At 67.3% G+C, this 115343-nt stretch carries 99 protein-coding genes, 5 pseudogenes and 1 riboswitch (1 of these 105 cut by a window edge); of the genes and pseudogenes, 59 read left to right on the forward strand and 45 right to left on the reverse strand.

Annotated features, from left to right (window positions below):
- Positions 1-25, reverse strand: the 5' portion of a protein-coding gene (gene cobN, locus RHA1_RS00885) for a cobaltochelatase subunit CobN (protein WP_041810900.1). The gene continues 3578 nt to the left of window position 1, outside the view; the window shows 25 of its 3603 coding nt (coding positions 1-25); it begins with the start codon at positions 23-25; its stop codon lies beyond the left edge, outside the window.
- 56 nt (positions 26-81) lie between these two features.
- Positions 82-224, reverse strand: a riboswitch (cobalamin riboswitch).
- Between the two features lie 6 nt (positions 225-230).
- Here cobN and cobG point away from each other — a divergent pair.
- Genes cobG through RHA1_RS00900 form a run of 3 tightly spaced genes read left to right on the forward strand, consistent with a single transcriptional unit; the run spans position 231 to position 3514 of the window.
- Positions 231-1364 (forward strand): precorrin-3B synthase, encoded by a 1134-nt coding sequence (cobG, locus tag RHA1_RS00890; protein ID WP_011593486.1) that lies wholly within the window; start codon positions 231-233, stop codon positions 1362-1364.
- A gap of 24 nt (positions 1365-1388) precedes the next feature.
- The gene (locus RHA1_RS00895; RefSeq protein WP_009472718.1) at positions 1389-2015 is read left to right on the forward strand and encodes a precorrin-8X methylmutase; all 627 of its coding nucleotides are present in this window, start codon (positions 1389-1391) and stop codon (positions 2013-2015) included.
- On the forward strand, positions 2012-3514 hold the full coding sequence (locus RHA1_RS00900; RefSeq protein WP_011593487.1) for a precorrin-2 C(20)-methyltransferase: 1503 nt from the start codon (positions 2012-2014) through the stop codon (positions 3512-3514). Before RHA1_RS00895 ends, RHA1_RS00900 begins: the two co-directional genes overlap by 4 nt.
- Positions 3515-3519: 5 nt before the next feature.
- Here RHA1_RS00900 and RHA1_RS00905 read toward each other — a convergent pair whose 3' ends face one another.
- Positions 3520-4431: a serine hydrolase gene (locus RHA1_RS00905; protein WP_009472720.1), complete on the reverse strand. Its 912-nt coding sequence runs from the start codon at positions 4429-4431 to the stop codon at positions 3520-3522.
- On the reverse strand, positions 4428-5321 hold the full coding sequence (locus tag RHA1_RS00910) for a LysR family transcriptional regulator (RefSeq protein WP_009472721.1): 894 nt from the start codon (positions 5319-5321) through the stop codon (positions 4428-4430). Before RHA1_RS00910 ends, RHA1_RS00905 begins: the two co-directional genes overlap by 4 nt.
- A 147-nt stretch (positions 5322-5468) precedes the next feature.
- Here RHA1_RS00910 and bla point away from each other — a divergent pair, with 147 nt between their 5' ends.
- The gene (gene bla / locus RHA1_RS00915; protein ID WP_009472722.1) at positions 5469-6422 is read left to right on the forward strand and encodes a class A beta-lactamase; all 954 of its coding nucleotides are present in this window, start codon (positions 5469-5471) and stop codon (positions 6420-6422) included.
- 164 nt (positions 6423-6586) lie between these two features.
- Here the strand turns inward: bla and RHA1_RS00920 are convergent, their stop codons facing one another.
- Positions 6587-6907, reverse strand: a complete 321-nt coding sequence (locus tag RHA1_RS00920; RefSeq protein ID WP_011593489.1) for a hypothetical protein — start codon at positions 6905-6907, stop codon at positions 6587-6589.
- Positions 6908-7126: 219 nt separating this feature from the next.
- Between RHA1_RS00920 and RHA1_RS52825 the strand changes: the two genes are divergently transcribed.
- A complete protein-coding gene (locus RHA1_RS52825) occupies positions 7127-7249 on the forward strand; it encodes a hypothetical protein (protein WP_009472724.1) in 123 nt (40 codons plus the stop codon).
- 15 nt (positions 7250-7264) lie between these two features.
- On the opposite strand, the gene RHA1_RS49185 is transcribed toward RHA1_RS52825, so the two are convergent.
- Positions 7265-7438 carry a nuclear transport factor 2 family protein gene (locus RHA1_RS49185; RefSeq protein WP_237726821.1) on the reverse strand — a complete coding sequence of 58 codons (174 nt, stop codon included), beginning with the start codon at positions 7436-7438 and terminating at the stop codon, positions 7265-7267.
- A gap of 158 nt (positions 7439-7596) precedes the next feature.
- Between RHA1_RS49185 and RHA1_RS51445 the strand changes: the two are divergent.
- From RHA1_RS51445 to RHA1_RS00935, 4 genes and pseudogenes are all read left to right on the forward strand, one after another.
- Positions 7597-7755 (forward strand): annotated as a pseudogene (locus tag RHA1_RS51445) (hydroxyquinol 1,2-dioxygenase); the annotation flags it as partial.
- Between the two features lie 146 nt (positions 7756-7901).
- Positions 7902-8651, forward strand: a complete 750-nt coding sequence (locus RHA1_RS00925) for an SDR family oxidoreductase (RefSeq protein WP_011593491.1) — start codon at positions 7902-7904, stop codon at positions 8649-8651.
- Positions 8652-8710: 59 nt separating this feature from the next.
- A complete protein-coding gene (locus tag RHA1_RS00930) occupies positions 8711-9172 on the forward strand; it encodes an RrF2 family transcriptional regulator (protein ID WP_011593492.1) in 462 nt (153 codons plus the stop codon).
- Positions 9173-9241: 69 nt separating this feature from the next.
- A complete protein-coding gene (locus tag RHA1_RS00935; protein WP_005246414.1) occupies positions 9242-9436 on the forward strand; it encodes a hypothetical protein in 195 nt (64 codons plus the stop codon).
- A 53-nt stretch (positions 9437-9489) separates the two neighbouring features.
- Here the strand turns inward: RHA1_RS00935 and RHA1_RS00940 are convergent, their stop codons facing one another.
- Entirely contained in the window at positions 9490-9792 is a 303-nt protein-coding gene (locus RHA1_RS00940; protein ID WP_009472729.1) for a hypothetical protein, read from the reverse strand.
- A 170-nt stretch (positions 9793-9962) separates the two neighbouring features.
- A complete protein-coding gene (gene soxR / locus RHA1_RS00945) occupies positions 9963-10403 on the reverse strand; it encodes a redox-sensitive transcriptional activator SoxR (RefSeq protein WP_009472730.1) in 441 nt (146 codons plus the stop codon).
- Positions 10404-10453: 50 nt separating this feature from the next.
- On the opposite strand from soxR, the gene RHA1_RS00950 reads away from it, so the two are divergent.
- Positions 10454-11881, forward strand: a complete 1428-nt coding sequence (locus RHA1_RS00950) for an MFS transporter (RefSeq protein WP_050787224.1) — start codon at positions 10454-10456, stop codon at positions 11879-11881.
- Here the strand turns inward: RHA1_RS00950 and RHA1_RS00955 are convergent.
- From RHA1_RS00955 to RHA1_RS00970, 4 genes are all read right to left on the reverse strand, one after another.
- Entirely contained in the window at positions 11860-12696 is an 837-nt protein-coding gene (locus tag RHA1_RS00955; protein ID WP_009472732.1) for an HpcH/HpaI aldolase/citrate lyase family protein, read from the reverse strand. The genes RHA1_RS00950 and RHA1_RS00955 overlap by 22 nt on opposite strands.
- Before the next feature lie 130 nt (positions 12697-12826).
- A complete protein-coding gene (locus RHA1_RS00960; RefSeq protein ID WP_009472733.1) occupies positions 12827-13114 on the reverse strand; it encodes a hypothetical protein in 288 nt (95 codons plus the stop codon).
- 67 nt (positions 13115-13181) lie between these two features.
- Positions 13182-13811 carry a transglycosylase family protein gene (locus tag RHA1_RS00965; RefSeq protein WP_011593494.1) on the reverse strand — a complete coding sequence of 210 codons (630 nt, stop codon included), beginning with the start codon at positions 13809-13811 and terminating at the stop codon, positions 13182-13184.
- Positions 13812-14293: 482 nt separating this feature from the next.
- Positions 14294-15145, reverse strand: coding sequence for a LuxR C-terminal-related transcriptional regulator (locus RHA1_RS00970; RefSeq protein WP_041810902.1), 852 nt, complete (start codon positions 15143-15145; stop codon positions 14294-14296).
- Between the two features lie 123 nt (positions 15146-15268).
- Between RHA1_RS00970 and RHA1_RS00975 the strand changes: the two genes are divergently transcribed.
- The 5 genes and pseudogenes from RHA1_RS00975 to RHA1_RS00995 form a co-directional block, all read left to right on the forward strand.
- Positions 15269-16873 (forward strand): acyl--CoA ligase family protein, encoded by a 1605-nt coding sequence (locus RHA1_RS00975; protein WP_011593496.1) that lies wholly within the window; start codon positions 15269-15271, stop codon positions 16871-16873.
- A gap of 82 nt (positions 16874-16955) precedes the next feature.
- A complete protein-coding gene (locus RHA1_RS00980) occupies positions 16956-17687 on the forward strand; it encodes a hypothetical protein (RefSeq protein ID WP_011593497.1) in 732 nt (243 codons plus the stop codon).
- A gap of 241 nt (positions 17688-17928) precedes the next feature.
- On the forward strand, positions 17929-19332 hold the full coding sequence (locus RHA1_RS00985) for a phenylacetate--CoA ligase family protein (protein WP_011593498.1): 1404 nt from the start codon (positions 17929-17931) through the stop codon (positions 19330-19332).
- Positions 19333-19448: 116 nt separating this feature from the next.
- Positions 19449-19766, forward strand: coding sequence for a chorismate mutase (locus RHA1_RS00990; RefSeq protein WP_011593499.1), 318 nt, complete (start codon positions 19449-19451; stop codon positions 19764-19766).
- 173 nt (positions 19767-19939) lie between these two features.
- Positions 19940-20370, forward strand: a pseudogene (locus tag RHA1_RS00995) (UPF0182 family protein); the annotation flags it as partial.
- Positions 20371-20584: 214 nt separating this feature from the next.
- Here RHA1_RS00995 and RHA1_RS01000 read toward each other — a convergent pair.
- Positions 20585-21060, reverse strand: a pseudogene (locus tag RHA1_RS01000) (DoxX family protein).
- Positions 21061-21114: 54 nt separating this feature from the next.
- Here RHA1_RS01000 and RHA1_RS01005 point away from each other — a divergent pair.
- Positions 21115-22041 (forward strand): LLM class F420-dependent oxidoreductase, encoded by a 927-nt coding sequence (locus RHA1_RS01005; protein ID WP_011593502.1) that lies wholly within the window; start codon positions 21115-21117, stop codon positions 22039-22041.
- Between the two features lie 11 nt (positions 22042-22052).
- Here the strand turns inward: RHA1_RS01005 and RHA1_RS01010 are convergent, their stop codons facing one another.
- The 4 genes from RHA1_RS01010 to RHA1_RS01025 form a co-directional block, all read right to left on the reverse strand.
- Positions 22053-22439, reverse strand: a complete 387-nt coding sequence (locus tag RHA1_RS01010; protein WP_009472745.1) for a hypothetical protein — start codon at positions 22437-22439, stop codon at positions 22053-22055.
- Positions 22440-22596: 157 nt separating this feature from the next.
- A complete protein-coding gene (locus RHA1_RS01015; protein WP_009472746.1) occupies positions 22597-23649 on the reverse strand; it encodes a sigma-70 family RNA polymerase sigma factor in 1053 nt (350 codons plus the stop codon).
- 94 nt (positions 23650-23743) lie between these two features.
- Positions 23744-24241 (reverse strand): SMP-30/gluconolactonase/LRE family protein, encoded by a 498-nt coding sequence (locus tag RHA1_RS01020; RefSeq protein ID WP_011593504.1) that lies wholly within the window; start codon positions 24239-24241, stop codon positions 23744-23746.
- A gap of 4 nt (positions 24242-24245) precedes the next feature.
- Positions 24246-25445, reverse strand: a complete 1200-nt coding sequence (locus RHA1_RS01025; RefSeq protein ID WP_050787447.1) for a serine hydrolase domain-containing protein — start codon at positions 25443-25445, stop codon at positions 24246-24248.
- Between the two features lie 304 nt (positions 25446-25749).
- Between RHA1_RS01025 and RHA1_RS51450 the strand changes: the two are divergent.
- The 12 genes and pseudogenes from RHA1_RS51450 (at position 25750) to RHA1_RS01085 (ending at position 32866) form a co-directional block, all read left to right on the forward strand.
- Positions 25750-26605 (forward strand): annotated as a pseudogene (locus RHA1_RS51450) (cupin domain-containing protein).
- Between the two features lie 461 nt (positions 26606-27066).
- A complete protein-coding gene (locus RHA1_RS50250; protein WP_009472754.1) occupies positions 27067-27219 on the forward strand; it encodes a hypothetical protein in 153 nt (50 codons plus the stop codon).
- A gap of 284 nt (positions 27220-27503) precedes the next feature.
- Complete coding sequence (locus tag RHA1_RS01040; protein WP_011593507.1) at positions 27504-28217, forward strand: hypothetical protein; 714 nt, start codon at positions 27504-27506, stop codon at positions 28215-28217.
- 5 nt (positions 28218-28222) lie between these two features.
- Positions 28223-29404 carry an SRPBCC family protein gene (locus RHA1_RS01045; RefSeq protein ID WP_011593508.1) on the forward strand — a complete coding sequence of 394 codons (1182 nt, stop codon included), beginning with the start codon at positions 28223-28225 and terminating at the stop codon, positions 29402-29404.
- A complete protein-coding gene (gene gvpJ, locus RHA1_RS01050) occupies positions 29401-29814 on the forward strand; it encodes a gas vesicle protein GvpJ (RefSeq protein WP_009472758.1) in 414 nt (137 codons plus the stop codon). Before RHA1_RS01045 ends, gvpJ begins: the two co-directional genes overlap by 4 nt.
- On the forward strand, positions 29814-30602 hold the full coding sequence (locus tag RHA1_RS01055; RefSeq protein ID WP_011593509.1) for a GvpL/GvpF family gas vesicle protein: 789 nt from the start codon (positions 29814-29816) through the stop codon (positions 30600-30602). The genes gvpJ and RHA1_RS01055 overlap by 1 nt, the downstream gene beginning before the upstream one ends.
- A gap of 3 nt (positions 30603-30605) precedes the next feature.
- Positions 30606-30860 (forward strand): gas vesicle protein GvpG, encoded by a 255-nt coding sequence (locus RHA1_RS01060; RefSeq protein ID WP_009472760.1) that lies wholly within the window; start codon positions 30606-30608, stop codon positions 30858-30860.
- A gap of 6 nt (positions 30861-30866) precedes the next feature.
- The gene (locus tag RHA1_RS01065) at positions 30867-31157 is read left to right on the forward strand and encodes a gas vesicle protein GvpO (RefSeq protein WP_009472761.1); all 291 of its coding nucleotides are present in this window, start codon (positions 30867-30869) and stop codon (positions 31155-31157) included.
- On the forward strand, positions 31154-31561 hold the full coding sequence (locus RHA1_RS01070) for a gas vesicle protein (RefSeq protein ID WP_011593510.1): 408 nt from the start codon (positions 31154-31156) through the stop codon (positions 31559-31561). The genes RHA1_RS01065 and RHA1_RS01070 overlap by 4 nt, the downstream gene beginning before the upstream one ends.
- Positions 31548-32327 carry a GvpL/GvpF family gas vesicle protein gene (locus tag RHA1_RS01075; RefSeq protein ID WP_011593511.1) on the forward strand — a complete coding sequence of 260 codons (780 nt, stop codon included), beginning with the start codon at positions 31548-31550 and terminating at the stop codon, positions 32325-32327. Before RHA1_RS01070 ends, RHA1_RS01075 begins: the two co-directional genes overlap by 14 nt.
- A 4-nt stretch (positions 32328-32331) precedes the next feature.
- Entirely contained in the window at positions 32332-32541 is a 210-nt protein-coding gene (locus RHA1_RS01080; RefSeq protein ID WP_011593512.1) for a gas vesicle protein, read from the forward strand.
- Positions 32534-32866, forward strand: a complete 333-nt coding sequence (locus RHA1_RS01085; protein WP_011593513.1) for a gas vesicle protein K — start codon at positions 32534-32536, stop codon at positions 32864-32866. Before RHA1_RS01080 ends, RHA1_RS01085 begins: the two co-directional genes overlap by 8 nt.
- A gap of 21 nt (positions 32867-32887) precedes the next feature.
- On the opposite strand, the gene RHA1_RS01090 is transcribed toward RHA1_RS01085, so the two are convergent.
- From RHA1_RS01090 to RHA1_RS01100, 3 genes are all read right to left on the reverse strand, one after another.
- Positions 32888-33082 (reverse strand): CsbD family protein, encoded by a 195-nt coding sequence (locus tag RHA1_RS01090; RefSeq protein WP_029538518.1) that lies wholly within the window; start codon positions 33080-33082, stop codon positions 32888-32890.
- Positions 33083-33179: 97 nt separating this feature from the next.
- Positions 33180-34238: an S-adenosylmethionine:tRNA ribosyltransferase-isomerase gene (locus RHA1_RS01095; protein WP_011593515.1), complete on the reverse strand. Its 1059-nt coding sequence runs from the start codon at positions 34236-34238 to the stop codon at positions 33180-33182.
- Complete coding sequence (locus RHA1_RS01100) at positions 34235-34945, reverse strand: SDR family NAD(P)-dependent oxidoreductase (RefSeq protein ID WP_041812282.1); 711 nt, start codon at positions 34943-34945, stop codon at positions 34235-34237. The genes RHA1_RS01095 and RHA1_RS01100 overlap by 4 nt, the downstream gene beginning before the upstream one ends.
- A 184-nt stretch (positions 34946-35129) precedes the next feature.
- On the opposite strand from RHA1_RS01100, the gene RHA1_RS01105 reads away from it, so the two are divergent.
- Positions 35130-35450 (forward strand): hypothetical protein, encoded by a 321-nt coding sequence (locus tag RHA1_RS01105; protein WP_009472769.1) that lies wholly within the window; start codon positions 35130-35132, stop codon positions 35448-35450.
- A gap of 28 nt (positions 35451-35478) precedes the next feature.
- On the opposite strand, the gene RHA1_RS01110 is transcribed toward RHA1_RS01105, so the two are convergent.
- Positions 35479-36093 (reverse strand): class I SAM-dependent methyltransferase, encoded by a 615-nt coding sequence (locus RHA1_RS01110; RefSeq protein ID WP_050787448.1) that lies wholly within the window; start codon positions 36091-36093, stop codon positions 35479-35481.
- A 201-nt stretch (positions 36094-36294) separates the two neighbouring features.
- Between RHA1_RS01110 and RHA1_RS01115 the strand changes: the two genes are divergently transcribed.
- A complete protein-coding gene (locus RHA1_RS01115; protein WP_009472771.1) occupies positions 36295-37329 on the forward strand; it encodes a Gfo/Idh/MocA family oxidoreductase in 1035 nt (344 codons plus the stop codon).
- A 73-nt stretch (positions 37330-37402) separates the two neighbouring features.
- On the opposite strand, the gene RHA1_RS01120 is transcribed toward RHA1_RS01115, so the two are convergent.
- Complete coding sequence (locus RHA1_RS01120; RefSeq protein WP_011593518.1) at positions 37403-37711, reverse strand: alpha/beta fold hydrolase; 309 nt, start codon at positions 37709-37711, stop codon at positions 37403-37405.
- A gap of 577 nt (positions 37712-38288) precedes the next feature.
- On the opposite strand from RHA1_RS01120, the gene RHA1_RS01125 reads away from it, so the two are divergent.
- Complete coding sequence (locus RHA1_RS01125; protein ID WP_011593520.1) at positions 38289-38630, forward strand: hypothetical protein; 342 nt, start codon at positions 38289-38291, stop codon at positions 38628-38630.
- A 61-nt stretch (positions 38631-38691) separates the two neighbouring features.
- Here the strand turns inward: RHA1_RS01125 and RHA1_RS01130 are convergent, their stop codons facing one another.
- On the reverse strand, positions 38692-39168 hold the full coding sequence (locus RHA1_RS01130; RefSeq protein WP_009472774.1) for a DUF6194 family protein: 477 nt from the start codon (positions 39166-39168) through the stop codon (positions 38692-38694).
- Between the two features lie 63 nt (positions 39169-39231).
- Here RHA1_RS01130 and RHA1_RS01135 point away from each other — a divergent pair, with 63 nt between their 5' ends.
- Entirely contained in the window at positions 39232-40002 is a 771-nt protein-coding gene (locus RHA1_RS01135) for a MerR family transcriptional regulator (RefSeq protein WP_011593522.1), read from the forward strand.
- Here the strand turns inward: RHA1_RS01135 and RHA1_RS01140 are convergent.
- On the reverse strand, positions 39953-40582 hold the full coding sequence (locus RHA1_RS01140; protein WP_041812284.1) for a class I SAM-dependent methyltransferase: 630 nt from the start codon (positions 40580-40582) through the stop codon (positions 39953-39955). The two genes, RHA1_RS01135 and RHA1_RS01140, sit on opposite strands and share 50 nt — an antisense overlap.
- A gap of 160 nt (positions 40583-40742) precedes the next feature.
- On the opposite strand from RHA1_RS01140, the gene RHA1_RS01145 reads away from it, so the two are divergent.
- Positions 40743-41165, forward strand: coding sequence for a nuclear transport factor 2 family protein (locus tag RHA1_RS01145; protein ID WP_011593524.1), 423 nt, complete (start codon positions 40743-40745; stop codon positions 41163-41165).
- Between the two features lie 14 nt (positions 41166-41179).
- Here RHA1_RS01145 and RHA1_RS01150 read toward each other — a convergent pair whose 3' ends face one another.
- A complete protein-coding gene (locus RHA1_RS01150; RefSeq protein ID WP_011593525.1) occupies positions 41180-42271 on the reverse strand; it encodes a sugar ABC transporter substrate-binding protein in 1092 nt (363 codons plus the stop codon).
- Positions 42272-42421: 150 nt separating this feature from the next.
- Here RHA1_RS01150 and RHA1_RS01155 point away from each other — a divergent pair, with 150 nt between their 5' ends.
- Positions 42422-43786 carry a GlnX family signal transduction membrane protein gene (locus RHA1_RS01155; protein ID WP_011593526.1) on the forward strand — a complete coding sequence of 455 codons (1365 nt, stop codon included), beginning with the start codon at positions 42422-42424 and terminating at the stop codon, positions 43784-43786.
- Positions 43786-44775: a glutamate ABC transporter substrate-binding protein gene (locus RHA1_RS01160; RefSeq protein ID WP_011593527.1), complete on the forward strand. Its 990-nt coding sequence runs from the start codon at positions 43786-43788 to the stop codon at positions 44773-44775. Before RHA1_RS01155 ends, RHA1_RS01160 begins: the two co-directional genes overlap by 1 nt.
- A 57-nt stretch (positions 44776-44832) precedes the next feature.
- Here RHA1_RS01160 and RHA1_RS01165 read toward each other — a convergent pair whose 3' ends face one another.
- The 3 genes from RHA1_RS01165 to RHA1_RS51280 form a co-directional block, all read right to left on the reverse strand.
- The gene (locus RHA1_RS01165) at positions 44833-45237 is read right to left on the reverse strand and encodes a hypothetical protein (protein ID WP_011593528.1); all 405 of its coding nucleotides are present in this window, start codon (positions 45235-45237) and stop codon (positions 44833-44835) included.
- 175 nt (positions 45238-45412) lie between these two features.
- Positions 45413-46177, reverse strand: a complete 765-nt coding sequence (locus tag RHA1_RS01170; protein WP_011593529.1) for a haloacid dehalogenase type II — start codon at positions 46175-46177, stop codon at positions 45413-45415.
- A 101-nt stretch (positions 46178-46278) separates the two neighbouring features.
- Positions 46279-46578 (reverse strand): RGCVC family protein, encoded by a 300-nt coding sequence (locus RHA1_RS51280; protein WP_337505174.1) that lies wholly within the window; start codon positions 46576-46578, stop codon positions 46279-46281.
- 283 nt (positions 46579-46861) lie between these two features.
- Between RHA1_RS51280 and RHA1_RS01180 the strand changes: the two genes are divergently transcribed.
- The gene (locus RHA1_RS01180; protein ID WP_011593531.1) at positions 46862-73477 is read left to right on the forward strand and encodes a non-ribosomal peptide synthetase; all 26616 of its coding nucleotides are present in this window, start codon (positions 46862-46864) and stop codon (positions 73475-73477) included.
- On the opposite strand, the gene RHA1_RS01185 is transcribed toward RHA1_RS01180, so the two are convergent.
- The 3 genes from RHA1_RS01185 to RHA1_RS01195 all read right to left on the reverse strand — a co-directional run bounded on the left by RHA1_RS01185 (position 73453) and on the right by RHA1_RS01195 (position 77892).
- Complete coding sequence (locus tag RHA1_RS01185; protein WP_041810910.1) at positions 73453-76260, reverse strand: non-ribosomal peptide synthetase; 2808 nt, start codon at positions 76258-76260, stop codon at positions 73453-73455. The genes RHA1_RS01180 and RHA1_RS01185 overlap by 25 nt on opposite strands.
- Positions 76261-76354: 94 nt before the next feature.
- On the reverse strand, positions 76355-77185 hold the full coding sequence (locus RHA1_RS01190; protein ID WP_011593533.1) for an SDR family oxidoreductase: 831 nt from the start codon (positions 77183-77185) through the stop codon (positions 76355-76357).
- On the reverse strand, positions 77182-77892 hold the full coding sequence (locus RHA1_RS01195; RefSeq protein WP_011593534.1) for a thioesterase II family protein: 711 nt from the start codon (positions 77890-77892) through the stop codon (positions 77182-77184). Before RHA1_RS01195 ends, RHA1_RS01190 begins: the two co-directional genes overlap by 4 nt.
- A 428-nt stretch (positions 77893-78320) precedes the next feature.
- Between RHA1_RS01195 and RHA1_RS44390 the strand changes: the two genes are divergently transcribed.
- The 4 genes from RHA1_RS44390 (at position 78321) to idi (ending at position 81414) form a co-directional block, all read left to right on the forward strand.
- Complete coding sequence (locus RHA1_RS44390) at positions 78321-78626, forward strand: hypothetical protein (protein WP_016881173.1); 306 nt, start codon at positions 78321-78323, stop codon at positions 78624-78626.
- 219 nt (positions 78627-78845) lie between these two features.
- The gene (gene ligD / locus RHA1_RS01205) at positions 78846-79835 is read left to right on the forward strand and encodes a non-homologous end-joining DNA ligase (protein WP_016881172.1); all 990 of its coding nucleotides are present in this window, start codon (positions 78846-78848) and stop codon (positions 79833-79835) included.
- A gap of 446 nt (positions 79836-80281) precedes the next feature.
- Positions 80282-80992: a hypothetical protein gene (locus tag RHA1_RS01210; RefSeq protein WP_237726823.1), complete on the forward strand. Its 711-nt coding sequence runs from the start codon at positions 80282-80284 to the stop codon at positions 80990-80992.
- Between the two features lie 2 nt (positions 80993-80994).
- Positions 80995-81414, forward strand: a complete 420-nt coding sequence (idi, locus tag RHA1_RS45495) for an isopentenyl-diphosphate Delta-isomerase (RefSeq protein ID WP_011593538.1) — start codon at positions 80995-80997, stop codon at positions 81412-81414.
- On the opposite strand, the gene RHA1_RS01215 is transcribed toward idi, so the two are convergent.
- Entirely contained in the window at positions 81336-82418 is a 1083-nt protein-coding gene (locus RHA1_RS01215) for an aldo/keto reductase (RefSeq protein ID WP_029538497.1), read from the reverse strand. The genes idi and RHA1_RS01215 overlap by 79 nt on opposite strands.
- Positions 82419-82569: 151 nt before the next feature.
- Between RHA1_RS01215 and RHA1_RS01220 the strand changes: the two genes are divergently transcribed.
- Both RHA1_RS01220 and RHA1_RS01225 read left to right on the forward strand, forming a co-directional pair.
- Positions 82570-83493, forward strand: a complete 924-nt coding sequence (locus RHA1_RS01220; protein WP_011593540.1) for an AraC family transcriptional regulator — start codon at positions 82570-82572, stop codon at positions 83491-83493.
- A gap of 146 nt (positions 83494-83639) precedes the next feature.
- Positions 83640-84536 carry a glucose 1-dehydrogenase gene (locus RHA1_RS01225; RefSeq protein ID WP_011593541.1) on the forward strand — a complete coding sequence of 299 codons (897 nt, stop codon included), beginning with the start codon at positions 83640-83642 and terminating at the stop codon, positions 84534-84536.
- Between the two features lie 30 nt (positions 84537-84566).
- On the opposite strand, the gene RHA1_RS01230 is transcribed toward RHA1_RS01225, so the two are convergent.
- Positions 84567-85310 (reverse strand): Clp protease N-terminal domain-containing protein, encoded by a 744-nt coding sequence (locus RHA1_RS01230; RefSeq protein ID WP_009472799.1) that lies wholly within the window; start codon positions 85308-85310, stop codon positions 84567-84569.
- Positions 85311-85440: 130 nt separating this feature from the next.
- On the opposite strand from RHA1_RS01230, the gene RHA1_RS01235 reads away from it, so the two are divergent.
- From RHA1_RS01235 to RHA1_RS01250, 4 genes are all read left to right on the forward strand, one after another.
- Positions 85441-85803 carry a PadR family transcriptional regulator gene (locus RHA1_RS01235; RefSeq protein WP_009472800.1) on the forward strand — a complete coding sequence of 121 codons (363 nt, stop codon included), beginning with the start codon at positions 85441-85443 and terminating at the stop codon, positions 85801-85803.
- Entirely contained in the window at positions 85803-87149 is a 1347-nt protein-coding gene (locus tag RHA1_RS01240) for a permease prefix domain 1-containing protein (protein ID WP_011593542.1), read from the forward strand. The genes RHA1_RS01235 and RHA1_RS01240 overlap by 1 nt, the downstream gene beginning before the upstream one ends.
- A gap of 23 nt (positions 87150-87172) precedes the next feature.
- Positions 87173-87856 carry a YwaF family protein gene (locus tag RHA1_RS01245; protein WP_009472802.1) on the forward strand — a complete coding sequence of 228 codons (684 nt, stop codon included), beginning with the start codon at positions 87173-87175 and terminating at the stop codon, positions 87854-87856.
- A 129-nt stretch (positions 87857-87985) separates the two neighbouring features.
- Positions 87986-88975: a rod shape-determining protein gene (locus tag RHA1_RS01250; protein WP_009472803.1), complete on the forward strand. Its 990-nt coding sequence runs from the start codon at positions 87986-87988 to the stop codon at positions 88973-88975.
- Here the strand turns inward: RHA1_RS01250 and RHA1_RS01255 are convergent, their stop codons facing one another.
- The 3 genes from RHA1_RS01255 to RHA1_RS01265 form a co-directional block, all read right to left on the reverse strand.
- The gene (locus RHA1_RS01255) at positions 88976-91819 is read right to left on the reverse strand and encodes an FtsW/RodA/SpoVE family cell cycle protein (protein WP_009472804.1); all 2844 of its coding nucleotides are present in this window, start codon (positions 91817-91819) and stop codon (positions 88976-88978) included.
- 20 nt (positions 91820-91839) lie between these two features.
- A complete protein-coding gene (locus RHA1_RS01260) occupies positions 91840-93072 on the reverse strand; it encodes a hypothetical protein (RefSeq protein WP_011593543.1) in 1233 nt (410 codons plus the stop codon).
- Between the two features lie 214 nt (positions 93073-93286).
- The gene (locus tag RHA1_RS01265) at positions 93287-94816 is read right to left on the reverse strand and encodes a hypothetical protein (protein ID WP_050787227.1); all 1530 of its coding nucleotides are present in this window, start codon (positions 94814-94816) and stop codon (positions 93287-93289) included.
- A gap of 200 nt (positions 94817-95016) precedes the next feature.
- Between RHA1_RS01265 and RHA1_RS01270 the strand changes: the two genes are divergently transcribed.
- The 5 genes from RHA1_RS01270 to RHA1_RS01290 all read left to right on the forward strand — a co-directional run bounded on the left by RHA1_RS01270 (position 95017) and on the right by RHA1_RS01290 (position 99625).
- Complete coding sequence (locus RHA1_RS01270; protein WP_009472807.1) at positions 95017-95499, forward strand: DUF1931 family protein; 483 nt, start codon at positions 95017-95019, stop codon at positions 95497-95499.
- A gap of 188 nt (positions 95500-95687) precedes the next feature.
- On the forward strand, positions 95688-96110 hold the full coding sequence (locus RHA1_RS01275) for a hypothetical protein (RefSeq protein ID WP_011593545.1): 423 nt from the start codon (positions 95688-95690) through the stop codon (positions 96108-96110).
- A 270-nt stretch (positions 96111-96380) separates the two neighbouring features.
- Positions 96381-97850 carry an APC family permease gene (locus RHA1_RS01280; RefSeq protein ID WP_029538492.1) on the forward strand — a complete coding sequence of 490 codons (1470 nt, stop codon included), beginning with the start codon at positions 96381-96383 and terminating at the stop codon, positions 97848-97850.
- A gap of 7 nt (positions 97851-97857) precedes the next feature.
- The gene (locus RHA1_RS01285; RefSeq protein ID WP_011593547.1) at positions 97858-99270 is read left to right on the forward strand and encodes an FAD-binding oxidoreductase; all 1413 of its coding nucleotides are present in this window, start codon (positions 97858-97860) and stop codon (positions 99268-99270) included.
- A 13-nt stretch (positions 99271-99283) separates the two neighbouring features.
- Positions 99284-99625, forward strand: a complete 342-nt coding sequence (locus RHA1_RS01290) for an HNH endonuclease (RefSeq protein WP_011593548.1) — start codon at positions 99284-99286, stop codon at positions 99623-99625.
- Between the two features lie 12 nt (positions 99626-99637).
- Here the strand turns inward: RHA1_RS01290 and upp are convergent, their stop codons facing one another.
- From upp to RHA1_RS01305, 3 genes are read right to left on the reverse strand one after another with little or no spacing between them, the layout of a single operon-like run.
- Positions 99638-100267: a uracil phosphoribosyltransferase gene (upp, locus tag RHA1_RS01295; protein WP_009472812.1), complete on the reverse strand. Its 630-nt coding sequence runs from the start codon at positions 100265-100267 to the stop codon at positions 99638-99640.
- 19 nt (positions 100268-100286) lie between these two features.
- A complete protein-coding gene (locus tag RHA1_RS01300) occupies positions 100287-101552 on the reverse strand; it encodes a URC4/urg3 family protein (RefSeq protein ID WP_011593549.1) in 1266 nt (421 codons plus the stop codon).
- Positions 101549-102820, reverse strand: coding sequence for a GTP cyclohydrolase II (locus RHA1_RS01305; RefSeq protein ID WP_009472814.1), 1272 nt, complete (start codon positions 102818-102820; stop codon positions 101549-101551). Before RHA1_RS01305 ends, RHA1_RS01300 begins: the two co-directional genes overlap by 4 nt.
- Positions 102821-103009: 189 nt before the next feature.
- On the opposite strand from RHA1_RS01305, the gene RHA1_RS01310 reads away from it, so the two are divergent.
- A complete protein-coding gene (locus tag RHA1_RS01310; protein ID WP_029538490.1) occupies positions 103010-104395 on the forward strand; it encodes a DUF2252 domain-containing protein in 1386 nt (461 codons plus the stop codon).
- A gap of 252 nt (positions 104396-104647) precedes the next feature.
- On the opposite strand, the gene RHA1_RS49190 is transcribed toward RHA1_RS01310, so the two are convergent.
- Entirely contained in the window at positions 104648-104827 is a 180-nt protein-coding gene (locus RHA1_RS49190) for a hypothetical protein (protein ID WP_009472816.1), read from the reverse strand.
- 1046 nt (positions 104828-105873) lie between these two features.
- Between RHA1_RS49190 and RHA1_RS01320 the strand changes: the two genes are divergently transcribed.
- From RHA1_RS01320 to RHA1_RS01330, 3 genes and pseudogenes are all read left to right on the forward strand, one after another.
- Positions 105874-106563, forward strand: coding sequence for a TetR/AcrR family transcriptional regulator (locus RHA1_RS01320; protein ID WP_009472819.1), 690 nt, complete (start codon positions 105874-105876; stop codon positions 106561-106563).
- 2 nt (positions 106564-106565) lie between these two features.
- Positions 106566-107664: pseudogene (locus tag RHA1_RS01325) on the forward strand (calcium:cation antiporter).
- Between the two features lie 78 nt (positions 107665-107742).
- Positions 107743-108273: a hypothetical protein gene (locus tag RHA1_RS01330; protein WP_237726824.1), complete on the forward strand. Its 531-nt coding sequence runs from the start codon at positions 107743-107745 to the stop codon at positions 108271-108273.
- Between the two features lie 34 nt (positions 108274-108307).
- Here RHA1_RS01330 and RHA1_RS01335 read toward each other — a convergent pair whose 3' ends face one another.
- Positions 108308-108835, reverse strand: coding sequence for a PadR family transcriptional regulator (locus tag RHA1_RS01335; protein WP_011593554.1), 528 nt, complete (start codon positions 108833-108835; stop codon positions 108308-108310).
- 103 nt (positions 108836-108938) lie between these two features.
- Between RHA1_RS01335 and RHA1_RS01340 the strand changes: the two genes are divergently transcribed.
- From RHA1_RS01340 to RHA1_RS01355, 4 genes are all read left to right on the forward strand, one after another.
- Positions 108939-109421 carry a DUF1707 SHOCT-like domain-containing protein gene (locus RHA1_RS01340; RefSeq protein WP_029538488.1) on the forward strand — a complete coding sequence of 161 codons (483 nt, stop codon included), beginning with the start codon at positions 108939-108941 and terminating at the stop codon, positions 109419-109421.
- 405 nt (positions 109422-109826) lie between these two features.
- Complete coding sequence (locus RHA1_RS01345; RefSeq protein WP_011593556.1) at positions 109827-110153, forward strand: hypothetical protein; 327 nt, start codon at positions 109827-109829, stop codon at positions 110151-110153.
- Between the two features lie 94 nt (positions 110154-110247).
- The gene (locus RHA1_RS01350; protein ID WP_009472825.1) at positions 110248-110442 is read left to right on the forward strand and encodes a hypothetical protein; all 195 of its coding nucleotides are present in this window, start codon (positions 110248-110250) and stop codon (positions 110440-110442) included.
- Between the two features lie 5 nt (positions 110443-110447).
- Positions 110448-110699, forward strand: coding sequence for a hypothetical protein (locus RHA1_RS01355; protein ID WP_011593557.1), 252 nt, complete (start codon positions 110448-110450; stop codon positions 110697-110699).
- A gap of 38 nt (positions 110700-110737) precedes the next feature.
- Here RHA1_RS01355 and RHA1_RS01360 read toward each other — a convergent pair whose 3' ends face one another.
- Genes RHA1_RS01360 through RHA1_RS01380 form a run of 5 tightly spaced genes read right to left on the reverse strand, consistent with a single transcriptional unit; the run spans position 110738 to position 115264 of the window.
- Positions 110738-111151, reverse strand: coding sequence for an OsmC family protein (locus RHA1_RS01360; protein WP_011593558.1), 414 nt, complete (start codon positions 111149-111151; stop codon positions 110738-110740).
- On the reverse strand, positions 111148-112512 hold the full coding sequence (locus RHA1_RS01365; RefSeq protein ID WP_011593559.1) for an LLM class flavin-dependent oxidoreductase: 1365 nt from the start codon (positions 112510-112512) through the stop codon (positions 111148-111150). Before RHA1_RS01365 ends, RHA1_RS01360 begins: the two co-directional genes overlap by 4 nt.
- Before the next feature lie 12 nt (positions 112513-112524).
- Positions 112525-113610 carry an NrtA/SsuA/CpmA family ABC transporter substrate-binding protein gene (locus RHA1_RS01370; RefSeq protein ID WP_011593560.1) on the reverse strand — a complete coding sequence of 362 codons (1086 nt, stop codon included), beginning with the start codon at positions 113608-113610 and terminating at the stop codon, positions 112525-112527.
- A gap of 53 nt (positions 113611-113663) precedes the next feature.
- Positions 113664-114401, reverse strand: a complete 738-nt coding sequence (locus RHA1_RS01375; protein WP_011593561.1) for an ABC transporter ATP-binding protein — start codon at positions 114399-114401, stop codon at positions 113664-113666.
- Positions 114401-115264: an ABC transporter permease gene (locus RHA1_RS01380; protein WP_011593562.1), complete on the reverse strand. Its 864-nt coding sequence runs from the start codon at positions 115262-115264 to the stop codon at positions 114401-114403. The genes RHA1_RS01375 and RHA1_RS01380 overlap by 1 nt, the downstream gene beginning before the upstream one ends.
- Positions 115265-115343 lie beyond the last annotated feature (79 nt).

Below are 115343 nucleotides of genomic sequence, written 5' to 3' on the forward strand. Positions count from 1 at the left end.
CGGAGGTGGAGAGCAGCAGGATCACGTGTGGAGCCTTCCTGGGGGTGTCGCGCCCCGTGGCAGTGGTTCTGTGCGGAACCGTAGGTCGGAGGACGGCAGGTGAGGGTCTGGCTCGCCCACCGGTTTCGGCGAGCTCACAGTGGCGCGACCGCGCCGGATTTTCACCGGCTTCCTCTCCTGCTGTCGCAAGTGCTGGAGATGCTACCCGGGGCCGGACGTAACCTGGGACCATGGTCGACTCCCGTTCCCGCCCCGATGCATGCCCCGGCGCGCTGCAGGTCCACCAGGCCGCGGACGGTGCGCTCGCACGCGTGCGCCTCCCAGGAGGCGTGCTGACCTCCACCCAGCTTCAGACCCTCGCGGAATCGGCCCGCGACCTCGGGAACGGCGAGATCGAACTGACCTCCCGCGGCAATGCGCAGTTGCGGGCGGTCCGCGACCCGCAGGAATTCGCGCGCCGCCTCGCCGACGCGGGTCTCCTGCCGTCGGAGACGCACGAACGGGTCCGCAACATCCTCGTCTCGCCGCTGACCGGCCGGATCGGTGGACTTGCGGACCTGCGGGATCTGGTCGACGAACTCGACCGGACGTTGTGCGCGGACTCCGCGTTGGCGGACCTGCCCGGCCGCACCCTGTTCACCCTCGACGACGGGCGCGGCGACGTCTCGGCGCTCGGCGGCGATTTCGGTGTCCATGCGGTGAGCGAGACGGAGGTCGCCCTGGTTCTCGCCGGTCGCGACAGCGGCGCCCGGATCACGACGACGGAATCGGTGAAGGTGCTCCTCGACGCCGCCCGCGTCTTCCTGGAGCTGCGCGATCAGCACTGGCGGCTGTCCGAGATCGCCGACGGGGTCGAACGAACCCTGTCGGCATTGACGCTGGCTCCGACCGCCGACCCGGTGTACGGGTTCGACGAGCATCGGCCGCCGATCGGGTGGCTCGACCAACCGGACGGCAACGTGACCCTCGGCGGCGGTCTCGCGTTCGGGATCCTCGACGCCCGGCTGGCCGAGTTCCTCGCCGCCGTCGAGAAACCGGTGATCGTCACGCCGTGGAAATCGGTGCTGCTGTGCGATCTCGACGAGTGGTCCGCCGAGCAGGTCGTCCGGGTCCTCGCCCCGATGGGCCTGATCTTCGACGAGAACTCCCCCTGGCTGAACGTCAGTGCCTGCACCGGGCAGCCCGGATGCGAGAAGGCACTCGCCGACGTGCGGTCCGACGCGCGGGATGCCGTCGCGCGCGGCGAACTCCCGGTGGAGGGCAGGCAGCACTGGTCGGGCTGCGAGCGGTGCTGCGGGCGGCCCAAGGGTGAGGTCGCCGACGTCGTTGCCACGGAGACGGGTTACCGGGTGGAGGAGCCGTGACCGCGGTGCCTCTATCGTGAGCGAATGATCGAGTACATCCGAGACGGCGCGGAGATCTACCGCCAGTCCTTCGCCACGATCCGTTCCGAGGCGGATCTCAGTGCCTTTCCCGAGGACGTCTCGCAGGCCGTGGTCCGCATGATCCACGCGAGCGGTCAGGTCGACCTCGTGGACGACGTCGCGTTCACCCCCGGCGTCGTGAAGGCCGCCCGCGCGGCGCTGGCGGGCGGCGCCCCGATCCTGTGCGACGCGCAGATGGTGGCGGCAGGCGTGACCCGGAAGCGTCTCCCCGCGGACAACGAGGTGCTCTGCACGCTGCGCGACCCCCGGGTCCCGGTGCTGGCGGAGCAGATCGGGAACACCCGCTCGGCGGCCGCGCTCGAATTGTGGGGCAGCAAACTCGAGGGTGCCGTCGTCGCGATCGGCAACGCCCCGACCGCATTGTTCTACCTGCTGGACATGATCGAATCCGGTGCACCCCGGCCCGCCGCGATCGTGGGCGGTCCGGTCGGTTTCATCGGTGCCGCGGAGTCGAAGGAAGCGTTGATCGAGCACCCGAGCGGACTCGACTATCTGGTGGTCCGCGGCCGCCGGGGTGGCAGTGCCATCACGGCTGCGGCGCTGAATGCGATTGCGAGCGAGGTCGAATGAGCTCCGAAGAGCGCGTGACCGGCAAACTGTGGGGCGTCGGCATCGGACCGGGTGACCCGGAACTGGTGACGGTGAAGGCCGCGCGGGTCATCGCCGAGGCCGATGTGGTGGCGTTCCACAGCGCCCGGCACGGCAAGAGCATCTCCCGCGCGGTCGCGGCGCCGTACCTGCGTGAAGGCCAGATCGAGGAGCACCTCGTCTACCCCGTCACCACCGAGACCGTCGACCATCCCGGCGGCTACCAGGGGGCGATGGACGAGTTCTACGAGGAGGCGTCGCAGCGACTCGCCGCCCACCTCGACGCCGGCCGTTCGGTCGCGCTCCTCGCGGCGGGCGACCCGCTGTTCTACAGCTCCTACATGCACATGCACAAGAGGTTGGTGCCTCGCTTCGAGGCGGAGGTCGTTCCCGGGGTCACGTCGATCAGCGCCGCCTCCGCCGCACTGGCGATGCCGCTGGTCGAGGGCGAGGAAATTCTGACCGTCCTGCCCGGAACGATGCCGCCCGGCGAGCTGACGCGGCGCCTGCGGGAGACCGACGCCGCCGCCATCCTGAAGCTCGGACGCACCTACCCGGCCGTCCGGCAGGCGTTGAAGGACTCCGGCCGCATCGACGAGACGTGGTACGTCGAGCGGGCCAGCACGACCCGGCAGAAGATCGACGCCGCCGACGACGTCTCGGACAGCGACGTCCCCTACTTCTCGATCGCCATCGTGCCCAGCCCGTCGAACGCCCGCCGCGACGACGCGGCACCGCAGGGCGAACTCGTCGTCGTCGGGCTCGGTCCCGGCGACCAGGCCTGGACGACACCGGAAGTGCAGCACGAACTGTCGCTCGCCACCGATCTCGTCGGCTACGGCCCCTACATCGACCGGGTCCCCGAACGTCCCGGCCAGCGCCGTCACTCCAGCGACAACCGCGTCGAGGCCGAACGCGCCGCGATGGCACTCGACCTGGCGAAGAACGGGTCCCGCGTCGCCGTCGTGTCGTCCGGTGACCCGGGTGTGTTCGCGATGGCCGCCGCGGTGCTGGAAGTAGCGGCCGAGGAGCAGTGGCGCGGCGTCCCCGTGCGTGTCCTGCCCGGCATGACCGCCGCGAACGCTGTCGCGAGCCGGGTCGGCGCACCCCTCGGCCACGACTACGCCGTCCTGTCGCTGTCGGACCGGCTCAAGCCGTGGGACGTGGTGGCGCAGCGCATCTCGGCGGTCGCAAGCGCCGACATGGCCTTCGCCGTATACAACCCGGCGTCGAAGTCACGCACCTGGCAGGTCGCCGCGATGCGCGACCTGGTCCTCGAGCACCGCTCCCCCGACACCCCGGTGATCATCGGCCGCGACGTGGCCGGCGCGCAGGAGTCGGTGCGGGTCGTGCGGCTCGCGGACCTCGACCCGGCCGAGATCGACATGCGGTGCCTGCTCATCGTGGGCTCCTCCATGACGACCGTGGTCGAGAACGAACACGGGACCAGGGTGTTCACGCCCCGGCGTTATCCGGGCTGAGTACCTCAGTCCACGCGGCCGGAGCGGAGTTCGGTCACCGCGATCCGGGCGGCGTGCCCGATCGCGGCGTCGACCACCGGTAGTACGGGGTCGGTTCGGGCGGCGCGGGTGAAGACGGCGACCGCGACGGGCGTCTCACCGGGAAACGTCACGACGGCCACCTCGTTGCGGATGGCGCCGATGGTCCCGGTCTTCCCGGCGACGTCCACCTCGGAATACGGGAACCCGGACCGGATGCGGTGCTGCCAGATCTGCGCGGACATCACGTGCCGGACGAACTCGCCCTGCGGCCCGGGCACCGCCCTTCCGGTCCAGATCGCGTCGAGAAGCGAAGTCATCTCCCGCGGTGTCGTCGCGCTCGCATACGACGGGTCGTAGGCGGATACCGTCCACGCCTCGTCGTTGTCGGCCAGCGCCGCGAATGCTTCGGCGGTGGTGTGCGCATGGGCGTCGATCACCAGACTGCGGTGCGCATCCGCTGTGCCGCCGATGATGCGCGTGCTCGTCATGCCCAGCTCGGACAGTGTGCGCTCGACGCTCGCCAGTCCCACCTGCCCGAGGACGAGGTCGGCGGCGGCGTTGTCGGACACGGTCATCATCGACAGTGCCAGATCCCGCCAGCTCAGCACCACCGGATCACGGAACGTCGACACCCCGGTCGGTCCCGGGGTGCAGTCGGCCGGATTGACCCGGACGGACGCGGTCGGCGACAACTCCCCCGATTCGAAAGCGCGGCACAGGGCGACGAGTAGCGGAAGCTTGTAGACCGATGCCAGCACCACGAGATCGTCCGCGCCGACCGCGATGTCACCCGCGTCGCCGCCGGTCGGGGTCCCGACGCGGCGAGCGTGCAGCCATCCGGTGCACCCGGCGTCGGCGAAGACGTCACGGATCCGCTTCGCCGCCGACGGCGTCATCGACCGGCCCTCAGCAGCACCCGGTCGAGGGCGGCAGCGGACGGTGCCACGTCGGTCCCCGAGCGCCAGACGATGCGCACGCGCAGCGCGAGGTCTTCGCGCAGCAGATCGACCCAGGCCACACCCGGCATCACCGTCGGTGCCGTCGCCGTCACGCCGAAATGACCGCCTGCGGCCACGTGCGTGAAAATTTCGCGCGGACCCGGTGCGACCACGATGTCCGGGTCCAGCCCTCGGGCCCGCCACAGGTCGACGAACAGGTCGTGGGCAGGCGGATTGTCCGAGCGTGGACCGGTGGCCAACGCCAGCCCGCGCAGCATCCGGACCTGTGCCTTCTTCGCGACCGCCGCCGGGTGGTCGTCCGGCACCACCACCCACCGCCGAAGCTTCAGCACCGGCCCGCTGTCGAGACCGGTGAGCAGAGCGGGATGCTCGACCACGGCGACGTCGAGACTGCCCGTGCGGACGGCGTCCACGAGTTCGGTGGTGGACGCCGTGGTCGTCACCACCCGGGTGGGCCGGGTCTCGTCCGCGTCGCGGAGGGCACGGACACACCGCACCACCACACCGTCGGCTACCGAGTGCGGGACACCCCATCGCACCACCGCGTCGCGACCGCCGGCGATGCGGTGCGCCTCGTCCTCGAATCGGGCGGCGTCGGCGACGAGAAGTCGCGCACGCGGAAGCAATTGGCGTCCGGCGTCGGTGAGTCCGATTCCGCGGGCACTGCGATGGACCAGCTCCGCGCCGAGTCGCTGTTCGAGCCGCCGCACTCCCTGTGACAGCGGCGGCTGCGTCATCCCGAGCCTGGATGCGGCGTTGCCGAAATGTCCCTCCTCCGCAACGGCGACAAAGAAACTGAGGTGGCGGAGCAGATCCATGGCGACCATTGAATCAGTTCCGGCCGCCCCCATCTCGCGACGCCATCGTTTCCCGGGCACAAAACGTTGCCCTGAACTGGGGTGATAGCGCGCCCGACTCGCGACGACGCCGCTTTCGTCTTTGCGCTATGAGTGTCCGCATCCGACATTGGATCCATGTCCACCCACCGAAATCATCCGAAGCCCAGGCGCACCGGTCGCCGAGGTGCCGTCGCCCTCGCGCTGGCTCTGCCCTTGCTGCTCGGGGCGTGCACGGCCACCGCGGAGCAAGCCCAGCCCACCACATCGGTGGCCGCGATACCGGATCGCCGGTCCCTCGACGCGACGATCGACGCCCTGGAGGCGCAGTACTCCACGCGGATCGGAGTGACGGCCGTCAATCCCGCGACCGGCGAGGTCTACAGCCACCGGGGTGACGAACGGTTCGCGATGTGCTCCACGTTCAAGGCCTACGCATCCGCGGCGGTTCTGCGCAAGACCGAGGACGGGTCGACGTCACTCGACAAGACGGTCGTGATCGAACCCGGCGACCTCGTCGAGAACTCGCCGGTCACCGCCGCAGCGGTCGGCGCCCCGATGACGTTGGGGCAGATCGCCGAAGCCGCGTTGACGCAGAGCGACAACACCGCCGGGAACTACCTGCTCCGGGAGATCGGCGGGCCGCAGGCGATCACCGCCCTCGCCCGGGACGTCGGCGACGGGGGCACACGGCTGGACCGGTGGGAGACCGAACTCAACACCGCATTCCGCGACGACCCCCGGGACACGACGACACCGAACGGCCTCGCGCAGGGTTTCCGGGCGCTGCTCCTCGGAGATGCCCTCGACACGGCGAGCCGCGATCAGCTTCTCGAGTGGATGCGGGCGAGCAAGACGTCGGACAAGCGAATGCGCGCCGGTCTGCCGACCGGGTGGACTGCCGCCGACAAGACCGGTGGCGGCGGGTTCGGCACCGCCAACGATGCCGGTGTCGCGTGGAGTCCGGACGGCGCACCCCTCGTCCTCGCCATCCTCACCGACAGCCTCACCAATCAGCAGGACGCGCAGGGAAACAACCAGGCGATCGCCGACACCACCGCGGCCGTCATCGAAGGCTTGACTGCGCCGTGAGCCATCTGAGCAAGGCGCGGGGAGCCGGCCGACCTGTGACGGCCCGACTCCCCCGCCGCCGAAGGCTACGGGCGACGGCAGTCTCGTGCACCCGTACCAAACCTCGCTCTCGACTGCACAGGTGACCCACTAGCTGGTGGGTCGAGGTGCGGAGCGAACTGCCGCTAGCTCACGACGTCGTGACCGCGCATCGCCCGGCGCAGCGGCCTTTCCGTCTTGGCGACGCGCCGCCCGGCCACCGTCAACATCGGGCGCGGAATGCCGATACCCATCACCGGCACCCCTGTCACATACCCTTCCCGGTAGAGGTAATTCGACGCATCGGCCACTTCGTCCCGGTTCAGGGGCGCGGGCGCCCAGCCAACGGTCTCACCGATGGCATCCGCGTCCAGAATCGGACTTCGGTACCCTTCCGTGGTCTTCGCGAGAAGCCAACGCAGAACAGCGTCACGAACCGCCCACTGACGATCGGTAGCTGCATTCACATTTCAGTCCTCCGGTAGATGCCGTTGATGCTTGCATGCACCATAGCCACCGCCCAGGAATAAGCAAGTTCGTGAGCGTTCCTGCGGTTCTTGGGATCTCACGGAAGGATGCTTCCAGCTCGGCACCACGTTCGAGTCGGATACCGAAGTGGACTTATCCACTTTCCTGGGTATGGTCGGGATCAGTTCGTGGTTGCCACTTCCGAAGATGGAGCGACAATGGCTGACAAATCCGCCGTCAAGAGTTCGAAACAGTCCGCACGCGCACTCAAGGAGCGCCGGGCGGAGAAGCGGGCGAAGGCCCAGGAGTCGACGGCGATCATCCGAAAGAGGAAGGGCTGAAGTCGCATTGAAGGTTCACGACGTGCTCAGCTGGCGATGAAGCGCACCACCGTCCCCATAGTCGGTGCTGGTAATGATGCGGTTGCCTTTCACTTCCAGCATCTGTACTCCGGCCAGGTGCACACTCCGCCCTTTCGGCCCGTACGGGCCCAGGCGGCCATTCAAGTGGCCGGATAGTGCGTAGGTCACCGCCGCACGGTTGCCATCGATGAGCGTGTCATCAAGGTTCGAGACCGGCGGCGATCTTCTCCGGTGTGCGATGGTCCGCGCCGGTTGCGATATCGCGGTGCCGACATAGCGGAGCGTAGAGCTTTGCGACGTCCGCGGGGCGGTGGGGCGACCCGTAACTCGAACGCGGGGACAGCGTGTTCGGTGTGAAGGACTCGCTGATCAAGAACTTCGTGGAGCAACCCCCAGGGACACCCATCCCCGATGGGCGCCGCATCGGCGACCGGACCTGGTCTCGATGCGGGCTCGACATAGTCCGTGCACCAGAACAGATTTGATTCTCGCCGTCGGTGCATGCATAGCTCTGCCACGAAGGACGAGGAGGCCCACCCCGGCCCGGCGCACGGAACGTACACAACCCTTGACTCGGACACCTACCATCCGAGTAAACTCGGACAATATAAATCCACGTTAGGAGACGGGTATGAAGATCGTCATTTTCGGAACCGGACTGATCGGGAGTCAGGTCGCATCAAAGCTGACCGAGACCGGTCACGACGTCGCTGCACTCGGTCGCGGCGACGGCATCGACACCACCACCGGCAAGGGCGTCGCGGAGGCTGTGGAGGACGCCGACGTCGTCGTGGACCTGACCAACTCGCCGTCATGGGAAGACGACGACGTCCTGGCTTTTTTCCGCGAATCGACGAACCACCTGCTCGCCGCCGAAGAGGCGGCAGGCGTCCGGCACCATGTCGTCCTGTCCATCGTCGGCGCCGACCGGCTCCCCGACTCCGGATACATGCGCGCCAAAGTCGCCCAGGAGGATCTGGTCAAGTCCGGCCCCATCCCCTACTCGATCGTGCGGTCGACGCAGTTCTTCGAGTTCATCGCCGGTATCGCCGACGCAGGCACTGTCGGCGACACGGTTCATGCGACCCCGGCACACCTTCAGCCGATCGCCTCGCACGACGTCGTCACCCGGGTAGCCGAAGTCGCCGTGGGCGCCCCGCTCGACGGCACGATCGAGATTGCCGGGCCGGAACCGCTCGGCATCGATGCACTCGTTCGACGGCTGTTCGCGGCGACCGGCGACCAGCGGACCGTGACCACCGACCCCGACACCGGCTATTTCGGCGCCAAGCTCGATGACGCTGCGATCACACCGACACCCGGCGCCAATGCCTGGATCGCACCGACCACGCTGGACGAGTGGTTGCGCGAACACGCCTGACACGATGATGCAGTACCACCCCACAACACCGACACCGGGGCGTGGATAGAGTCGTGGCCATGAAGCTTTCCGGCGGCGTGGAGTGGGCACTTCACTGCTGCGTGGTTCTCAGCCAGGCCGAGAGCCCGGTACCCACGGCCCGGCTGGCCGAACTGCACGGTGTGTCGAAGACCTACCTCGCCAAGCATCTACAGTCGCTCGCACGTGCCGGCCTCGTCCACCCCACCGAGGGGCGCGATGGCGGATACGTCCTGACCCGCGCACCCGAGGCCATCACCGTCCTCGACGTCGTCCAGGCCGTCGACGGAACCGAGCCCGCCTTTCGGTGCACCGAGATCCGCAGGCAAGGAGTGCTCGCCGCCCCTCCAGAGCAGTGCCGCTCCGCGTGCGGCATCGCGAAAGTCATGGCCGGTGCCGAACAGGCTTGGCGCGCATCACTATCGAGTGTGACGATCGCCGACCTCGGCGCAACGATAGACCTCACCGTCCTCAAACACATCTTGGCGACGTCTACGACCTGAGGTCACCCGCGGCAGACGGAACGCGAGATTCCTGACTTCCCCCACCGTGAACCGCCCTACGATCGATGGATGGAGACCGGAACCGACGAGACCAAGACCTGTTCGTTCTGCCGCGGTCCGATCGGATACGAGATCAAGGACGCTCATGCGGGCTTCGCGTCACTGCCCCCGGGTAAGCGATATCGCGTCTTCCACTGCATGAATCGATGCCCACGATCGGCGCCGGACGGCCTCGAATGCGGACACCGCCACGAATACCTCTGACCCGTCCGTCAATGCTCGCCGGGAGCGTTCGGCCCAGCGGGGTCATGCCCTGCTCACCCGCGTGAGAGTCCGGGCTGAGTCTGAATCTGTCCGGGACCGCCCTTGAAACCGCCGGCCTTGCCCACCGTCCATTCCCCGTCCGCACCGCATACCAGGGCGCCGTTGCGGTCTCCGGGCTTGCCGTACGTCACTGTCTCGTTGCCCTGCGAGTCCGTGTTCACGATCGGGCACGGGCCACCGGTGGGCCCGTTCGGGCCGATCGGCTCGGCATGCGCAACGGACGCCGCCCCGAAGGCACTCAGGACGGGAAGAGCAGCGAAAGCGACAGCGGCAATGGTGCGGCGGGCGTTGATCATTCAGTATCTCCAAGGGATGGTCGGATAGTGCTTCGTTGACAGGTACAACTCTGCCCACTCCAGCGCCCGAACTGAACCAACCCTCGGGGGGCTTCGCGGCACCCCTGGGATGGAATCACCCCACCCTTACGGAGATCGATCGCAACATACCGACTTCCGGGATCGGGTGTTCAGAGCCGGTTCGGACCCGAACCTTCCACGGCGAGTTGGTCTTCGGGATTGAGCAGATAGCACGCCTTCATCGACAGGCAACCACACCCGATGCATCCGGTGAGCTCGTGTTCGAGACGCTCGATACGCTTGCGCTGATCCTCGAGCTGCACCCGCCACAGCTTCGATACGCGCTGCCAGTCGCGGATCGACGGCATCCGGTCGGCCGGGAGCGTCTCGAACACCGCTCCCACGTCGGCCAGTGGAATCCCGAGCCGTTTGGCCACCACGATCAGCGAGATCCGCCGGAGCATGTGCCGTTCGTACCGGCGTTGATTCCCGGACGTCCGCGTCGACGCGATCAGTCCGAGCTGCTCGTAGTAATGGAGCGCCGAGACGGCCACACCGGTCCGACGGGACACCTCCCCCACCGACAGCAGATCCTTCGGATCCAATGACATCACATCCGCCCCTTGACCTCGAGTCCACTCGAGATTTTAGCGTGGTGTGCATGACATCGACCGCCCCGTCACCGGCCAGCTGGTCCGAACTGCTCGGACCCCGTTGCCGCTCCACCTCCGCCGTCCTCGCCGGCGGTGTGGGACTGCACGCCGTCAACATCTTTCTGACGACGAGCCTGCTGCCCACCGCCATCGGCGAACTCGGGCGCGAATCGCTGTACGCGTGGAGCGCGACCGTCTTCATGGTGGCGTCCGTGATCTCGTCGATGACCGTCAGCCGGCTGCTCGCACATCGCGGGGCGCTCGGTGCGTACCTGTTCGCCCTGGTTCCGTTCTTCGTCGGCACGATGATCTGCGCCGTCAGCCCGTCGATGGAGGTGCTCCTCGTCGGACGAGCTGTCCAGGGGGTCGGTGGGGGCCTGCTCGCGGGGCTCGGTTACGCGGTACTGCGCGAGGCGCTACCGGAGCATCTGTGGGCCCGCGCGACCGCGCTGGTCTCGGCGATGTGGGGCGTCGGAACCCTGGCCGGACCGGCGATCGGTGGGCTGTTCGCGCAACTCGGCCAGTGGCGTCTCGCGTTCGTCGCCCTGGCAGTGGTCACCGCCGCCATCGCCGTGATCGCGCCCCGGGCGTTGCCGCGCACCGAGCGTGTGCGTGGCGGAGAACCCGTGCCTGCCACGTCACTCGTCCTGCTCACCCTCGCGACGATCGCAATCAGCGTGGCGAGCATCGTCGGCAACCGGACCCACATGCTGGCGCTGATCGCGGTCGGTGCCGCGTTCATCGTTCTCTTCCTGGCCTGGGAGCGGCGATCACCGCGCCGGGTGTTGCCGCAGTCGACGTACACCCGGGCGTCGTCCCTGAAGTGGATCTACCTCACCATCGCGGTGCTCGCGTCCGGCACCGTGTCGGAGGCCTTCACACCGCTGTTCGGTCAACGACTCGCCGGACTGGTGCCGTTTGCCGCAGGATTCCTCGGCGCCATGATGTCGGTGGGATGGTCGGCGACCATGATCTTCAGCTCCGACATCTCCCGCCAGCGTGCGCAGACGGCGGCGAAGATCGCCGGACCTGCGGTCCTCGCCGCCGGCCTGCTCCTCACGGCGGCACTCTGGCGTGACGCCGCCGGACCGGTCACGGTGATTCTGTGGGCGGGCACCCTGGCCATCGCAGGTGCCGGAATCGGCCTCGCCTTCCCACACCTGATGGTCGCCGCCATGCGGAGCACCGACGACGAGCAGGAGGGAGCGAAGGCCGCGGCCGGGCTCAACACGGTCGAGTTGATCGCTATGGCCGTGGGATCAGCCGTCGCCGGTGTACTGGTCAATCTCGGTGCGCCCTCGACCCTCGCCTCCGCACGACTACTCTTCCTCGGCCTCGGCGTCATCGCGGCGGTCGGCGTGTTCACCGCGTACCGCGCGACCCGGCAAGCCGAGCGCGAGGACGCCGGACGGCCCTACGTCCGCGACGCGAAGTGAGCTGCGCGACGCAGAATGTCGTGGGCACGGGCGAGCTGCGGCGGATGCCCGCCGTGGGTAACACGACTACCGTCCGCACCCAGACGCGCGATCGTCGTTTCGGCCCAGGAGATATCGTTCGAGTCGGGTGCCAACGCGGTGTTGATCACCGGCACCTGCTCAGTAGCGAGGGTCAGTTTTCCGGTCATCCCCATTTCACGAGCCAGTCGCGTGTCGTCCCGAACGGCCTCGGCGTCGAGCGACAGTGTCGGTCCGTCGATTGGGGCTCCGATCCGGGCAGCCCGGCTCGCATTGACGAGCCGGGATCGGGCGTACGCCAACGCCATCGGGGTTCGCCCGGCACCGGTGTCGCGGCAGTAGTCGCCGATCCCGAACGCGAGACGAGAGACGGGAGCGGTGCGAGCGATGTCGTCGGCTGCCACGATCGCGGCCGCGGACTCGACGAGAGCGACCACCGGAATACCGGGAATCCCTTCAGCGGTGTCCCGTACCTGTTCGGGCGATTCGGTTTTCGACAGCATCAGCCCGCGCACTCCGGGCAGGCCGCGGATCGCGTCGAGGTCGCGCTGCCAGTGCGGGGTGGTCGCGTCGTTGATCCGCACCCAACCTGCATTGCGTGCGAGCCACTCGGCGGTGCGGGCGCGCCCCTCGTCTTTCGCAGCGAATGGCAAACCGTCCTCGAGGTCGATGACGAGCGAGTCGGCGCCGGACGCAGCCGCCGCCGCGAGGACCTCGCTCCCGACTGCGGGAACCAGAAGCCAACTCCGCGCCATTGCGACGCCGACCTCGCTGCGCTGGGCTGTCTCGACACTCATTCTGCTCTTCCCTCGGCCATACCGAGGAGTCTGCGCGCGGCCGGGAGGCGACGCACTCGACGAAGCGGAGTGCGCCGACGGTGTCCGGTCACCGCTTCGTCAGGTGCGCCTCCGATCCGCGCAGTCCACCTCAGAAGTCGAAGCCCCAGGAGGCCGGATTGAAGACGACGCGGTACCAGACGTTGGTCGGTTCATCGAACGTGCACGGCACGATCACGGCTCCCGACGTCTGTTCGAGCGCCGCGGCCTTCCCGCAGAAGTACTCCGCGCCTTCACCGGACGTCTCGGCACGGTAGACGGGGCCGATGTGCCATGGTTCGGCACTCGCGGTTCCGGCCCCGACGGTGGCTCCGAGGACGAGGGGCGCGGACAGTATCCCGACCAATGCTGCGGTACGCCGAGCCGACTTCTTCTGCACGGGATCTCCTTCGTAGGCGACGACACGACAGTTCTGTGTGATTAGTTCGCACAAGAACCGTCGGACGTTACCGGGGAGCCGACGCCCGCTCCTCGAACACCTGACCCGACCCGTTCTGCTCGGCAAGTTCACGCGCGCTGTTCAGCGCTTCCTGGGCCGCCGCCTTCACCGCTGCCTTCACCGCGGCGGAATCGTCGACGGTCGCAGGCGCTTCGACAACATCCGGCGTCTCGACAACGTCCGGCGTCTCGACAACGTCCGGCGTCTCGACGAGGTCAGGAGTCTCGACAGGGTCGGGAGTTTCGATGGCCGGTGCAGGTGCAGGCGTGGTGTGGGGTACCTCGACGGGCGCTGTGCCACCCTTTTTCAGATACTGTCCGCACACGGGCCACGCGCCGGGGCCCTGGGTCTTCAGGACGTTCTCGGCGACCCGGATCTGCTCGGCCTGACTGGCTTCCGAGGCCACGCCCGTTCCACCGTTGGCCTTCCAGGTTTCCGGTGTGAACTGCAGTCCGCCGTAGAACCCGTTTCCGGTGTCGGTGGTCCAGTCGCCGCCGCTTTCGCACTCGGCGACTTCCTCCCAGTCGTGCGGGGCGCCTCCGGCGGTTCCGGCGCCCAGCCCGAGCAGAACGGTGACGACCGCGCCGATCAGGGCGATCCAGCCGAGGGTGTACTTTTCCATGTTGCGAGTGGTCATGCTGGCTCAATCCTCTCCGCGCGTGCGGACGCGGCGTGCCGGCGACAACGCCTCGGTTGTCGGCCGTCCCTTTCGGTGCCTCGTCCCGCGCCTCGAAGGTGTCGGGATTACGAACCCGCGTCGGCAGATCTGCAGCGGCGGGCCCCCGAACGTGGCCTCCTCCCGAAATTCACACGGCATGAACAAGGTACGGATGTTCGACTATTGAGAAACGCGAGTGAAAATTGTGCTGTTCTGAGGTTTCGATACCGTTTCGACGTCATGTCGTGACAATTCCGTAATGCGTTGGGCGGGCAGGCGAATGCCCCAGCGGCTCACTCATTCCCGCCCCACGGCGTGGTCTCGATTTCGACACGGCCCAGCGCGGCGAACCTCCGCGGCCCGCAGGCGTGGCGGCAGACGCCGCCGTCCCCCGATCCGAACGAGATGAGCAGCCCTCGACAGCAAAGCATCTCGACATCATTCACCGAATTGGTGACGGGTCAGGGAAGCAAACCCTGACGTCGGGCTTCCACAACAGCTTCCTGCCTGCTGCGTACCTCCAACTTGCCCATGAGATTGCGCATGTACGACTTGACGGTCTCGACGCTCAGCGACAGCCGGTCGGCGATCTCGGCATTGCGGCACCCCAGCGCCACGTGCGCCAGGACGTCACTCTCACGCCGCGACAGCGTCACCGTCGATGGGTCGCCCGGCGCGGTAAGTCGGCGCAACTTCTGCTCGACCGCCTGCACCTCGGCGCCGAGACCGTCGTCGCCGAGCCTGTCCGCGATGTCGCGAAGCGCGAGGTAGCTCTCGGTGATCGCTTCCGACACGCGCACGTCTCGCGGAACGCCGCGATCTACGCCGCTCGACGCGGCGAGCATGGCGAGCCTGCGGTCGACTTCGTCCCGGATGTCGAGCTCGCGCGCCAGCCTGGCCGCCCCGCGCATCACCCGGTCGGTCACCCGGTCACCGAGCGGGCGGTTGGCGCGCAGTCCCCCGTAAAGGGTGCCGCGCGTGCGGCCACGAACCACGACGGGGACCGCGAGCAGGGTTTCGATCCCCTCGGCGCCCACCTGGACGTCGTACTCGTGCGTGATCGACTCCGAGTTCGAGTAGTCCTGGATCCCGATCGGGCGCTGCTCCGCGATGGCGCGACCGCCGACGCCGCACTCCGCGTCGATGACGAGGTCGCGCAGGATCGTGCTCCGTGTTCCCACGAAGCCGGACAGCGTGAGATGCCCGCCCTCGACCGTGCCTCCGAAGAGCACCGGAAAGTCGGTCTGCCGCCGTAGGTCGCGTAGTTCGGCGCGGATCGCGTCGGTGTCGCTGGGTCTCAACGTGTCGTTCACTGGCACTCTCATATTCGGCAATACCCACTTCGGAGGGTAGCGGTGCCGGCCTGACGTTCCCTAACGTCATCCGGGGCGTGTAGCGCCCGTCACAGTAGTCTCACCACATCTCGGAGGTTTCCAGTGTCCGGACCGACCCTCTCGACCGCGAACCACACACCGCTCAGCCCGCTGCGCTTCCTCGAGCGCTCGGCGAGCGTGTTCCCGGACCGGATTGCCGTCGTTCACGGCGACCGCCGCTACAGCTACCGCGAGTTCGGCGACGAGGTCGAGCGACTCGCCCGGGTCCTGCGGAGCCGGATCGAGCCCGGCGACCGCGTTGCATTCCTGTGCCCGAACACCCCCGAGATGCTGTTCGCGCACTTCGCGGTGCCCCTCGCAGGCGGCGTCCTCATCGCGCTGAACTCGCGGCTGGCGGGCCGCGAACTGGAGTACATCCTCGAGCACTCCGGAACGAGCCTGCTGTTCGTCGACTCCGAACTGGTCGGATCCGTCGCGACCGCCCGCGAGGCGGTCCCGAGTCTGCGCGAGGTGATCGAGATCCCCGACTCGACGATCGCGCGGCCGATGGTCCCGGAGGGGATCGTGACCGGGATGTACGCCGACTTCCTCGCCGCCGCGGACGACGTGGACGGCACCCCGCTGCACTGGGGTGTCGACGACGAACAGCAGGTGATCGCGATCAACTACACGTCCGGAACCACCGGGAAACCGAAGGGCGTGATGTACACGCACCGCGGTGCCTACCTCAACTCCCTCGGCGAGACGTTCCACAACGGCTTCGCCGGGTCCACCAAGTACCTGTGGACGCTGCCGATGTTCCACTGCAACGGCTGGTGCACCCCGTGGGCGGTCACGCAGGCCGCCGGCACTCACATCTGCCTGCGGGCGGTGCGAGCCGATGCGATCTGGGACGCCATCGACACCCTCGGTGTCACTCACCTGTGCGGCGCTCCCGCGGTGTGCTCCACCATTGCCGAAGCGCCCCAGGCACATCCGGTCGACGCCCTGCGAATCACCACCGCCGGGGCACCGCCGTCACCGACGGTGATTGCCCAGCTGGAGGCGATCGGCGTCACCGTCGTCCACGTGTACGGGCTGACCGAGGTCTACGGGCCGTACACGATCTGCGAGTACCAGGACTCGTGGAGCGATCGGACCGCCGAGGAGCGTGCGTCCCTGCTGTCCCGGCAGGGCGTGGGCATGGTGCAGGCGGAGAACGCCCGCGTGGTCGACGCGCAGATGAACGACGTGCCGGCAGACGGCGAGACCATGGGGGAGATCGTGCTGCGCGGCAACAACGTGATGCTCGGCTACTACCGCGATCCTGAGGCGACTGCGGAAGCGTTCGCGGGTGGCTGGTTCCACACGGGCGATCTCGGCGTCATGCACGCGGACGGTTACATCCAGCTCAAGGACCGCGCGAAGGACATCGTCATCTCCGGCGGCGAGAACATCTCGACCGTCGAGGTGGAGCAGGCGATGATGACGCATCCCGCCGTACTCGACGTCGCGGTCGTCGGTGTCCCACATCCCAAGTGGGGTGAGCGGCCCAAGGCATTCGTCATCGTGAAGAAGGGGGCCACCGTCACGGCCGAGGAACTCGTCGAGCACACCCGTGGGCGCATTGCGAAGTTCAAGGTTCCCGACGAGATCGTCTTTCCCCTCGAACTCCCCCGCACTCCCACCGGGAAGGTCCTCAAGTTCGAACTTCGAAATTCGAACTGACGCATCTCGCAGGCAGCGCTCGGCGCGGAAACGGAGAACAAAACCTTCCAGTCGGACTTTTTCAATGGCATCGTAACGATCCATGGGGGAACCAGGAGTCGACGCGTTCGCCATCTTCCACGCAGCGAACCAGTGGGTCACACCGATGGTGGCGCTCGACTACGACGTCGAACCCGGCATGCAGCACCGCCTGCTGCGGAAGTTGGCGGGGCGCGGATGGCGGGATCCCAGCCCCGTCATCGACGGCGTCGACGGCGTGACGTCGCCAGTGCTGTCGTTGCGATCGCTCGACGGGCGCACCCTGTTGATCGAGGATGACACGGACGTTCTCTTCGAGGGCGTCGTCGTGCCCCCACACGGGTGGATCGACGATGTTCGAGCCCTCGGCGCGGTCGGCGTGATCGCCGGAGCGGGCATCACCTCGATGCCCGACTGGGAACGGCAACTCCCCCGGTTGGCCCGCGAGAGCGAACTGCTCGGTTCCGTCGCCACGGTTACCCTCACGAACGCCTTCGGCAGGGAAGATGTCAACGCGTTTGCATACGAGGTGATCTCGGCGTTGCGGCCGATGCTCCCTGCCGACGCGCTGCACGACGCCGGCTTCGCGCTCGAGGACGACCGGCCCCACCGCGCGGTCATCGAGGTCGTCGCAAGTGCGGCGAGACACCAGGTGGTCGTCCCCGCACGAATATTCGACCTGGTCCACCGCCGCGCCACGGACCGCACCTCGTTCGGGTGGCGGGAGTCCCGAATACTGAGGCGGCTCCTGCGAAAGGTTCGCACCGACGAACGCGCATCGAACGCCGAAGTCTGAGGGCCCGAGTAGTAACGCGACTGATTGCTTCGCCACTACTTCTTCCCCGGTGTCATCGCATCCGCCACACTCCGCTCGGCACAACGAGAACTACCCCCAGGCCGGGGGCTCCGACCCGCCGGGAGACATGTGGGCACCGAGCTGGGCTCGCGCACACCTGACGATCGATGCGTCGCTGTGCGAAACTCGAAAGGGCACGCACGAGCGTGATGCGCCGAACCACCGTGATGCGGAGGGCGTCATGTCCCGATCGGTTGCCGGAGGTGCTTCGGAAGACGCGGAGCGCAGGGCGTACGCGCGTGTGCGCGCCGGCCATGTGAATGCGGTTCACGCCGCCCTCGAGGATCACCTGGGACGCCTGGACTGGCCGAGAGATCAGATCGAGCGCTACCGAACCGACCGGCTGCGGGCCCTCCTCGCGCACGCACGCGAGCGGTCGCCATTTCACGCCCGGAGGCTTCGTGATCTCGATCCGTCCTCGGCCTCGCTCACCGACCTGGCAACGCTGCCGATGATGACGAAGCGGGACGCTCAGGACGAGTGGGATGCGATCGTCACGGTGCGCGACCTCGATCGCGAACGTGCCGAACGGATTCTGGCCGAGCAGCAATGGTTTTCGTACACGTCGGGCGACGAGCAGATCTTCAGCTCGGGTGGGTCCAGTGGTGTCCGGGGCGTCTACGTCTGGGATTGGCAGTTCTACGTTTCGGCGGCGTGCCTTGCCTGGCGGGTACAGGCGCGCGAGGAACGGCGGGCGTCGTCGGTGCGGTCTCCCGCGCGGCTGGCCGTGCTGGCGGCCGGTGTCCCCCCGCATGCGAGCACGCCACTGTTCGACGTGCCGACCGCACCGGGAATGGAGACCGTCGTGATCCCGGCGGGCGCACCGTTCGACGAGATCGTCGCCGCGGTGGCCGCGGCCCGGCCCACGCATCTGGTGGGCTACGCGACGGTCATCGGGCGACTTGCCCGGGCCACGGTGGCGGGTGATCTGAAGATCAGTCCTGCGCGGGTAAGCACAAACTCCGAACCCCTGCTGGAGGAGGATCGGCAGGCCATCCGCGACGCCTGGTCGGTGCCGATCCACAACCTCTGGGGGTCGACCGAGATCGGCGTGCAGGCCGTGGGTTGCGGATACGGCGAGGGCCTGCACGTGTGTGAGGACGAGGTTGTGCTCGAGCGTGTCGATGACAGTGGTGCTCCGGTCGCAGCCGATGCGCCCGCGGCGCGAACGCTCGCGACGGGTCTGGCCAACCGCACGTTTCCCTTCATCCGATACGACCTCGGAGACCAGGTCACGTTGCTGCCCGGTGGGTGCGCGTGCGGAAGCGCGTTCGCACGCGTCGCCGACATCGGTGGGCGGCGCGACGACGATTTCCGGTACGGAACGACGATCGTGCCCGCAAGCACTTTTCGCTACGTCCTCGGTGCAGATCCGCGTATTTCCGAGTACCAGGTCCGACAGACCGCCGACGGAGCGGAGATCTTCGCGGTCGGCGACCCCGACGTCGCCGCCCTGACGCCGGCTGTCACGGCGGCATTGCGCCGGCAAGGTGTGGCCGATCCGCAGGTCCGGATCGAAGTGGTCGACCATCTGCAGCGTCATCTCGCGAGCGGGAAACTGCAGCGGTTCATCGCACTGCGATAGTCCGCAAGTGCCTCGCGGGAAGCAAGGGGTCGACGATCCGCACCCCAGGGTGTCTGTCGTCACCGCCACTCCGGTCCGACGATGGTGGTACACGATCACCCAGTCGAGGAGCAACGATGACGGACACGGATTTCGGGGCGGTCACCGAAAACGCAGCGGGCGCATTGCCTGCCGCCACTGATCTGAGTCGCGTTCACGCCGAGATCGCTCGCCTCGACGCGGAGATCCTGGACGCGGTCAATCGCCGTCTCGCTCTCGCGCAGTTCGCGGCCCGAACCCGAGTCGAGTCCGGAGCGCCGATGGTCGCGCTCGGCGGAGAGACGGACGTGATCCGCCGCTATCAGGACGAGCTGGGCCCCCGTGGCTCGCTGCTGGCCCTGGAATTGCTCCGGCTCGCGCGGCCACCCTTCTCGTCGACGTACCGAACTCGGTAGCCCCACCCATTCTCACCTCGGTCGATACCGAGCACGAGAGCAGTGCCCAGCAGTCACCATGACGCTGGGCACTGTTCGCCTGTCCAGCGCAATCCGGGACGGCACCCATTTCTCGTGGTGCCGGACGTGTAGCCGCGCCACGGTGCGACGCGTTGCGCCCGTCGAGATGGGCGCCGGTACTGCAAACCTGGATGAACGTGTTCCCCGGAACCGTGGAACCGGAAGCGTCCGTCACGAGGAACTCCGCGCACACTTCCGCTATCCCGAGGACCTGTTCACCGTCCAACGCGAGATGATCGCGAAATATCACGTCGACGATCCCCGCGAATTCTTCACCACCAACGCCTTCTGGTCGGTTCCCAGCGACCCGATCGTCGACGACAATCCCCACCAGCCCCCGTTCGACGTCCTCGTCGGGGACCGGGGCACCGCGCAGCCGTCGTTCCGGCCGGCCGGCGCCATCGTCGGACACAACCGAGAATTCCTCTCGTCGTACATCTCCGCGCACTCCGACCCGGAGAACTACGGAAAGATCAGCGTGCTGCAGTTGCCCACCGACACGCTCACCCAGGGCCCGCAACAGGTTCAGAACTCGGTGATCTCCCACTCGATGTCGGAGGAATCACCACCCCGGACCGTCCGACGGCGGATGCGACCGCGCCTGTCGAGCTGAAGGCGGCACTCGAACAGCTCCGCGACGCCCAGCGGCGGGGCGACTTCAGTGCGTTCGGTGCGCCCTCGACCGCCTCCAGCACGCGGTCGATGCCTACCTCACCTCCGGCGGATAACGGTCACCGCCCCGGCTCACGAGAAGCAGTTCAGGCGTTCACCTCACGCAATTCGGTGGTAGGTCCTTGTTCGCCGGCGGTGCCGTCGTCGCCGTCGCCCGACTGCGCCGTGCGCCCACCGCGAGCAATGAGGCGATCGAGCGCGAGAGCGCCGGCGCCGAGGAAGATCATCAGGAACAGGGCCCAGCAGAAGATGGCCGAGAGCTCACCGTTGTCCTGGATGGGGAGGACGCCGTCCGGCTGATGACTCCAGAAGTAGGCGTACGCCGTCGAACCCGAGGCAATGAACGCGGTGATTCGTGTCCCCAGGCCGAGGAACAATGCGGCGCCACAGACGAGTTGGATGACTGCGCCCCACCAACTCGGCCAGGCACCTACCGCTGCGGTATGCCCTCCATGAGTGCAGTCGGCCACGCGAACAAGGTCGACGTGCCGTGGCAGAAGAATAGGAAGCCGATAACCACACGAAAAGCAGCGACGGCATAGTCGACCGCGCGGTCCCGGATTCACTCACCGCATTCGGTCACCGGCCGAGCCACTTCGGGTGCATCGTGAAGGCCATGCGTGATTTCAGATTCTCGTTCAACATCTTCGGCTTCGAATCCCGCGACGCCCTTCTCGACCGTTGTCGACTCGGCGAGAGCGCCGGCTACGACACCGTGTTCGCCGCGGACCATCTCGGCGCCCCGGCCCCGTTTCCGCTGCTGGTGGCCGCCGCCGACGTCACCTGCTTACGTGTCGGAACCCTGGTGCTCAACGCACCGTTCTGGAATGCCGCCCTACTCGCCCGTGAGATCGCGACGACGGACGTGCTCACCGACGGAAGGCTCGAGATCGGACTTGGCGCCGGACACATGAAGTGGGAGTTCGACGCTGCGGGTATCGAATGGAAAGCCCTCGGCGGACGGGTCGAACAGTTGTCCGAGATGGTCGATGGCCTACGCACCTTCTTCACCGCGGATCTCGACGAGCTACCCGAGGGCCGCGCCCTGCCACGACCGTTGCAGCGGCGCGGATTCGGCGGCTCGGGCCCACCGCTGATCGTCGGCGGCACCGGGGACCGGGTGCTGCGGATCGCGGCGGCACACGCAGACATAGTCGGTGTCGCGGGGGCATTTCAGATTCCGGGCCGGCCACCGGGCACCTTCCGCCTCGCCACCGCAAATGAAACCGCCGAGCGAATTCGCTTCGTACGGACACACGCCGGAGCGAGAGCCGAAGACATCGAGTGGCATCTATTGGTTCAGCTGGTCGTCGAGACGGACGACCGCCGGGCCGCGGCCAACGAGATCGCGGACCGGCTCGGTGGGACGATGACGGTCGACGACGTCCTCGACACCCCGTATGTCCTCGTGGGAACCGTGGACGAGATGGCCGCGCAACTCCGACGCCATCGGGAGCGCTACGGTTTTTCGTACATCACCGTCCACGAACCGTATCTGGAGCTGTTTGCGCCCGTGATCCGTCAACTCCGCGAACAGAGTTGACGGACAACGACTCACGGCGTGTTGATGTATTCCTGGATGGCCTGTTGAGCCCGGGGGTTGCCCTGTCCGATACCGACGATCGCGCCGGTGATCGCCCCGATCGGTGTGCCGATGATGCAACCGGCGAGACTGCCGGGGAACATCGAGATACATCCGACGCCGAGACCCATGAGCGCGCCGATCGCCGTCCCGGCCGCTCCCCCGTTGGCCCAGCCGACGCCGAGCTCGTTGAGCATGTTCTCGAGGGCCTTCTGCTTGTCGACCTCGTGCCTGCCGGGGATCGCCAGCGCAGGCGTTCCCGTGTTCGGTACGACTGGGTCGGCGTGGGCCGTACCCGCCCCGAGTGTCACCGTCGCTGCGACGAGGACCGACGCTGCAGATTTCTTGATCAAGTTCATCGCGATCCCACCCTGCTGAAGAAGGAAAAACCGGTTCCGACTGTAACCTGCGGCTGCATCATCGGTGGCGAAACCGCAGCATCGGAAGATGCTACCGCGGCGATTGCCCGCCTGCACGGGTACCGACGAATGGCGCACGATGGTCGCCGGCCCCAGATCAGGGCAGCGATTCGGGCAACCCGAAGGGGTCGAAATGCTCCGGCCCGAGGAACGAGGTCAGGTCCGCGATCTTGGTGCCGCGCAGGGTCAGCACGGTGATCGACCAGCGCAGGTGGGTGCCGGCGTCCTCGTCCCACAGGTAGAAGGCGACGGCGGGCTGACCGTTCGCACCGACCGGGAGGTGACGCCACGAACCGCACCCCGTGAGCGGGACCCGGACCGCGAAATCGGTGACCGCGTCGAGACCGCGGTACCAGTGCGCCATCGGCGGCATCGACCAGGTGACATCCTCCGTCAGCAGGGCAACCAGGGCGTCGGCATCACCGCGTTCCAAAGCAGTGGAGTACCCGGCGACGATGGCACGCAGACGCGCGTCGTCGATCTCTCGCACAGTGTGCGCCTGCGTCACCGGCGGAATTTTCTCGGCGACGATCGTGCGTGCCCGCTGCAGCGCGCTGTTCACCGACGCCGTCGACGTGTTCATGGTGTCGGCGATCTCGGCGGCGGAGAAACCCAGGACTTCGAAGAGAAGCAGGGCCGCACGCTGATTGCCCGGCAGATGTTGCAGTGCCGCAACGAATGCCAATTCGACGGCCTCACGTTGCTCGTAGCGTGCGGCCGGCCCCGCTGAACCGGCGGTCAGACCCGCGTCGGCGTACGGCCCCAGCCACGCCACGTCCGTGAGCGGGACGTCACCGATGACAGCACGATCACTGGACGGACCCAGGTCGACGGGCAGCGCCCGCCTACCGCGCGATTCGACAGCGTCCAGGCACGTGCGCGTCGCGACGGTGTACAGCCAGGAGCGCAGCGTGCTCCGACCTTCGAACCGCGCGAAACCCCGCCACGCCCGCAGCAGGGCATCCTGCAGCGCGTCGTCGGCGTCGTGACTGGAGCCGAGCATGCGGTAGCAGTGGGCGTGCAGTTCGCGGCGCAACGGTCCGACCAGGCGGGTGAACGCGGCGTCGTCTCCGTCGCGGGCCCGCGCCAGGTCGGCAGCCTCGGCGTCTGCCGCCGCCGCGTCGGGGGTTCGTGCGGACATGTCGGTCACAAGAAACGATTCTGCCCGACCGCCGGTGGTCGGACCCACTCCTGTTCGCGAACACCGGTCCACCGCTCTGCGGCGGGGCGCGAGCACGCGTGCGTCACCCAACCCGACCGGTGACCTGAAGTCGTGCCACAGGAACTCGCGCCTCTGCGACGGGAAGTCCCTGCACGTCGACGTCATGACGCAACAGAGCGCCCGGCGTCGTGATGTATATCGCCGTTCCGGAAAAGGCGAGCGAGGACACGAAACGCCCTGCCAGGTCGATCAGCTCATCGAGGACTCCGTCGGCGCTGAATCGAGCGATGCCGCCGCTGCTGCCCAGGGCCACCCAGACGCAGCCCTCGACGTCGACCGGGAGCCCATCACATTCACCGCGAGGAGCATGAGCGAATGCCGAGGCCCCCTGCGGGCCCAGAACGCGGACACGCGAAGCGGCGAACTCGGCGACGTAAACCCTCGTTCCGTCAGGTGAGATGCCGATACCGTTCGGCCACAGGAGGTCGTCGCGAACAACACGCACGAAGCCTCTCGGTGAAATTGTGCAGCAGTTCCTCCAACTACCCTTCTGCTTCGAACAGGAGCTCCACAACCACACCGCATCACCTGGTGGTGGTCGGGGCTGGTGTGGGCGCCAGGGACAACCCGGCGTAGATCTCGTCGAGAACTGTGGGCAGCAAGGCGTTCGCCGTGGTCTTGCCCTCCGGTGACAGGGTCAGGTTCGTCCAGATCACCAGCGTGACGTCGTTGTCCGGGTCGTAGCCGATGAACGAGTTGAAACCCGGCAGCTCACCGCCGTGGTAGTACATCGAGGCGTTCGGCCCGAAACGCTGATAGCTGATGCCGTACCCATATTGCTGCCCATCGGGTGTGCTCGGGTCCTCCGGTTGCAGGCTGTGGAGCCATTGCTGCTGGTACTCGGAATTCAGGACGTTGCCCGACACCAGTGCCCGGATCCACGCGGTCATGTCGTCCGCCGTGGAGATGGCGCCGCCGGCAGCGGTGGCGTAGGAGGAATTCTGGTTGGTGTAGTCGAGGGGTTGGAGTGTCCCCGCCCGTGCGGCGGCTTGCATGTCGGCGGGGTACTCCTCGTCGACCATCGCGAAGGACGATTCGCCGTACATGTACCCGTGTGAGTAGCGATCCGGGATGGTCGCGGCGTCGGCGGCGGCGGGAAGCAGGGTGTGCTGCAACCCGAGGGGACCGAACAATCGATCCCGGAATTGCTCGGTCAGCGGTCGCCCGCCGACCTTCTCGGCGATCAGACCCAGCAATGCGTAGTTGGTATTGCTGTACTCGTAGGAGGTGCCCGGCGGGAATTCCGGCGGGTGCCGGAACGCGATCTCCAAGACCTCTTGCGGCGTCCAGACCTTCGCCGGGTCGGTATCCAGAGTGGCCGCGAGTTCGGGCGAGTTCGTATAGTTGTACAGCCCACTGCGCATCGTCAACAGCTCTGCGACGGTGATGTTCTCGCCGTTCGGCACATCGGAAACGTAGGCGGACACCGGGTCGCCGAACTCGAGCTTGCCGTCCTGGGCGAGAAGCACGATCAGCGCCGCGGTCATGGTCTTGGTGTTCGACGCGATCCGGAAGTGGGTGTGTTCGTCAGGCGGCGTCTGCACGCCCAGTTCGGTCGTACCGACCACGGCGCCGAAGTTCCCCTGTGGGGTGCGGAGCTGCACCACCGCACCGGGCACGAGCAGTTCCTGGGCCGCAGCGTTCACGGCTGCCTGGAATGCAGCCGGATCGATGGGTTTCAGCGCCGACCCCGTTGAGGCGGCCGCGGTGGTCGTGGCGGGCAGTGCACCGTTCGACGTCTGCGAGGTCGTCGGCTCGGAAGTGGTCGAGCAGCCCGCGATCACGACGGCAACGCCCACTGCGAGCACGACACGGGTGGTTCTCAGTGTGCGGTGACGACCCCCTCCGGCCGTCCGGCTCGGCACGTTCTCCGCCGGGGAATCCCTCATCGTCGGCACACCGCCTCTGCGGCTGAGTTCGATACCGCCTATGAGCGGGTATCGGCTGGGCAGATCTCCTTGTGCATCGTAACCCCGATCCCCACCCGCTCCTTCGACTTCACCGGAACAATCCTGCTCGGAACCCTGTATGTGCGAACTGCTTCCCACCACCGACACGGAAGGCAATTCCATGAGCACGCGACGCAGCAGCCACAGCACCTCGCTCACCGGTGGCGAGATCGTCGAGCAATCCGACCTCGGCTCGATCACCCGGATAACAGCGGACACGTTCCCGATCCTGAAAGGCATGTCGATCAAACGCGTGCTGATCAATCCCGGTGCCATGCGCACCCCCATTGGCACGCGAACGCCAACGAACTCACCTATTGCGTGTCCGGAACATCCCTGGTTTCCGTTCTCGATACCGGCAGCACATTCTCCACCTTCACGATCGGCGCCGGGGAGATGTTCCACATCGATTCCGGATCTCTGCACCACATCGAGAATGTCGGCGCCGACGTCGCGGAGTTCATCATCGCATTCCGGAGCGAGCGGCCTGAGGACTTCGGTCTGGGCGCTGCGTTCGGCACTTCTCCGACGGTCACAAGTTCGCCGTCGAGGAACAGAATCCGACCATGAGCCTCGCCGTCGGATCCGCCCACCTGGCACGCGTCCAGTTCTGGCCGGCGCTGAAGGATCTGTCGATGTACTCGCTGCGGATCCGCGAGGACGGAATGCGCGAACCGCACTGGCACCCGATCACCGCAGAGATGGGGTACGTGCGCCGCGGATCAGCGCGGATGACGTTCATGGACCCGGACGGCTCCCTCGACACCTGGCATCTCGAGGAGGGTGATGTGTCTTTCATCCCCCGCGCGTACCCGCATCACATCGAGGTCGTGGGATCCGAGGACATCCCTCTGCCGAACTTCCCGTTCACCTCGTCCGACCCGCTCCGCGTCACCCGCACCAACCCGCTCGACGAACGCGGCGTCGGAGAGTAATAGTGCCGCAATCCGCTCTCGTTCAAGAATGGTCGCGCGGGTGATCGCGGGTATAGGGGCACAAGTGACGACACGCGGCCGGAGGACACTGGCCCGCTGACCGCGGAGCCACTTCCTCCCGCAGCAAGACCAGGAACAGTGACAATCTGACGGCAACCACCACGTCGTCGACAGCTCGATCATCCACGACGGCGACGGCTCCCACTCAGGCGACCGGCAGCCACGAGAGCAACCTCCGCGGCCTGTTGTCGCGGGCGGTCGAGTCCGTCGCCGAATGACCGAAAGAGCACGTTTACCGGCTCGTGGACGCGGTGCGCGGCCGCGTGACACGGTGACCCAGAAATTGCGGCAGAACATCCCCGAATGGATGGACACGCTCGTCGACGCGACCGCGCAAAGCGAGCGTGGATGAAAGCCGGAATCGCAGGCATTCGGGCCGCCCTGACGGGTAAGAATCCGGTGTGGCCGCGATCAAAGCGCTGGTGTCCGGGTTGAGCGGCAAGGCCAAGGTCGCCCTTGTTCTCATCCTGACCCTCGAGGTCCTGCTCGCGCCGGTTCTCGTGGTCCTCCTGCTGGCGCTCGTCGTCGCGGCGGTGCGCGCCACTGCGCAGTGAAGCCTGAATTTAGAGTTTGACCGCGAACAGGGTTGCCGCTCAGTTGCTTTCGCTTTTCGGTACTCGATCGCACTCCCGACACAGCCCGCGTACATGCGCTGCCGCGGGAAGTTGCTCGAACCAAGTCTTCTGCTGCTGGTTGAGTGTCTCGCGGCCGGGGTAGTCCACAAGCGGCGCCCCTTACCGCGCACGGTTGTGCGACACATTTCCGAGGACGGTTCTGCGACACATTGCCGAAGTTGGCAAGCGGTGCGCCGGTGACTACTCGGTAAAGGGGTTCGACGATGAAAACCAAAGGTCAGGTGGCATTGGCCGTCGGTGCGGGATACATGCTGGGCCGTACACACCGAATGAAAATGGCACTGATGCTCGCGGCCGCGGGTGCGACCGGACGCTTCCCCGGCGGGCCACGCGACTTACTGGAACGCGGGACGAAAATGCTCGCGAGCTCCCCCGAGTTCGCCAAGATCAGCGACTCGGTACGCGAGGAGCTGATCAACGCGGCAAAGGCCGCAGCGGTCACGGCCGCAAGCCAGCGCATCAATTCTCTCAACAACCGGCTCCTGTCGAGCGGCGGAGAAGCCGTCGGCGACGTGGGCGACACCGTGGACGACACGGTGAGCGGTGTCGGCAACTCCGTAGGCAAGCTCAGCAGGGTCGGAAAACTCGGCCGTAAACGACGCGGCCGGTCGCAGGACGACGAGTACGACGAGTCCGAAGTCGACGAAGAGCAGGACGAACAGCCCGACGAACAGTACGCCGAAGAGGACGACGAGTACGAGGAGCCCGAGGAGGAAGAAGCCGCCGAGGAGGAACCCGCCCCTCGCAAGCGCCCCGCCGCGCGTCGACGGACTTCCAGCAGCGGTAGCTCCCGGCCGGCAGGCAGGTCGCGGACCGCGAAATCCGACTTGGATGACGAAGAAGCTCCCACGCGCGGCCGCAAGACGCGGGCCAAAGCCACCACTGATTCAGCGCCCGTCCGACGGGCACGGAGGTGATGGCGATGACGAGCGCCGCGAAGAAACTACGAGAGGCCGCACCGGGTGACGGGGACGGATCGTCGAGCGTGCTGCAGGAAGCAATGCAGAGGCTGGTCGGCACGGTCGCCGAGAAGGCACTGTCCTCGGTCTCGGACAAGGTGGCGAACACCTCCGGGCGGCTCACCGAGTACGCCGAGAACGGCGGCGAAGGAGGGCTGCTCGCCGCCCTCACCGGTTCCGAGAAATCGGATGACGATGAGTCACCGGACGAGTCCGACACCGGTGGCGGCTGGTGGGAGGGCGCCAAGCAGACGGTCAAGGACAAGGCGTCCGACCTCAAGGACGCGGTCACCGGCGGTGGTGGTGGCGGTAGCGGAAAAGGCAAGAAGCTGAAGTTGACCAACATCGTCGAAACGATCGATGTCGGGGTCCCGGTTCAGCTGGCCTACAACCAATGGACCCAATTCGCCGACTTTCCGTCGTTCATGAAGAAGGTCGAACGGGTCGAGCAGGAAGCGGACGAGAAGCTCGAGTGGAAGGCGCAGATCTTCTTGTCGCACCGAACCTGGGAAGCGACGATCCTCGAGCAGGTTCCCGACGAGCGGATCGTGTGGCGCTCGAAGGGCGCCAAGGGTTTCATCGACGGTGCGGTGACGTTCCACGAGGTGACCCCGGATCTCACCCGCATCGTTCTGATTCTCGAGTATCACCCGAAGGGGTTGTTCGAGAAGACGGGAAACCTCTGGCGTGCGCAGGGACGCCGAGCACGGCTGGAATTGAAACACTTTGCACGCCACGTCATGACGCAGTCGATCCTCCATCCCGACGACGTCGAGGGCTGGCGCGGAGAGATCCGGGACGGTCAGGTGGTCGAGCCCGAAGAGGACGAGGCGGAAACGGAAGACGAACAGGACGAAAGCCAGCCGGACGAGGGCGAAGAGGACGAGACCGAGGAGCCCGCCGAAACAGACGAGTACGAGGACGAGGAGCCCGAGGCAGAGGAAGACGAGGCTGACGAGGCTGACGAGGGCGAGGGTGAAGACGAAGAGGAAGAGGAAGAGGAAGCACCCCCGCCGCCGAGACGCCGCGGTCGCCCACGCAAGACCGCGGCCGCCGCTGTGGACCAGGCCCCGAAACAGCGAGGTCGCCCACGCAAGGCAACGGCTACGAAGACCTCGAGCTCGCGACAAGGAGCACGGCGATGACGTCGATTCAACCGGCGGGGGGAGGCGGCGGCGGAGTCAGCGGTGGTCCCAGCTCGAGTAGCCTCGCCGACGTCATCGACACCATCCTCGACAAGGGCCTGGTCATCGACGCCTACGTGCGCGTCTCGCTGGTCGGCATCGAACTGCTGACGATCGACGCACGCGTCGTGGTCGCCAGTGTCGACACGTACCTGCGGTTCGCGGAGGCCGTGAACCGGCTCGAGATCGGCAGTGGCGAGCCGAAAGGCCTGACGGATCTGGTCGGGGACGTCACCGAGGGAGGCGCCAAATCGAAGACCAAGGGCGCGCTCGAGTCCGCCGGTGAGAAACTCGGCGACATCCTCGGCGGCGGAAAGGAAGAACCTGAGCGCGAACGCGTTTCGCGCAAGTCCACACGAGGTGACAAGTGATGTCTACGTCGAATGAGAACACCGACTCAGCTGAGGAGCCGCGCACCAGCGGTGTCTACGTGTACGGCATCGTGCCCGCGGACGTACAAGCCGAAGAGGACGCTGTCGGCGTGTGTGACGGACCGGTCAGCATCGTCAAGCACGGCGACATCGCAGCGCTCGTGAGCGAGATCTCGGTGGACAGGCCGCTCGGCAAGCCCGAGGACCTCCGAACCCATGCGCACGTGCTGGACGGCACGTCGCGTGTGGCCCCGGTGTTACCGCTTCGTTTCGGGGCGGTCATGACTGATGAAGGGGCCGTCGAGGAAGAGTTGCTCGCAGCACACGCCGACGAGTTCGCCGCGGCGTTGAAGGAACTCGAAGGCCGAGCACAGTACGTGGTGAAGGGGCGATACGTCGAGCAGGCGATCCTCGAGGAAATAATCGAAGAGAACGAGCAGGCGAGCAAACTGCTCGGCGCGATCCGCGATCAGCCCGAGGAGACCACCCGCGACGCCCGCATGGCCCTCGGCGAGATCGTGAGTAACGCCATCGAAGCCAAACGCGACGAAGACACCCAGAAGGTGGTCGAGGCACTCGAGTCGCTGTCCGATTCGGTCAACGTCCGGGAACCGACGCATGAGGAGGAGGCCGCGCAAGTAGCCGCCCTCGTCGAAGTCGCGCGGCAGGAAGAACTCGAGAAGGCAGTGGGAGAGCTGGCCGAGCAGTGGGACGGCCGGGTCGACATGCGCCTGCTCGGACCGCTCGCCGCCTACGACTTCGTGGTGACGCAGAAGCCGGAGGGCTGACCGATGGGTCTGCTGTCGTTCATTGCCACGCTGCCACTCGCCCCCGTTCGTGGGGTGATCTCGCTGGCCGAGTTGATTCAGCGACAGGTCGAGGAGGAAGCCCACAATCCCGCGAGTGCGCGGCGTGCTCTCGAGGAACTGGAGGACGCGCGCGCGGCAGGCGAGATTTCCGCCGAGGAGGAAGAGCAGGCCCAGCAGGCCATCCTCGACCGGATGACCGGGACGGCACGGCCGCCCTCCGGTACGGAGAAGGAGTGACCTGCGATGGCAGAAGAGCAGCCACCTCCGTTGCCGGCACCCGAGATCGCCGAGATCGCAACGCATGACATTGCGCAGTTGACCGGCAAGAAACCGCTGGGTGCGACATCGGTCATGCCGACCGACGACGGCTGGACGGTGGAGGTGGAGGTAGTCGAGGATCGGCGAATCCCGTCGTCGACGGACATGCTCGCGATGTACGAGGTGGTGTTGGATCTGGACGGAGAGCTGTTGTCCTACCGCAGAACCCGCCGCTATATTCGCGGTGTCGGTGACAGTGGGAGCGCGTCGTCATGACCATCACCGGCGGCGGTGCGAGCAACCTTCCGCAGAGCTCGGGCGGCGGAATGGGCGGCGGGCATCAGTCGACGAACCTCGGCGAGATTCTCGAGCGGGTGCTCGACAAGGGGCTCGTGATCGCCGGAGACATCCAAGTCAACCTGCTCGATATCGAACTGCTGACCATCAAGGTGCGCCTGGTGATCGCCTCTCTGGAGACCGCGAAGGAGGTGGGCATCGATTGGTGGGAGCACGACCCCTGGCTGACCGGCAAGAACAGCGACGTCGAACTCGAGAACCGGAAGCTGCGGGAGCGGATCGCCGAACTCGAGTCCGACAGGTCGGTCCGCCCTGCCGTCCAGGCCGCCGACACGGTCGAGGTCGAGGGGAAACGTCGGAAGCCCCGCAATGACCGCGGATGAGGGTGTCTGGCTGTACAGCATCACCACCGACAGGATCGGCGACGCACAACTCGCCGGAGTCACCGGCGTGGCAGGCGAGCCGGTCCGCGCTGTGTCGTCGGCTGGTCTCGTCGCGGTGGTGGGAACGGTGAGCCTGAGCGAATTCGGGCAGGAACCGCTGCAGCGCAACCTCGAGGACCTCGACTGGCTTGCGGCAACCGCGAGAGCACACGACGCGGTGGTGGCTGCCGTGTTGCGCTGCGGTCCCACCGTTCCGTTGCGACTGGCAACCCTCTACCTCGACGACGATCGCGTTCGCCTCCTCCTCGACGAAAGACAGGACGAGTTCGGCGCAACGCTGCGTCGGGTGACCGGACGAAGCGAGTGGGGTGTCAAAGCGTACGGAGACGCGAAGGCCCTGGCGCAGAACGTGAAGGAGGATCCCGCCGCGACGGGTGCGGCAGGCAAGGGGACCGCGTACCTACTGCGTCGCCGTGCGGAGTTGAGCGCACAGCAAGACGTCGAACGCCGGGCGGCCGGCCACGCGGACGAGATTCACTCCGCCCTCCTGGGCCATGCCGTCGACGGGGTTCGACGGCAGGTCACCGATCCGGTGCTGACCGGGAAACGGGCCTGGATGATCTTCAACGGCACCTACCTCGTCGACGACGAGCGGGTCGACGACTTCGCTGCGCTCGTTTCGGCACTCGACACCGCACGCCCCGGCATCACACTGGACCTGACCGGACCGTGGCCGCCGTACTCCTTCGCCGGGATCGACGGGTGAGCACATGAGCGAGATGGTCCCCGCGGACGACACTCGCCGCATCGCGCTCGTCGATCTGCTCGATCGGGTGCTCGGCGGCGGCGTCGTCATCACCGGTGAGATCACCCTGTCGCTCGCCGACGTCGACATGGTCCGAATCTCACTGCGCACACTCATCGCTTCGGTCAGCGCACTCGTCCCCGACCCGGTCGGGCCGGAGCCCACCGATGACTGAGCCCGAGCCCGTCGATTCGGATGCACCGACCGACATCGGTCGCCGGGTTCTGCCGCAGCGAATCGACGCCGACCCCGAATCCGTCGAGAAGGGCCTGGTCACCCTGGTCCTGACGATCGTCGAACTACTGCGCCAACTGATGGAACGGCAGGCGATACGCCGAGTCGAGCACGGCGATCTCACCGACGAGCAGATCGAACGCATCGGCACGACACTCATGCTACTCGAGGAGCGAATGGCCGAGTTGCGTGAGCATTTCGATCTCACCCCCGAGGACCTGAACATCGATCTCGGACCGCTGGGGCCGCTGCTGTCGAACGAATAGTCCGGGCTCTCCGCGGTTCGATCAATGCTTGAGGGCGTTCTTGATCTTCTTGCCCGCATCCTTGACCTTGTCTCCCATCTGCTTGGCATTGCCCTTGGCCTGCTCCTTGCTCCCCTCGGCTTCGAGGTGGGCATTCCCCGTGGCCCTGCCGACAGCCTTCTTGGCGGCGCCTTCGGCGGTTTCGACCTTGTGCCGGATCTTCTTTCCCATGTTCATGACGACGTCCCGTCCTCTGTGATCCGTTCCGTTTTCGCGATCACCAACTTCAGTCAACTCGTCCACAGCGCCGCTGTCGAGAACCTCGATCGCGTCGTCACCGTCGCAGCAACAATGCACTGTCTCCGAACTCGTGCCACAGGTAGCCACGTGCGAGCGCCTCGTCGTAGGCACGACGGACGGCCTTCTCCCCCACCACCGATTCGAGCAGCATCAGGTGTGACGCCCCCGGTGCGTGCCAGCCCGTGATCAGGCCGTCCACGACCAGGGTCGGCCTACCCGCACTCAGCACCAGGTCCGTCCAGCCGGCGCCCGCCACCGCCATGCCGCCCGAAGTGGCCGCGGTCTCGAGGGCCCTGGTCACGGTGGTTCCGACCGCGATGACGCGGCCTCCGGCGGCACGCCGGTCGTTGACCAGCCGCGCCGTCTGCTCCGGCACCTCGAACCGCTCCGGGATCGGCGGCTCCCCTCGCTCCGGCGAGGAGACCCCCGTGTGCAACAGGATCGGTGCCACCACCACCCCCGAGGTCGCGAGGTCGGTAACCATCGAATGAGTGAACGGCCTAGCGGCGCTGGCCATCTCGGCGCTTCCACCGGTGCGACCGAAGATCGTCTGGTACGAGGACAGGGGCCAGCGTTCGTGGACGTACGCGTAGGTGATCGGACGGCCCGAGGTGGCGAGCAGTTCCGCGGCTACGTCCGCGACGCCGTCGATCGAGGCCCGCCACAACCTGGTCGACCCGAGAGGCCAGGGTTTCACGAGCGTCGCAACGACACCGCGCGGCAGAATGATCCGCGTTCCCGCCGCAATCGTGTCGAGGGCGCCGGAGACCGGTCCCGGCGCTCGCACCTCGACCGCCCAGTCTCCGTCCGCGAGATCGGTCGAGAAGTGCACGACCACAGGTCCGACCGCGTCGACGGTCCCGTCCACCGCCGCCGCCAGTGTCGACGACGCGTTCACCACCACCACGTCGCCCGGCCGCAGGAAACGCGGCAGGTCGTGAAATCTGCTGTGTTCCACCCTGCCCCGATCGGACACCAGCATTCGCACCGAGTCGCGCAGCAGCCCCCGGCTCTCCGGTGGGCCACTCGCCTCCAATCGCTGAGGCAGCACGAACCGGAACTCGGCCGCGGAGGGGATGCGTGCGCGGGTCACGACGACACCCCCGTGTTCGCTGCGACCACGAAGTCCGCCGCACGGTACCGGCCGCTGGGTGGGCTGCTGTCGAGCAAATGCAGCAGTGCAGGCACCACGGTCTCCGGATCGGGCCGATCCGAGATGTCCTCGCCGGGAAACGCCGCCTGGTGCATCTCGGTGCGCATGTCGCCGGGATCGAATGCATACACCGCAAGGCCGGGTTCCTCCACCGCCAGCACCGCGGTCGCGTGGTCGAGCGCCGCTTTCGCGGCTCCGTAACCGCCCCAGCCCGCGTACGCCGCGACCGCGGCATCCGACGAAATGTTGATCACGGTCCCGCCCGCGTCCCGCACGTGCTCGAGCAACGCGGCGATCAATGCGAGCGGGGCGAGCACATCGGTCGCGAAGACCTGCGCCAATGCGTCCTCCGGATACCGGGCGAGGGCGGGCATCGGGCTGGGTCCGAGCGCGCTGGCGTTGTTGAGCAACAGGTCCAGTCGCCCCCGCGCCGCGATCTCGACGGCGATACTCTCGCGATGCCCCGGATCGGTCACGTCACCGGGGAGCGCGGTGATGCTGTGTGCCCGCGCGGCAACCCGATCGAGGGGTTCGACCCGCCTGCCGGTGACGATCACCTCCCAGCCGCGCTCCGCGAGCGCGACTGCGCTCACCCGTCCCAGCCCTGCAGATCCTCCTGTGATCAGCGCCGTCCTGGTGCCGTTCATCGCAGACTCCTTGTCTCCTGTGACATCTGCGACCATCGTGAAACCTCGAGTCCACTTCATGTCAAGGACGGCAGCGTCAGGGGACCGCCGGCCGATTCGCGGGGCACACTTCCGGGGTGGGATTTCAGGATGGAGCGGACGATAATTGGGTCCCTACCATGAGACGAATCGAGGGTGACATCGTATGAACACATTCGCAGTGCGGTCGGCGCTCGCGGCGGCAGCCGCGCTCGCCGTCTTCGCAACACCCGGTGTCGCGGCCGCGGCGCCGAACCTGCACGGGGATCCCACAACGCCGGGCACACAGGTTCAGGTCGAGAGCGATCCGGGCGACTCGAACAGCTACACCTGCGGGGCAGTCGGCGTCGCGGGAGCCGGAGTCGGCTCGAATTCCTCCGGTGGCGCCGGGCAGGTCAACGGCGCGTACTTCGGTCCCGGCCCCGTCCAGGGCGGCTGCGTCGGTAGCGACGGGTCGGTCTACTTCCCGACCGGCAACGCCGAATGACGGCACGCAAGAACGCAATGCCGAACTTTCACCGGGCCGGCCCGCCCACCGGGTGGATCCGCTCGATGGTCGCGAACCAGGCCGGTGCGCCGTTGTCGTGGAATCTCGTCTCGATCCGATCCGGTTCGATGGCGGCGACCTTCCATCCGTCGCCGGGGTCGAACGCCGCTCGCAACTCCTCCCGGCTGACGGGGTGCGGGCCGGTATCGGGACCAGCGTCGCTGAAGCACAACACATAGACGGTTCCGCCGTGTTCGGTCACCGACGCCACGCTCGCCACGTAGCGTGGTCGCTCGGCGGCGTCGAACGTGTGGAACAGTCCGCAGTCCAGCACGGTGTCGAACCGGCGCCCCATTCCGTCCAACTGGAACGCGTCGGCCAGCGCGAACTCGACCTCGATCCGACGGTCGTCGGCCTTGTCCCTGGCAATCGCCAGTGCCGTCTCAGCCACGTCGACGCCCAGAACCTGCAATCCCAGGGAGGCGACGTGAAGCGCGTTCTCGCCGGTGCCGCATCCCGCATCGAGCACCGCTCCGGCGAAGCCGCCTTCGGATGCCACCCGCACGACCGCCGGCTGCGGCCGGCCGACATCCCACGGCGCCGGCCCCTCGTGATACGACGCATCCCAGGGCCGTCCCGTCATGCGTTCGTGGCTGGTTGGCTGCCGACCACTGAACGGATCGGCGAGGGGTCCTGATCGCTCCGACACTTCGACGCCTCCCTGAAACGGATCGTGCCACCTCATCTTGGCACGGCACTGCGCGGTTCTCGACCCTCGACACCGCGACTGCCTGCCCTGCCGACACCGGACAGATGTTCGAATGTCTTAACATATAATTTAGGCATGAGTACGAATATCGGAATTGTCGGGTACGGGCTGGGCGGCCGCTACTTCCATGCACCGTTCGTCGACGCGGCAGAGGGAATCACGCTGGGCGGCATCGTGACCCGATCCGACTCCCGTGTCGCCCAGGCCGCCGCCGACTTCCCCGGAGTGCCGGTGTTCTCGAGCCTCGGCGAACTCATCGACTCCGGCGTCGATGCCGTCACGATCACCACCCCACCGCAGACGCGACGCGAACTCGTGCTCGAAGCACTCGGGCGTGGCGTGCACGTGGTCGCGGACAAGCCTTTCGCGCCGGATCTCGAGACGGCCCGCGAGCTGGTAGCAGCCGCCGATGACGCCGGCGTGCTGCTCAGCGTCTATCACAACCGTCGATACGACGCCGACATCCGTACCCTGAAGTCGGTGTTGCCGCGACTCGGCGACATCTGGCGTGTCGAATCCCATTTCGACCTGGACGGTGCCGACACGCTCGAATCAGGCCCGGCCGGCGGGTTGCTGCGAGACATCGGCGCACACGTCGTCGACCAGATGCTGTGGTTGTTCGGGCCGGCAGAGAGGGTCGACGCCCACCTCGATTACGTCGATCGGCCGGAGGGGCGCACCGACGCCGGCTTCGTCGTCAACATCGCTCACCGCAGCGGGGTCTATTCGAGCGTCTCGTCGAGCAAGGTCAACCACCTCGAGGGGCGGCGGCTACGCGCGTTCGGCAGCGTGGGCAGCTATGTGGCGGACGGGACGGATGTGCAGGCGCAGGCTCTCTTCGCAGGGGTGCGGCCCATCGACGATCCCACCGGGTGGGGTTACGAACGACGGGAACGGTGGGGCGTCCTCCACACAGCGGATGGCGCGGAACCGGTTCCGTCGCAGCGGGGTGCGTATCAGGACTACTACACGGAATTCGCGGCCGCCGTTGCCGGCACCGGCACACAACCGGTGCCTGCCCGCACCGCGCTCGGCACCATCGCGGTGTTGGGAGCGGCGCGTGAGGCCGCGGAAAGCGGCAGCACGGTCGTCGTGCAGTCCCTCGACTGACCGGAGGCGACTGCGCCGGCGCTCACGTCGGTTCGGGGCTCGCGTCGGTTCGGGGCTCGCGTCGGTTCGGGGCTCAGGACGCGGAATCGAGAAACTCGGCGACCGCCTTGTTGAACGAATGTGGTCGTTCCATGTTCGTCGCGTGCCCCGCGCGCGGAACGACGGTCGACGCTCCCTTCGGTGCGAGTGCCGCAGCCGCTGCGGCGTGTGCTGACGGCCAGAACTCGCTGTCGGAACCGGCCACGAAGAGCACGGGAAGATCGCTCGAACGGATCGTCGGACGCCAGTCGATTTTCGCATGATCGTTCAACAGGGCGAGTTCCGGTGGCGACAGTGTTCGGTCGACGCGGCCCATCGCGGCGAGCAGGCGGACCAACCGCATGCCGCGTCTCCAGATCGGGGTGCCGTGGCCGGTCGGGGGAATCCTGTCCGCAAAGGACGTGTCGACATGCCGCACCTTGCAGGTCGAGCCCCTCGATGAGGGCGTGCACGAATCCGGCGCGTGTCTGCATCGTCGTTCCGTGCGGCGTGGCCGGAGCCGTCCCGTGACCCGGCAGATCCACAGCGATGACGCGGTGGCCGGCCTCGATCAGCGACGGGATCTGATACCGCCACGACGTGGCGGGGGCTGTGAAGCCCGCCGGCAACATCACGCTCGACGAGGATCGGCCGTCACCGTGCACGGTGTAGTCGATTCGAGCACCGCCGGATTCGATGGACAGCATTGCTTCTCCTATCCCCCAACTGTTCGCGGCTGACGCGCCGTGGTGCCCGCCTGCGGTCACCGTGGCGCTGGTACGGACTCGGGAATCCATCCATGGAGAACATCTCCACTCCGGGACGGTTTCACTGTGGAACCGAAATTCCTGGACTGTCGGGTGTAACGTTCCGGGACCTCGCAGACACCATTCGAGTAGCTGTGGACGTTGGGCCCACGCATTCGAACAGGACACTACGACATGCACATCTCACTTCCCCACTCCCAGGCTTCGCGCGCGGCGAATCCGTCGGGCGCAGTGAACCGTCGCCCTCGAATCACCCTGCGGAACCGGTTCGCCACGGCCGCCGTCGCCGCCGCGATCGCCGTCATCCCCCTCGGCGCCGCGACCACCATCGCAACAGCGGCCGAACACCCCGTTGCGACAGTCGCCGCACCCACCATCCCCGGCGATCGTGGTGACCACGGTGACGGCCCCCGCCACGACCGACAACGCGACCAACGGCAAGAACGCCGAGACCAGAGCATGACGCTCGACGAACTTCTCATCGGGTGGAACAGCAGCCAGATCTACCAGATGTGATGACGCTTGACCGAGGACGGCGCCAGGATTCGTCGTCCTCGCTTTCGCATGCCTTCCCCCCTCAGCGTGGAGTGGATTCCGCTCGTCGCTCGTAGCGCGAGCGAGCCAGGGCGTGCGCACGGCACAGCAACGCCCGCGTGACTTCGCCTGTGCGCGAGCCGGGGTCGATGACTGCCAGCCAGGCCAGTGAGCCATAGACGGGATGCGCGATGACGGTGTCGCGCGCACCGGCGTCGACGTCGGCGACGCCCTGCTCTCGCGGTGCATGGCCGGTTGCCTCGATGAACGCCTCCTTCCCGGCATGGATGTTCACCCGGAACGCACCCGCGCGGTCCAGACCCGAGCTTTCGTCGCCGGGGTAGTTCTTGGTGACGATGGTGGCGAAGGGCTGGGTCCTGTCCGGAACGATCCGATCCGGTGAGTAGTAGAAGAAGGTGTCACCCCAGCTGATCTCCGGCGAACCGTCGCCGGGGGCAGGCCTGAGCGTCAGAACATCGCCGAGGCCTTCGACGAAGTCGATGATGTCGTCCATGGTCATAGCTTCCAGCGTTTCATTAAAGTGCTTGTGGAGACCTCGAGGAGCAGACGTAGGAGAAATACGGTGACAAGTCTCCAATCGCGTCATCTGCGGACCGTCGATGTCGCCCGGCGTGCCGGATGTTCCGTGCAGCACGTACGCAACCTCGAACGCGACGGGGTGCTGCCTCCCGCAACCCGCACAGCCACCGGATACCGGATCTACACCGACGTGCATGTGCAGTCCGCGCTCGCCTATCGGGAACTCGCCATCGGCGTCGGCCCGGTCGAAGCCACACGGATCGTGCGCAGCGTGCACACGTGCCCGGCCGCGACAACGGTCGCCCTCCTCGATGCCGCGCACGCCCGACTCCACACGGAACGAACCGAACTCGCGCTGGCGAAGCAGGCCGCTGAGGCCATCTCGACCGAGCCTGTCGACGACGTGCAGGCATCCGACTGGATGAGCGTGAGCGAACTCGCCGCCGCCCTCGGCATCCGCCCCTCCACGTTGCGGCATTGGGACGCAGAGGGACTCGTCGTCCCGGACCGGGACACACCCACGGGAGCGCGCCGATACTCCCCTTCACAGGTCCGCGACGCTCGCGTCGTGCATCAGCTACGCAAGGCCGGTTACCGCATCGCACCTCTCCACGCGGTCATGACCCAACTCGGGCACACACCCGGATCGGGTGACATCGGCGCCGCGCTCGCTGCCCGCGACCAGGCCACCACAGCCCGCTCCCGAGCCCTGCTCGACGCAACCTCTGCCCTCACCGTGCTCCTCGCACTCCGAGAAGGGGGGGTCAGTGCGCGCGCGACAACACCGCCACCAGAAAATCGGAATCCTCGCTGAACGGGCGCAGATCCCACGTCGAGAACAGCAGATCCGCCGTCAGGCCGCCGGCCTGAGCGTCCGCGAGGAATTGGGAGAACTCGTAGCCCCGGTCGGCGCCGAACCCCACAACCACTCGGCCGGTCGGGGCGAGATGAGCGGCGAATTCCGTCAGCACCGCCTCCCGGGTCGACGGCGCCAGGAAAGTCATCACGTTGCCCGCACAGACGATGACCTCGAAATCGGCTGTCACCCCCCGAGCCGGCAGATCCAACTCCGCGAGATCACCGACCAGCCACGTCGGACCGGGGTGATCCTCCTCTGCCACGGAGATGAGCACCGGATCCACATCGACACCCACCACGACATGACCGGCATCGTGCAAGTAGCCGCCGAGACGGCCCAGTCCGCACCCCGCATCCAGTACCCGACCGCCGCGGCCGAGCATCGCATCGACCAGCCGCGCCTCCCCCACGATGTCCTTGCCCTGCGCCTCCATGGCACGGAACCGCTCGACGTACCACATCGAATGCCCCGGGTCGGCTGCTGTGATCTCCTCCCACTGGCTGGGGATGCGCTCCTCGGGGGTGCGTGCACTCATTACCGATTCCTCCTCGATCCGGCCCGCTCGGCGAGCCACTGCCACCGTATGCGACACCACCTCGGCACCCACCCGCAGCCCGACGGTGTTTCGCCGACGCGAGTCTCGATCAGCGGGATGCCAGGGCCGACGCGGCCGGTCCTCCGAGGAAGATCGAGCCATGCCCGAGTCCGTTCCCGACCGCGTCCAGATCACCGACCGCCTGCACGTCGTGGCCGACCTGCTCGACACGAAGGACTGGCCGGGGTTCGCGGCGACACTCACCGAAGATGTCGTGGCCTATGGGCGGACGGGGCCGGTGGACGTGGTCGCGCGCGTCCGCTCCCACCTCGACGTCTGCGGTGCCACCCAGCACCTGCTCGGCAACATCCGCGTCGACGTCGACGGTGACGCGGCGCGCACTCGGTCCTATTTCCGGGCGTTTCACGTCGGCCTCGGAGAACGCGCCGGCGCGACGTACGAATGCCTCGGCGAGTACCGCGACGAATGGCGCCGCGGACCTTCGGCCTGGTTGCTGGCCGGGCGGGTGATCGACGTCCGCGCCGAGATCGGCGACCGCGGTGTCATCGCACCCCTGAGCTGAACCCCGTCGACGGCTCAGCTGTGGTCGCCGCACACCGCGGATGCCGGGTCCGGTGCACAGATCTGCTGCCAGGTGTAGAAGCCGGAGTTGACCACGACGTCGAGGTTGTCCTTCGTGATGTTCTGCACGGGCAGGAACACCGTCGGCACGGCCATGTACTGGTTGTCGATCGTGCCGTTGACGATCTCCTCCGGAATGCCGTCACCGTGCAGGATCGATGTGGTCAGCTGCGCCGCGACCTTTGCCTGATCGGACAGATTCTTGAAGATCGTGTTGTCGAGGGTTTCCTGTGCGATCAATTGCAGCGCAGCGAGATTGGCGTCCTGGCCGCCGGTGACCGGGATCCGCCCGGCGAGCCCGCGGCCTGCCAGTGCCGCGACGATTCCGCCTCCCAGGTCGTCGTTCATGGTGACGAACAGCGCGATGTCGTTGTTCTCACGGGCCAGGCATTCCTCGGCGAATGCCTGACCTTCGGCCGGGTCCCAGTCGTCGATCGCGGTCTCGCAGACCACGCGGATCTTGCCGCTGTCGGCGAGCGGCTGCAGAAACTCGTCCTGGCCGAGCAGGAATTGACGGGTCCCGTATTCACCGAGGTTTCCCCCCACCCGGGCAATCTTCACCCCGTCGCCGGGCATCGCGGCGATCAGATCCGCGGCGCGGCTACCCTGCCGTCGGCCGACCTCGAGTGGATCGAAGATCACCTGAACGTCTGCCGGTCCACCGACCGCGTCATGGTCGTAGAGCACGACAGGAACGTCCGCCTCGGCGGCGGCGGTCAAGGCTCCACCCGAGAACCTCGCGTCCGTGGAGATCAGCACGAGCACGGACGCGCCCTCCGCGATCGCCGACTCGACCTGACTCTGCTGGCGGGCCGGATCGCCCTCGGCATTGCGGACCGTGACCGTCGCCTCCGGCGCGAACAGCTCCAGGAAGTCGGTGAACAAGGGTTCGTCGCGCTCCACGAATCGGGTGGTCGTCGTGTTCGGCAAGAAAAAGAAAACCTTCTCCTGTGCATCGTCGCCCTGCGGAGCAGGGGCCGCGCAGGCCCCGAGCACCACCGCTGCGACCGCGGCCGCGACGCTGAACGCGCGCACCCTTCTCTTCATGAGCCTGTCTTCATGAGCCGTGACCTCCAGCCTGATCGTGCCCAGTCTGGAGATACCCGCGGGCGAGGCCCGCTACTCGCGCGGGTCGATGCTTTCGGTGTTTTCCGACCGTGATCGGCGCACACTGAGTGCAGGGATGAGGAGGAGAAGGTGTTCCACCAGGACCGCGGCGCCGTATCCAGCGGAGATCGTGACACTTCGACGGCCGACGAGCATCTCCTGAACGAATCCCTTCTCGTCGAGCCCGAGGTCCGCCGGCGCCCCTGGCGCGAATTCCTCGCATCGACACCCGGACGCCTGTCCCTCCTCGCCGTCGTCCTCGTCGCGGTGGCGCTGACGGCCGGTCTCGTGACGTCCGCCGTGGTCGCCGCGCGGCAGCAGCGCATGGAAACCCTTCGCGCCCACACCGAACCGCTGGCGGACGCCGCGCAGAACCTGTTCAGCTCGTTGTCGATCGCCGACGCGGCAGCGACATCGTCGTTCATCGCGGGTGCCATCGAGCCGCTGGCGGTGCGCGACCGGTACAACCAGGCGCTCGGGGACGCGTCGAACGCACTCGTCACCGCGTCGTACGGCGTCACCTCCGGCGACGTCGAATCGTTGCGACTGCTCACCGAGATGTCGCGGCACGTCGCCGTGTACACGGACCTGGTGGCGACCGCACGGTCCAACGACTCCGCGGGAAATCCGGTCGGGGTGGCGTATCTCGGAACCGCTTCGGCTCTGATGCAGGACACCATCCTGCCCTTGGCCGAACACCTCTACAACGACCAGGCCCGCGCCGTCGCCGACACGCAATCCCACACCGCCCGGTTGCCCGCCACCGCTATTGTGGTCGCGTCGGCCGGGGTCGTCGTCCTCGCCGTCGCACACGCATACGTGGCGCATCGAAGCCGTCGCCGGGTCAATCCCGGGCTGGCGTGCGCGACGGTCCTGCTGGCCGCACTCGTCGTGTGGATCGTGATCGCCGGGCTGTTGTCGACGTCGGCGAGCGAACGCGCACGGATCGACGGCGCCGAACCCCTCGCGGCGGTCACGAAGGCGAGGATCCTCGCCCAGCAGGCCCGCGCCGACGAGACACTGGGACTGCTCCGGCCGGGTTTCGATCCGGCCGGGAGCGACTATGCCCGGCACACGGACGCACTCTCCGCGATTCTGAACTCGGACGCGTCGCGGAACACCGTGATCGCGCCGACGATCGCCGATGCGTCCGCCGCGTTCGACGGATGGCGGAGCGCGCACCGGGATCTGCAGCAGAAGCTCGCAGACGGCGACTACCAGGGCGCGGCGGACGTCGCGGTCGGTCCGGGCGCGACGGCATCGACCGCCCAGTTCCGGGCCCTCGACGAATCGCTCGAAGACGCCATCACCGCCCTGCGCACCGAGGAACTCGACGCGATGCGGGAGTCGTACCGCACGATGGCGGCGCTCGCCGTGGGTGGCATCGTGCTCGCTGTTTCCGCAGCGCTCGCCGTCGTCGCGGGGATCGAACCCCGAGTGAGTGAGTACCACTGATGGTGCGAACACACCCGGAACGGCGACCGCGCTCCACCCGGCTGCTCGGGTGCCTCGCGTTCGGCGCTGTCCTGATTGCCGGCTGCGGCGCCCCCGACGCACCCGCCCCGAGGTTCTCCGGAGACTTCACGGAGTTTCCCCTGTCGGCCGGCGCCCAGCTCATCGCACCGTCCGACACGCCGCCACCGGATACAGAGACGCCGGCATGCGCAGCACCGGCCAGCCTCCGCCCGGGGACTCCGAGTTTCGGCGGCACGCTCGGCGATATCCGTGCCCGCGGCACCGTGGTCGTCGCGGTCGATCAGAACACCAACCTGTTCAGTTTCCGCGACCCGACGACCGGCACCCTCACCGGATTCGGTGTCGACCTCGCTCGGGAGGTCGCACGTGATCTGCTCGGCGATCCCACCAAGGTCGAGTTCCGGCCGCTCGGAACCGATGACGGCGCCGAGATGCTCGCCGACCGTGACGCGGACATGGTCGTGCGTCCGGTGGCCCTCCCCTGTCAAGGTCTCCAGGACTTGACGTTCTCCACGGTGTATCTCGAGGCCTCACGCCGGCTCGTGGTGCGGGACGGGTCGGGTATCTCCGGTCCGGCCGACCTTGCCCGGCGACGGGTCTGCACGCATCACGACCCGGCGTCGATGTCGGCGCTGTCGCGCATCGCCCCCAAAGCCACGATCCTTGCGGTCCCCGACTGGGACGACTGTCTCATGGCCATCCAGCAGCGGCAGGCCGACGCGGTCGCAGGCGCCGCCTTCCTCGCCGGTCTCGTCGCCCAGGATCCGAATCTCGAAATCGTCGGTCCCGAAACAGATTCCGCCCAGTACGCCATCGGCCTCGCTCCCGGAAACGACGACCTCGTCCGGTTCGTCAACGGCACACTGGAACGACTGCGCACAGACGGAACCTGGGCGGCCCTCTACGAGCGGTGGCTGTCGTCGCTCGGCCCGGCACCCGGACCACCGGCCCCGGAGTACCGGGACTGACCGACCCCTCAGACGGCGGGCGCCACTTTTATCCCCCGAGTTCCACCACGTCCCGGCTCAGCTCGGATCGTCGTCGGCAACGGTCTTGGGCAGGCCGGTCCCCATCGGGTCGAGCAGGGCCGTGGTGCGCGAACCCCATCGCTCGTGCGCGGATTGGCGGGTCATCCCGGCGGCCTTGCCGATGGTCGCCCACGTCGCTCCCTGAAAGCGCAGGCCGAGAACGGTTTCGATGCCGTCCAGGCCGGCAGCGAGCTGTATACGAAGACTCAGCAGGTGCCAGGCCAGGGTTCGCTGGTTGGGAATGTCCGTGCCCTGCTCGGCGTCCCATTCCGCCGTGCCGGGAAGCGGCCCGGTGCCGATGATTTCGTCGGCGTGACGGCTTGCTTCGGCGGCCGCAGCCGTTATCACCGCGCGAGCAGCGGCGTCGATTTCCGCACTGACGGCGCGTTCGACCAGTTCCATGACTACCTCCCAATTCTGTCAGGTATAGCCTGACAGGGATGGGACCTGGCGTCAAGAATTACCTGACACGAGGTGGGACGCGCGACCGGATTCACGGTGCTCGAATGTCAGGGCAAGCAATTCCAGGTCGAGTTCGACGCAGTCATCACGCGGGCAGTGGAGAAGGTTCGCCGCCTCACCTGAACCCTGTCGATCCCGCACGGAGCTGCGCTGCGAGATCAGTGATGTCGGTGGCTGAAATGTCCCAACTGCCTGTTGGCGCGAGATCATCCGTCTGGTGCGGTCCGTGTTCGACGGGCCGGAGAATGAAGGCTGTAGCCAGTCCTGTGGCGTGAGCGGCTTCGAGGTCGCCGTTGTGGGCGGCGGCGAGCATGACTTCGCCCGGGTGAAGACCGAGAACCTGTGCTGTCCGCAGGTAAGCCTGGGGATCAGGTTTGTATTTCCGGTTGATGTCGGAGCCGATGATCACGTCCCACGGGATTCCGGCGTTCTTGGCCATGTCGAGCAGAAGTGAGGTGTTGCCGTTCGAGAGCGGGCCGATGATGTACTCGGCTTTGATCGCCGTGAGCCCTGGCACGCTGTCGGGCCAGGGGGTGAGCACATGCCAGGCGCGCGCGAGCTCGTCGAGCTCTCCGGAATCGTGATTCGTGGGGTCGATACCCGATTCGCGGAGCACGAAGTCGAGGTTCTCGCGGTGCAAGATATCGAGAGTCACGAACTCGCGGGCGCCGGAAAGGATCGCGTCCATCGATGGCTGGTAACGGGCGCGCCACCGGTCGGCGAATGCAACTGCGTCCACCTCGAGCTGATGACGCGCCGCATAATCCGCAACAGCGGTGGCGATACCGGTGCGCCAATCGACAACGGTGCCAAAGGTATCGAACAACACGGCGCGGACATTGCGCCCCGTCGACGGGGACCGGAACGGCACACCAGCCATGGGCGTCCTTTCGACTCGAACGGATGACGTGGCATCAGAATAGTGCCGTCATACAAAGCCGTCGGCGAATCGAACGGAGCGCCCATGGGTGAGCGTCTGCTTCAGTACCGGGAGTAGTGCTGTCCACTCACCTGGTCACCGGCGCAGATGCACTTGCGTTCGAGGCTTCGCGCCGAGGTCACGGCACAGAACCGAATCCCGAGCTCGTCGTGGGAATCCGCGCTGTGTGGGCATGCCGTGCACGATGCCTCCGATTCCACCACCAGCGTGGGGCTCGGCGACTCGGAGACGAGGAAATTTGACACATCAGTCGGGTTCGACGCCATGGCGGCGCTCCAGTTCTCGGCCCTTCGACTGCGGGCCGCGGTGGGCGCCGAGGACGACATGGCATGACCGCGCATATTCGAATAACCCTCGACAACCACCACGCTACCCCCTCACGGCCCAACCCCGCCGCGTCACCATTCGTGACCTCGGCAGACGCACGGGTCGACCGCCTGATCGGGCGGGCCCTCTCGGCGAGCGCCGGAAGTCGGCCCGCAAGGCGACGGCCGGGGGCATCTTCGCAGGTACAGCACATACTGGTAGTAACGGACCCGGTCGTGCCCGCGATATAGATCAGCTAAGCCGAAACGTCCGACCCAGAGGCAATCGTCGTTGGTTGCCGTCGGGAGGTTCTAGCAAGTGGATACCAGGAACAGGAGCGACGCGACCGTTCGCAGTCGGCCCGACGCCTTCCCGCTGACGCCCGTGCAGCGCGGAATCTGGCTGGCCCAGCGCCTCGCCCCCGACGTCCCGAGGTGCATTGCGCAGTACGTCGAGGTGCGCGGCGCTCTGGATCTCGCGGCCCTCGACGACGCGTCGGTCACTGCGGGTCGTGAGTTCCAGTCGGCGTTCCTGCGGGTGTTCGAGATCGACGGGCAGCCGTTCCAAATCGTCGACCCGACCATCGAGCTGTCGACCGGATATGTCGACCTCGGAGACGAGCCGGACCCCGTCGCGGCGGCCCACGCGTGGATGACGCGGGACTACACCGCGCCGCTCGATCCGACGCGGGACCGGCTGGCGACGTCGACGGTGTTACAAATCGGTGACGATTGCTACTTGTGGTACAGCAGAATTCACCATGTCGCACTGGACGGTTACGGAGCGATGACGCTGGTGAACCGAATCGCCGCCCTGTACACCGCGCGTGTGGAGGCACGGACGCCGCAACCTGCCGGTGCCGCAGATCTGCGCACCCTTCACCGTCTCGACGAGGAGTATCGGTCGTCGAGGCACTACGAGTCCGATCGGGCGTATTGGCGGGACCGCCTCGCCGGTCTCCGTTCCAACTCGAGCCTGTCGCCGACAGTGGCACCCGCCGTCGCGGACAGCATTCTCGAGAAGACCCTGCTGTCGACGGCCGCGACGGAGCGACTGGACCGTTCCGGCGAACGGCTCGGCACGCCGCCGGCGACCGGAGTGATCGCCGCCTTCGCCACGTATCTCGCCCGGATGACCGGACAAGACGACGTGGTCGTCGACCTCCCGGTGTCGGGCCGCACCACCACACTGCTGCAGCGATCGGGCGGGATGCTCGTCGGGCTCGCTCCGCTGCCGGTGGCAACCGCACCCGACGACACCGTGGCTTCCCTCACCCGCCGGGTACACCACGAAATATTGGGTGCTCTTCGTCATCAGCGGTTCACGCTGGAGGACATCCGGCGCGAGACCGACGCGGCGGAATCGCTGTGCGGGCCGATGGTCAACGTCATGCTCTTCCACCGCCGGATCCAGTTCGGACCGCTCACCGGAGACTTTCACGTGGTCACGTCGGGGCCGGTGGAGGATCTGCTGGTCAATGTGTACCGCACCACCGCTGCCGGGCGGACGGTCATCGAGTTCCGCGGGAACCCCCACCGCTACTCCCGGGACGAATTGGCTCGTCACCATCGGTCGTTCGTGGGCCTCCTCGAGGAGTTTCTCGCGGCGGATCCCGGCGATCCCGTGGCCGAGGTGCACACGGAGTCCGCACATGAGGGAGATCGGATCCACAGGCGCACAGCACATCTGGACTACTGGCGGACGATGCTCACCGACCTGGCCCACGACACACCTCTTCCCCGCGACCACACCCGCCGAGCAGGTACCGTCGACGGCCGGCGAGAGCACGTCGAGGCGCACGTGACCGCGGACCTGCATCACCGGATCGAGACCCTCGGACGGGACTGCCCGTTCGCCACGTACACCGTCACGCATGCGGCCGTCGCGGCACTGCTCGCTCGTCTCGGCGGGGTCCGCGACGTCGTCCTCGGGACACCCGCGGGCTCAGGCGGATGGCCTCTGGTTCTGCGTATGCGGGTCGACGGCACCGAATCGTTCACCGAGCTCGTCGAGCGCGCACGTACGACCGAACTCGGTGCGTTCACGCACGCCGACGTCAGCTTCGACGAGATCGCCGCCGCACTCGCGATTCCAGCAGCATCTGCGGGCCGGCACCCGTTCCAGGTCGGGTTCGACTTGCAGACCAGCGATCACCCTCACGAACCCGACAGCCGGTCCGACGAGGGCGCCGACCTCTGGATCCACATCGTCGAACATCCCGGACGCGCCGGGCTCGACCTCCGACTGACCTTCGCGCGGGAGCTTTTCGAGCCGTCGACGATCCGCGGATTCGCCGACCGTCTGGTCCGGGTGCTCGACCAGGTCACAGCGCACCCCGACATCCCGATCGCGGATCTGGACCTGTTGAGTTCCGCCGAATGGCGCCGGCTCGTACCCGCGCGCGGCGATCCGGGAGTTCCGCCGCGCACGCTGCCCGAAATCCTGGCAAATGCGGCACACCGCGACCCCGACGCGATCGCCGTCGTCGACGCTGCTGGTGACGGTACCGGCATCACGTACCGTCAGCTGGACGCGGAATCCACCCAGCTCGCTCGCGTTCTCCTCTCCCGGGGCGCCGGCCCTGAAACCGTCGTCGCTCTCGCGCTCCCGAGATCCGCTGATCTCGTCCGCGCCGTGTGGGCAGTCGCGAAATCCGGGGCCGCCTTCCTGCCCGTCGATCCCGGATACCCCGAAGCCCGCATCGCGCACATGCTCACCGATTCCGGTGCGAATCTCGGGGTCACGGTCAGCCGCCACCGGGGCGACCTACCCGGTGACGTCGAGTGGATCGAACTACACGACCGCAACGCCGACGACACCACTTCCGTCCGCACCAGTACACCGGTCGGCGACGCCGACCGCCCCCGGCCGCTGCGGTGGGACCACCCGGCCTATCTCATCTACACGTCAGGATCGACCGGCGTCCCCAAAGGGGTGGTGGTGACCCACCGCGGGATCGCGAATCTGATCGCCGCACAGATTAAAGGGCTCGACGTGCCGCCCACCGGGCGGGTGGCCCAGTTCGCGTCCCCGAGCTTCGACGCCTCCCTGTTCGAACTGCTCGCGGCTGTCGGATCCGGTGCGCGCGTGGTGATCGTCCCGCCCGAAGTGGTCGGGGGTACGGAACTGGAGCGAGTACTCACCGACTATCAGGTGACCCACGCCGTCCTCACTCCGACCACGCTCGCCACGCTCGAACCACGTGGCGCGCCGACCCTGTCGCATCTCACCGTCGCCGGCGAGGTCTGCCCGCCAGAAGTCGTATCCACATGGGCGCCGGGGCCGCGCGTCGTCAACGCCTACGGGCCCACCGAGGCGACGATCATGTCGACCATCAGCGCACCGTTGGTGCCGGATGAGCCGGTCAGCCTCGGAGCGCCGGCATGCGGGTTCGAGGTCGTCGTGCTCGACGACCGGCTGCACCCGGTTCCGCCGGGCACCGTAGGCGAGCTGTACCTCGCGGGCCCAGGCCTCGCGCGCGGATACCGAAACCGTGCCGGACTCGATGCCGTACGTTTCGTGGCCGCGCCCTTCGGGTCGCCGGGGACGCGGATGTACCGGACCGGCGATCTCGTGCGATGGCGCGTCCGGCACGGGGAGGATCCATCCGCTGCCCTCGACCTCGCCTACGTCGGGCGCAGCGACTTCCAGGTAAAGGTCCGCGGTTTCCGCATCGAACTCGGGGAGATCGAGGCAGTCCTGCGTGCCGACCCGAGCGTGGGGTTCGCTGTCGCAACTGCCGCGACCGACCCGAACACGGGAGATGCCGCGGTGATCGCCTACGTTCACCCGGCAGAAGGGCGGCGCGTCGACGTCGGGGAAATGCACCGTCGGCTCGCGCGCACACTGCCCGCGCACATGCTCCCTGCCGCGGTCGTCCCCCTCGACGTCATTCCGCGCACCCCGAGTGGCAAGCTGGACCGTGCCGCGCTCCCGGCGCCGACGTTCGCCCCGCGGAGCGGCGCCGGCCACCGGCCGCGCACGCCAACGGAAGAGACGGTCGCGTCGGTGTTCGAGACCGTGCTCGGTGTCACGGGTGTCGGTGTGGACGACGACTACGTCGATCTCGGCGGAGGTTCCCTGGCGGCGACCCGGGTGGTGGCACGGCTGAATTCCGCCCTGGAAACCTCGCTGGACGTCCGTGATCTCTTCGAGCACCCGACGGTCGCCGCACTCGCCGATATCGTCGAGAGCCGGCGCGGCGATGGCTCCGAGCGGCCTCCCCTCCGCCGGTTCCCCCGCCCCGCCAGGATTCCGCTCTCCCCGGCGCAGGAACGGATGTGGTTCGTCAACCAGTACGACCCGCACTCCCCGGCCTACGACATTCCGCTGGTCGTCCGGCTCACCGGTCACCTCGACGTCGGTGCCCTCGAAGCAGCGATCGCAGACGTCGTCGAACGGCACGAGTCGCTCCGCACGGTGTACCCGACCTCGGACGACGGACCACATCAGGTGATCCTGCCCGCGGAACGGGCGCTGCCCCGGGTCGAGACCGTGCGGGTCGACGGTCCGACCGGCCTCGACGCACACGTCGCCGGGGCCGCGGCCGCGCCGTTCGACGTCACCGTCGACGCGCCGCTCCGAGCATCTCTGTTCACGATCGGTGACACCGACCACGTGCTGGCCCTGGTGATCCATCACATCGCGGCCGACGGTGCGTCGGCTGGTCCGCTCGCTCGTGACCTCTCCGCCGCCTATCGTGCCCGGGTCGAGGGACGCGCCCCCGCCTGGGAACCGCCGGCCGTGCAGTACGTGGACTACGCCTTGTGGCAACACGCACTGTTGGGTCGGCCCACCGATCCCGACAGCCTCGCGTCGCGGCAACTCGACTATTGGAGTGAGTCGCTCCGGGGATCGCCGCCCCTTCTCGCGCTGCCGACCGACCGTCCGCGCCCACAGCGGCGGTCCCTGCACGGCGGCCGAGTGGACTTCCACCTGCCTCCGGAGTTGCACGCCGGCATGCGGGCACTGTCCCGAACCTGCACGTCCACACTCTTCATGACGTGTCACGCGGCGCTGGCAGTCGTGCTCGCCCGGCTCGCCGGCACCTACGATGTGAGCATCGGCACCCCGGTCGCGGGACGTGGGGAGCCCGCACTCGACGACGTGGTGGGCATGTTCGTCAACACGCTCGTGCTGCGCACCCGCATCGATCCCGAGGCGGGCTTCGCGGACACCGTACGCACTGTGCGGGATGTGGACCTGGGCGCGTTCGCACACGCCGACTATCCGTTCGAGAAGTTGGTGGACTCCCTCGAACCCGAACGCACGGACAGTCGTTCACCGTTGTTCCAGGTTCTTCTCGAGTTCCAGAACGTCCTGCCTGCCGGACACGAGGCGCGGGAGCTCGACCTGCCCGGTCTGCACGTCGCGGCCGTCGGCTACGACCCGAAGATCTGTAAATTCGACCTGCAGGTGTGGCTCAGTGAACGCCGCGATGACGGCGGGGCGCCGCAGGGAATCGACGGCAGAATCGTATACGCCACCGATCTGTTCGACGAAGAGACGGTGCGTGGGCTCGCCGACCGGCTCGTCCGCGTCCTGAATATCGTGACCACGGAGCCGGACACCGTGGTGGGGAACATCGATCTGCTCACCGACCGGGAACGTGACGTCGCCCTCCGTTCGTGGACCGCACCGGACGAACCGGGCCCCGCGACGACGCTGCCCGCGGAGTTTGCCCGGACGGCGGCACGGCAACCAGACGCCGTCGCGGTGTCGTTCGCGGGTGACACGCTGTCGTACGGCGAACTCGCCGACCGGGTGAACCGAATCGCCCGGCTGCTCCACGATCACGGAGCGGAACCGGAACGCCTCGTCGCCGTGGCGATTCCCCATTCGATGGACTACGTCGCCGTCACACTGGGCGTGCTCGCGGCAGGCGGCGCGTGCCTACCACTCGATCCCGGATGGGCGTCGCCCACGCAAACCTCCCGGACGATCCCTGACATCGCGATATTTGTGACGATATCCGCTGTGGAAGAACATCTTCCCCACGGTCACGTTCCCACCCTCGTCCTCGACGCGCCCGGCACCGTCGCCGACCTCGCGCGCAGGTCGGGTCACCCCCTCACCGCCGTCGACGTCGGCGCCGGTCCCAGCCCGGACACCGCCGCCTACGTCCTGCTCACACGCGGGTCGACCGCGCTGCCGAAACCGGTATCGGTGACTCACCGCGCAGTGCTGTCGGCACTGGCACGTCCCGCCGTCCCGGCCGGCGAGGTCTGGGCAATGGTCCCGACCTTCGCGCCGGGCGTCACCGTCCTGACCCCGTGGAGCGCATTCCTCCATGGAGGTCGGCTGGAGGTGGTCGACGACGCCACTGCCTCCGCACCGTCCGCCCTGGCCGACCTGTTGCACCGCCGCGGCGTGAACATGGTCGCCCAGACCCCGGCCGCGTACGAGCACCTGTCCCGAGCAAGGGAATCCGCGCCGGCGGCGGACGAACTTCGCTCGGTCCTGCTCACCGGTGACCCCGTCGACGCCGCGGTCGTGGCTGCCCCTGAAGTTGTCGCCGTCTACGCGTCCGTGGAGGCCGTCTGGTTCGCCGCCGCCACCGATCGTGCACCGGAAGCCGGTGCCGACCGGATGGAATACCGGCCCGCGCGAGGACGAAGATTCGCGGTCCTCGACGACCGCCTCGCGCCTGTCCCACCCGGCGTCGTCGGTGAGTTGTACATCGGTGGACCCACGCTCGCTCGTGGCTACCATCGCCGGGCCGCAGCGACGAGCACCCACTTCGTGGCGAGTCCCTTAGGCCCGCCCGGCGAACGCATGCTCCGCACCGGCGATGCCGCTTGCCTCACGCCGACCGGAGGCCTGAACATTCTGTGGCGCCGCGATTTCCAGTCCGAACTGCGCGGATACCGCATCCCGCTCGGCGACATCGACACCGTCCTCACCGCGCACCCGCAGGTCGCGAATGCCGTCACCGTCGACCACACCCCTCGCGCCGGAAAGCCCGCCCTTGTGACGTATGTCGTGCCGGCACCCGGATCGACGACGACCATCTCCGAGGTCCGCGCCCACGCCGCCATGATCTTGCCCCCGCCCTGGGTCCCGGGCGCGGTCGTCGTCCTCGACCGACTGCCCGTCACCGAGACGGGGGACGTCGACCTCGACGCCCTTCCCGTTCCCGAGGAGCTGCGGCACGCACCCGTCTACCACGCCCCGGCCACCCCGACCGAGAAGACGGTGTCGAGGGTGATCGCCCAGGTTCTCGGTATCGGTGGCGTCGGTGTCGACGACAACTTCTTCGAACTGGGTGGCACGTCGCTCGACGCGGCGAAAGTGGTCGCCCGAATCGATTCGGCGTTCGGAACCAGGATCGGAATCCGCTCCCTCTTCGAGGCGCCCACGGTACGCGGACTCGCCACCGTCCTCGATGCGAGCGAGGTGCACCCGGACAGACCCGCCCTGGGACCACGGGCCCATACCGAACCCGCACCGGTGTCGTTCGCGCAGCAGCGTATGTGGTTCGTCAACCAGTTCGACGTGACGTCGGCCGTCTACAACGTTCCGATGGTGGTCCGGCTGACCGGTCTCCTCGACGTCCCCGCGCTACACGCTGCCCTGATCGACGTCCTCGTGCGGCACGAACCGTTGCGGACCCTCTACCCCTTGACCGACACCGGACCGGTGCAGGTCGTCGTCCCCGCCGAGAGCGTGCCGGTCGATCTGGCACCGATTCCCGTGGCCGACGCAGCGCGTGTCTCCGGCCTCGTCGACGAAGTCGTCGCCGAGGGGTTCGACGTCACGGTCCGTCCGCCGGTACGCGTCCGACTGTGGCAACTCGACGACCACGCCCATGTCCTGGCCGTCGTCGTGCACCACATCGTCGCCGACGGGTCCTCGCTGGCTCCCCTGGCGCGCGACCTCTCCACCGCGTACACCGCGCGCCGCGTCGGCCGTGCTCCCGTGTGGGAGCCGTTGCCCGTCCGGTTCTCGGATTTCGCGGTGTGGCAGCGGGAGGTCCTCGGATCCGTGACCAACCCGGCGTCGCCGGTGGCACGGCAACTCGACTTCTGGCGCACGGCGCTCGCCGATCTTCCCGAACGGTTGGAGTTGCCGCTGGATCGGCCACGTCCCGCCACCGCGTCGTACCGGGCCGCAGCGGTGCCGTTCGTGATGCCCGAAAGGACGCACCGCCGGCTCATCGACTTCGCCCGTGCCCACGACACGACGACTTTCGTCGTCATCCACGCGGCCCTGGCCGTATTGCTGTCCCGGCTCGCCTCCACCACGGACGTCGTCGTCGGATCGCCGACCGCCGGCCGCGGCGAACAGACACTCGATCCCCTGGTCGGTATGTTCGTCGGCACTCTCGTTCTGCGCACGACCGTCGATCCGGCGTCACCGTTCGGTGCCGTCGTGGCGGCGGTGCGCGACGCCGATCTGGCGGCCTTCGCGCACGCCGACATCCCGTTCGAAACCCTCGTGGACGAACTTCACCCACCGCGTTCGGCGGCCCTTCATCCGTTGTTCCAGGTCATGCTGTCGTTCCAGAACATCGAGCCACCATGCCTCGGATTGCCCGGCCTCGAGGCTCATGTCACGGACCTCGAGCCCCGGGTGTCGCCGTTCGACCTGAATGTGGTGGTGCGTGAACAACCGGCCGAGGACGGTTCGCTTACGGGTATCAGCGGGCAGATCGTCTATGCCACCGACCTGTTCGACGCCGGCACGATCCGTGCCTTCTCCAGCCGGCTCCTTCGGGTGATCACCGCCGCCCTGACGAATCCCGAGACGGTGGTGGGCGACGTCGACATCCTCGACGACGCCGAACGCGGGCTCGTCCTCGACCGGTGGAACGCCACGGCCCACGACCTTCCGGCCACGACGATCGTGGACCTGTTCGAGGCCCAGGTCGCTGCGACACCCGATGCCCCGGCCGTCCGCGGGGAGGATCGAATCCTCACCTACGCCGAACTCGACACCTGGTCCACCCGGCTGGCGCACTCCTTCCTCGCACGCGGCATCGGCACCGAATCCATAGTGGCCCTGGTCATCCCGCGATCCGTCGAGATGCTCGCCGCAATGTACGCGGTGGTCAAGTCCGGTGCTGCGGTGCTCGCACTCGATCCCAGCCACCCCACCGACCGCATCGAATCACTGATCCAATCCGCGTCGGCGGCTCTCGTCGTCACCACCGGCGACGCCGATGTACCCGTTCCCACCGGACTTCCGGTGGCACGGTTCGACGACATCGACCACGAGGCCCGAGACACAGCACCAGTGACCGACGTGGACCGCGGCGCATCACTGCACCCCGACAACCTGGCCTACGTGGTCTACACATCGGGCTCGACCGGCGCACCCAAAGGCGTGGCGGTATCCCACGCGGCGATAGCGAATCAGCTGGCCTGGTCGCAGGCACAGCTCCCGATACACGAGCACGACCGCACCGTACAGAAGGCGCCGATCGCCTTCGACGTTGCCATCTGGGAGTGTTTCGCGGCTCTGTGTTCAGGAAGCGTCCTGGTCCTCCTGCCGCCGGATCGGCAGTTCGACCTCGACTATCTGTCCGGCCTCCTCGACGACATGCAGATCACAGTGGTGGAGTTCGTGCCCTCCCTACTCGACGTGTTCGTCAACGATCATCGGCACTCCTTCCCAGGGTCCCTGCGCCGGGTCCTGACCGGGGGTGAGGCGATCAGTGCACGGACGGCGAGCAGCGTGCTCGCGCAGGGTGTCCGCCTCGGCAACATGTATGGTCCCGCGGAGGCGGCCGTGACAGCGACGTACCACGACGTCGCAGCCGCTCGAGCTGCCACCACTGTGCCCATCGGGTCGCCGGTGTGGAATACACAGGTGTACGTCGTCGACGGTCGGCTGCACCCCGTCGTCCCCGGGGTGACCGGCGAAATGTATCTCGGCGGGGCTCAGTTGGCGCGGGGGTATCTCGGCAGGCCCGGGATCACGGCCGGACGGTTCGTCGCGAATCCGTTCGGCGCCCCAGGCTCCCGCATGTACCGAACCGGAGACCTGGCCCGCTGGAACCCCGATGGACAGCTGGACTACCACGGTCGCACCGACTTCCAGGTTCAGCTCCACGGCTACCGCGTCGAGCCCGGCGAGGTCGAATCCGCCCTCCTGCGTCACCCCGGGATCGCGCAGGCCGTGGTAGTGCCGCGAGCCGATCGCAACGGCGCACACCACCTCGTCGGATATGTCGTCCCCGTCCCCGGCATCGACGTAGCAGAGGAGGAACTGCTCGATCACACGAGGTCACTTCTTCCCTCGCACATGGTTCCGTCCGCGGTGATCTCACTGTCCACGCTGCCGTTGACGCCCCACGGGAAGGTCGACCGGAACGCGCTTCCGATCGTCGACTTCACGACCCGCGCCGCGGAATTCCGCTCGGCCGGAACAGCTGTCGAAGAGTCGTTGGTAACCCTCGTCCGCGACGTGCTCGGCCTCGAGTCCGTAGGTGTCGACGACTCGTTCTTCGCGCTCGGTGGCGACAGCATCATGGCGATCCAGTTGGTGGCACGCGCGAAGACCGCCGGGCTGGCACTCACTCCGCGGGATGTGTTCGAGTACAAGACGATCGCCCGGCTCGCGCGCGCGATCTCGACACGGCCGGAACCGCGCGCGGTCCTCTCCGAACTTCCGGGCGGAGGGATCGGCTCCTTCCCGCTGCCACCGGCGGCGCGGTGGTTGCTCGAGCGCGGGGGCGACCTCGACACGTTCTGCCAATCGGTCCTGCTCACCGCCCCACCCGACCTGAACACCGACACTCTCACCGCCACCGTGCAGACGGTCCTCGACCACCACGACATGCTTCGGGCCCGGCTCCGGCGCGGGACAACGGACGAAGACACGGTGTTGGAGGTCGTGGCCGCCCACCAGGCTCCACGGGTCGAGTCGCTGATCCGCCGGGTCGCACTCGATGATCCGGCCGACCTGAAGGGCCGGGCCGAGGTCGAGTCCCGTGCTGCCGCCACACGTTTGGATCCCGAGAACGGGATCATGCTCCAACTCGTCTGGCTCGACCCCCACACCCAACCCGGACACCTCCTCCTCACCATCCACCACCTCGCCATCGACGGCGTCTCCTGGCGCATCCTCATCCCCGACCTCGCCACCGCCCACCACGCCCACACCACCGGCACCACCCCCACACTCCCACCCGTCACCACAAGCGCCCGCCGCTACGCCCACGCCCTCACCGACACCACCACCCACCACACCCACGAACTCCCCCACTGGCGCACCATCCTCACCACCCCCGACCCCCCACTCGGCACCAGACCCCTCGACCCCACCCACGACACCGAACACACCACCACCCACACCACCACCGAACTCCCACCCCACACCACCCACACCCTCCTCACCACCCTCCCCACCACCTACCACTGCGGCATCGACGACGCCCTCCTCACCGCCCTCGCCCTCGCCGTCACCACCTGGCGCCACCGACACCACACCCCCACCCACACCCTGCTCGTCACCATCGAAGGCCACGGCCGCACCAACACCCACATCCCCGGCGCCGACCTCACCCACACCCTCGGCTGGTTCACCACCATCCACCCCGCCCTCCTCGACCTCACCGACATCGACCTCCACGACGCCCTCACCGGCGGACCCGCCACCGGACACGCCCTCACCACCATCAAAGAACAACTCCACAACACCCCCGACCACGGCACCGGATACGGCCCCCTCCGCTACCTCAACCCCCACACCGCAACACAACTCCGCAACCTCCCCCAACCCCAAATCACCCTCAACTACCTCGGCCGATTCGACTACCCGCCGTCACGTCCGGAGGCGGGCTGGATGCCCGTGACGGATGTGGATCTCAGCCGACGACCCGACTCGGACCTTGCTGCTGCAGCCGTCCTGACAATCGATGCCGCGACGGTCGTCACGGAGGGCGCTGCACGGCTGACGGCTACATGGTCCTACGCCGCCGGTGTCCTTGCCGCAACCGATGTCGACGACATCACCGAGCTGTGGACCGAAGCGCTCACCGCCCTCGCCGACCACATCAGCCGACCCGGCGCCGGCCGGCTCACCCCCAGCGACCTCGACCTCGTCCACCTCGACCAACCCGCCCTCGACGCACTCCACCACCACTACCCCACCCTCACCGACGTCTGGCCCCTCACCCCCTTGCAGGCCGGTCTACTGTTCCACGCCGAACTCGGCGGCCCCGCTGCCGACGCATACGTCGTCCAACTCGTCCTCGACATCAGCGGACCCCTCGACGCCGACCGTCTACGCGACGCCGGGGCAGCCTTGCTCGGTCGTCATCCGAACCTGGGCGCGGCCTTCACTCACACGGCGGACGGCACACCGGTACAGGTCGTGACGACCACTGCTCTCGCCTGGGCGCACCACGACGTCACCACCGCACACCGTCCCGCCGCAGAACTCGGCGACATCGTCACCGCGGACCGCGCCGCGCCGTTCGACCCGGCCGAGCCGCCTCTCCTGCGATTCACCCTCGTGACGACCGGCCCCGACGACCACCATCTGGTGCTCACCAACCATCATCTGGTACTCGACGGCTGGTCCACCCCACTACTGCTGCACGAACTTCTCCAGCTCTATGAGAGCCACGCGGATCCCGATGCGCTTGCGCCGGTGCGGCCGTACCGTGATTTCCTCGAATGGCTGGGCACACGCGACGTCTCGGCGTCCGTCGCCGCGTGGGGTCGTGCGCTCGAGGGTGTCGAGGACGCTACGCGGCTCGCACCGGGCCTCGAACCTCACCGGGATCCGGGTCCCTGCGCGGAGCGCGTGGTGGCACTGACGGCCGCCGAGACGGATGCGTTGCGGACCGTGGCCCGCACCCACGACCTCACCCTCCACACCATCATCGACACCGCCTGGGCCCTCGTCCTCGCCACCCACACCGGCACCACCGACATCACCTTCGGCACCACCGTCTCCGGACGCCCACCCCACATCCCCGGAATCGAAACCATGATCGGACTCTTCATCAACACCATCCCCGTCCGCATCACCCTCCACCCCACCGACACCCTCACCACCCTCCTCACCCGCACCCACACCACCCACACACAACTCCTCGACCACCACCACCTCCCCCTCACCCACATCCCCAACCCCCACGCCACCACCTTCGACACCATCACCGTCCACGAGAACTACCCCCACCACACCACCACCCCACCCACCGACCTCACCATCACCACCACCTCCGCCACCGACGCCACCCACTACCCCCTCGCACTCGCCGCCACCACCGACACCACACTCCACCTGCGGGGCATCTTCCAGCTGTCGGCATTCGACGCCGACAGCGTCGACGCGATCCTCGGACAACTGGCGCGTGTGCTCGTCGCCATGGGATCCGACGCGTCCCTGCCGATCGCCCGCCTGAACCTTCTCGATGCTGCGGAGCAGCGAGCCGTGGTGCCCGCCCTGGGTGAGGCGGCCGACGAGCCGCGGACCCTGGGCGCGATCCTCGGGGACGCCGCCGAGCGCTCGCCCGACGCCGTCGCCGTAGACGACGGGGCCCGCCGGCTGACGTATGCCGAACTCGAGGCCCGCGCATTGCTCCTTGCCGACCGTCTCGTCGAGTCGGGTGTGGGTCCGGAAAGTGTGGTCGCCATCGCGATACCGCGGTCCCTCGAGTCAGTCCTCGCAGTCTGGGCCGTCGCCGGAACCGGCGCCGCGTTCGTGCCCGTCGACCCGACGTATCCGCAGATCCGCATCCAGCACATGGTCGCCGATTCCGGAGTCCTCGTCGGGCTCACCACGAGCAGTCGTCGCGACGCGCTGCCGGACACCGTCACGTGGATCGACATCGAGGGCACGGGTGCCGGCCGGCTACCACACGCCGGTGTTTCGGAGGCTTGTCCGGCGCCAACGATCCGCCCCGACAACGCGGCGTACCTGATCTATACGTCCGGCTCCACGGGGGTTCCGAAAGGTGTGGTGGTCGGTCATCGTGGAGTGAACTCTCTCGCAACCACGTTGCGCGAGTGTACCGGGGTGACAGCAGCGTCCCGGGTGGCGCATTTCGCGTCTCCCAGCTTCGACGCGTCGGTACTCGAGTATCTGCTCACGTGGTCCGCGGGAGCCACGGCGGTGATCGTGCCCACCACGATCTACGGCGGGGATGAACTGCGTCGGCATCTCGCCGACAGCCGGGTGACCCATGCTTTCCTGACCCCCACGACGCTGACTGCCCTGGACCCGGACGGCCTGGACGACCTCGAGTGCGTCGTGACCGGCGGTGAGAAGTGCACCCCCGAGGTGATTCGCCGGTGGTCTCCGCACTGTCGACTCATCAACGCGTACGGACCGACGGAAAGTACCGTAGCGGCGGATATTTCGGACGATCCGGCCGCCGACGGTGCGAATGTGATCGGCGGCCCGATCCGCGGCGTCACCGAGGTCGTACTCGACGCTCGAATGCAACCGGTCCCGATCCGGGCCCGGGGCGAGTTGTACATCGCGGGTGACGCGATCGCCCGCGGATACCACGGCAAGCCCGCACTCACCGCCACCCGTTTCGTGGCCGATCCGTTCGGCCCACCGGGCGGTCGCATGTATCGAAGCGGTGATGTCGTCCGCTGGAACACCGGACGCGAAGGGTCTGCCGTCCTCGAGTACCTGGGTCGCACCGACTCTCAAGTGAAGGTGCGGGGGTACCGGATCGAACCCGGCGAGATCGACGCGGTGCTGTCCGGTCATCCGGCGGTCACGTTCAGCGCGACCCTCCCCTCGACGGGCGGCCCGGACACGACCGATCAGGACGCGACACTGATCTCCTACGTGACGACCGCCGGTGCGGCCGGGCCCCGAGAACTCCGCGACTACCTGGCCGGTCGGCTTCCCGCACAGCTCGTTCCGTCCGCGGTCATCGAGATCGACGTGGTTCCGCGGACGCCGTCGGGCAAGCTCGACCGCGACGCACTCCGCGCCCTCCGATCCACCCCGCTCCCCGCGCAGGTGTCGGCGGCCAACCCACTCGAACAGACCGTCGCGGAAACCCTCGCCGCGGCACTCGACCTGTCGAGTCTGGGAGTGGACGACGACTTCTTCGCGGCAGGTGGAGACTCGCTGACGGCGACCCGGGCCGTCGCCCGTGTGAACACGACCCTGCATACCGACCTCGCCGTACGGAGCCTGTTCGAGGCCCCCACGCCGCGCGCTCTGGCGCGGCTGCTCCTGGACGACACACAATCGGAGCCGCGCCCCCCGTTGACCGCCGCCGCGCAAGAACCGGAGTACGCACCGCTCTCGCCTGCCCAGCAACGCATCTGGTTCCTCAACCAATACGACACCACCACCCCCACCTACAACATCCCCCTCACCCTCCACCTCACCGGCCACCTCGACACCACCGCCCTCCACCACGCCCTCACCGACCTCATCCACCGCCACCAACCCCTCCACACCACCTACCCCCTCCACCACGGACACCCCACCCAACACATCCACCCCCACCCCACAACCCCACCACTCACACCCACCCCCACCACCGAAACCCAACTCCCCCACCACATCAACACCGACACCACCCAACCCTTCGACCTCACCACCGACACCCCCCTCCACACCCACCTCTACCAACTCGACAACACCCACCACACCCTCACCCTCGTCCTCCACCACATCGCCGCCGACGGCCACTCCCTCACCCCACTCACCCACGACCTCACCACCGCCTACACCGCCCACACCCACCACCAACCACCCCACCCCACACCCCTACCCCTCACCTACACCGACTACACCCACTGGCAACACCAACTCCTCGGCACACCCCAACACCCCACCCCCACCACCCACACCCAAACCACCTACTGGACCACCACACTCACCAACCTCCCCGACACCCTCCCCCTCCCCACCGACCGACCCCGACCCACCCACCGCACCCACCACGGGGAGTCCATCCGCTTCGAGATCCCCGCCGACGTACACCACCGCCTGCGTGCGCTGGCGCGGAGTACCGGGGCGACCACGTTCATGACTCTGCATGCGGCCTTCGCCGCGCTGCTCGCGCGCCTGTGCGACACGGACGACGTCGTCATCGGCACCCCCGTCGCCGGCCGCCCCGATCCCCGGCTGGACCAACTCGTCGGCATGTTCGTCGGGACGCTCGTCCTCCGGACCCCGGTCGACTCGGCCGGTTCGTTCCGCGAAGTCCTGACCAGAACCCGCGACGCGGACCTCGGTGCATTCATGCACGCCGACCTGCCCTTCGAGATGCTTGTCGACATCCTGGCACCGGAGCGGTCCACGACGCACACACCGTTGTTCCAGGTCCTGATCGACTATGGGACCGAGGTACCACTCCACCTCGAACTGCCGGACCTGACGGTAACGGTCGCCGAGGACACTCCGCCCCTCGCGAAGTTCGACCTTCAGCTCACCCTCCGCGAGCATGCGGACGCCGCGAACCCCGGCCTGTCGGCCGCGTTCACCTATGCCACCGACATCTTCGACCGCACCACCGTCGAGGGTGTCGCCGCGCGCTTCCTCCGGCTCCTCGACTCGGTGACCGCGGACCCCGGCCGGCCAGTCGGGGACGTCGACCTCCTCGACGCCACCGAACGGACCGCGCTGACGACCGGGTCGAGCACACCTTCGCCGCCGGCGGAGCCAGTCGAGGCCATACTCGCCGACCGGTTCACTCGGTCCGTCCGCCGCTTCGCCGACGAATCGGCGCTGACCGATACCGGCGAAACGCTCACCTACGCGGCACTCGGTGCCCGCGTCTACCGACTCGCCCGGCATCTCGTCGAACTGGGCGCCGCCCCCGACACGGTCGTCGCCGTAGCACTGCCACCCTCAATCGATCTGGTCGTCGCCCTGCTGGCCGCACAGCAAGCGGGAGCCGGCTACCTCGCCCTCGACGTCGGTCACCCGGCCGACCGGCTCGACGCCACGATGTCCGACGCCGCCCCGGTGTGTCTCGTCTCCACGACCGACCACGCGGCCCGACTGCGGCGGAACCTTCCCACCGTGCTCGCCGACGACGCGGACACACGCGCACACCTGCTGGATCTGTCGCCGGATCCGATCACCGATCCCGAGAGACGGGCCGCGCTCACCCCCGACGCGGTCGCGTACGTCGTGTACACGTCGGGGTCGACCGGACGCCCGAAAGGTGTCGTGGTGACACACCGTAATCTCACGACACTGTTCGACAACACCCGGACTGCGTTCGATTTCGCCGAGACCGACGTGTGGACGCTCTTCCACTCGGCCGCCTTCGACTTCTCGGTATGGGAGTTGTGGGGCGCCCTCCTGCACGGGGGCCGACTGGTCATCGTCGACACCGTCACCGCCCGCGCACCCGACGAGTTCCTGAGCCTGCTCCGCCGCGAGCGGGTGACGGTCCTGTGCCAGACTCCCACCGCGTTCGCCCAGTTGGCCACGGCGGAACGGAACCAGCCGACCGACCTGGCGTTGCGGTACGTCGTCTTCGGCGGCGAAGCCCTCGAGCACGGTCACCTCGTCGACTGGCTCGACCGGCACGATCACACCCGACCCCAGCTCGTGAACATGTACGGCATCACCGAGACCACCGTGCACGTGACCAGGCATCCCCTCGGCGACCCTCGTCCCGCTGCGCGGTCGGTCATCGGCCGGGCGATTCCGGGACTGCGCGTGTACGTCCTCGACCGGCGGCTCCACCCGGTACCCACCGGAGTGACCGGCGAGATGTACGTTGCCGGGAACCAGGTCACCCGTGGGTACCTGCACCGATCCGGGCTGACGGTGACCCGGTACGTGGCGGACCCGGCCGGGCGCGGAGGACGCATGTATCGCACCGGTGACCTCGCACGCTGGAACGCGCAGGGCCAACTCGAGTTCCTCGGACGTAGTGACGCCCAAGTTCAGCTACACGGCTACCGGATCGAGCCCGGAGAGGTCGAGGCCACGCTCGTCCGCCACCCGGATGTCGCACAGGCCGCGGTGTCGGTCCGGCCCGACGACCGAGGCACCGAGCGCCTGATCGGGTACGTCGTACCCGTCCGGGACGGTGAACAGACGAGGGCTGTCGACATCGATCGGGTCCTCGGCTTCGCCCGAACGATTCTCGCACCGCACATGGTGCCTGCGACGCTCGTGGTCCTGGACCGCCTGCCGCTGACCCCGAACGGCAAGCTCGATCGCCGACAGTTGCCCGCACCCGACTTCGCCGAACGCGTCTCTACAGGTCGCGCCCCGGTGACCGCGAGCGAGTTGGCCCTCGCCGAGATTTTTGCGGAGGTCCTCGGCGTGCCGTCCGTGAGTGCCGACGAGTCCTTCTTCGCACTCGGTGGCGACAGCATCATGGCGATTCAGTTGGTGTCCCGCGCCCACGAGGACGGTGTCTTCGTCACTCCCCGAGACATTTTCGAGCACCAGACCGTGGCCGCACTCGCCGAGGTCGCCGCCACCGTGAAGCAGGACGTGCTGGCCGAGCTTCCCGGCGGTGGCGTCGGGACCGCACCGCTCGTGCCGATCGCGCGGTGGTTGCTCGAGCGCGGGGGCGACCTCGACACGTTCTGCCAATCGGTCCTGCTCACCGCCCCACCCGACCTGAACACCGACACTCTCACCGCCACCGTGCAGACGGTCCTCGACCACCACGACATGCTCCGAGCCCGACTCCGGCGCGGAAAAACGGACCAGGACACCGTCCTCGAGATCCCACCGGCCGGAACAATCGCCGCCGCACCCCTCATCACCCACGTCGCGGTCGAGACGCACTCGGACAACGACCTCGCCGCGACGGCACGCGCGCAACTCGACGCCGCAACGCACCGACTCGATCCCGAGAACGGGATCATGCTCCAACTCGTCTGGCTCGACCCCCACACCCAACCCGGACACCTCCTCCTCACCATCCACCACCTCGCCATCGACGGCGTCTCCTGGCGCATCCTCATCCCCGACCTCGCCACCGCCCACCACGCCCACACCACCGGCACCACCCCCACACTCCCACCCGTCACCACAAGCGCCCGCCGCTACGCCCACGCCCTCACCGACACCACCACCCACCACACCCACGAACTCCCCCACTGGCGCACCATCCTCACCACCCCCGACCCCCCACTCGGCACCAGACCCCTCGACCCCACCCACGACACCGAACACACCACCACCCACACCACCACCGAACTCCCACCCCACACCACCCACACCCTCCTCACCACCCTCCCCACCACCTACCACTGCGGCATCGACGACGCCCTCCTCACCGCCCTCGCCCTCGCCGTCACCACCTGGCGCCACCGACACCACACCCCCACCCACACCCTGCTCGTCACCATCGAAGGCCACGGCCGCACCAACACCCACATCCCCGGCGCCGACCTCACCCACACCCTCGGCTGGTTCACCACCATCCACCCCGCCCTCCTCGACCTCACCGACATCGACCTCCACGACGCCCTCACCGGCGGACCCGCCACCGGACACGCCCTCACCACCATCAAAGAACAACTCCACAACACCCCCGACCACGGCACCGGATACGGCCCCCTCCGCTACCTCAACCCCCACACCGCAACACAACTCCGCAACCTCCCCCAACCCCAAATCACCCTCAACTACCTCGGCCGATTCGACTACCCGCCGCACGGGCTCTCGAACGGTGCCGGCTGGGAACCGATAACCAGCATCGAGTTCGACACCACGATTCTCGGAAACGTGCCCGTCGCAGCGATTCTCGACGTCAATGCCTACGTCTACGAGTCAGGGGGCGCCCCGATCCTGCGCACCACCTGGGTGTATCCGCCCGGTGTGCTCCCGGCGGCCGACGTCACCGAGCTCACCGAGCTGTGGACCGAAGCGCTCACCGCCCTCGCCGACCACATCAGCCGACCCGGCGCCGGCCGACTCACCCCCAGCGACCTCGACCTCGTCCACCTCGACCAACCCGCCCTCGACGCACTCCACCACCACTACCCCACCCTCACCGACGTCTGGCCCCTCACCCCCTTGCAGGCCGGCCTGCTGTTCCACCACGAATTGACCAGCCAGGACCTCGACACCTACGTCGTGCAACTCGTCCTCGACATCGACGGCCCCCTCGATCCCGACCGTCTCCGCGACGCCGCGGACGCCTTACTCGGCCGCCACCCGAACCTCCGCGCCGCCTTCGGACACACTCCCGACGGCACCCCGATTCAAATCATCACTCCTGCAATACTTCCCTGGAATCACCACGATCTCAGCGACGAGCGCGACGGGACGGTCGCTCACGACATAGTCACCGCCGACCGCACCACCGCGTTCGACCTGACCGCGCCACCCCTGCTCCGGCTCACGCTCATCACCCACGGACCGACCCACCACCAGGTCGCCCTCACTCATCACCACATCCTGCTCGACGGCTGGTCGACGCCCCTTCTCCTGCACGAACTCCTCCAGTTGTACGAGCACCACACCGACCCCGGCGCTGTGCCTCGACCCCTCCCGTATCGCCGCTACCTGGAGTGGCTCACCCAGCAGTCCCTCGAGGAGAGCCGGGCCGCGTGGGCCGACGTCCTCGACGGACTGGAAGGACCGACGATCCTGGTGCCGTCCGCACGCGGCCGCGTCCCATCCACTTTCCCCGAGGAGTATCGGGTCTCGCTGTCAAGGGAGCACACCGATGCGTTGCGGACGGTGGCCCGCACCCACGACCTCACCCTCCACACCATCATCGACACCGCCTGGGCCCTCGTCCTCGCCACCCACACCGGCACCACCGACATCACCTTCGGCACCACCGTCTCCGGACGCCCACCCCACATCCCCGGCATCGAAACCATGATCGGACTCTTCATCAACACCATCCCCGTCCGCATCACCCTCCACCCCACCGACACCCTCACCACCCTCCTCACCCGCACCCACACCACCCACACACAACTCCTCGACCACCACCACCTCCCCCTCACCCACATCCCCAACCCCCACGCCACCACCTTCGACACCATCACCGTCCACGAGAACTACCCCCACCACACCACCACCCCACCCACCGACCTCACCATCACCACCACCTCCGCCACCGACGCCACCCACTACCCCCTCGCACTCGCCGCCACCACCGACACCACACTCCACCTCAAGTTCGAGTTTCTGCCGGAGTTCCTCAGCCGCAAGGACACCGAGGCGATCGCGGCCCACATGTGCCGGGCACTGGACGTCATCGCGACGGCACCGGACACGACCGTGGCGTCGGTGCGGCTTCTCGGCGACGACGAGTTCCGTGCGCTCGCGCCCGTGCGCGGCGGTCCCGCACCCGCCACCCGCACGCTCGCGACGATCGTCACCGACGCCGCAGCCCTCGATCCGGACGCCGTCGCGCTCGAAGACTCCGGTCGCGCTGTGAGTTACCGCGACCTCGACGAGGCGTCGAACCGGCTCGCGCGCCTGCTGATCACGCGTGGCGCCGGCCCGGAGCGCTACGTTGCCCTGGCGATTCCCCGTTCCGCCGACTCCGTGCTTGCGGTCTGGGCGATCACCAAGACCGGGGCCGCTTTCGTCCCGATCGACCCGGGTTATCCCGCCGCACGCATCACCGACATGATCGCCGATTCGGGTGTCGCGCTCGGCGTCACACTGACACCGCAACGTGAGCGGCTGCCGGCCACGGTGCCATGGCTCGTCCTGGACGAACCCGGGACGGTCACGATGGTCGAACAACAGCCGAGCGGCGCCGTCGGTGATGCCGATCGCCGCCGGCCATTGCGACCCGACCATCCCGCATACATGATCTACACGTCCGGATCGACCGGTGTCCCGAAGGGCGTGGTGGTTCCGCACCGCGGGCTGGCCACGCTCGCTGCGGCGCAGGCGGCCGGCCTCGGTCCGGGGCGGCACTCGCGCGTGCTCCACTTCTCGTCACCCTCATTCGACGGATCGGTGTTCGACTATCTACTGGCGTTCGGCTGTGGCGCGACTCTGGTGATCAGCCCGCCGACAATCGTCGGCGGCACGGAGCTGTCCCGCTTCGTCGCCGCCGAACGGGTGACGCATGCCTTCGTCCCGACTGCCGCACTAGCCTCGGCCGATCCCGATGATCTCGACGGATACGACGGGTTCGGCGAGATTCTCGCGGCCGGAGAAGCGTGTCCGCCCGGTCTGGTGACCCGGTGGTCCCGTGGCCGTGCTCTGCGGAACGGCTACGGCCCCACCGAAACCACCGTGATGTCCAACATCAGCGCGCCGCTCGCACCCGGGTCCGACGTGACGATCGGCGGCCCGATCGCCGGTGCGGAGGAAGTGGTGCTGGATGCGCGGCTGCAACCGGTCCCGGACGGCGTTCCGGGTGAGTTGTACATTGCCGGGCCGGGTCTGGCCCGCGGATACCACCGGAGGCCGGGGCTGACCGCAGGACGCTTCGTCGCCGCTCCATACGGGCCGGCGGGCGAGCGGATGTACCGGACCGGCGACATCGTCCGCTGGATCGCCGACACGTCCGGCGGTCGGGTGGTCGAGTACCTCGGCCGCGCCGACTTCCAGGTGAAAGTGCGCGGGTTCCGCATCGAACCCGCCGAGGTCGACGCCGTCCTCGGTGCCCACCCGGACGTGGAATACGCCGCGACACTCACCCGCACCGGACCCGCCGGGGACCCGATCCTCGTCTCCTACGTCGTCGGTTCCGCGGAACTCGCCCCGGCACTACTCTCGGCCTATCTCACCGAACGACTTCCGGCTCACATGGTGCCCAGCGCGATCGTGCCGATCGACCGGATCCCGCTGACCCCCGTCGGCAAACTCGATCGCGCCGAACTGCCCGATCCCCGGTTCGACTCCCCGGCCGATCCCGCCCACCGACCGACGTCGCCCGTCGAGGAGACCATCGCGAACGCATTCGCGGCCGTTCTGGGGCTCGAGCACGTCGGTGTCGACGACAACTTCTTCGAGGCGGGCGGGAACTCGCTGACGGCGACACGGGTCGTGGCACGGGTCAATTCGACGCTGCACACCCACATCGACGTCCGGACCTTGTTCGAGGACCGGACACCGCGGGTCCTGTCCACCCACCTCGACCACGACTCGAACGACGCCCCGCTGCCGGTGCCCACTCCGGGGCCCCAACCCGAGTTCGTGCCGTTATCGCCCGCCCAGCAACGCATCTGGTTCCTCAACCAATACGACACCACCACCCCCACCTACAACATCCCCCTCACCCTCCACCTCACCGGCCACCTCGACACCACCGCCCTCCACCACGCCCTCACCGACCTCATCCACCGCCACCAACCCCTCCACACCACCTACCCCCTCCACCACGGACACCCCACCCAACACATCCACCCCCACCCCACAACCCCACCACTCACACCCACCCCCACCACCGAAACCCAACTCCCCCACCACATCAACACCGACACCACCCAACCCTTCGACCTCACCACCGACACCCCCCTCCACACCCACCTCTACCAACTCGACAACACCCACCACACCCTCACCCTCGTCCTCCACCACATCGCCGCCGACGGCCACTCCCTCACCCCACTCACCCACGACCTCACCACCGCCTACACCGCCCACACCCACCACCAACCACCCCACCCCACACCCCTACCCCTCACCTACACCGACTACACCCACTGGCAACACCAACTCCTCGGCACACCCCAACACCCCACCCCCACCACCCACACCCAAACCACCTACTGGACCACCACACTCACCAACCTCCCCGACACCCTCCCCCTCCCCACCGACCGACCCCGACCCACCCACCGCACCCACCACGGGGATCGGGTCGTGTTCCACATCGGACGGGACCTGCACCGGTCACTATCGGCGCTCGCGCGGCAGAACAACTCGACGCTCTTCATGGCGATCCACGCGGTATTCGCCGTCCTCCTCGCCCGCCTCAGCGGGAGTTCCGACATCGTGATCGGCACCCCCGTCGCCGGCCGCCCCGATCCCCGGCTGGACCCATTGGTCGGCATGTTCGTCAACACACTCGTCCTGCGCACGCCGGTCGACGGCTCCCGGTCGTTCACCGAGGTACTCGACCGCACCAGGGACGTCGATCTCGGCGCCTTCCTGCACGCCGACCTGCCCTTCGAGCGCGTCGTCGAGGCCGTGGATCCGGCGCGGTCGACCTCCCGCTCACCGCTGTTCCAGGTGTCACTCGAATTCGAGAGCGTCCAGCGACCAGAGATCACACTGCCGGACCTGACGGTCACGGTCGCCGAGTACACGCCGCCCGTCGTCAAGGTCGATCTCGAACTGGTGGTCGCCGAGACGTTCGACGAGTCCGGTGACCCGAACGGGATCGCCGCCGGATTCACCTATGCCACCGACATCTTCGACGCCGCGACCGTGCAGGGCTTCGCCGATCGTCTGACCCGTCTCCTCGCGGCGGTCGTCGCCGACCCGGACCACCCGGTCGGAGACCTCACGCTCGGCGACGAGGACGAGGACACCTCTGTCTCCGGACCGCCCGGCCTCCCGGCGCGGGTGTGGCCCGACCTGCTGACCGAGGCGGTGGAGCGGCACGCCGACCGGCTGGCCGTATCCGACGCCGGTCGCGCGCTCACCTATCGCCAACTCGGCGAAGACTCCGCGCAATTCGCCCGGTTGCTCATCGCTCGGGGTGCCGTCCCAGAGGGTGTCGTCGCCCTGGCATTGCCGCGGTCGATCGCGTGGGTCCGTGCCGTGTGGGCGGTCGCCCGCTCGGGTGCGGCGTCGGTACCCGTCGACCCGACGTATCCGCTCACCCGGATCGCCCATATGCTCGCCGACGCCGGCGCTGCGCTCGGCCTCACCGTCGCTGGGTATCGTGCACAGTTGCCCGACACGGTCGAGTGGCTGGTGCTCGATGATCCCGACTTCGAAACGCAAACGCGGCACTTTCCTTCCACGCCGGTGACCGACGTCGACCGCACAGCTCCGCTGCGCACGGACAACCCCGCCTATCTCATCTACACGTCCGGGTCCACCGGCGCCCCGAAGGGCGTGGTCGTGTCGCACCGGGGTCTGGCAAACCTGTTCGAGCAAGAACGTCACCACCTCCACGTCACGCCCGATGCGCGGGTCTCGCACCTCGCGTCCCCCAGTTTCGACGCGTCGCTGTTCGAGTTGACGATGGCGTTCTGTGCGGGTGCCCAGGTCGTGCTCGTACCCCCGCCGACCTACGGCGGGTCGGCCCTGGCGGACATCCTCGCCGTTGAGCGGATCACCCACGCGTTCATAACCCCGACCGCGCTCGCCACGCTCGAACCGACGGGACTCGACTCGCTGCGGGTCCTCGTCGTCGCCGGTGAACCGTGCCCGACCGACCTGGCCCGGCGATGGGCACCCGGCCGGCGCATGCTCGATGCGTACGGTCCCACCGAGACGACGATCTGGTCGCATGTCAGTGAACCACTGGCACCGGCGGAACCCGTCACCATCGGGCGCCCCGTCCGCGGGTTCACCGCCGCCGTCCTCGACGCCCGGCTGCATCCCGTTCCCCCGGGCACCCCGGGCGAGCTGTACCTGGCAGGGCCCGGTCTGGCCCGCGGCTACCACGACCGCCCGGCCACGACGGCGACCCATTTCGTCGCCTGCCCGTTCGCCGCCCCCGGGTGGCGGATGTACCGCACCGGTGACCTGGTACGCACCCGGCCCGACCTCACGCTCGAACATCTCGGCCGCACCGACTTCCAGATCAAGGTGCGCGGATTCCGGGTCGAGCCGGGCGAGGTCGATTCGATCCTCGCGGCGCGCGCGGACATCGGTTTCGCGGCCACCGTCGGGCGAACCGGACCGGACGGGGAACCGATACTCGTCACCTATGTCCACGGTGCGACCGGCGTGGACGTCGACGCGAGTGCGGTGCGCACGGCGTTGTCCGCGCAGCTTCCGCCGTATCTGGTGCCCGCCGCGGTCGTCGTACTCGACGAGGTGCCACTGACCCCGGCCGGCAAGCTCGACCGCTCGGCCCTCCCCGAACCCGAGTTCGGTCCCCGGCCCGACCGATTCCGTGCCCCGTCCACGGCCGTGGAGCGGGCCGTCGTCGAGGCTATCGCGGAAGTCGTCGACATCGGCGAGGACCGCCCGATCGGAGTGGAGGACGACTTCTTCGCACTCGGCGGCACGTCACTGTCCGCGGTCCGCGTCGCCGCGGACCTGCAGCGGCGACTGGGCCGGCCGGTGCCGCTTCCCGCGCTCTTCCTGGACCCCACTCCCGCGGGGCTCGCGGCCCGCCTCGCCACAGAAGTGCCCGCCACCACCGACGAAGCTCTCCGGGTTCTCGTGCCGCTGCGCCGTGGTGACCGGCTCGCACCACTATTCTGCGTCCATGCCGGGATGGGCCTGGCCTGGGCGTACACCGGGATGGTGCGCCATCTCTCACCGGACCGGCCCGTGTGGGGACTGCAGTTGCCCTCCCTCGGCGGCGGTCCCGAGTACGACTCGATCGAGGACCTGGCGCACCGATACCTCGACGAGGTCCGTGCCGTCCAGCCGGCGGGGCCGTATCATCTGCTCGGCTGGTCGCTCGGCGGTCTGATCGCGCATGCCATGGCCACCGAGCTGCAGGACCGGGGTGAGGAGGTCGCGTCCCTCGTGCTCCTGGACAGCTATGCGGGCGAACCGATTGCGGAACCCGACCCGTTGGACGTCGGAGACCTTCTGCGTGGGCTGGGGGTCGACGTCGGACCCGGCGCGAACTCCCGACCGCTCAGGTACTCCGACGCCAGCGACCGCCTCCGCGAGGCGTACGGTCCCGCAGCGGCCATGACGGCAGACCAGCTGCGGCGCATCGCCGAGGGATATGACCGGTCGACCCGGCTAGCGGCGCGATTCGCCCCGAGAGTCTTTCGCGGGGACGCGCTCCTGCTCATCGCTGAGGACGGTCCCCACGACGGATGGGGCGACTCGATTACCGGCACCGTGCAGGAAGAACACGTCGACTGCGGACACAACGACATGATGCAACCGAAACCAGCACGTGCGATCGGCATGCTCGTCGAAAACTACCTATCCGGGCGGGGCAGGTAGAGCCGCGCCAGAGTGCCGCAGATTCCGCGGATGCTCGGGTGCCGGTACAGCTCCCGCATCGGGAGGGCAGGAAGACCGAGCCGCCGCATCATGCTGTCGGCCTTGATCGCGCACAGCGAGTTCCCCCCGAGCTCGAAGAGGTTGTCGTCCAGCGAGACCGGGACTCCCAGCACCGACTCCCAGATGTCGGTGAGCATGTGCGCTGTTCCCGCATCGGTGAGGGGGCCACCGTCCTGCGGTTCGACGACATTGTGCGGCAGAGACCGCGGTGCGGGTGCGGGAAGCCTTGCCACGTCGATCTTTCCGTTGATGGTGAGCGGTAGAGCGTCGACCAGGGTGATCGACCGGGGCACCATGTGTTCCGGTAGGAATCGGGCCGCGCGTTCGCGTATCGCTGCGACCGTCTCCGTCCCCCCGGCCGCAGCGGACCCGCCCGGGACGACGTAGGCGTCGAGCGCGATTCCGGCCGGGTCTTCCGGCCTTCCCGAGGGCACCACGGCCGCTGCCGTGACGACGGGATCGTCGAGGAGCACGGAACGCACCTCGTCGAGCTCCACACGGAACCCGCGAATCTGGACCTGGGTGTCGAGGCGACCGAGATGCTCGAGAGTGCCGTCGTCACAGATTCTTCCGCGATCGCCTGTTCGATACCAGCGGGACCCGCCGGGTGCAGCGACAAAGCGGCAGGCAGTCAGTCCGGCACGGTCGAGGTACCCGAGCGCGACACCGGCCCCGCCGACGTAGATCTCGCCGGTCAGGCCGTTCGGCAGAGGATCGCCGAACTCGTCCGCGACCGCCATCTCCCAGCCGGGTAGCGGTTTCCCCACCGTGCGCGATCCGGTCAGGGCGTCGCGCCGCGTCACGGTGTGCGCGGTGACGTGCACGGTGGTTTCCGTCGTCCCGAACATGTTCACCAACCGGCATCGTGATTCCGGATACCGGTCGAGCCACGGCAGTACCACCCGGGGGTCGAGAGTCTCACCGCCGAACACGACGAGGCGGAGCGCGGACAGCGGCTCGAGATCCCGGTCGGCCGCGGCCAGGAGGACGAATGCGGACGGCGTTTGACTGAGGACGGAGACGCGTTCGTCGGCGAGCAATGTGTGGAACTCCACTGGGGACCGCGAGATCCAGTACGGCACGATCACGAGTCGGCCACCGGTCGACAACGAGCCCCAGATCTCCCACACCGAGAAATCGAAGGCGGGCGAATGGAACATCGACCAGGTGTCCCCGGGAGTCGGCGCGAATTCGGTTGCGGTGGCCGACATCAGCGCCGGCACGGCACGGTGCGGAATCACCACGCCTTTCGGCCGACCCGTCGACCCCGACGTGTAGACCACGTAGGCGGGGGCGCCGTCGCCTCCCACAGCCCAATCCACCTCACCCGGGCCCGATACCGATCCCGGCAACTCCGCCGGCGTCACCGCCGGTACTCCGGCCCACCGGGCTTCGCCCTGCAACTCGGTCACGACCAATCGGACACCGGCATCACGCGCCGTGTACGCGAGCCGATCCGGAGGATGCCGCACGTCCATCGGAACGAACGCCGCACCGCTGCGCAACACCGCAAGCATCGTCACGACGAGATCGACCGACCGATCCACACAGATTCCGACCCGGTCCCCCGGGCCGACTCCCCGATCGTGAAGACCTCGCGCCATCCAGGCCGACTGCTCCTCGAGTGCACGGTAAGTCAATGTGCGCCGGCCATGGGTCACCGCGACCGCGTCGGGACGCTCGTGAGCCTGCCGGACGACGAGATCCTCGATTCTCCCGCCGGAGACAGGCGCTCGCACACCGGCACCCACCGGTGCCACCGCCGCACCGAACACACGACGTCGTCGCGGTGACGGATCGCGAAGTCCGTTCACCACTCGGGCGACCCATTGCCCGAACCTCGCCGCTGTGTCGGCGTCCACAGACACCGGGTCGGCGTAGACCTCCAGGGTGGCGTGTCCGCCGGTGTCGGCCACCGGCACGAGTGTCAGCGGAAACGGCGCCGTCTGGCAGGGGAGATACTCACGTCCGGTGTCACGTGTAACCGTCCCCAGCACCCCGGTTGCCGTACTGCGCATTTCTCCGATCTTCACAGATTCCCACGAGACCTCCTGTTGCCGTGAGCATTTCACCTCTTCCGCCAGCTCGGCCAGAGTGCGGTCCAGGGAAGTGTGAAAGGCCAGGTCGACCCAGTTCTCGAATCCGCCGAGCATTCGGGGCGGCCGCGTCCGGTCGACCCGCCACACCGGAACCGTGACCACGGAGAGGTCGTCACGCCTACCGGTCACCACCGCGGCGGCAGCGGCCACCGTCGCCGTCATATCCTCACGGGCCGCGACCAGCGGGTGGGAGGAACGCAGTACCTCCGCGCTCCATCCGCCCAGTGCCCGACCGTGCCGATGTCGACCAACGGGATTCGCGGTCACCGTGTCGGCGTCGCGCACGCCGACGAGCACGTCACACACGAGCGTGAGCGAGGCAGTGTCGAGATCACGCCGATCGGCGACCACGACCAGATCGGCCACCTGGTCGAGGTACTGCATCACGACTGCGCGCACCGCCGGACCATCGACAGCGACGGGCCGCCGGCACTCGGCGGCAAGCCGGCGTCGTGCCTCCTCCGACGCCGAACCGGCCGGAACATCCACCACCCATAGACGCGACGGCCTGGTCGCGCGCTCCCACCAGCGACGGGACGCCGTACCCCACCGCACCGCAAGCATGTCCGAGCTCACTCCGCGGGGCACCCGCAGAGTCATCGCATGGCCGAACGCCGTGCGCACCGGTCCAGACCTCCCCCAAGGAGATTGGTGCATGAAGCAATCGTAGTCGACAGACGCGCGGCGACTGGGGCCGGCGGACACGGGCCCATCGTTCTCACCGGGCCGTGAAACCGCCGTCCACCGTCACCACGGAACCCGTGACTCCACGCGCATCGTCGGACGCGAGCCACCGCGCCGCTGCCGCGACCTCGCCGGGTTCGACGAGCTTGTTGGTCGGCTGGGCCTGCACGAAAACCGACTCGTGCTCATCGACGCCGACACCCAGGGAGCGTGCGATCTCCGCCAGCATCCGCCCTTCGTACTCACTGCTGTCCCGCACCGATCCCGGGCACAGCGCATTCACCCGGACCCCGCTCGGCGCGTAGTCGAGGGCGACGGCCTTGGTGAGGCCGACCAGGCCGTGCTTAGCCGCAACGTACCCGGCGAAGTGGCGGTACCCGACGAGCCCGGCCGTCGAGGCGATATTGATGATGCTTCCGCTGCGCTGGGTGACCATGATCCGTCCGGCCGTCGCGATCGTCCGCCACGCCCCGGAGAGGTCGACGTCGATCATCAGACGCCACTCGGATTCGGCGATGTCGTGAGCGGCCTTTCCGGACGGTGCGGCGATTCCCGCATTGTTGAGGAGCACGTCGAGGCGACCGAATCGTTCGTGGGCGACCTGCACCGCTGCCGTGATCTCTGCGAGCTCGCGGACATCCACCGCCTGGGTCAGAACCGTCGCACCGTGCTCGCGGCACAACTCCGCGGTGTAGTCGAGCTGACTCTGCGAACCGAGTGGGTACGGCACCCCTGGCAGGTTTCGGGTGATGTCGACGAGCATGAGGTCGGCCCCAGCCGCCGCGAACTCGACGGCGCAGGCACGGCCGATCCCCCGCGCCGCGCCGGTCACGAAGGCCGTCTTTCCGGCGAGGTCGGCGCTCACCGAGCGTCCTCGGCGAGCTGCGCGGCAAGCAGCCGTACCAGCGCGTGCGGGTGCTCGGTCAGGTACATGTGCCCGCCGTCGACCTCGATCACCGACGTCCCCGCGGTCGTCGTCGCCGCCCACTCCGCCAACTGAGCGGCACCGACGAGGTGATCACCCCGCCCTCGGAGGGCGGTGATCGGGACGTCCAGCGGTGGGCGTGGTGGTGGCCGATAGTTTTCGTGCATCTCGACGTCGGCCCGGACGACGGGCAACAGCAGCTCGCGCAGTTCCGGGTTCGCCAGCGCGGGATGGGAGTACCCGGCCAGCTCACCCACCCGGTCGAGGAATTCCTCATCCGCCAACGACGACGCCCGGACCTCCCGCACGGTCGCCGGACCCGGCGATCCACTCACGAACAGGCGGGTCAGCGCGACGTCTCCGTCGGCAGTCAGGCGATGCGCCAGCTCGTAGGCCAGGACCGCACCGAGGCTGTGCCCGAACACGGCCACCCCGGAAGACTCCCGGAGGACCGGCAGCACGCGCGGCGCAATGTCATGGACGGCGGCGTCGACCGAGGTGAGCAGGTCCTCACCAAAGCGTTCCTCGCGGCCGGGTAGCTGCACGGGGAGGATGTCGAGTCCCCGCGGCGCACAACTCTGCCAATCGCGGAAGAATGACGCGCCCACCCCTGCGTACGGCAGACACACCAGGGTCGCAGGTGACATTGTCACCTCCTTCTACGACGCCGAGGAAGACCGCTGCTGCTTCCGACCCTAGGCCGCGCTCCCCTGCGGTGTGGGAATTCGCCCGCGCAGGGCCGCCAGCACTTCCGCGGAGCACGCGAGCTGCCCAGCCTGCTCGACGTGCCCGTCGTCGAGCAGGCTGATGAATGCGGGTGAAGGGGGTGCATGGCACGCACACGGACAGCGACATGTGCTGGGTGTCAAGACCGACGGAACTCGACGTGGTCGGGAAGCTTGTCCACTGTCTGCTACACCACCCGGCCGATTGTCGGCACACCTGGTTGCGGGTCGATCCTCAGCAGCGGAATTGTCGGCGGGCTCAGCGGCGGGGCCGCTCACACGGACCCCGGTCCGACTGTGAGGCAGCGGAATTGATACGCGTGCACGTCGTACCACCTACTATCGAGTGCATGGGAGTCGCAGCCGCGGCACGAGCGCTCGGCCGCCTCCAGTACCGAATCGCGCGCATTCCCTTCCACCTCGTCGACGACACGGTGATGCCGGCATTCTTCGACGACGCTGCCCCGGCCCGGCTGGCGTACGAGTGGGTGCTGATCGAGTGTGACGAGGCCGCAGCGATTCTGTTCGACGACGACTTCGCAGCCACGCACGCACAGATGTTGCGGCAGCGCAGTGCCGCCGTGCGATACGCCATCGCCCGCCGACAACGGCAGGCTCTCCGCGATACCGACGTCGTCGTCCTCGAGCGGCCCTGACGCGAGGCGCGCCGCGCATTCGGCGAGCGTCCACTTATGCCGTGGCCTGCCCAGGCGACCCACGAATCAGACTTTCCCGAGTAACGAGGCGCACCGGCCCCGTGATCTGCGGTCGGCAGTTCTGGCGGGATGTGCAGTGTGGCGAGGGTGATCGGCATCCACCTGACGTCGATCCGGGCGATGCCGCGCCGGGGCGGAACGAGGGGGAGAATCAGCATTGTGCCCGCTCATCAGCCCGCACCACCTCTCCGCCCGGTGAAACCGATGCTGGCGACGCTCGGCTCACCACCGGGTGGAGACGACTGGGCGGTGGAGATGAAATTCGACGGTGTACGCGCCGTCGCCACCATCACCCCGGCCGCGGTGCACCTGTTCAGCCGCGACAACGCCGACATCACCGCTGCATACCCGGAGATCGCCGCCGGACTCTCCGAGATCAACCCAGGCCGAGGCGTAATAGTCGATGGTGAGATCGTCGCGCCCGCAGCCGGCAGCGGCCGACCGCGCTTCGACCTGCTCCGACAGCGGACCCCCATCCAGGATCCACCGCCCGCGCTGCAGCGCGCCGTACCGGTCGCCTTTTGCATCTTCGATCTGCTGGTGCACCGCGGGGCGCCGATCCTGCAGTGGCCGTACCTCGAGCGCCGACAACTCCTGGCCGACCTGAACCTCGATCTGGAGGGTGAGGCTCTACGGGTACCTCCACACTGGGTCGATGTCGCCGGCGAGGACATGCTCCGGTTAGCCGACGAGCACGGTCTCGAAGGAATTGTCGCCAAGAGAATGACCTCGCCCTATCGGCCCGGACGCCGCTCACCAGATTGGGTCAAAACTCCGCTACGCAACAGCGCCGAGGTGATCGTCGGTGGGTGGGAAGCGACCAGCCGCGGCGGTCTGCGGTCGCTGATCGTCGGTGCCCACGCGGACCAGGTCGGCTTGATATTCGTCGGGCACGTCGGTTCCGGCTTCACCGAATCCCACCGGCGCCGAACGCTCATGCTGCTCCGGCCACTCGAGCGCCCTTCCAGTCCCTTCGACGATCATGTTCCCGATGAGCTTGCCGCTCACGCCCGCTGGGTGGAACCGATTCTGGTCGGCACCGTCGAGTACCGGGAGTTCACCCTGGACCGGCGGCTCCGCCACCCGTCGTGGAAGGGATTCCGCGCGGGGATAGACCCGAGATGGGTGACCGTCGAGGAGTTACCGTAGTCCCGCGCGTGTCTCGGCACGATGGCTTCTGTGCCTCGGCAGGCCCGGCCGGTCTTCGGGGCGCGGCCCTACACCGCCAGGAGCTTCGCCGATCCGGCGCCGCATCGGCGAAGCCCGGAATGGAACTGTGTTGTAGCTCTTCTGCATTTGAAATCGAGGCAGTCACAGGGCTCTTCCACTGTTACGTCCTTGGCGGCACCTCTCTCCGTGTCGGCAACCGATCAGCAAGGCGGCCGAGTAGAAATCGCACACTTCCCCCTCGGACCGGCGGGTCCGACAATAGGGAGCGTGAGTTCTCGACGTTCCGCCGCAGAGTGGGCAGTCGATCAGGTCCACGATGTGCGGGACGATCCTGCAGCCCGACTCGAGCTGATCGCCGTACATATCACGGTCCGATCGGCAACGCGCCCCGGCACTTGCCGTTCCGCCGGGCGGCTTTGTCGTTCATGCGCTGGCAGATCGGTCGCGGCGTGCTGGCGCCGCTGAGTGCGATGCCGCCCGGCAGTCCGTGGTGGCGAGCGGTCAACGAACGGCTGATGCGCGACGGCTGCGAGGCTGTCGCCCGGAGCGGCGGAATGGGAGGGACGCCGTCCTCGCACACGGTCGATCTGTGGATGCTTTTCGTTGCCGATCCGACCGCACGCACCTGGTACCGGGCCCACAATGCGAGCATTGCCTCCGCCTACCTGGACCATCGCGACCTTGCCTGCACCGAGAGCCACCCCGAGCGCTTCTTTCTCAACGTGGTACTGCTCCGTGTTCTCTACGCCCATGCCTTGGTCTCGGCGCCGCGTCTGGCGCTGGGGCGGCTCGCGCCGGCCGGCCCCCTTCTGGGAGATCCTCGTCTCTCGATGACCGGGATCTTCCTGTCCCTTTCTCGGGTCCTTCCCGACCGATATCCCCTCGGAGACGACGTCGCGGCGTATGTCGCCGCTGAGCACAACATCGGTGAGATGCTGGACTACGGCATGATCGGGCCGCGACTGCAGCAGTTGTACGAGTGGTCGGCCGACGAACTCGACGAGCCGGGGCTACTCGACTGCATTTGCGACGGTAGTCCGACGTACGCCTGGTCCTACTCTGATCGCGAGGTGTGGCATCCGGCGAGCCCGGCCGCCACGATTCGCGCAGTTCGGCGGATATTGCCTGCGAACTAGGGGTGAGCCCCTCCGCAGAGCTGCTCGACGAGGCAGGCCCCCAGGTCGGCACCGTGGCCGAAGCATCGGTACATACCTCGGCGACACCGCTGCACCTTGCGTTTTCCGCCTACGTCATCGACCCCGAGGGACAGGGGCTGGTCGGTCGGCGCGCACGGTGGAAGTCGACATGGCCCGGAGTCTGGACCAACAGCTGTTCCGGTCATCCCTGCCCTGGCGAGAACTTACCGGAGGCGGTCGCACGTCGCGTCGACGAGGTACTCGGGATCATCCCCGCCGACATCACGCTGATCCTTCCCGATTTCCGGTGCCGGACACGTGATCCGCACAAGTACGTGGGCCGTCAGTACCGGACATCGCTCTGCAGCAGCGGTGGATACACGGTGGACGACTCCCCGTCCACGGTGGTGCCTGCGAACTGAAGCATCGCCCGCTGCTCGCCGTGCATCGGCGCCGGGTAGTTCAACGTCGGCGCCGAGACCTCGTCGAGGATGCGGAGGTGTTCGGGGCCGAGAGTCACCTCCAGCCCGGCGACGTTGTCCGTGAGGTGTTCGACGCGCCTCGCGCCGAGGATGGGGACGACGGTCCCGGATCGGGCACGCAGCCAGGCCAGCGCGACGGCAGCCGAGGTGGTCGCGAGGTCGTCGGCGATTGCGGCGGCGGCGTCGATGACAACGAACTCCGCATCGGTCGGACCGCCGACGAAGGCGGTGCGGGCAGAGTCGGTGACCTCGGTGCCGCGGCGATACTTGCCCGACAGGAATCCGTTCTTCAGTGGGCTCCACGGCACCAGAGCCATGCCCTGATCGAGTGCGAGGGGCGCGAGTTCGCCCTCGACGGTGCGGGCCAGCAATGAGTACTCGACCTGCAGTGCAATCAGCGGGGTCCATCCTCGCAACAGCGCCGTGGTCTGAGCCTGCGCGGTCACCCACGCCGGGTTGTTGGAGATCCCGATGTAGCGGATCTTGCCGGCGCGGACAAGGTCGTCGAGGGTGCGCAGGGTTTCCTCGATCGGGGTATGGCGGTCCCAGTTGTGCAGCCAGTACACGTCGACGTAATCGGTGCGCAGGCGGCGAAGGGTTTCGTGGAGCTGAGCGATGATGGCCGCGCGGCCCGCACCGCCGCCGTTCGGGTCGCCGGGAAAGAGGTTCGCGAAGAACTTCGATGCCAGCACCACGCGTTCGCGGCGACCGCGATGGGCGGCGAAGAAATCGCCGAGGATCTTCTCCGAGTGGCCGTTGGTGTAGAAGTTGGCGGTGTCGATGAAGTTGCCGCCGAGGTCGAGGTAGGTGGCGAGGATCTTCTCGGATTCCTCGACGCTGCAGCCGGCGCCACCGGCGTCTTCGCCGAAAGTCATCGCACCGAGGGCGAACGGGCTGACCCGTAGTCCCGAGCGGCCGAGTGTGACGTACTGATCGAGTCGCATGATCTGCTCCTGGGGTATCGGAATGTGCACATCCATCGAAACGCGAACCGCAGTGGCAGCGGTAGATCGATCGGCGCCGGGCATTGCACGATCCTGTCCGTGTCGCCCCGATTGGGTTGCCGTAGTGGCCACGCGGATGCTTTCGTGAGTTGTGCGCAACTCCCCCGACCTCCTGGACGAGATCCGCGCCGGAATCACGGTCCATGCCCGGCCGGATCTGCAGACGCCGATCGATGGGCTGTTGTTGTCGAAAGTAACGGCCGAGTCGGCGGCGCCGGAGTATTCGCTGACCGAACCGCTGCTGGTGATCATGACCCAAGGCGGCAAGCGGCTCCTGCTCGGCGACCGACTCTACGAGTACCGGGCGGGGCAATGTCTCGTCGTCACCGCCAGTGTGCCTGTCACCGGCCACTACATCGACATCAGCGAGGGCGCGCCGTCGTTGGCCATGGGACTGGTCCTGCGGCCGGCCGCCATCGCCGCACTGGTGCTGCAGGCCCCCACCGAACGGTGGTCCCGCGGCGCCGCCGGCGTGCCGGCGATCGAGACCGGCGACGCAGATGTCCATCTACTCGACGCCGCGGCCCGGATGCTGCGACTGCTCGATCACCCCGCGGACGCGCCCGTGCTCGCCCCGCTGATCGAGCAGGAGATCCTCTGGCGGCTGCTCACCGGCCCACATGGGAGCACAATTCGCCAGATCGGGATGGCCGACAGCGACCTGGCGCATGTCAGCCGGGCGATCCACTGGATCCGCGACAACTACTCCGAGCCGATGCGGATCGACGACCTCGCACGGTTGTCCAGTATGAGTGCATCGGCGTTTCACCGGCACTTTCGAGCCGTCACGGCCATGAGCCCCTTGCAGTATCAGAAACGTATCCGACTGCAACACGCCCGCTCGATGCTGGTCGCACACCCCGGTGACGTCGCCGGCGTCGGGCATCACGTCGGCTACGACAGCCCCTCCCAGTTCAATCGCGAATACCGCCGCCTGTTCGGCGCCTCCCCCGGCAAAGACGCTCACGGCCTACGCGGAAACACCGCGCTGTCGGACACCGGCCCCCTGCCCTGATCTGTCGACGCACAGCGTCCGGTAGCGGATGCAACCCCGGTTTCCGGGTGCTCCGGAAGGGGTAAGCGTGGCGGGAAGCGCCTTTGATTCGACGAACTTGTCAGTCCCGCTTGCCGATTCGACAGAAGACGAAGAAGGGTACGAGAATGGCCGACCAGTACGCCCAGCAGGATCCCACCACGCAGTACCCCGCCCCCGATCGCGAACACCAACCGGAGCTATCGCACCCGGGACTGACCTCCGACATGGTGACCGCCCCGGATCACGGCGAGAAGTCCTATCGGGGAAGCGGACGCCTCGACGGTCGCCGCGCCCTGATCACCGGCGCGGATTCGGGCATCGGGCGAGCGGTGGCGATCGCGTTCGCTCGCGAGGGTGCCGATGTCGTGGTCAGTTGTCTGGACGAGGAGGAGGCGGATGCACGGGAGACCGTGCGACTGGTGGAAGAGGCCGGACGACGAGGCGTCGTCGCGACCGGCGACATCACGTCGGAGGACCACTGCCAGTATCTCGTGGACCTGACGGTCCGTGAACTCGGCGGTCTCGACATCCTCGTCAACAACGCGGCCTTTCAGATGGTGCAGACGGGTGGTATCGCCGACATCACCACCGAGCAGTTCGACCGTGTCCTGCGCACGAACCTCTACGCGCTGTTCTGGTTGTGCAAGAAATCCGTCGCAGTCATGGAACCTGGATCGACGATCGTGAACACCTCGTCGATCCAGGGGACGAATCCGTCTCCCGGGCTTCTCGACTACGCCACCACGAAGGCAGGGATCATCGATTTCACCAAGGGATTGGCGGCCGATGTGGCGAAGCGGGGAATCCGGGTCAATGCCGTTGCACCGGGGCCCATCTGGACGCCGTTGATCCCCGCGACGATGCCCGCCGACGGTTATCGGCAGTTCGGGGACGACGTGCCTCTGGGCAGGCCCGGCCAGCCGGCCGAACTGGCACCCGCGTACGTATTCCTCGCATCGAACGAATCCAGCTACGTCACCGGAGAAGTGCTCGGCGTCACCGGCGGGACGCCCTTCACCTGAGCACCGCAGCGGTGACGGAGCCCCTGCGGATCACTCCTTTTCGCGGGCGGCGACGATGGCGTCGAGGTTGGCGGCGATGTTCTCCTCGGCGGCAGCTTTGTCGACACCCAGTCCGGTGAGCACACCGACCCCGTCCTCGACCTCGAGCAGGGCCAGCAGGATGTGCTCGGTGCCGATGTAGTTGTGCCCCAAACGTAGTGCCTCACGGAACGTCAGTTCGAGCGCCTTGCGTGACTGAGCATCGAAGGGAACGAGTGCGGGCACCTCCTCGGCGGCGGGGGGCAGCGTCGCGGTCGCGGCGTGCCGGACCGAATCCAGTTTCACGCCCTGCGCGGCGATCGCCCGGGCGCCGAGCCCTTCGGGATCGGCCAGGAGTCCGAGGACGAGATGCTGGGGCAGGATCTCGGCGTTGTGTGCCGCCCTGGCCTCGTTCTGCGCGACCACCACCACCTGTCGTGCGCGCGGAGTGAACCGGCTGAATCCCTGATTCGGGTCGAGGTCGGAGGCCTGCCCGGGATCCTTGGGGACGAACCGTTTCTGCGCGGCCTGCTTCGTGACGCCCATGCTCTTGCCGATTTCGGTCCACGATGCCCCCGAGCGGCGGGCCTGGTCGACGAAGTGGCCGATGAGATGGTCGGCCAGTTCACCGAGGTGTTCTGCGGCGAGGACCGCGTCGGTGAGTTGCTCGAGCGGGGCCTCGGCGTGCACCTTCTTGATCGCGTCGATGAGCTCGTCGAGTCGGATGGGCGGGGTCGTGCGATCCGAATTCTCCATGCGTCAACTCTAGGTTGACGCACAGCAAGCGTCAACCCCAGGTTGTCGCTTTCGACTTCCGCGAGCTGCGCACCGACCCGCGATCCGATCTGCTAGCTTGATGACTAGCAGATCTAGGGATAGGGGTTCTATGCATATCGAGAAAGATCTGGTGGCAGCCTCGGCCACTCCCCTCGTACTCGGAATTCTCGCGGAAGGCGAGTCGTACGGGTACGCCATTCTGAAACGAGTCAACGACCTGTCCGGCGGACGGATTCAGTGGACCGACGGAATGTTGTACCCCCTCCTGCATCGCCTGGAAAGATTGGGATACGTGTCGGCGTCGTGGGGTGCCTCCGACAGCGGGCGAAGGCGCAAGCACTACACGATCACCGCTGCGGGCCGGGAGATGCTCGCGGAACGACGCGCCCAATGGGACGTCGTCGCGGACGCTCTGAGCCAGGTGTGGCGCTCCGTCCAGCTACCCCCAGCCTCCGCCCAAGGATGGTCGTGATGGATACCGACAAGGAGCTCGAATCGCAGATCGGCCAGTGGCGGGGTTACGTCGAGCGCCGTCACGCGATATCCGCCGCCGACACCGACGAGATGGAAGACCATCTCCGTGATCAGATTTCGGACCTGTCTTCCGCTGGGCTGAGGACCGACGAGGCCTTCCTGGTCGCGGTCAAACGCATGGGCAACGTCGACGACATCTCCCGCGAGTTCGCTCGCGAGCACTCCGATCGACTGTGGAAGCAACTCGTCCTCATGCCCGCCGCGTCGGACGGCGACGGCACTCGCGCCACACGTGAGCTGTTCGTCGTTCTCGGGCTCGCCGTCGGCGCGGCACTGTCGGTCAAGGCAGGCGTGGCGACGCTCGGCGAGCAGGACCTCGCGCGCAACCTCAGTCTGTTCGTTCTTCCGTTCCTCGCCGGATACTTCGCCTGGAAGCGGCAGGTGACACCCCGCCTCGCCGCGGTACTGCTGGTGCCGTTCGCGCTGGCGGCGGTACTGCTGAACGTCTTCCCGTTCGCATCGAACGGCTCCACCGAGGTGATCGCGGCGATCCACGCACCGATCGCGCTGTGGTTCGCCGTCGGCCTAGCGTATGTCGGCGGTCAGTGGCGATCGGACCGCCGGCGAATGGACTTCATCCGCTTCACCGGCGAATGGGTCGTCTACCTGACCCTCCTCGCCCTCGGCGGCGGCGTCCTCATCGGCCTGACGATCGGTGCGTTCGACGCACTCGGCCTGAGTGTCGAGTGGTTCATCGAGGACTGGGTGCTGCCGTTCGGGGCGGCAGGCGCGGTCATCGTCGCCGCGTGGCTCGTGGAGGCGAAGCAGAATGTGGTCGAGAACATCGCCCCAGTCCTCACCCGCGTGTTCACCCCGCTGACGACTCTCATGCTGCTGGTGCTGCTGACGGCATTCGCGACGACCGGCAGCGTCGTCGACGTCGACCGAAACCTGTTGATCCTCATGGATCTCATTCTCGTCGTCGTCCTGGGATTGCTGTTGTACGCGATTTCGGCCCGTGACCCCTACCTGCCGCCCGACCTGTTCGACCGCCTCCAACTCGTCCTCGTCGTCAGTGCCCTCGCGGTCGACCTGCTGATGCTGTTCGCCATGCTGACTCGCATCGCGGAATTCGGCTTCACCCCGAACAAGGTGGCGGCACTCGGAATGAACCTGGTCCTCCTCGTCAACCTGACGTGGTCAGCTCATCTCATTCTCGGGTTCCTGCGCGGCCACCGCGGATTCAGCTCCACCGAACGCTGGCAGACCGGTTACCTTCCCGTCTTCGGCATGTGGGCGGCGTTGATGGTCGGCGTTCTCCCACCGGTTTTCGACTTCGTGTGACGACAGTGCGGAGCTGATCGAGAGTGTTCTCATCGGACAGGGAATTCACGGCGTACGGCCCGTCGTACTGGGCGATGATCGCGCTGTTCGTCGTGGGGGCCGCGGTTCTGGTCCGGCTCGGACGACGGCAGACCGAATCGCAAGCCCGGCGCCTGGGCCGAGTCCTTGCGGTGCTGACGGCCGCGATATACGGCGCGACACTGGTTCATTTCTCGATTCCGCCCACGATCGGCGGCTCGGTACCGCTGCGCCTGACCGATCTCGCGACCGTAGCGGCGGCCTGTGCCCTGTGGTCCCGGGCGCAGTGGGCCTACGCGCTCACGTATTACTGGGGACTCGTGCTGAGCACCCAGGCGTTGATCTCGCCTGTTCTGACCGGTCCGGACTTCCCCCACTATCAGTTCCTCGCGTTCTGGGCGATTCACCTGCTCGTGGTCTGGGCGGCCATCTATCTGACGTGGGGTCGAGGGATGCGGCCCCGGTGGCGCAGCTACCGGTTCACGGTCCTGGTCACCGTCGTCTGGGCGGCAGTGACCTTCACGTTCAACCGCGTCGCCGGAACCAACTACGGCTTCCTCAACAGAAAGCCTGCCACCGCGACCCTTCTGGACGTTCTGGGTCCCTGGCCGGTGTACCTACTGACCGCGACGACACTGATTCTCGTCGTGTGGGCCCTGATGACCTGGCCGTGGGAGCGGACACGATGACGCACCGAGGAAATCCCGCGGCCCTCCTGATCGCTACCGGGAATCTTTGGTGTCACGCGATATCTTCCGAACGACGCTGCGGCTGCGTAACATCAGGATCATCTCGCTGGAATCCCTCTGGAGGCCGACGTGGGTGGACTTGGTATCGATCTCGGAACTGCCAACACTGTCGTCGGAACTCCCGACGACGGCATCGTACTGAACGAGCCGTCCTTCATGCTCGTTCGAACGAAGGATCCGCACCGTGCTCTCGCGATCGGCACGGAGGCGCGAAGTCTCGTCGGCCGCACTCCAATCGGAATCACGCCGGTTCGACCGATGCGTGACGGGGTGATCGTCGACCTGGAGTCGGCGCGGGCGTTCGTCACGGCCGTCATCAAACGGGTCTCCTCCGCCAGGCGATACGGTCTGCGGCCCAAGGCCGTCATCTCGGTCCCCGCGGGCGCAACCCCGCTCGAACGCCGCGCACTGCTCGAGGTCGGCCACGAGGCCGGTCTGCGGAAAGTGGGGTTGGTACCGGAGCCGGTGGCGGGTGCGCTCGGTTGCGGAATCAACCCCATGGAACCACGCGCACACCTCGTCGTCGATATCGGCGGCGGCACTTCGGAAGTCACCGCCATCTGTTTCGGTGGCATTCTCTCTCACCGTAGTTGCCGTGTCGCGGGCGACGAATTGACGAACGCGCTGTACCAGTACCTGAGGGCAGAGCACAAGATCGTCGTCGGCGAACTCACCGCCGAGCGTGCCAAGCTGGGTGAACCCGACAGCGCCGAGGGGCAGTCGCTCGTCGTCGAGGGCCGCGACGCCGTGACCGGCCGCGCACGCCTGGTGACACTCGAGACCGAGGAGATCGTGGAGGCGTTGCGGCCGACGACAACCGGAATCGTGCAGACATTGACGGAATGCCTGGACGACCTCCCCGCCCAGGCGATCGGTGACGTGATGTCGGAAGGGCTGCTCGTCATCGGTGGCGGGGCGTTGCTCCGCGGGCTGTCCCAGCTGCTCGAAGAGTCCTTCGGATTCCCGGTGAAGACCGCCGAGCGCCCACTCACCTGCGTCGCCGAGGGCGCTACGGCGTGTCTGGTGCACCCTGAGGTGGTTGCCGCCTACAGCGCCTGATCACCGAGTCGGCGCCGGGGCGGGCGGTCGCGGAAAGTAGTGCTCGAGGAGTTTCTTGACCACGGGGCCCGCCGTCGCCGACCCGAAGCCACCACCGCGGATCAGCACCGACACCTGGATCTGGGGGGCGTCGAAAGGCGCGACCGCGGAGAACCAGGCATTCAGTCCTTCTCCGGGCGCCGACGGGTCCTCCGCCGTGCCGGTCTTCGCGCCGGCCGGTACCGGGAGGTCCGCGAGTTGCCCGGCGGTCCCCGCCGACGCGGACGCCCGCATGCCTGCCCGGACGGGACCGAGCAAGTCCGCGAAGGGCAGACGCTGCGGCTCCGCTGTCGGGATGGGGGTCAGTTCCGACCCGTACGCCGCGGCGAGCTGAGGCGTCACCATCGCGCCGGTGGCGATCCCCGACGTCCAGCGCGCCACCTGTATCGGGGTCGCGCTGACGGTGCCCTGTCCGATACCCATCAACAGCGTCGACCCGGGATACCAGGTGGCCCCGATGCTTCCGACGTTCTCCGGGGTGCCGAGGAACCCCTCGGCCTCGCCCGGCAGGTCGATCCCGGACCGCCTGCCGACGCCGAGTTGGCCCGCGACGTCCGCCATCCTCTCCGGACCCAGGAGTTCACCGAGCTTGTAGAAGTAGACGTTGTCGGACCACTGAATCGCCTGCAGCAGATTGTGCGGGCCCATCGGTTGCCAATTCCGGAAGGTGTGGCCGCCGTAGGTGTAGGCGGCGCCGGTGTCGATCACCGCGTCCGGCGACAGCACCGGGTATCGGGTATTCGCCGCCGCGACGACGATCTTGAAGGTGGAGCCCGGGGGGACGGCGGTCTGGGTGGCATTGTTGAGCAACGGGCTCGGCCCCGGGGTCTGACTCTGCGCCGCGAGGGCGACGAGGTCGGCCGGAGGTCCGTAGACGTTGTTGTCGGCCCCCGGGACACTGGCGAGGGCCAGCACGGCTCCGTTCCGCGCGTCCATCACGACTGCGGCACCGAGGTCGCCCTTGCTGGTGCGCATCGCCTCCACGAGTGCGTCGGTGGCCAGGTTCTGCACTTCGATGTCGAGGTGCAGGCGCAGATCGTGGCCCCGTACCGGGTCCACCCGTTCGCCGGCGGCCACCGGATGCCCGGACGGATCGACATACATGCACTGTTTGCCGTCGCTGCCGCGGAGCAGAGCGTCGTACTGCTTCTCGAGTCCCGCCTTGCCGACGCGTGACCCGAGCGCGAGATGCGGCCAGCGTTCCATGTCGTCGGCGTCGGCGACCCCGACGTGTCCGAGGACGGAGGCGAGAACGGCACCGTACGGGTACTGCCTGCGGCCGGTAGGCACCACGAGGACACCGGGAAGTCGCGCGTCCACGATGCGCCGCGCCTGGTCGGGCGCGACTCGGCCGACTTCCACCTGCGACTCGCCTTCGCCACCGGCATCAATCAGGTCCGCGACCTCGTCGGGAGACCGGGCGAGCACCGCGGCCAACCGGTTCCGGGCGTCGTCGTCGTGCTCGTCGAACATCCGGGCGACCACCGCAACGGCGTACTCGGCCACGTTCACCGCCAGGGGAACACCGTTGCGGTCGAGGATCAGTCCGCGCTCTGCGGGCAGGCGGATGCACCGCATCATCTGCTGGTCGCTCATCGCCCGGAATTCCGCACCCCGGTCGTGTTGCAACTGCCAGGCGAACACCGACATCGCGACGAGTGCCGCGGTCATCGTCAGGGTGCCCGCCGACATTCCGCGCGGGCGGCGCCGCCGTCGGGGATCCGGGGTCCACAGCGGTCGCGCGACGCCGTCTCGGCGCACCGCGAGCACCAGTCCGATGGCGACGAAACCGACGATGGCGGCGGTGCCCCCGTAGCTGAAGAGGGGAATCGGCATGCCGGTATGGGGCAGCAGCGACAGACTCTGACCGATCGACACCAGCGCGTGGATGCCGAACAACGCGCCGATCCCGGCCGCGACGAGTGCGGCCTCGCGAGTGCGCGCCGTGCGCGCGGAGAGTGCAGCCCGCCACACGATGACCGAAGTTGCCACCACGACAGCCAGGCCGGCGATCAAACCCCACCCGTACACCAGGCTGGCGAACGCGAGATCGTGCTCCGATTCGGGAAGATACTCGGCCCGCACCGCGTACATCGGGTCGCGCGCCAGCCCCCACAGGCCACCGCTGCCGATCGCGATGTTCGCTTGCAGCTCGGCCCATCCCGCGCCGGCAGGGTCGGCGTTGCTCGACAGGAACACGTGGACCCGTTCGAGCTGGTAGGGGCGGAGAAAGAGCACGGCCAGCGGAAGCGACGCGAGACCCAGCACGAACAGCGGAACCAGAGGCAGAAGCGGGACTCGGGCGAGGATGAGCATGAATCCCGCCGTCGCGACGAGCACGACGGCAGTCGACAGGTCGGGTTGGAGTGCGACGAGTGCAATGGGTACGCCCACGATCGCCAAGGTCGCGACGAATCGTGCCAGCGTGAACCCACCGGCGAGCATGCTCGCGGGCACGAGAACCAGGGCGAGCTTGGCCAGCTCGGACGGCTGGACGGTGAATACGCCGAAGTCCAGCCAGCGTTGAGCACCCTTGGTCGCGACCCCCGCGAACGGTACGACCGCCAGCAACACGGTCGCCACGGTGAACACTGCCCAGCCGAAGGCGCGGAGATCACTCATCCGCAGGCGGGACACCACATACATGATGCCCAGACCGGCAACGGCGAAGAGCGTGTGGCGAACAGCGTCTGCCGTCTTCCCTGTCGAGAGCAAATTCAGAAGGCCGAGCACGACGAGAACGATCGCCGCACCGACGATCCACGGGTCGGATTCGTGCTTGTCGTCGTGCTTGTCGTCGTGCATCCCACCCCTCCCCCCGCCGCTCAGCAGCGAGCGTTTTCGGCAGGCACCAGCAGCGGCTCGGACGCGGCCGTCGCCGGGGCGCTGGTGACGGCCGCGACGGCGAGTGCGGCGCCCGGCGGCAGATCGGTCCGGACGATGCCGTAAACCTGTTGTGACCCTGGCTGAACGGGCAGCGTCACGTCACTGGTGGGCCGCACCTCGCCGGAGCAGCGGTCGTACACGTTCACCCGCCAGGTCACGGCGCCGACAGCTGCTGCCGGATCGAGGCGAATGTCGACTCGGATCGCGCACGCCTGCCCGGGCAGGCACTCCCCGTTGGCGCGCGTGACCGTGACGAGGGTGATCGGCCCCGCACTGCCGGGGGCACCGATGTCGACGGGCGGCGGCGGCCGGCCGACATCGATCGTCGCCGACGGTGGCTGGTCAGCCTGGGGTTCCGGTGGAGGCGGCGATACGGGCCGAATCTGATTCTGCTCCGAGGGATTCACGGGATTCAGGACGGCGTCCCATCCCCGGCGCAGCTCCGACCACACCCGGGGAGCCATCCACGCTGCAGCGACGAGTATCAGGATCGCGATCAGGCCGAGTGCTCCCTGCCGCCGCGACGGCCGTCTCCTTTTGCGATGCCACGGATTCCGGACCGGCGGAAACCAGCCTGACGGTGCGAGGGTGGAACCGGCCGCCACATATGGCCAGTCCCGGACGTCCGTCCGCTCCCCCACCACCTCGGTGTCAGGACGCGGCCGTCCCGTGGTGGCCGCGACGAGCCCGGCAAGTTGGCAGCGTTTCCTTCTCTCCTCGGCTGGGTCGACATCGGGTGCGATCGCCTGACGAACCCGGTGCACCAACGCATCCAGATCTGTTGTTTCGGCGAGCGATTCGTGCAACCGGTCGGCCAGGGCCGAACCGCGACAGTTCGTCGCAATGCTTCGGAGAAGTTCGACCACCGCCTCGTTCATGTCTCGCCGGGACGCACTGCCCGCGCACTCGATCGTGAGATGACCGGCATCGGACACCGTCACGTTCCGGAGGCGGAATGGGTAGGGCCCCTCGCCGCGCGCCAGTTCGAGCTCATGGAGCGCATCCGCGACGAGTAGTGCGGCCTGCTCTGGTGTCAACGCCGCCACCGCCAGGAGTCTTCCGACTGCGACACCGCGGACACGTGCATCGTGATCGATGTGTTCGGGCGGGTCGGATCGGGCATCGGCGGGTTCGGTTCTCCTCGCAAGGAGCCCTGTCACTGCTTCGATCATCGCGCACCCCGACGCTATGCCTCCCGCACGGTCAGGACGCGACCGGAGCGGGCGGCGGCGGACCTTGAGTTGGGCTTACTCGCTGCCGAAATCCATTACGCCTGCGTGATTCCATTTAACTCCGCGGCGTGCTCCGGCGTCCGAGAAATCGCTTCGTCCGCTTCGACACAATTCGGTGTCGTCGGTCCGGACAGCTGGGTCGCACCGCTGTCTGTCAGCTCCCACTCGGCGGTGACCCGAACGCGTGCATCACGACCGCACCCCAGTCCCGCCACATCGGGCACGGTGGAGGATCCCGGTGGTCCAGGAACCGGATCACCTCGTCCTCGAAGGCAGCCGAGGTGGGCAGCGACGAGTGTGCGGCGCGGACCGGGCAGCCATTGCGTTCGACGTCGAGCCGCCAGCCGTGCGGCATCAGGGGAAGATCGGCAGCCGAGGTGATACTCAGAACACGCACCTCCCCGGGCAGCGGCTCGCCGAGAATGGCCTGTGCGCTGCCCGCGGTGCCGAGCAGTTGCCGCGCCGCGGGCGTGTCGGGGTCGAAGTGGAAGAAGACGACGTCGGTCACCGGCGCCGCCCACCGCAACAGGTCGCCGAACACCCTGCCCCGTCGATCGCCATCCGGGGGTGGAAAGCCGAGCGGGGTCTCCGGAAAGACGCCCACCAGCACCAGCACATCGACCCGCGCCCGCCCGGTGGCAACCGCGTCCCACGCAATCCACGCGGCGTGGGAATGTGCGGCAACGGTCAACGGCCGCTGCAGGTTCGCGGTCTGTTCGGCAAACAACGCGACCTGTTCCTCGACGGGGCGCTGGGTGTCGGCAGATTCGTACGGGGCACCCGATCTGATCGGACACGTCGAGTCACGCTGCGGCTGCCCGTCGCCGGGGCCGGCGTAGGAGAAGTAGTACACCTGATCGCATTCGTAACCCAGCCGGTGCACGTCGGCCCGGGGGATGCTCCCCTGCCCCGAACGCGAATTGATTCCGGACATGAGGAACAGCGAACCGGCCTGCCGGGGCGCGGGTTCCGGATCGTCATATCCTCGTGTCCGAACAAAGATCACCGACGCCGCCGTCACCACGACGAGCACGGCAGCAAGCGCCGCGACGGGCCGGGTAACCGGTTCACGGTCCATCGCCCACACCGTCAGTCCCGTCGCCGCAGCCGAGACCGGCAAGAGCAGCACGGTGAGGGCCGGGGCCCGGTCGGCCAGAACGCCGAGCCCGAGGACCGCCGCGCAGTACGGCACCATCACCTCGATCCGCAGGCCGCGGCGCCACCCCCGCGCCATCGCCCCGCGCACGGTGACCCCGCCCTGCCACGGGACCGGGCCGAGGATCACGACCAGCAGTCCGACCAGCGCCACCGCCGGCCAGAACGCCCGCGAGTACAGCGCCGCGTAGGCGGTCGCGTCACCGAGCGTCGCAAGAAGGACCGGGCCGAACGCCGCCGCGTAGAACATCGCGGCGAAGCGGAGGCGTCGGGCATCGAGTCCACCGAGAAGCCAGGCCATCAGCATGACCCGCACGGCCGACACCACGGAGAGCAGCACCAGGAACTGCGGCCACGAGGCGGTACGCACCAGCAGAAGTCGCAGGTCCGCGAACTGATCCAGCGGCGGCAGCGCGACCAGGTGCAGCAGTCCCGGCCAGACGGGAACCATCCCGCTCGCCGCGAGCACGACGACGAACACCGCGACGGCCGCCAACGGCAACCACCGCGTCCAGTTCGTCGACGTCATACCTTTCGCTGTACTCGCTGGTCGTGGTCCTGCACAACCCATGCGCCGCCCTCGCAGGACAGGTTCCCTCCACTGGGCCCGGACTGGGAAGCACTCGCAGCGGACGCAGGACGTCGTGCCGGACAACGGGATTCCGGACCGAGCATCCTTTGCGCGCGGTTCGTCGGATGTGTGACCGCATCACGGAGGATGATCACCTCATGGAACGTGCGGAGGCCGGAAGCCGTGGGACGCTCATGACGTTCGACCAGTTCGCGGACATCTTCCGGGACGTCGCCAGTCTCGGCGTCGTCCGGGAGGACTTTCACCGATTCGACGACGTCGTCACCGCGAAACTCTACGACCTGCTCCTCGTCGCGCAGGAGAGCGCGGCCGCCCAGCACCGGCACATCGTCGAACCCACCGACCTGCCGATCACCCGAGGCTTGCAGGAGAATATCGGATTGTTCCGCGAGCTCGGACCCGGCCTCCGGGTAGATCCGATCGTCGAACGACTGGCCGACTACCCGCCCCTCGACGGCATCCTCGCAACCGAAACCCGATCGGGGCTCGCCGACATCACCGGCGGACTCAGCGTCGCCCTCGCGCGCACCTTCCGCGTCGTCTACCCCGAGTTGAGGACCGTGCGGGCACGGACCACGCACTGGTCGGTGATCAGTACCCTCGTCGACCTCTACCTCTGACGTCGCCGACCGCGGCAGACCACTGTTCTTTCGTGACTTCGGAACACCCCCCGGGGTGCAAACATCCACCCCTGGATGGACGGCCGACCACCCCTTCAGGGGGCGGTGCCGGACCCCCCTTCCGGCGAAGACTGGTGTTCGTCCACAAGGGACACGGAAATTCACACACCACACTCAGGAGAAACGCAATGAACTCGACGAAGACACGCATCGCCGCAGCAGCCGCAACGGGCGCCGCCCTCGGACTGGGAATGTTCATGGCCCAGAGCGCCACTGCTGCCGCCGCACCCGCCCAGTCGACGTTCCCGCAAGTCGTCTCCCCCGAATCCGGACTCTCCCCGTACAAGGTCGAGGTCAGGGACCGAATCGGCTGCGCAAACGCGTGGCCCATGGTCGCCTGCGACGCCCCCGACGAAGACGTGCCCCCGCAGGTGACCCTCGTCGAGCCCGGCACCACGCTGGTCGAGCCCGGCGGCACAACTCTTTACGGCCCCGCCGCCGCGACCGTTGACTCCCAGCAGGGTGCCACCATCCACCAGGTCTACTACCCCCTCGAGCCCGACGACGGGGTGATCTCCCACTCGCTCGATCCCGACATGCCCTGGATGTGACACACGGTCGACACCGACTCACTCTGGATCGACAGCACTCTCTTGCGGCCGCCGGGGCCATTCACCTCGGCGGCCGAGACGTGTGCGCTGACGCGCCCCGTGCGCATCTCGGAGTATTTAGAGAGACGAACCATCGATGACATCCGTATCCGCGAGGAGGAGGATGAAACAGACCAGTCTCGTCCTGATCGCGGAACGGGTCTCGCTGTGACGGGTCTCTATCGCGATTCACTACCCCGCAAGTTCCCGATCGAACGTGAGGCGGCCCAGATGACGGCAGAAGACGTGGTGGGCGCGCAGATCGCCGATCAAGAATGTCAGGACTGCGGTTACAAACCGGAGCTGAAGCGAACGCTGGGCTCCTTTCAGGTGTTCGCGGTCTCGTTCGCGTTCATCTCGGTGGCGGTCGGGATCTTCGGCACCTACGATGACGTACTCCGAGACGCCGGACCGGTGGGGATCTGGCTCTGGGTGATCGTGGCGTTGGGGCAGACCCTGGTGGCGCTGGTGATCGCCCAATTCGCGGCCCGCATCCCACTCAGTGGCTCCTCCTATCAATGGGCCTCGCGGCTGGCCAACCCGAAGATCGGCTGGTTGTTCGGTTGGCTCACCTTCTGCTACCTGGCACTCGGCGTGGTGACGGTCGACAACGCGATGGCAAGCTCCGCGCTCATGCCGCTGTTCGGCATGCAGCCCGACGAGAACACGGCGCGCGTGATCACGCTCGTGGTGGTGCTTGTTCAGGCGGTGCTCGTCGTGTTCTCCACGCGCCTCGTCGGGCTGATCACGTCGGGCGCGGTCGGGCTCGAACTGGTGATCGTGGTGGTGCTGGCGATCGGGCTCTTCGCCGCCGTGGCGATCTCGGGCGAGGGCTCGGTCGGCAACCTGACCTCGCGCGGTATCACCGAAGGCGCCCCCAATTACTTCGCCGTCGGCGGCGGGTTGATGGCTGCGATGATCATGGGGCTCGCCACGCTCGTCGGCTTCGACTCCGCGGCGAATATGGCTGAGGAGGCCAAGGATCCGTTTCGCAGCGTCCCGCGCGCGATCGTGGGATCGGTCGTCGCGGCGGCTGTGCTGGGACTGGTGTTCCTGATCGCGCTCACGATTGCGATCAAAGATATCCCCCGGGTGAGCGCCAGTGACACCCCGGTGGCGGCGATCCTGCGCGATCAGCTGGGTCCGGTGATGGAGAGGACCCTCCTGGTCGCGATCGCGTTCGCATTCTTCGGCGCCGGGATGGTGACCCTCGCCACCTGCTCGCGGATGGTGTTCGCGATGTCGCGCGACGCGCGTTTCCCTGCCTACCGGTTGATGCGCCGGGTCAACCCGCGCACGCAGACACCCATTCCGGCGACCATCATGATCGTCGTCGTCGGGGTCGTCCTTATGGCCGTGCTGCCCGGTGGCGCACTGCTGGAGTTGCTCACGGTGGGGACGGTCATCTCGGCGGTCCTCTACGGCGCGATAATCCTCCTCTATCTTGCGGTGCGGAGGCGACTGGATCGTAAGGAGGGCGCGTTCGATCTCGGGCGCTTCGAGCTGCCGGTCGCGATCGGTGCGCTGCTGTGGTCGGCGGTCGTGCTGTTCGTGATCGTGTCGCCCTCGAGTGCACTGACCTCGATCCTGATTGCGGTCGGGTTGCTCCTCGCGGGCGGGTTGTACTTCGCGTACCTGTTGATTTTCAAACGCGAGGTACTGGACACCGAGCCGGGAGACGCCGATGTCTTCTCGCACTGACCGACAGATGAAGCCCCTGACTGCCACCACCGTGCTCACCGGTGACGTGGTGCGTGCCGGCGATTCCCGCTACGAGGCGGCGCGGGTGGGCTGGAACCGCCTGTATTCCCGCTATCCCGAGGCGATCGTGTTCTGCTGTGACACGCAGGATGTGGTCAACGCGGTCCGCTGGGCTCGCACGGAGGGCATCGCCCTGCGTGCCCGCAGCGGTCGCCACAGCCTCGAGGGCTGGTCGTCGATCGACGGCGGGCTGGTCGTCGACGTCAGTCGGATGAAGAGCATCGTGATCGACGAAGCGGCGCGCACCGCGACCGTCGGGACGGGGCTGACGCAGCAGGAGACGGTCGCGGCTCTCGGGCAACGCGGCTTCGTCGTTCCGACCGGCTCGGAGGGCGGCGTCGGTCTCGGTGGCGTGATTCTCGGTGGTGGCTTCGGACTACTGACCCGCAGTATGGGTCTGGCGTGCGACAACCTGCTCGCCGCGGAGGTGGTGGTGGCCGACGGCGCGCGCTCGGCGAAGGTCGTGGAGGCCACCGAGCACAGCAACTCCGACCTGCTGTGGGCGTGCCGTGGCGGGGGCGGCGGCAACTTCGGGATTGCGACGTCCTACACATTGAGGCTGCACGAGCTCTCGAACGTCACATTCCTCGTCGCGAGGTGGACCGGTCACGACGACCTGGGCGCCCTGCTTCGCGTGTGGCAGCGCGACGCGCCGGTCGCCGACGAGCGGCTGACCAGCGCGCTGGAGGTCGATACCACCGCGGTCGAACTGTCTGCGCTGCTGTTCGGCGGTGCGCGGCGGGAACTCGAGGACCAACTTCGGTCGCTGCTGGCGATCGGCAATCCCGACGTGACCGTGACGGAGGGCCCCTGGCAGACCGTGTACGGCGACGTCGACAGGGGGCCGAACGACGTCGCCCTCTGGAAGTTCTACTCGCAGTTCGTCACCCGGCCTTTCCCCGACGAGGCGATCGATCTGATCGTCCACTACATGGCCAACACGCCCAGCCCGCCGAGCAATTTCTTCTGCTCGAGCTTCGGCGGTGCCGTCCGGCACGCTCCGCCCGGCGGGTCCGCGTTCCCGCACCGCGACGCGCTGTTCTACTGCGAACCGGGGGCCGCCTGGAACGACCCCGCCCTGAACTCGACGGCACTGGGCTGGGCGGCCGACTTCTGGCGGGCGCTGCGCCCCTATGGCGACGGCGCCTACGTCAACGTGCCCAACGCCGCCGCGTCGGACTGGGAACGCGAGTACTACGGTTCCCACCGCGAGCGGCTGCGCGAGGTCAAGGCCACCTACGACCCGGAGAACGTGTTCAGCTTCGAACAGAGCGTCCCCCTGTCGCCGGTTGACCCGTCCCGAGTCCTAGGCTGGGGCGATGGCGGTCAACCGGAGTCGCAGGGCCAGGGGCGCCCGTAAACGCAAGCGTCGGATGGAGAGTGTCGAGCACGACCTCACCGCGGAGCAGTGGAGTGCGCTCACCGAGGCGTGGGGTGGCTGCGCATACTGCGGCACGACCGACAAGCCGCTGCAACGCGACTGCGTGCAGGCGCTGTCCCGCGGCGGGCGTTACACCCTCGACAACATCGCCCCGGCCTGCGGCTCGTGCAACGCCAGTAAGTGCAACGACGAAGTCACCGGCTGGCTGCGGCGCAAGCGGCTCGACGAGCGCGCCTTCCTGTTGCGTCACATCGAAATCAAGACAGCGCTCGCGCTGCGATTCCCCACACCCCCGGACACCGAACTCGAAGCGCCGGAATCCACTGCCCCGTGACGACGGCGCCTGCTACTTGGTGCCGAAGAGACGGTCGCCGGCGTCCCCGATGCCGGGCAGGATGTAGCCGTGCTCGTCGAGTTGACGGTCGACGGCGGCGGTGTAGATCGGGACGTCGGGATGCGCCTTGTGCAGGGCGGCAACGCCTTCGGGACAGGTCAGCAGGCAGACGAACTTGATGGATTTGGGGCCGCATTCCTTCAACCGCTCCACTGCCGCCACGGCGGAGTTGCCGGTGGCAAGCATCGGGTCGATCACCACCACGTCGCGCTCCTGCAGATCGCCGGGCATCTTGAAGTAGTACTCCACGGCTCCGAGGGTTTTGGGATCGCGGTAGAGACCGATATGGCCGACGCGCGCGCCCGGCACAATTGTCAGCATGCCGTCCAGGATGCCGGTGCCCGCGCGCAGAATGGAGACGAAGACCAGCTTCTTACCGTCGATGACCTTGCCGGTGGTGAATTCCAGCGGTGTCTCGACGTCGATCTCCTGCATCGGGATGTCGCGGAGGACCTCGTACGTCATCAGCGCGGAGATCTCGTTCGCCAGCCGACGAAAGCTGTTGGTGGAGGCATCCTTACGGCGCATCATCGTGAGCTTGTGCTGCACCAGCGGGTGCTCGATCACGTGTACCGTGCCCATGTAGTCGTCCTCGTTTCTTCTAGAAGACCGTGCCGTCGCTGACGATGTTCAGCGGCGGCAGCCCACCCCGCGAGCGCTGTGCCAGCGCGCGGCCCGCCGCCCAGGTGCCGCCCTCCAAGACGCAGGCCAACGGCATCTCTCCGGGATCCACGCCCAGACGTGCGCGCACCAGCGGGGCCAGTTCGTCCAGCAGGGCTACCGTCAACGCGCGCCACTCGACCACCAATTCGTCTCCGGCCGTCCAGTTTTGTGCAGCCCAGGCCGGATCGTGCAGGCGGAGCACACCGGTATCGAGAAGCAGACCGCCGTTGCGGTATTCGGGCAGGCCGGTCAGCTCGTCCAACCCGACCACCCGAACGCCCGCCCATTGGAAGGGCTCCAGCAACGAATAACTCAGCCACTGCGACAGTTTGTGAAACGGCATCCAGCCCCGCGTCAAGCCCGGACCGGCCACCGCGTCGTGGCGCCAGACGTCGCCCAACGGTTCGGCGTCGATGGCGTTGCCCGTCGGCCAGATGCCCGACAGCGACGTCAGGAGCTGCGACAGGATGTCGTGGGCGGCGACCGTCGCCGTGGCGGCACCCTGTGGGGCGACCAGCAGATCGAACAGGCCACCCGGCCGGCCGTGCGTGCCGAACACTTCGGGCTGCGCGGCGAGCGCCTCGCCCAGCCGCCGAAGCAGCAGCACGCGACCTTCGAGGCCCACCAACGGGTTGGATGGGCCGGCCTGGAACACCTCGGCCAGCCGGTCCGTGTCCAGCCCGCACAGCCCGGCCGCATCGACCTGCAGCGGGTGCGCCGCGTCGCTCGAGAACAGGCCGCTGAGGAACGCGTGCCAGCTCGCGACGCCCAGGCCCTCGGAACGGGCGAACCGCTGCCCGCCGTGCACCTCGTGGTAGTGCCAGTCGGGACCGGCACCTGCGTCGAGAAGGACGCTGACCACGGCCAGGTCGATCATGGCGCGGGCGCGGCCCGGCGCGTCCAGCGCGGTCAGCCGTGCATCCAGCTCGGCCTTGCGGTCCACGCCGCCGGCTTCGAAATGGCGCCAGCGGCTGTGGTACGGAATTTTCAGGTCGGGATAGCGGGCACGCGTGACGTCGGCGACCTCCGCCGCGGCCGCTTCCAATGCGTCGTCGTCGACGCCGAACCAGAGTGAATCGCCCTCGCGCGCACGGGACAGCAGCTGTCGCGCGCGCTCCCGCACGGCCGACGTGGTACGCAGAGCCGCGGCCGCACCCTCGGCCCGCCCGGTGTCCAGAACGGGACCGACACCGGTCACGCTCATCCGTCCAACTCCCGGCCCTTGACCTTCGCCAATTCGTCAGCGTCCGGCACAGCGCCCGGCGTGAAGTAGCCGGCCGCCATCTTGGCGTCGATCTCCACGCGCGCGTCGGCCGGGATCAGGTCCGCGGGAAGGTCCACTCGCTCCCCGACCTCGATACCCGAGCCGGTGATGGCGTCATACTTCATGTTGCTCATGGAGACCAGGCGGTGGATCTTTCTGACGCCCAGCCAGTGCAGCACGTCGGGCATCATTTCCTGGAACCGCATGTCCTGCACGCCGGCCACGCATTCGGTGCGGGCGAAGTACTGATCGGCGGTGTCGCCGCCCACCTGGCGCTTGCGCGCGTTGTAGACAAGGAACTTGGTCACCTCGCCGAGCGCACGGCCCTCCTTGCGGGAGTACGCCACCAGGCCCACGCCACCGCGCTGCGCACCCTGGATGCACTCCTCGATCGCATGCGTGAGGTACGGGCGGCAGGTACAGATGTCGGAACCGAACACGTCCGAGCCGTTGCATTCGTCGTGTACGCGTGCGGTCAGCTCCACCCCTGGATCGGCCAGGTCACGAGCGTCGCCGAAGATGTACACGGTCTGACCCCCGATCGGGGGCAGGAACACCTCGAGGTCCGAGCGCGTCACGAGTTCGGGGTACATGCCGCCGGTCTCCTCGAACAGCACGCGGCGCAGATCCGTCTCGCTGCAGTGAAAGCGCTCCGCCACACCCGGCAGGTGCCAGACCGGCTCGATCGCCGCCTTGGTTACCAGCGCAGCACCGCTGGGCAGCAGGAAGCGGCCGTCCGGGTGCAGGCGACCTTTCTGGATGGCCTCCATGATCTCCGGCAGGATCACATGCGCCTTGGTGACAGCGATGCTGGGGCGAATGTCGTGACCGGCCGCCAACTCGGCGGCGAAAACCTCGGCCACCGTGGCACCCCACGGGTCCAGGCTCACGATCTTGCCGGGCTCGCTCCACTGCGGGTACGGGCCGATGATGTTCGTGGGCGCGGTGTCGGTGAGGTCGGCCTTGTGATGGCGCGACAGCGCGCCCGACGCCACCGCCAGTGCCCGGTAGATGCTGTACGAGCCGCTGTGCGTTCCGATCACGTTGCGGTGGGCGCGGTTGGTGGTGGTACCGACCACGGGTCCGCGCTCGGACGGCGTGGGTGCTCCCCAGTGGATCGGCAGGGCGCCGACACCGCCGCTGTGTGAGGTCAATCGGATGTGGCCGCCGGTGGGCTCGGGGGTGGCGGCGACGGATTCAGCGGACATGACGTTCCTCCGTTAAGGAAGGCCCGGCGGCACGGGATGCCGCCGGAACGTGTCTCCGGCGCCGGATGCTGCCGACCACCGGAAACCGAAGCATAACCACTCTTTCGCCACAATGTCGTGTGGCGAAGACGGCGGCGAGCGAATGCTGACGAGGTACACGGTGACAGAGCCTGGGATAGTGTCGCCGAGGTGACGAAGAATCGAGCGCGAGCCGTCGACCTGCGAACCCAGATCGAGGCGGACGACGTCTTCGCGCGGGGCTACGCGTTGCGAGCCACTGTGCCGTCGAGTGCGCACGAGAGCGCCGCGGTCGGCGCGGGACGGCCGGATGTGCTCGATTTCGTCGAGGCCAGCAATCGAGGAAGGCTGGCTAATCTGATCCCGCTGCGAATCGGTCGGATGATCGCCTCCCCGTTCGCTTTCTTCCGCGGCGCCGCCGGCCTGATGGCGGCCGACCTCGCAGACTCTCCGGTTACCGGATTGACAGCGCAGTTGTGCGGCGACGCGCATGCGGCCAACTTCGGCCTGTACGGCACACCGGACGGTCACATCGTCATGGACATCAACGATTTCGACGAAACCCTCCCCGGTCCGTGGGAGTGGGATCTCAAACGCCTCGCCGCGAGCCTGGTCCTCGCCGGACGCGAAGGCGGTGTGTCCGAGAACGGCTGCATCGAGGCCGCCGAAGACGCCGTCAAATCGTATCGGCGCACCATTCGCGATCTCGCCGAACTGCCATTCCTTCAGTCGTGGAACGCGCTCCCGGACAAGTCGGTGCTCGAGCGGGCCAAGGCCGACGCTCTGCTCGACGACTTCGACAAGGCCGCGCAGAAGGCGCGGCGCAATACCAGCGAGAAGGTCGCGGCGAAGTGGACCGCCCACCTCGAAGATCACGAGACCGGGATCCGCCGACGACGGTTCATCGACGACCCGCCGGTCCTCACCCACGTCGATCGCGCAACCGCCGACGCCGTGACCGACGGTCTGGAACTGTATGTCGACTCACTGCGCGAGTCCCGCAGGAACTTGATCGCCCGATTCGCCGTGTCCGACGTCGCGTTCCGGATCGTCGGAACCGGCAGCGTGGGTCTGCGCAGCTATATCGCCCTCCTGCACGGTAATCGGGACGAGGTGCTCGTACTTCAACTGAAGCAGGCCCGGCCGTCCGCACTATCGGCGTACCTACCGGTCGACGAGCCGAAACACGAGGGCAAGCGGATAGTGCACGGCGCCCGGCTGGTGCAGGCGGAATCGGACATTCTGCTGGGCTGGACGACCATCGACGGCCTCCCTTTCATCGTGCGGCAGTTCCGAAACCTCAAAGGGGACATCGATCCAACCGGTCTCGAGCAAGATCATCTCGACGACTACGGCCGGCTCGCAGGCGCCCTGCTCGCGCGTGCACACACCCGCTCGCTCGATCCGCGGGTGCTCGCCGGCTACTTCGCCAACGACACGGAACTGGACGAGGTGATCGGGCGGTATGCCGTCAGCTACGCCGATCAAACCGAAGCCGACCACGCAACACTGGTCGCCGCGGTGAAATCCGGGCGGATCGCCGCCGAGCCGGCCTGATCCGGCACGGCGGAACGGCCTGAAACACGCGAGCTCGATGGTGGCGACCCGAGAGAGGTCGCCACTCCCTCGAGATACGAGGCGCGGTTGCACCTCGCATCCACCCGAGCCGGACTGCCTCGGTTACGTGAGTGTGAGTGGCGACCTCTTTCGTCGCAACGAGAACGTACCTCGCACCTCCGACATGAATTCGCGCGTCCAGTGGTAGCCGGCCGCAGCGAGAAATGAGGGACAAGCAGTTGGTCGACTCCCCTACGGCACGTAGAAGATGCCTCTTGCTCCCACGTACTCGACCAGGTTCCCCATGGCGGAGGCGGTAACAACCCCGGTACCGGTGTGGGCAACCCCAGGCTTGTCTTTGGTCACGGAAGCAACACCCGATGTTCCGTTGGACAGGTTGGTCCAGCCAACCCACAGCACGACGGTTTCCATGAGTGCTGGGTCATGAAACGTCACGACCCCCGGCGCATCGCCAGTAACCGCAACCGGGACGTCGATACAGGCGGGGAAGCAATAGCCGAAAGTCCCTGAAGCCCACACGCGGGGTATCTGAAACGGCGCCGACACCGGCGCCGCTGTGGCCGCACCAGGACACCAGACCAGTGGAGTCGCGGCGAGACCCACAACCAGAACGGCCCTACGAAGAGACCATCGGCGACGGTTCATTCGCACGAGCCTCTCGTCCGTGAAAACGACAACTCGGCACCCTCTCCGACGCAAGTACTTGCCTCATCGTAGCGATCGTTCCTGGTCAGCACGCGGAAATACCGGCGAACGCATCGGTCCGACGCCTGGTGCCACGCCCCACTGATTGCAGCGGGACCGGCCCGCAATCGGCACTGCGTTCAGGGCGGCGGCCTTCCGACGGACGCTCGGCCGGCACCGCCGCACGCTCGATTGCCTCCTGCCAGATATTCGACCCAGGAAGTGCACCGCATGATCTCCACCCGGTCGGCTCAATACTGATGCGAGTGCGAGCGCATCGCGCGTGCCGCCTGCAGGCTCTCACAGGACTCAGCACCGGCAGAGCGTCGGCACCGCCAGGTCATCCACCGGACTGACAAATCAAGCACGCGCGGCACCACGAGGTACACCGCGGTGGGAACAACGACACCGGTGAGCGACAAAGCCCGCAGCCATGTCGGCCAGGTGCTTGTGATCGGGCCCGACAAGGTCATCACCGTCATACCCAACGTGACGAGCGGGAAGATGGACACCCAAGTGACGACCACCCGCAAGTGGATGGACGGGGCCCTCGCCGGCACGAGATCCCGAGCGCGCCCGTCGACACGTTCCGTTCGCGGAGGCCGGCGCCTCGTGGTCGTCGGAGCGAAATGTTCGAACACCGTAGATGCGAGGGCAAGAGATTCCATCCTGAGGTAGCCCTTCTCGTAACTCCAACTATTCAGTTGCCTTGACCGTAGGGGCTGGACATGCAGATTGCAACCAGACAGTTGGAGTTGTCGTAGGATGCAGCCGTGGCGTGGGATACCGAACGAACCAAGAGACTTCTCATCGAGGCCGGGGTTGCAGAATTCAGTTCGTTCGGGTTGGCCGGTGCCCGTGTCGATCGGATCGCCGCGAAAGCAGGCGTGAACAAAGAGCGCATCTACCAGTACTTCGGCAAGAAGGAAGCCTTCTTCAGCGCGGTCCTCGAACATGAACTCGCAACCACGCTTGCCGCTGTCGAGCTGTCCGGTCACGGGGTCGTCGCCATCGCCGACTACGCCGGTCGCCGATTCGACTACCAACGCGAGCACCCCACTTTCACCCGTCTGCTGTTCTGGGAAGGACTCGAACTCGAGGCACCTGTCGCGGAAGCATCGCGACAGAAGCACGCTCAGGCGATAGTCGCCAGCGCGCGGGAAGCTGTCCCCGAACTTTCCGAGAGCGACGCCCAGGAACTGCTCATCACCGTGATCACCCTCGTCGACGGCTGGGTAGCTCTCCAGACCGCAGACCGGCTGTTTTCGCCACCTCTTCCGCGTGGCCGCGACCGTGACTCGCGCCGACGCGATTTCATCGTGATGACGGTTGAGGCCGCCACGCGAGCCGCACTCACCCGAAGCCAGTCGGCCCGGACCCAACCCACCGCCGGCTCGCCGCGGATGGGTGATGCGGGTTCCGCATTGCGGTCCTCCCGAGCGGATCGAGCTGGCAAGGTCTAATCATGGCGTTCGGGTGGCGTTCGGTCACTGCAGAGTGGCCGCTGGTGATTCCACCGGTCTCCGTTGCGGTGTTGGGCGTGACCTGGGGCCGGAACATCGGCACGGTTCTGGCGCTCGTCGTGGCGGTGGTGCTTCGGTGCAGTGCTTGCCGCTGTTCATCACGCCGAGGTGGTTGCACACAAGGTCGGTGAGCCGTTCGGATCGCTGATTCTCGCTGTCGCCGTCACCGTCATCGAGGTCGGATTGATCGTGACGCTGATGATCTCGGGTGGCCCGGCGACGGCCTCGTTGGCCCGCGACACGGTATTCGCGGCTGTGATGCTCACCGTCAACGGAATCATGGGGTTGTCGCTGTTCGTAGGCGCACGAAGATACGGGGTTGCGCTGTTCAATGCGGAAGGTACGGGCGCGGCACTGGCGACCGTAGCGTCGCTGGCTACCCTGAGCCTGGTGCTGCCGACCTTCACGACAAGCCGGCCGGGCCCCGAATTCTCCTCGGCTCAGTTGATATTCGCGGCAGTGGCCTCGCTGGTTCTGTACGGGATGTTCGTCCTCACCCAAACCGGACCGCATCGACACTTCTTCCTGCCCGTCATCCCCGACGAACCTGTGGCCGTCGAGGACCGGAACGCGGCACCCCCGTCGGGCAGGGTGGCGGGCATGAGCCTCGCGCTGTTGGTGCTGGCGCTGTGCGCAGTCGTGGGATTGGCGAAGGTCGAGTCCCCCACGATCGAGGACGCAGTCGAGGATGCCGGATTGCCACAATCCATCGTCGGTGTGGTCATCGCGCTGCTCGTGCTTCTGCCGGAAACCCTCGCCGCGGTCCGGGCGGCGCAGAGAAACCGGATCCAGATCAGCTTGAATCTGGCCCTGGGATCGGCGATGGCCAGCATCGGGTTGACCATTCCGGCCATTGCGGTTGCCTCGATCTGGCTGGACGGACCACTTCTGCTCGGCCTCGGTCCCACCCAGGTGGTGCTGCTCGCCATCACCGTGGTGGTGGGCATGCTGACGGTGGTCCCGGGCCGTGCCACCCGCCTCCAAGGTGGCGTCCACCTGGTGCTGCTGGCTGCCTATGTGTTCCTCTCCGTCAACCCCTGACCGTCGCCCCGCGCGTCGCCGCTCGTGCAGACGTCACCAGCGAACCTCCCCGAGATGCGTTCGGGTAAGTTTCCGCGCATGGAAACCGCATCGTGGGTCGGCGCGGCGGCTGCGGTGCTGTTCGGTGCCACCACAGCCGCAGCCTGGCGGAAGGCAGCCCTCGCCGATCAGGCCAGGCGTGAGGCCGAAGTTGCGCTGGACGTGGCGCTCGAACAGGTCACCGCGTTGACCCGGATCGCCGAAGCCGCGCAGCGAGCATTCCCACAGCCGGAGCACGTCGAGTTCGAAGTCCAGCGCATCCGTGGCCCCGTCGACCGGTTCCGGCTCCGCAACGTCGGAACGGGTATCGCCACCGACGTGCGGTTCGTCGTCGATCCAGTCGAGGAGCAGAATCGCCGGATTCCCACGCCGCAATGGCTGCAGGAAGAACCAGTCACGTTGCTGCCGAAGGAGTGGGCCGACTTCGCCGCGAGCGCGTTGTCGCCCGTCAGCGGCTCGTGGCGAATCGTGTTTCCGGCGTTCGTCACCGTGATCTGCGACGAAGCCGGCGCTCCGCAACGGGTGGACCTGCCAACGGTTGTCGTTGCCGAGGACGGCGTGATCGGCTGACTCCGAGACCCGCACCTGGCGAGCAGCGGGGCCGTCAACGACTTTCCTGCCCCAGACGGTTCCCGACGCGATCGAACCATTCGAGTACCGCACGTTCGTACACGATCCCGAAGTCGAGCGTGGCCAGTGCAAATCGGTTGGAACCGTGGACCGCGGCGTCACGCTCGTACTCGGCGAGCTGACTTTCGTGCGCTGCGCGGTGCGAGTCCAGCATCGCGGCCAACCGCTCGGGCGGAAGGTGCGCACCGAACGCGACGGTGAGCAGCATCGGATACCGGATGTTCTCCGGCGCGGGGTCGCGCTCGATCCACTCCGCGAACGCCCGGCGACCGTCCTCGGTGAGCGTGTAGGGCTTGCGCTCTCGGGCGCCCCGTTCCCCCGCCTCGATCAACCCTCCACGCTCCATTGCGGCGAGCTCCCGATACACCTGGCTGGTCGTGATCGACCAGAACTTGCCGATTCGTTCCTGCGCGGTGACCACCAGGTCCCACCCGGTTTTCGATCCCTCGTGCAGGAACCCGAGGAGCGATGCCGCAGTGGCGTTGAGGGGACGTTCAGCCATGGCACGGTCCTTCGCGCAGTCGGGGGTTGACATTCCACTGTGGCATATCGATCATAGTGGTAGCGACATTCCACAGTGGAATGTCATCGCTGAGGAGGGTCCGATGCAGTACGCGGACAACATCCGGATATCCGATTCCGAACGCGAGCAGGTCGTCGGAGAACTCGGACGGCATCTCACCGAGGGGCGACTGACCATCGGCGAGTTCGACCAGCGGGTGGCACAGGTGTACCAGTCGACGACCCAGCAGCAGGCGCATCAGGTGTTGCGTGATCTTCCGTCGGCACCCCAGGCAGTTGCCCTCGCGCCGCCCAGGGCACCGACGGCCCACCCGTCGCGTCGTCGCATCCCGGGTCACCAGCGGATCGAGTGGCTCGCCTGGCTCGCCGCCGGAGGAATCAACATCGCGATCTGGGGCATCGTTTCGCTCGCTACCGGCGTGATGATCTACCCCTGGCCGATCTGGGTGATCGGCCCGTGGGGGTTGGTGCTGCTGGGCAGGACGGCGCTCGGCCGCGAGGGCGGGTGCAGCAGGATCACCGATGCGCTGCACGACGACCGGACGAAAGTCGCCGTGAGTCGCTGAATCTCCGCGGACGAATGGCATGTCGATGTGCCGGTTCGTCGATTCGTAGCGGCGACGATGTCGTCGGGCTCGACTCCGGCCGCGCGCAGCAGCAAGGCCACCGCGACCCCGGTACGGTCCTTGCGGCGAGCCGGGCACCGTGGTTCGGCGCATCGGCATCGGCCTCGGCATCGGCATCGGACAGCAGCGAGAACTGGTGCTCGGTGTCGAGAGGCCGTGACCAGGAAGAACGGTCATTGTCCCCGCCCGACGAGGGCCGCGAGGACCAGAAGATAGGTATACCCCCCGGTGATTCGGCCGATGCGCCATCTCCCCGTAGTGGGCGACGATGTGACCTGTCTCATACTCACGAACCGGGGTCGCCCGTTGGTCCGACGCCGCCACTGACGGAGGGTGCTCGCACCGATGAATGCAGAACCGATTACCTGCGGTGATTACGTCACGGCAACCTTCGCGCGTGATTTCGTCGCCGAGGGATTCGACCACGACGCCGTCGAACGCATCTACAGCGGTCTGTTCGACGAGTGGAGTCACGCCCTTGCTCAATCGGGTCTGTTCACCAACAGAACCGTCGCGGCCGCGCTCCACTCCTGGCAGGACGACCCACACTCGCTCCTCGACGCCCTGCTCGCGAACGCGGACGAGATGACCCTCAAGCGCTACGACCTCGTCTGGGAAGCTCTGGAGCGCTCCCACGTCGGTTCGGCCGAACCCCTCGCCGAATACGCATGACGCGGCCGCCCACGGCAGTGGCGCCGCGAAGTCCACCTGAGTCGTTCAACCCCACTTTCACAGACACCACCGACCACACCGACGAACGAGAACAATGAGCACCAACACGTACCCGACCATCGAAACCATCCGCATCGGGCAGTCCGGTCACGAATGCCGCTACTGCGGGCACGCCGTCGTCAAGGACGGCCCAGGCTACCGGCACACCACCACCGGCCAGTACCGCTGCGATCCTGCCAGTCGAGCAGTGAACGAAGCCCGGCTGTCCAACAGCTTGGTTCGGAGCTGAGCACGATGAACGTGCAAGCGATGCAGGTGAGCACGGCGCCCGAGGGGCTGGGCCGGTACCGCGACGCGGTCGATGCGCTGCACGCCTTCGACAATCCCGGCCACCGAACCGACCCTCGCACGGCGCTGCTGTTCGACAGCCTCACCGATGATCTGATCGAGGCAGCCCAGACTGCGGGAGCGGGCGACACGGTGTCACAGCGCGACATCGTCGCCGTGATCGACACCGCGATCTCCCGCCCGCGCCCCTCACTCTGAACCTTCTGCGGCACTCAAGTGCGATCGAAGCGGGCAGGCTAGGAGTGGGCAGTGACGGTCAACTCGATTCCACTTCCCCGCCTGATGGTGTTGTAGATCGGGCAGGACGACTCGAATCTCGCAGCCAGTGAGTCGGCCGTCGGCTGGTCCACCCCGTGAATCTCGATGCGCACTTCGGTGAAGTCGTAGCGAGTCGGGTCGGCCGTACCCCGCCGATGGGATGCGTGGACCTCGATGTGCTCGACGCGGATGTCGTCGGCCTCGGCGTTGGACTGGATGTTCGCCATTGCGCACGAAACGATCGCTGCCAGGAGCAGTTCACCGGCCTGGATTGCCTCGGCCGGGCCGAACCTCGAATCCGAGACGAGGTGGTTCTCGCGGGCATCGAGAATGAATCGTCCAGGCACCCCGGACACCGTGTGCCCGGACACTTCCGCGACGCCGGAACTCACAGTGCGGCCTCGGCGCCTCGACGCACCCGGTTGGCCCACTCCCCGCTCTGCACTCGGGGTAGTCCGAGGTTCTCGCGCAGATTGCTCCCCTCGTACTCCTTGCGGAACAGTCCTCGCTTCTGCAGCTCGGGAACCACGTGACGGGTGAAGTCCTCGAATCCTCCCGGCTGGTACGGAGCCTGCACCATGAACCCGTCGCAGGCCCCCTGCCCGAACCATTCCCCGAGTCCGTCGGCGACTTCTGTTGCAGTGCCGATGAATCCACCTTCGACGCGACCGCCGTAGCGCTTCCCGAGCTCGCGCAGCGTCAGCCCCTCCCGCTCGGTCATCTCCCTGACCTCCTGGTAGTGGCCTTCGACGCCGGGAACCTCGACGTCGGGGAGTCGCTCGTCGAGTGGGAACGTCGACAGGTCCACGTCCAAGTGGTACGCGAGTGTGGACAATCCACCGAGGGGCGGTACCAGGTCGAAGAGTTCTTCGAATGTCTGCTGCGCGATCGCCGTCGTGGCCCCGACGACGGGCGCGATGGACGGGAGGATCTTCACAGATTCGGGGTCGCGGCCGTGAGCGGCGGCCCGTTCCTTGATCTCCTTGTAGAAGTCCTGCGCGGATTCGAGGGAGGCGTGACTGCAGAAGATCACGTCGGACCACCGTGCGGCGAAGTCCTTTCCCTTCGCGGACGCGCCGGCCTGGATGACCACCGGGTAGCCCTGCGGAGGCCTGGGGACATTGAGCGGCCCCTGCACGGTGAACCAGTCACCCTTGTGACGGATCGGGTGTACTCGATCCGGATCGGCGAACAGCGGCTGTTCGGTATCGAGGACGAGAGCGTCGTCCTCCCAGCTGTCCCAGAGCTTCCCTGCGACCTCGAGGAATTCGTCGGCCCGCTCGTATCGCTGGTCACGGGGAAACTGTTCGTCCCGGTTGAAGTTCCGCGCTTCCGACTCCTGGAAGGAGGTCACCACGTTCCAGGCGGCACGTCCCTCGGTCAGGTGGTCCAGGGTGGCGAAGGACCGCGCGACGGTGAACGGTTGCGCGTACGTGGTGGAGACCGTGGCTGCGAGACCGAGATGCGACGTGACCGCACCCATCGATGACAGCACGTGAAGTGGGTCGAGTCGCATCGAGCCGAGTGCACCGTTGCGTAGCTGGGAATCGGGGCTGCCACCGAAGCGGTCGGGCACCGAGAGGATATCGGCGAAGAACACGAGATCGAAACGTGCGTCTTCGAGCGTGCGCGCGATGTTCTGGTAGTAGCCGGCGCTGAGCCAGCCGGGAACCGATCCCGGGTACCGCCAGCCGCCGGGCCGACCGGGGCCCGCGGTGACGAAGGCGGCCAGATGCATACGAGAGGGAGACATGTGCGGTGATACCTACTTCGCGAGAGCCTGAGCGATAACCGACTTGATCGAGTCGAAACGCGAATCCTGCAACCAGGTTGTCACGTCGACTCGGTCCGGGTACACGCCGAGGTCGTGGAAGTTGTCCGCGAGATCCTGGGTTCCGTTGATCGCCGCCGCATCGACCGCAGTGAATTCGCCTGCACCGGAATAGGACAGACGTCTCGCCTTCACCAGGTCGAGATACACCTGCTCCTCGAGATCACTGTTCCCGAAACCACCCAGTTCGGCGAACGCGGAGACCGCCACCTCGGGGTTGCCGTCGATCCAGCGCTGCGCATCGCGCACGTTCCGGACGAGTGTGGCGGCGGCATCCGGGTGGTTGAATGCGAAGTCCTCACTCGCGACGAAGAAGGCGTAGTCGTACGTCTTCACGTCGGGAAGAGCGACCGCATTGTGTTTCCGCTTGGCCAACTCGATGGTGGGCTGCCAACTGATCCACGCGTCGACCTTGCCCTCCGCGAAGGCGGCCTCCGCGTCTGCGGCAGGAAGATTGACGTACTCGATGTCTTCGAGCGTGAGGCCGACCGATTCCAGATACTTCACCAAGCTGTACGTGCCGGTGGTGCCGCGATGATCCGCGACTTTGCGCCCTCGCAGATCTGCACCCGACGTGATGTCCGATCCCTGCGGCACCAGGATGTCGACCTCGTTGGCGGGAAGTGGATAGGCAACCAGCGGAACGATCGGCACACCACCGCCGATGGCGTAGATCACCGCGGTGGCAGTGGCGAAGGAGAAGTCGACACTTCCCGATTTGACGGCCTCCATCACTGGCAGCGAAGCCGGGAAACCCGACGGCCACTGCACGGGGACGCCCAGATCCTTGGCGAGGTCGAATCCGCCCAGGTTGTTGCGCAGGATCGTGCCGGGCTCGGCCTTTCCGTCGCCGATCAATGCGTATCGCACCTCGGTCAGCGGACCGCCCGCTGCGCCGGATGCCGATGCACCGCAGCCGGTCAGCGAGAGGGCCGACAAGCCCAGGACTCCGGCGCCGGAGGCCCTGAGGAATCCTCGCCGATCGAGGGCACGGAGTTGTGAAGTGACGCGGGGTGACATGAGGGTGAGGGCCTTTCCAATGGGACCAGGGAAGTGGGACTCGGGAAGTGGGGCTAGAGAGACGAGAGGGCGTTGTCTGCCTGGAGGAGTCCGTCGAGCAACTCCTCCTTCCAGGCCGCGAGTTGGGCGTCCCCGCGGTGTCGTGGTCGGGCGTGCGGGATCCTCAGATCGCGGGTGATGCCCTGGTCGGTGAGGAGCAGCACGCGATCGGAGAGCACGAGCGCCTCTTCCACGTCGTGGGTCACCAAGAGAACCGTCCGCGGCTGCTCGGCGAGGACGCGTTCGAGAAGTTGCTGCATCGCCACGCGGGTGATCGCGTCCAGGGCGCCGAACGGCTCGTCGAGCAAGAGGACGTCAGGCTGATGCAGCAACGCCCGTGCCAGCGCAACGCGTTGACGCTGCCCTCCGGAAAGCTCTGACGGCCAATCTTTTTCACGCCCGGCCAGGCCTACATCGTACAGCAGCTCGAGTGCGCGCTCGCGTTGGTGCCGAGTTCCGAGCTGCACGTTGTCCAGGACGTTGCGCCACGGAAGCAGACGGTCCTCCTGGAACATCATCCGCGACATGGTTCCGCCCGAGGTACCGCCGGTGGATTCGACGACGCCGTGCGTCGGTTGTTCGAGCCCGGCGATGATTCGCAGAAGCGTGGATTTGCCGACCCCGCTGGGGCCGAGGAACGAGACGAACTCACCGGGCTCGACGGTCAGGTCGATGTCGTGGAGAACCGTCGTGTCACGGTATCGGTGCCCGATGCCGACCAGATCGAGGCCGACGAGGTTGGTGGCAGGCATCAGCGATTTCCTCCCTGGTAGTGGGGATTCCAGCGCAGGACACGGGCTTCGATCAGCCGGGTGATCTGATCGGCGAGCAGGCCGGCGACGGCGTACAGCAGGATCGCGAGGACGATGCGGTCGTTGCGCAGCATGTCCCGGCCGTTCTGGGCGAGGAAGCCGATGCCCTCACTGGTTGCAATCGTCTCGGCGATCACCAGCGTCAACCAGGCGACGCCGAGTGCGTAGCGGATGCCGGTGAGAATCATCGGCATGGCTCCGGGAACGATGATGTCGCGAATTCGGGCGCCTCGACCCAGCCCGTAGGATTCGCCGAGTTGAACGAGTTTGGGATCGACGGTGCGGATTCCCGCGACCGTGTTGAGGTACACCGGAAAGATCACCCCCAGCGTGACGAGCACGACCTTCGGGAGTTCACCGATACCGAACGCCGCGATCAGAAGCGGGACCAGGGCGAGGTGCGGAAGCGCACGCAACATCTGCAGGGTGCGGTCCACCAGCCCCTCGGCGATTCTCGATAGTCCGACGACGAAGCCGAGTACGAGTCCGATCGAGGCTCCGAGGGTGAACCCGATCAGGATTCGGCGCAGGCTGACCGTCAGGTGTCTCTGCAACTCACCGGCGGTCCACAACTGCTCTGCCGTGGCCAGGACCTTGCTGGGCGGAGGCAGGACGGAGGGTGAGATCGCCCCGGCCGAGGACGCCCACTGCCAGCCGAGGATCACGAGGACGGGCACCACCCACGGCAGCAATACCGACGGTTGAAGTCGCCGGCGCGTGACGGCACGTTGCGGCCGACGGCGATCCTCCCCCGTCGGTTCTGCCCGGGTGGGGCGCGGTGCGGCAAGTTGCGTCTCAGTCATTCCCGACGACGTCCGATCCGGCGGATGCTGATTCTCGGCTGCGAACTCGCCGCGCTGAGTGGATATTCATGGCTTCTCC

The sequence above is a fragment of the Rhodococcus jostii RHA1 genome, from assembly GCF_000014565.1.
Lineage (GTDB): Bacteria > Actinomycetota > Actinomycetes > Mycobacteriales > Mycobacteriaceae > Rhodococcus_F > Rhodococcus_F jostii_A.

Coding starts and splice junctions, on each gene's coding strand:
- RHA1_RS01080 (WP_011593512.1), top strand. CDS start 32,332: ATGAGCGAGATGGTCCCCGCGGACGACACTCGCCGCATCGCGCTCGTC.
- RHA1_RS01105 (WP_009472769.1), top strand. CDS start 35,130: ATGAACACATTCGCAGTGCGGTCGGCGCTCGCGGCGGCAGCCGCGCTC.
- RHA1_RS01115 (WP_009472771.1), top strand. CDS start 36,295: ATGAGTACGAATATCGGAATTGTCGGGTACGGGCTGGGCGGCCGCTAC.
- RHA1_RS00935 (WP_005246414.1), top strand. CDS start 9,242: ATGGAGACCGGAACCGACGAGACCAAGACCTGTTCGTTCTGCCGCGGT.
- RHA1_RS01070 (WP_011593510.1), top strand. CDS start 31,154: ATGACCATCACCGGCGGCGGTGCGAGCAACCTTCCGCAGAGCTCGGGC.
- bla (WP_009472722.1), top strand. CDS start 5,469: ATGTCCACCCACCGAAATCATCCGAAGCCCAGGCGCACCGGTCGCCGA.
- RHA1_RS00940 (WP_009472729.1), bottom strand. CDS start 9,792: ATGATCAACGCCCGCCGCACCATTGCCGCTGTCGCTTTCGCTGCTCTT.
- RHA1_RS01140 (WP_041812284.1), bottom strand. CDS start 40,582: ATGAGTGCACGCACCCCCGAGGAGCGCATCCCCAGCCAGTGGGAGGAG.
- RHA1_RS01170 (WP_011593529.1), bottom strand. CDS start 46,177: ATGGCTGGTGTGCCGTTCCGGTCCCCGTCGACGGGGCGCAATGTCCGC.
- RHA1_RS01040 (WP_011593507.1), top strand. CDS start 27,504: ATGAAAACCAAAGGTCAGGTGGCATTGGCCGTCGGTGCGGGATACATG.
- RHA1_RS00965 (WP_011593494.1), bottom strand. CDS start 13,811: ATGACCACTCGCAACATGGAAAAGTACACCCTCGGCTGGATCGCCCTG.
- RHA1_RS01365 (WP_011593559.1), bottom strand. CDS start 112,512: ATGTCTCCCTCTCGTATGCATCTGGCCGCCTTCGTCACCGCGGGCCCC.
- RHA1_RS01085 (WP_011593513.1), top strand. CDS start 32,534: ATGACTGAGCCCGAGCCCGTCGATTCGGATGCACCGACCGACATCGGT.
- RHA1_RS01300 (WP_011593549.1), bottom strand. CDS start 101,552: ATGAGCGTGACCGGTGTCGGTCCCGTTCTGGACACCGGGCGGGCCGAG.
- RHA1_RS51280 (WP_337505174.1), bottom strand. CDS start 46,578: ATGCGCGGTCATGCCATGTCGTCCTCGGCGCCCACCGCGGCCCGCAGT.
- RHA1_RS01210 (WP_237726823.1), top strand. CDS start 80,282: ATGCGCTGGCAGATCGGTCGCGGCGTGCTGGCGCCGCTGAGTGCGATG.
- RHA1_RS00900 (WP_011593487.1), top strand. CDS start 2,012: ATGAGCTCCGAAGAGCGCGTGACCGGCAAACTGTGGGGCGTCGGCATC.
- RHA1_RS01265 (WP_050787227.1), bottom strand. CDS start 94,816: ATGACGTCGACGAACTGGACGCGGTGGTTGCCGTTGGCGGCCGTCGCG.
- RHA1_RS01345 (WP_011593556.1), top strand. CDS start 109,827: ATGAATGCAGAACCGATTACCTGCGGTGATTACGTCACGGCAACCTTC.
- RHA1_RS01065 (WP_009472761.1), top strand. CDS start 30,867: ATGGCAGAAGAGCAGCCACCTCCGTTGCCGGCACCCGAGATCGCCGAG.
- RHA1_RS00905 (WP_009472720.1), bottom strand. CDS start 4,431: ATGACGCCGTCGGCGGCGAAGCGGATCCGTGACGTCTTCGCCGACGCC.
- RHA1_RS01340 (WP_029538488.1), top strand. CDS start 108,939: ATGCAGTACGCGGACAACATCCGGATATCCGATTCCGAACGCGAGCAG.
- RHA1_RS01375 (WP_011593561.1), bottom strand. CDS start 114,401: ATGCCTGCCACCAACCTCGTCGGCCTCGATCTGGTCGGCATCGGGCAC.
- cobG (WP_011593486.1), top strand. CDS start 231: ATGGTCGACTCCCGTTCCCGCCCCGATGCATGCCCCGGCGCGCTGCAG.
- upp (WP_009472812.1), bottom strand. CDS start 100,267: ATGGGCACGGTACACGTGATCGAGCACCCGCTGGTGCAGCACAAGCTC.
- RHA1_RS01370 (WP_011593560.1), bottom strand. CDS start 113,610: ATGTCACCCCGCGTCACTTCACAACTCCGTGCCCTCGATCGGCGAGGA.
- RHA1_RS00910 (WP_009472721.1), bottom strand. CDS start 5,321: ATGGTCGCCATGGATCTGCTCCGCCACCTCAGTTTCTTTGTCGCCGTT.
- gvpJ (WP_009472758.1), top strand. CDS start 29,401: ATGACGTCGATTCAACCGGCGGGGGGAGGCGGCGGCGGAGTCAGCGGT.
- RHA1_RS00955 (WP_009472732.1), bottom strand. CDS start 12,696: ATGAGTGTCGAGACAGCCCAGCGCAGCGAGGTCGGCGTCGCAATGGCG.
- RHA1_RS01145 (WP_011593524.1), top strand. CDS start 40,743: ATGCCCGAGTCCGTTCCCGACCGCGTCCAGATCACCGACCGCCTGCAC.
- RHA1_RS01160 (WP_011593527.1), top strand. CDS start 43,786: ATGGTGCGAACACACCCGGAACGGCGACCGCGCTCCACCCGGCTGCTC.
- RHA1_RS01215 (WP_029538497.1), bottom strand. CDS start 82,418: ATGCGACTCGATCAGTACGTCACACTCGGCCGCTCGGGACTACGGGTC.
- RHA1_RS01060 (WP_009472760.1), top strand. CDS start 30,606: ATGGGTCTGCTGTCGTTCATTGCCACGCTGCCACTCGCCCCCGTTCGT.
- RHA1_RS01255 (WP_009472804.1), bottom strand. CDS start 91,819: ATGCACGACGACAAGCACGACGACAAGCACGAATCCGACCCGTGGATC.
- RHA1_RS01260 (WP_011593543.1), bottom strand. CDS start 93,072: ATGATCGAAGCAGTGACAGGGCTCCTTGCGAGGAGAACCGAACCCGCC.
- soxR (WP_009472730.1), bottom strand. CDS start 10,403: ATGTCATTGGATCCGAAGGATCTGCTGTCGGTGGGGGAGGTGTCCCGT.
- RHA1_RS01110 (WP_050787448.1), bottom strand. CDS start 36,093: ATGACGGGACGGCCCTGGGATGCGTCGTATCACGAGGGGCCGGCGCCG.
- RHA1_RS01005 (WP_011593502.1), top strand. CDS start 21,115: ATGCGTGATTTCAGATTCTCGTTCAACATCTTCGGCTTCGAATCCCGC.
- RHA1_RS01055 (WP_011593509.1), top strand. CDS start 29,814: ATGTCTACGTCGAATGAGAACACCGACTCAGCTGAGGAGCCGCGCACC.
- RHA1_RS01120 (WP_011593518.1), bottom strand. CDS start 37,711: ATGCGGTTGGTCCGCCTGCTCGCCGCGATGGGCCGCGTCGACCGAACA.
- RHA1_RS01290 (WP_011593548.1), top strand. CDS start 99,284: ATGGAGAGTGTCGAGCACGACCTCACCGCGGAGCAGTGGAGTGCGCTC.
- RHA1_RS44390 (WP_016881173.1), top strand. CDS start 78,321: ATGGGAGTCGCAGCCGCGGCACGAGCGCTCGGCCGCCTCCAGTACCGA.
- RHA1_RS00930 (WP_011593492.1), top strand. CDS start 8,711: ATGAAGCTTTCCGGCGGCGTGGAGTGGGCACTTCACTGCTGCGTGGTT.
- RHA1_RS00985 (WP_011593498.1), top strand. CDS start 17,929: ATGTCCCGATCGGTTGCCGGAGGTGCTTCGGAAGACGCGGAGCGCAGG.
- RHA1_RS01330 (WP_237726824.1), top strand. CDS start 107,743: ATGGAAACCGCATCGTGGGTCGGCGCGGCGGCTGCGGTGCTGTTCGGT.
- RHA1_RS00925 (WP_011593491.1), top strand. CDS start 7,902: ATGAAGATCGTCATTTTCGGAACCGGACTGATCGGGAGTCAGGTCGCA.
- RHA1_RS01125 (WP_011593520.1), top strand. CDS start 38,289: ATGCACATCTCACTTCCCCACTCCCAGGCTTCGCGCGCGGCGAATCCG.
- RHA1_RS01230 (WP_009472799.1), bottom strand. CDS start 85,310: ATGGAGAATTCGGATCGCACGACCCCGCCCATCCGACTCGACGAGCTC.
- RHA1_RS01225 (WP_011593541.1), top strand. CDS start 83,640: ATGGCCGACCAGTACGCCCAGCAGGATCCCACCACGCAGTACCCCGCC.
- RHA1_RS01075 (WP_011593511.1), top strand. CDS start 31,548: ATGACCGCGGATGAGGGTGTCTGGCTGTACAGCATCACCACCGACAGG.
- RHA1_RS49190 (WP_009472816.1), bottom strand. CDS start 104,827: ATGGAAACCGTCGTGCTGTGGGTTGGCTGGACCAACCTGTCCAACGGA.
- RHA1_RS01280 (WP_029538492.1), top strand. CDS start 96,381: ATGACGGCAGAAGACGTGGTGGGCGCGCAGATCGCCGATCAAGAATGT.
- RHA1_RS52825 (WP_009472724.1), top strand. CDS start 7,127: ATGGCTGACAAATCCGCCGTCAAGAGTTCGAAACAGTCCGCACGCGCA.
- RHA1_RS01275 (WP_011593545.1), top strand. CDS start 95,688: ATGAACTCGACGAAGACACGCATCGCCGCAGCAGCCGCAACGGGCGCC.
- RHA1_RS01335 (WP_011593554.1), bottom strand. CDS start 108,835: ATGGCTGAACGTCCCCTCAACGCCACTGCGGCATCGCTCCTCGGGTTC.
- RHA1_RS00990 (WP_011593499.1), top strand. CDS start 19,449: ATGACGGACACGGATTTCGGGGCGGTCACCGAAAACGCAGCGGGCGCA.
- RHA1_RS01350 (WP_009472825.1), top strand. CDS start 110,248: ATGAGCACCAACACGTACCCGACCATCGAAACCATCCGCATCGGGCAG.
- RHA1_RS01235 (WP_009472800.1), top strand. CDS start 85,441: ATGCATATCGAGAAAGATCTGGTGGCAGCCTCGGCCACTCCCCTCGTA.
- RHA1_RS01165 (WP_011593528.1), bottom strand. CDS start 45,237: ATGGAACTGGTCGAACGCGCCGTCAGTGCGGAAATCGACGCCGCTGCT.
- RHA1_RS00950 (WP_050787224.1), top strand. CDS start 10,454: ATGACATCGACCGCCCCGTCACCGGCCAGCTGGTCCGAACTGCTCGGA.
- RHA1_RS01380 (WP_011593562.1), bottom strand. CDS start 115,264: ATGACTGAGACGCAACTTGCCGCACCGCGCCCCACCCGGGCAGAACCG.
- RHA1_RS01285 (WP_011593547.1), top strand. CDS start 97,858: ATGAAGCCCCTGACTGCCACCACCGTGCTCACCGGTGACGTGGTGCGT.
- RHA1_RS01090 (WP_029538518.1), bottom strand. CDS start 33,082: ATGAACATGGGAAAGAAGATCCGGCACAAGGTCGAAACCGCCGAAGGC.
- RHA1_RS01240 (WP_011593542.1), top strand. CDS start 85,803: ATGGATACCGACAAGGAGCTCGAATCGCAGATCGGCCAGTGGCGGGGT.
- RHA1_RS01195 (WP_011593534.1), bottom strand. CDS start 77,892: ATGTCACCTGCGACCCTGGTGTGTCTGCCGTACGCAGGGGTGGGCGCG.
- RHA1_RS01045 (WP_011593508.1), top strand. CDS start 28,223: ATGACGAGCGCCGCGAAGAAACTACGAGAGGCCGCACCGGGTGACGGG.
- RHA1_RS01150 (WP_011593525.1), bottom strand. CDS start 42,271: ATGAAGAGAAGGGTGCGCGCGTTCAGCGTCGCGGCCGCGGTCGCAGCG.
- RHA1_RS01270 (WP_009472807.1), top strand. CDS start 95,017: ATGGAACGTGCGGAGGCCGGAAGCCGTGGGACGCTCATGACGTTCGAC.
- RHA1_RS01130 (WP_009472774.1), bottom strand. CDS start 39,168: ATGACCATGGACGACATCATCGACTTCGTCGAAGGCCTCGGCGATGTT.
- RHA1_RS01100 (WP_041812282.1), bottom strand. CDS start 34,945: ATGAACGGCACCAGGACGGCGCTGATCACAGGAGGATCTGCAGGGCTG.
- RHA1_RS01305 (WP_009472814.1), bottom strand. CDS start 102,820: ATGTCCGCTGAATCCGTCGCCGCCACCCCCGAGCCCACCGGCGGCCAC.
- RHA1_RS00980 (WP_011593497.1), top strand. CDS start 16,956: ATGGGGGAACCAGGAGTCGACGCGTTCGCCATCTTCCACGCAGCGAAC.
- RHA1_RS01010 (WP_009472745.1), bottom strand. CDS start 22,439: ATGAACTTGATCAAGAAATCTGCAGCGTCGGTCCTCGTCGCAGCGACG.
- RHA1_RS01355 (WP_011593557.1), top strand. CDS start 110,448: ATGAACGTGCAAGCGATGCAGGTGAGCACGGCGCCCGAGGGGCTGGGC.
- RHA1_RS00895 (WP_009472718.1), top strand. CDS start 1,389: ATGATCGAGTACATCCGAGACGGCGCGGAGATCTACCGCCAGTCCTTC.